Source organism: Pseudomonas sp. p1(2021b), from assembly GCF_020151015.1.
Taxonomy (GTDB): domain Bacteria; phylum Pseudomonadota; class Gammaproteobacteria; order Pseudomonadales; family Pseudomonadaceae; genus Aquipseudomonas; species Aquipseudomonas putida_K.
Map to the genome: position 1 here is coordinate 726,816 of NZ_CP083746.1, position 110,168 is coordinate 836,983.

General features: G+C 62.8%; 114 protein-coding genes, 4 tRNA genes and 3 pseudogenes (2 of these 121 cut by a window edge). 75 read left to right on the plus strand and 46 right to left on the minus strand.

Annotation, left to right across the window (positions count from 1 at the left end; genetic code table 11):
• The 4 genes in view from ileS to ispH are tightly spaced (at most 14 nt apart) and all read left to right on the plus strand, a layout consistent with a single transcriptional unit that may run on beyond the window.
• A protein-coding gene (gene ileS, locus K8374_RS03340) for an isoleucine--tRNA ligase (protein WP_224457916.1) crosses the window boundary here: on the plus strand, positions 1-1,392 show its final stretch. Its footprint begins 1,446 nt before the window's first position; only the last 1,392 of its 2,838 coding nucleotides appear in the window; its start codon lies beyond the left edge, outside the window; its stop codon occupies positions 1,390-1,392.
• The gene (gene lspA, locus K8374_RS03345; RefSeq protein ID WP_196144465.1) at positions 1,385-1,900 is read left to right on the plus strand and encodes a signal peptidase II; all 516 of its coding nucleotides are present in this window, start codon (positions 1,385-1,387) and stop codon (positions 1,898-1,900) included. Before ileS ends, lspA begins: the two co-directional genes overlap by 8 nt.
• Positions 1,893-2,330, plus strand: coding sequence for an FKBP-type peptidyl-prolyl cis-trans isomerase (gene fkpB, locus K8374_RS03350; protein WP_224457917.1), 438 nt, complete (start codon positions 1,893-1,895; stop codon positions 2,328-2,330). The genes lspA and fkpB overlap by 8 nt, the downstream gene beginning before the upstream one ends.
• Before the next feature lie 14 nt (positions 2,331-2,344).
• Complete coding sequence (gene ispH / locus K8374_RS03355; RefSeq protein WP_084857016.1) at positions 2,345-3,292, plus strand: 4-hydroxy-3-methylbut-2-enyl diphosphate reductase; 948 nt, start codon at positions 2,345-2,347, stop codon at positions 3,290-3,292.
• Here ispH and K8374_RS03360 read toward each other — a convergent pair whose 3' ends face one another.
• Positions 3,293-3,784, minus strand: a complete 492-nt coding sequence (locus tag K8374_RS03360) for a GspH/FimT family protein (RefSeq protein ID WP_224457918.1) — start codon at positions 3,782-3,784, stop codon at positions 3,293-3,295.
• A 128-nt stretch (positions 3,785-3,912) separates the two neighbouring features.
• Here K8374_RS03360 and K8374_RS26380 point away from each other — a divergent pair, with 128 nt between their 5' ends.
• Genes K8374_RS26380 through thiO form a run of 5 tightly spaced genes read left to right on the plus strand, consistent with a single transcriptional unit; the run spans position 3,913 to position 6,916 of the window.
• Positions 3,913-4,239 carry a hypothetical protein gene (locus K8374_RS26380; RefSeq protein WP_411969591.1) on the plus strand — a complete coding sequence of 109 codons (327 nt, stop codon included), beginning with the start codon at positions 3,913-3,915 and terminating at the stop codon, positions 4,237-4,239.
• Positions 4,236-4,901 carry a PilW family protein gene (locus K8374_RS03370; protein ID WP_224457919.1) on the plus strand — a complete coding sequence of 222 codons (666 nt, stop codon included), beginning with the start codon at positions 4,236-4,238 and terminating at the stop codon, positions 4,899-4,901. Before K8374_RS26380 ends, K8374_RS03370 begins: the two co-directional genes overlap by 4 nt.
• Positions 4,898-5,380 carry a hypothetical protein gene (locus K8374_RS03375; RefSeq protein WP_224457920.1) on the plus strand — a complete coding sequence of 161 codons (483 nt, stop codon included), beginning with the start codon at positions 4,898-4,900 and terminating at the stop codon, positions 5,378-5,380. Before K8374_RS03370 ends, K8374_RS03375 begins: the two co-directional genes overlap by 4 nt.
• 1 nt (position 5,381) lies before the next feature.
• Entirely contained in the window at positions 5,382-5,780 is a 399-nt protein-coding gene (locus K8374_RS03380; protein WP_224457921.1) for a type IV pilin protein, read from the plus strand.
• Positions 5,781-5,815: 35 nt separating this feature from the next.
• Positions 5,816-6,916: a glycine oxidase ThiO gene (gene thiO, locus K8374_RS03385; RefSeq protein ID WP_224457922.1), complete on the plus strand. Its 1,101-nt coding sequence runs from the start codon at positions 5,816-5,818 to the stop codon at positions 6,914-6,916.
• Between the two features lie 62 nt (positions 6,917-6,978).
• Here thiO and K8374_RS03390 read toward each other — a convergent pair whose 3' ends face one another.
• On the minus strand, positions 6,979-7,209 hold the full coding sequence (locus K8374_RS03390) for a PP0621 family protein (protein WP_224457923.1): 231 nt from the start codon (positions 7,207-7,209) through the stop codon (positions 6,979-6,981).
• 94 nt (positions 7,210-7,303) lie between these two features.
• A complete protein-coding gene (locus K8374_RS03395; protein WP_084857026.1) occupies positions 7,304-8,323 on the minus strand; it encodes an outer membrane protein assembly factor BamD in 1,020 nt (339 codons plus the stop codon).
• Between the two features lie 148 nt (positions 8,324-8,471).
• Between K8374_RS03395 and rluD the strand changes: the two genes are divergently transcribed.
• From rluD to K8374_RS03425, 6 genes are all read left to right on the plus strand, one after another.
• A complete protein-coding gene (rluD, locus tag K8374_RS03400) occupies positions 8,472-9,434 on the plus strand; it encodes a 23S rRNA pseudouridine(1911/1915/1917) synthase RluD (protein WP_196144454.1) in 963 nt (320 codons plus the stop codon).
• Complete coding sequence (gene pgeF, locus K8374_RS03405) at positions 9,431-10,168, plus strand: peptidoglycan editing factor PgeF (RefSeq protein ID WP_224457924.1); 738 nt, start codon at positions 9,431-9,433, stop codon at positions 10,166-10,168. Before rluD ends, pgeF begins: the two co-directional genes overlap by 4 nt.
• Before the next feature lie 321 nt (positions 10,169-10,489).
• A complete protein-coding gene (gene clpB, locus K8374_RS03410) occupies positions 10,490-13,054 on the plus strand; it encodes an ATP-dependent chaperone ClpB (RefSeq protein ID WP_224457925.1) in 2,565 nt (854 codons plus the stop codon).
• A 368-nt stretch (positions 13,055-13,422) separates the two neighbouring features.
• A tRNA-Asn gene (locus K8374_RS03415) sits at positions 13,423-13,498 on the plus strand.
• A gap of 4 nt (positions 13,499-13,502) precedes the next feature.
• A tRNA-Pro gene (locus tag K8374_RS03420) sits at positions 13,503-13,579 on the plus strand.
• A 6-nt stretch (positions 13,580-13,585) separates the two neighbouring features.
• A tRNA-Lys gene (locus K8374_RS03425) sits at positions 13,586-13,661 on the plus strand.
• 178 nt (positions 13,662-13,839) lie between these two features.
• On the opposite strand, the gene K8374_RS03430 is transcribed toward K8374_RS03425, so the two are convergent.
• From K8374_RS03430 to K8374_RS03440, 3 genes are all read right to left on the minus strand, one after another.
• On the minus strand, positions 13,840-15,135 hold the full coding sequence (locus K8374_RS03430; protein ID WP_224457926.1) for an NAD(P)/FAD-dependent oxidoreductase: 1,296 nt from the start codon (positions 15,133-15,135) through the stop codon (positions 13,840-13,842).
• An 84-nt stretch (positions 15,136-15,219) separates the two neighbouring features.
• On the minus strand, positions 15,220-15,393 hold the full coding sequence (locus K8374_RS03435) for a DUF3094 family protein (protein ID WP_084857035.1): 174 nt from the start codon (positions 15,391-15,393) through the stop codon (positions 15,220-15,222).
• A 132-nt stretch (positions 15,394-15,525) separates the two neighbouring features.
• On the minus strand, positions 15,526-16,155 hold the full coding sequence (locus tag K8374_RS03440; protein WP_084857037.1) for a DUF1780 domain-containing protein: 630 nt from the start codon (positions 16,153-16,155) through the stop codon (positions 15,526-15,528).
• 141 nt (positions 16,156-16,296) lie between these two features.
• Here K8374_RS03440 and K8374_RS03445 point away from each other — a divergent pair, with 141 nt between their 5' ends.
• The 6 genes from K8374_RS03445 to K8374_RS03470 all read left to right on the plus strand — a co-directional run bounded on the left by K8374_RS03445 (position 16,297) and on the right by K8374_RS03470 (position 21,426).
• Positions 16,297-16,977: an energy-coupling factor ABC transporter permease gene (locus tag K8374_RS03445; protein ID WP_224457927.1), complete on the plus strand. Its 681-nt coding sequence runs from the start codon at positions 16,297-16,299 to the stop codon at positions 16,975-16,977.
• A gap of 382 nt (positions 16,978-17,359) precedes the next feature.
• The gene (locus tag K8374_RS03450; RefSeq protein WP_224457928.1) at positions 17,360-17,848 is read left to right on the plus strand and encodes an Hcp family type VI secretion system effector; all 489 of its coding nucleotides are present in this window, start codon (positions 17,360-17,362) and stop codon (positions 17,846-17,848) included.
• A 9-nt stretch (positions 17,849-17,857) separates the two neighbouring features.
• A complete protein-coding gene (locus tag K8374_RS03455; protein ID WP_224457929.1) occupies positions 17,858-18,832 on the plus strand; it encodes a hypothetical protein in 975 nt (324 codons plus the stop codon).
• Between the two features lie 729 nt (positions 18,833-19,561).
• Positions 19,562-19,927, plus strand: a complete 366-nt coding sequence (locus tag K8374_RS03460; RefSeq protein WP_224457930.1) for a hypothetical protein — start codon at positions 19,562-19,564, stop codon at positions 19,925-19,927.
• A gap of 567 nt (positions 19,928-20,494) precedes the next feature.
• Positions 20,495-20,851 carry a hypothetical protein gene (locus K8374_RS03465; RefSeq protein WP_224457931.1) on the plus strand — a complete coding sequence of 119 codons (357 nt, stop codon included), beginning with the start codon at positions 20,495-20,497 and terminating at the stop codon, positions 20,849-20,851.
• Between the two features lie 218 nt (positions 20,852-21,069).
• Positions 21,070-21,426 carry a hypothetical protein gene (locus K8374_RS03470; protein WP_224457932.1) on the plus strand — a complete coding sequence of 119 codons (357 nt, stop codon included), beginning with the start codon at positions 21,070-21,072 and terminating at the stop codon, positions 21,424-21,426.
• A 223-nt stretch (positions 21,427-21,649) separates the two neighbouring features.
• On the opposite strand, the gene yacG is transcribed toward K8374_RS03470, so the two are convergent.
• The 4 genes from yacG to K8374_RS03490 are packed head-to-tail and all read right to left on the minus strand — an operon-like array spanning position 21,650 to position 24,546.
• The gene (gene yacG / locus K8374_RS03475; RefSeq protein ID WP_224457933.1) at positions 21,650-21,850 is read right to left on the minus strand and encodes a DNA gyrase inhibitor YacG; all 201 of its coding nucleotides are present in this window, start codon (positions 21,848-21,850) and stop codon (positions 21,650-21,652) included.
• Positions 21,847-22,470: a dephospho-CoA kinase gene (gene coaE / locus K8374_RS03480; protein ID WP_084857051.1), complete on the minus strand. Its 624-nt coding sequence runs from the start codon at positions 22,468-22,470 to the stop codon at positions 21,847-21,849. The genes yacG and coaE overlap by 4 nt, the downstream gene beginning before the upstream one ends.
• Complete coding sequence (locus K8374_RS03485; protein WP_224457934.1) at positions 22,470-23,336, minus strand: prepilin peptidase; 867 nt, start codon at positions 23,334-23,336, stop codon at positions 22,470-22,472. Before K8374_RS03485 ends, coaE begins: the two co-directional genes overlap by 1 nt.
• A gap of 1 nt (position 23,337) precedes the next feature.
• Positions 23,338-24,546 (minus strand): type II secretion system F family protein, encoded by a 1,209-nt coding sequence (locus K8374_RS03490; RefSeq protein WP_224457935.1) that lies wholly within the window; start codon positions 24,544-24,546, stop codon positions 23,338-23,340.
• Between the two features lie 220 nt (positions 24,547-24,766).
• On the opposite strand from K8374_RS03490, the gene K8374_RS03495 reads away from it, so the two are divergent.
• The 22 genes from K8374_RS03495 to K8374_RS03600 all read left to right on the plus strand — a co-directional run bounded on the left by K8374_RS03495 (position 24,767) and on the right by K8374_RS03600 (position 40,369).
• The gene (locus K8374_RS03495; protein WP_224457936.1) at positions 24,767-25,177 is read left to right on the plus strand and encodes a pilin; all 411 of its coding nucleotides are present in this window, start codon (positions 24,767-24,769) and stop codon (positions 25,175-25,177) included.
• 82 nt (positions 25,178-25,259) lie between these two features.
• Positions 25,260-25,335: transfer RNA gene (locus tag K8374_RS03500), tRNA-Thr, on the plus strand.
• Between the two features lie 161 nt (positions 25,336-25,496).
• Positions 25,497-26,810 carry a tyrosine-type recombinase/integrase gene (locus K8374_RS03505; protein ID WP_224457937.1) on the plus strand — a complete coding sequence of 438 codons (1,314 nt, stop codon included), beginning with the start codon at positions 25,497-25,499 and terminating at the stop codon, positions 26,808-26,810.
• A 177-nt stretch (positions 26,811-26,987) separates the two neighbouring features.
• On the plus strand, positions 26,988-28,094 hold the full coding sequence (locus K8374_RS03510) for a hypothetical protein (RefSeq protein ID WP_224457938.1): 1,107 nt from the start codon (positions 26,988-26,990) through the stop codon (positions 28,092-28,094).
• 102 nt (positions 28,095-28,196) lie between these two features.
• The gene (locus K8374_RS03515; protein ID WP_224457939.1) at positions 28,197-28,454 is read left to right on the plus strand and encodes a helix-turn-helix transcriptional regulator; all 258 of its coding nucleotides are present in this window, start codon (positions 28,197-28,199) and stop codon (positions 28,452-28,454) included.
• Entirely contained in the window at positions 28,455-28,835 is a 381-nt protein-coding gene (locus K8374_RS03520) for a hypothetical protein (RefSeq protein WP_121757528.1), read from the plus strand.
• Positions 28,832-29,494, plus strand: coding sequence for a KilA-N domain-containing protein (locus tag K8374_RS03525; RefSeq protein WP_224457940.1), 663 nt, complete (start codon positions 28,832-28,834; stop codon positions 29,492-29,494). The genes K8374_RS03520 and K8374_RS03525 overlap by 4 nt, the downstream gene beginning before the upstream one ends.
• 317 nt (positions 29,495-29,811) lie before the next feature.
• Complete coding sequence (locus tag K8374_RS03530) at positions 29,812-29,979, plus strand: hypothetical protein (RefSeq protein ID WP_224457941.1); 168 nt, start codon at positions 29,812-29,814, stop codon at positions 29,977-29,979.
• Complete coding sequence (locus K8374_RS03535; protein ID WP_224457942.1) at positions 29,976-30,269, plus strand: hypothetical protein; 294 nt, start codon at positions 29,976-29,978, stop codon at positions 30,267-30,269. Before K8374_RS03530 ends, K8374_RS03535 begins: the two co-directional genes overlap by 4 nt.
• Positions 30,266-30,481, plus strand: coding sequence for a hypothetical protein (locus K8374_RS03540; protein ID WP_224457943.1), 216 nt, complete (start codon positions 30,266-30,268; stop codon positions 30,479-30,481). The genes K8374_RS03535 and K8374_RS03540 overlap by 4 nt, the downstream gene beginning before the upstream one ends.
• Positions 30,482-30,765: 284 nt before the next feature.
• The gene (locus K8374_RS03545; RefSeq protein ID WP_224457944.1) at positions 30,766-31,053 is read left to right on the plus strand and encodes a hypothetical protein; all 288 of its coding nucleotides are present in this window, start codon (positions 30,766-30,768) and stop codon (positions 31,051-31,053) included.
• Complete coding sequence (locus tag K8374_RS03550; protein WP_224457945.1) at positions 31,046-31,273, plus strand: hypothetical protein; 228 nt, start codon at positions 31,046-31,048, stop codon at positions 31,271-31,273. Before K8374_RS03545 ends, K8374_RS03550 begins: the two co-directional genes overlap by 8 nt.
• The gene (locus tag K8374_RS03555; protein WP_224457946.1) at positions 31,270-32,160 is read left to right on the plus strand and encodes a toprim domain-containing protein; all 891 of its coding nucleotides are present in this window, start codon (positions 31,270-31,272) and stop codon (positions 32,158-32,160) included. The genes K8374_RS03550 and K8374_RS03555 overlap by 4 nt, the downstream gene beginning before the upstream one ends.
• On the plus strand, positions 32,147-33,943 hold the full coding sequence (locus K8374_RS03560; protein ID WP_224457947.1) for a DUF927 domain-containing protein: 1,797 nt from the start codon (positions 32,147-32,149) through the stop codon (positions 33,941-33,943). The genes K8374_RS03555 and K8374_RS03560 overlap by 14 nt, the downstream gene beginning before the upstream one ends.
• Before the next feature lie 352 nt (positions 33,944-34,295).
• Positions 34,296-34,598 (plus strand): hypothetical protein, encoded by a 303-nt coding sequence (locus K8374_RS03565; RefSeq protein WP_224457948.1) that lies wholly within the window; start codon positions 34,296-34,298, stop codon positions 34,596-34,598.
• Positions 34,595-35,194: a hypothetical protein gene (locus tag K8374_RS03570; protein WP_224457949.1), complete on the plus strand. Its 600-nt coding sequence runs from the start codon at positions 34,595-34,597 to the stop codon at positions 35,192-35,194. The genes K8374_RS03565 and K8374_RS03570 overlap by 4 nt, the downstream gene beginning before the upstream one ends.
• 39 nt (positions 35,195-35,233) lie before the next feature.
• Positions 35,234-36,136, plus strand: a complete 903-nt coding sequence (locus K8374_RS03575) for a hypothetical protein (protein ID WP_224457950.1) — start codon at positions 35,234-35,236, stop codon at positions 36,134-36,136.
• 71 nt (positions 36,137-36,207) lie between these two features.
• The gene (locus tag K8374_RS03580; RefSeq protein ID WP_224457951.1) at positions 36,208-36,807 is read left to right on the plus strand and encodes a tail assembly protein; all 600 of its coding nucleotides are present in this window, start codon (positions 36,208-36,210) and stop codon (positions 36,805-36,807) included.
• Complete coding sequence (locus tag K8374_RS03585; RefSeq protein WP_224457952.1) at positions 36,804-37,259, plus strand: hypothetical protein; 456 nt, start codon at positions 36,804-36,806, stop codon at positions 37,257-37,259. Before K8374_RS03580 ends, K8374_RS03585 begins: the two co-directional genes overlap by 4 nt.
• Positions 37,260-37,496: 237 nt before the next feature.
• Entirely contained in the window at positions 37,497-37,673 is a 177-nt protein-coding gene (locus tag K8374_RS03590; protein WP_224457953.1) for a hypothetical protein, read from the plus strand.
• A gap of 167 nt (positions 37,674-37,840) precedes the next feature.
• Positions 37,841-38,461, plus strand: coding sequence for a hypothetical protein (locus tag K8374_RS03595; RefSeq protein ID WP_224457954.1), 621 nt, complete (start codon positions 37,841-37,843; stop codon positions 38,459-38,461).
• 1,704 nt (positions 38,462-40,165) lie between these two features.
• Positions 40,166-40,369: a hypothetical protein gene (locus K8374_RS03600; protein WP_169898427.1), complete on the plus strand. Its 204-nt coding sequence runs from the start codon at positions 40,166-40,168 to the stop codon at positions 40,367-40,369.
• A 427-nt stretch (positions 40,370-40,796) separates the two neighbouring features.
• Here K8374_RS03600 and K8374_RS03605 read toward each other — a convergent pair whose 3' ends face one another.
• Together K8374_RS03605 and K8374_RS03610 are read right to left on the minus strand one after the other, a co-directional pair.
• A complete protein-coding gene (locus K8374_RS03605) occupies positions 40,797-41,087 on the minus strand; it encodes a type II toxin-antitoxin system RelE family toxin (RefSeq protein WP_224457955.1) in 291 nt (96 codons plus the stop codon).
• Positions 41,077-41,316: a type II toxin-antitoxin system RelB/DinJ family antitoxin gene (locus K8374_RS03610; protein WP_224457956.1), complete on the minus strand. Its 240-nt coding sequence runs from the start codon at positions 41,314-41,316 to the stop codon at positions 41,077-41,079. Before K8374_RS03610 ends, K8374_RS03605 begins: the two co-directional genes overlap by 11 nt.
• Positions 41,317-41,897: 581 nt before the next feature.
• Here K8374_RS03610 and K8374_RS03615 point away from each other — a divergent pair.
• Positions 41,898-42,125, plus strand: a complete 228-nt coding sequence (locus tag K8374_RS03615; RefSeq protein WP_224457957.1) for a hypothetical protein — start codon at positions 41,898-41,900, stop codon at positions 42,123-42,125.
• Between the two features lie 198 nt (positions 42,126-42,323).
• On the opposite strand, the pseudogene K8374_RS03620 reads toward K8374_RS03615, so the two are convergent.
• Positions 42,324-43,772 (minus strand): annotated as a pseudogene (locus tag K8374_RS03620) (methylenetetrahydrofolate reductase C-terminal domain-containing protein); the annotation flags it as partial.
• Positions 43,773-44,010: 238 nt separating this feature from the next.
• Here K8374_RS03620 and metE point away from each other — a divergent pair.
• Positions 44,011-46,317 carry a 5-methyltetrahydropteroyltriglutamate--homocysteine S-methyltransferase gene (gene metE / locus K8374_RS03625; protein ID WP_224457959.1) on the plus strand — a complete coding sequence of 769 codons (2,307 nt, stop codon included), beginning with the start codon at positions 44,011-44,013 and terminating at the stop codon, positions 46,315-46,317.
• Positions 46,318-46,378: 61 nt separating this feature from the next.
• On the opposite strand, the gene K8374_RS03630 is transcribed toward metE, so the two are convergent.
• A complete protein-coding gene (locus K8374_RS03630) occupies positions 46,379-47,557 on the minus strand; it encodes an acetyl-CoA C-acetyltransferase (RefSeq protein ID WP_224459262.1) in 1,179 nt (392 codons plus the stop codon).
• Positions 47,558-47,771: 214 nt separating this feature from the next.
• Between K8374_RS03630 and K8374_RS03635 the strand changes: the two genes are divergently transcribed.
• The 4 genes from K8374_RS03635 to K8374_RS03650 all read left to right on the plus strand — a co-directional run bounded on the left by K8374_RS03635 (position 47,772) and on the right by K8374_RS03650 (position 51,049).
• Positions 47,772-48,038, plus strand: a complete 267-nt coding sequence (locus K8374_RS03635) for a PepSY domain-containing protein (protein ID WP_084857069.1) — start codon at positions 47,772-47,774, stop codon at positions 48,036-48,038.
• Complete coding sequence (locus tag K8374_RS03640; protein WP_224457960.1) at positions 48,038-48,571, plus strand: cytochrome b/b6 domain-containing protein; 534 nt, start codon at positions 48,038-48,040, stop codon at positions 48,569-48,571. Before K8374_RS03635 ends, K8374_RS03640 begins: the two co-directional genes overlap by 1 nt.
• Positions 48,572-48,710: 139 nt before the next feature.
• Positions 48,711-49,922, plus strand: coding sequence for an enoyl-ACP reductase FabV (fabV, locus tag K8374_RS03645; protein WP_224457961.1), 1,212 nt, complete (start codon positions 48,711-48,713; stop codon positions 49,920-49,922).
• 218 nt (positions 49,923-50,140) lie between these two features.
• Complete coding sequence (locus K8374_RS03650; protein WP_224457962.1) at positions 50,141-51,049, plus strand: alpha/beta fold hydrolase; 909 nt, start codon at positions 50,141-50,143, stop codon at positions 51,047-51,049.
• 132 nt (positions 51,050-51,181) lie between these two features.
• Here the strand turns inward: K8374_RS03650 and chrA are convergent, their stop codons facing one another.
• From chrA to folM, 4 genes are all read right to left on the minus strand, one after another.
• A complete protein-coding gene (gene chrA, locus K8374_RS03655) occupies positions 51,182-52,501 on the minus strand; it encodes a chromate efflux transporter (RefSeq protein WP_224457963.1) in 1,320 nt (439 codons plus the stop codon).
• Positions 52,502-52,606: 105 nt separating this feature from the next.
• Complete coding sequence (locus tag K8374_RS03660; protein ID WP_224457964.1) at positions 52,607-52,948, minus strand: HopJ type III effector protein; 342 nt, start codon at positions 52,946-52,948, stop codon at positions 52,607-52,609.
• The gene (locus tag K8374_RS03665; protein WP_084857080.1) at positions 52,941-53,237 is read right to left on the minus strand and encodes a DUF1244 domain-containing protein; all 297 of its coding nucleotides are present in this window, start codon (positions 53,235-53,237) and stop codon (positions 52,941-52,943) included. Before K8374_RS03665 ends, K8374_RS03660 begins: the two co-directional genes overlap by 8 nt.
• 10 nt (positions 53,238-53,247) lie before the next feature.
• On the minus strand, positions 53,248-53,940 hold the full coding sequence (gene folM / locus K8374_RS03670) for a dihydromonapterin reductase (protein WP_224457965.1): 693 nt from the start codon (positions 53,938-53,940) through the stop codon (positions 53,248-53,250).
• A 250-nt stretch (positions 53,941-54,190) separates the two neighbouring features.
• Between folM and K8374_RS03675 the strand changes: the two genes are divergently transcribed.
• Positions 54,191-55,132 carry a MerR family transcriptional regulator gene (locus K8374_RS03675; protein ID WP_224457966.1) on the plus strand — a complete coding sequence of 314 codons (942 nt, stop codon included), beginning with the start codon at positions 54,191-54,193 and terminating at the stop codon, positions 55,130-55,132.
• On the opposite strand, the gene K8374_RS03680 is transcribed toward K8374_RS03675, so the two are convergent.
• Together K8374_RS03680 and K8374_RS03685 are read right to left on the minus strand one after the other, a co-directional pair.
• Positions 55,117-55,734 (minus strand): hypothetical protein, encoded by a 618-nt coding sequence (locus K8374_RS03680; protein ID WP_224457967.1) that lies wholly within the window; start codon positions 55,732-55,734, stop codon positions 55,117-55,119. The genes K8374_RS03675 and K8374_RS03680 overlap by 16 nt on opposite strands.
• A gap of 59 nt (positions 55,735-55,793) precedes the next feature.
• Positions 55,794-56,231: a PAS domain S-box protein gene (locus K8374_RS03685; RefSeq protein WP_224457968.1), complete on the minus strand. Its 438-nt coding sequence runs from the start codon at positions 56,229-56,231 to the stop codon at positions 55,794-55,796.
• 103 nt (positions 56,232-56,334) lie between these two features.
• Here K8374_RS03685 and K8374_RS03690 point away from each other — a divergent pair, with 103 nt between their 5' ends.
• On the plus strand, positions 56,335-56,790 hold the full coding sequence (locus K8374_RS03690) for a flavodoxin (RefSeq protein ID WP_224457969.1): 456 nt from the start codon (positions 56,335-56,337) through the stop codon (positions 56,788-56,790).
• 187 nt (positions 56,791-56,977) lie between these two features.
• Here K8374_RS03690 and K8374_RS03695 read toward each other — a convergent pair whose 3' ends face one another.
• A complete protein-coding gene (locus K8374_RS03695) occupies positions 56,978-57,868 on the minus strand; it encodes a LysR family transcriptional regulator (RefSeq protein WP_224457970.1) in 891 nt (296 codons plus the stop codon).
• Between the two features lie 96 nt (positions 57,869-57,964).
• Here K8374_RS03695 and K8374_RS03700 point away from each other — a divergent pair, with 96 nt between their 5' ends.
• From K8374_RS03700 to K8374_RS03710, 3 genes are all read left to right on the plus strand, one after another.
• Positions 57,965-58,351 carry a CidA/LrgA family protein gene (locus K8374_RS03700; RefSeq protein WP_224457971.1) on the plus strand — a complete coding sequence of 129 codons (387 nt, stop codon included), beginning with the start codon at positions 57,965-57,967 and terminating at the stop codon, positions 58,349-58,351.
• Positions 58,341-59,027 (plus strand): LrgB family protein, encoded by a 687-nt coding sequence (locus tag K8374_RS03705; RefSeq protein ID WP_224457972.1) that lies wholly within the window; start codon positions 58,341-58,343, stop codon positions 59,025-59,027. Before K8374_RS03700 ends, K8374_RS03705 begins: the two co-directional genes overlap by 11 nt.
• Before the next feature lie 172 nt (positions 59,028-59,199).
• On the plus strand, positions 59,200-60,105 hold the full coding sequence (locus K8374_RS03710; RefSeq protein ID WP_084857103.1) for an alpha/beta fold hydrolase: 906 nt from the start codon (positions 59,200-59,202) through the stop codon (positions 60,103-60,105).
• 379 nt (positions 60,106-60,484) lie between these two features.
• Here the strand turns inward: K8374_RS03710 and K8374_RS03715 are convergent, their stop codons facing one another.
• Complete coding sequence (locus K8374_RS03715; protein ID WP_224457973.1) at positions 60,485-61,261, minus strand: IclR family transcriptional regulator; 777 nt, start codon at positions 61,259-61,261, stop codon at positions 60,485-60,487.
• Between the two features lie 196 nt (positions 61,262-61,457).
• Between K8374_RS03715 and hmgA the strand changes: the two genes are divergently transcribed.
• Genes hmgA through maiA form a run of 3 tightly spaced genes read left to right on the plus strand, consistent with a single transcriptional unit; the run spans position 61,458 to position 64,700 of the window.
• The gene (gene hmgA, locus K8374_RS03720; protein ID WP_224457974.1) at positions 61,458-62,759 is read left to right on the plus strand and encodes a homogentisate 1,2-dioxygenase; all 1,302 of its coding nucleotides are present in this window, start codon (positions 61,458-61,460) and stop codon (positions 62,757-62,759) included.
• A gap of 3 nt (positions 62,760-62,762) precedes the next feature.
• Entirely contained in the window at positions 62,763-64,055 is a 1,293-nt protein-coding gene (gene fahA / locus K8374_RS03725) for a fumarylacetoacetase (protein WP_224457975.1), read from the plus strand.
• A 12-nt stretch (positions 64,056-64,067) separates the two neighbouring features.
• Positions 64,068-64,700 carry a maleylacetoacetate isomerase gene (gene maiA, locus K8374_RS03730; protein WP_224457976.1) on the plus strand — a complete coding sequence of 211 codons (633 nt, stop codon included), beginning with the start codon at positions 64,068-64,070 and terminating at the stop codon, positions 64,698-64,700.
• On the opposite strand, the gene K8374_RS03735 is transcribed toward maiA, so the two are convergent.
• Positions 64,694-65,500: a SirB1 family protein gene (locus K8374_RS03735; protein WP_224457977.1), complete on the minus strand. Its 807-nt coding sequence runs from the start codon at positions 65,498-65,500 to the stop codon at positions 64,694-64,696. The genes maiA and K8374_RS03735 overlap by 7 nt on opposite strands.
• Positions 65,501-65,623: 123 nt before the next feature.
• Here K8374_RS03735 and K8374_RS03740 point away from each other — a divergent pair, with 123 nt between their 5' ends.
• A complete protein-coding gene (locus K8374_RS03740) occupies positions 65,624-66,643 on the plus strand; it encodes a Leu/Phe/Val dehydrogenase (protein ID WP_084857114.1) in 1,020 nt (339 codons plus the stop codon).
• Positions 66,644-66,785: 142 nt separating this feature from the next.
• On the opposite strand, the gene K8374_RS03745 is transcribed toward K8374_RS03740, so the two are convergent.
• Positions 66,786-67,046, minus strand: a complete 261-nt coding sequence (locus K8374_RS03745) for a YebG family protein (RefSeq protein ID WP_224457978.1) — start codon at positions 67,044-67,046, stop codon at positions 66,786-66,788.
• Positions 67,047-67,274: 228 nt separating this feature from the next.
• On the opposite strand from K8374_RS03745, the pseudogene K8374_RS03750 reads away from it, so the two are divergent.
• A pseudogene (locus K8374_RS03750) lies at positions 67,275-67,517 on the plus strand (phosphate-starvation-inducible protein PsiE); the annotation flags it as partial.
• A 140-nt stretch (positions 67,518-67,657) separates the two neighbouring features.
• Entirely contained in the window at positions 67,658-68,101 is a 444-nt protein-coding gene (locus tag K8374_RS03755) for a phosphate-starvation-inducible protein PsiE (protein WP_224459263.1), read from the plus strand.
• Positions 68,102-68,606: 505 nt separating this feature from the next.
• On the opposite strand, the gene K8374_RS03760 is transcribed toward K8374_RS03755, so the two are convergent.
• Complete coding sequence (locus K8374_RS03760) at positions 68,607-70,205, minus strand: AAA family ATPase (protein ID WP_224457979.1); 1,599 nt, start codon at positions 70,203-70,205, stop codon at positions 68,607-68,609.
• A 132-nt stretch (positions 70,206-70,337) separates the two neighbouring features.
• Between K8374_RS03760 and K8374_RS03765 the strand changes: the two are divergent.
• A pseudogene (locus K8374_RS03765) lies at positions 70,338-70,571 on the plus strand (phosphate-starvation-inducible PsiE family protein); the annotation flags it as partial.
• Between the two features lie 117 nt (positions 70,572-70,688).
• A complete protein-coding gene (locus tag K8374_RS03770) occupies positions 70,689-71,003 on the plus strand; it encodes a hypothetical protein (RefSeq protein ID WP_224457980.1) in 315 nt (104 codons plus the stop codon).
• On the opposite strand, the gene K8374_RS03775 is transcribed toward K8374_RS03770, so the two are convergent.
• The 3 genes from K8374_RS03775 to K8374_RS03785 form a co-directional block, all read right to left on the minus strand.
• Positions 70,992-71,279 carry a DUF3509 domain-containing protein gene (locus K8374_RS03775; protein ID WP_224457981.1) on the minus strand — a complete coding sequence of 96 codons (288 nt, stop codon included), beginning with the start codon at positions 71,277-71,279 and terminating at the stop codon, positions 70,992-70,994. The two genes, K8374_RS03770 and K8374_RS03775, sit on opposite strands and share 12 nt — an antisense overlap.
• A gap of 127 nt (positions 71,280-71,406) precedes the next feature.
• Entirely contained in the window at positions 71,407-71,754 is a 348-nt protein-coding gene (locus tag K8374_RS03780) for an HPF/RaiA family ribosome-associated protein (RefSeq protein WP_084857125.1), read from the minus strand.
• Between the two features lie 173 nt (positions 71,755-71,927).
• On the minus strand, positions 71,928-72,803 hold the full coding sequence (locus K8374_RS03785; protein ID WP_224457982.1) for a helix-turn-helix domain-containing protein: 876 nt from the start codon (positions 72,801-72,803) through the stop codon (positions 71,928-71,930).
• 164 nt (positions 72,804-72,967) lie between these two features.
• On the opposite strand from K8374_RS03785, the gene K8374_RS03790 reads away from it, so the two are divergent.
• Complete coding sequence (locus tag K8374_RS03790; RefSeq protein WP_224457983.1) at positions 72,968-73,870, plus strand: DMT family transporter; 903 nt, start codon at positions 72,968-72,970, stop codon at positions 73,868-73,870.
• A 142-nt stretch (positions 73,871-74,012) separates the two neighbouring features.
• Here the strand turns inward: K8374_RS03790 and K8374_RS03795 are convergent, their stop codons facing one another.
• Positions 74,013-74,987: a 2-hydroxyacid dehydrogenase gene (locus tag K8374_RS03795; protein WP_224457984.1), complete on the minus strand. Its 975-nt coding sequence runs from the start codon at positions 74,985-74,987 to the stop codon at positions 74,013-74,015.
• Between the two features lie 216 nt (positions 74,988-75,203).
• Positions 75,204-76,151 carry a LysR family transcriptional regulator gene (locus K8374_RS03800; protein ID WP_084857133.1) on the minus strand — a complete coding sequence of 316 codons (948 nt, stop codon included), beginning with the start codon at positions 76,149-76,151 and terminating at the stop codon, positions 75,204-75,206.
• 181 nt (positions 76,152-76,332) lie between these two features.
• Here K8374_RS03800 and K8374_RS03805 point away from each other — a divergent pair, with 181 nt between their 5' ends.
• From K8374_RS03805 to K8374_RS03820, 4 genes are read left to right on the plus strand one after another with little or no spacing between them, the layout of a single operon-like run.
• Positions 76,333-77,859, plus strand: a complete 1,527-nt coding sequence (locus K8374_RS03805) for an efflux transporter outer membrane subunit (RefSeq protein WP_224457985.1) — start codon at positions 76,333-76,335, stop codon at positions 77,857-77,859.
• Positions 77,856-80,033: an FUSC family protein gene (locus K8374_RS03810; RefSeq protein ID WP_224457986.1), complete on the plus strand. Its 2,178-nt coding sequence runs from the start codon at positions 77,856-77,858 to the stop codon at positions 80,031-80,033. Before K8374_RS03805 ends, K8374_RS03810 begins: the two co-directional genes overlap by 4 nt.
• 4 nt (positions 80,034-80,037) lie before the next feature.
• Positions 80,038-80,238 (plus strand): DUF1656 domain-containing protein, encoded by a 201-nt coding sequence (locus tag K8374_RS03815; protein ID WP_224459264.1) that lies wholly within the window; start codon positions 80,038-80,040, stop codon positions 80,236-80,238.
• Positions 80,239-80,248: 10 nt separating this feature from the next.
• Positions 80,249-81,109, plus strand: coding sequence for an HlyD family secretion protein (locus tag K8374_RS03820; protein WP_224457987.1), 861 nt, complete (start codon positions 80,249-80,251; stop codon positions 81,107-81,109).
• A gap of 22 nt (positions 81,110-81,131) precedes the next feature.
• On the opposite strand, the gene K8374_RS03825 is transcribed toward K8374_RS03820, so the two are convergent.
• The gene (locus tag K8374_RS03825) at positions 81,132-81,578 is read right to left on the minus strand and encodes a universal stress protein (RefSeq protein WP_224457988.1); all 447 of its coding nucleotides are present in this window, start codon (positions 81,576-81,578) and stop codon (positions 81,132-81,134) included.
• Between the two features lie 233 nt (positions 81,579-81,811).
• On the opposite strand from K8374_RS03825, the gene K8374_RS03830 reads away from it, so the two are divergent.
• From K8374_RS03830 to K8374_RS03845, 4 genes are all read left to right on the plus strand, one after another.
• A complete protein-coding gene (locus K8374_RS03830) occupies positions 81,812-82,720 on the plus strand; it encodes a LysR family transcriptional regulator (RefSeq protein WP_224457989.1) in 909 nt (302 codons plus the stop codon).
• Between the two features lie 230 nt (positions 82,721-82,950).
• Positions 82,951-84,489, plus strand: a complete 1,539-nt coding sequence (locus tag K8374_RS03835; protein ID WP_224457990.1) for an MFS transporter — start codon at positions 82,951-82,953, stop codon at positions 84,487-84,489.
• A gap of 28 nt (positions 84,490-84,517) precedes the next feature.
• Positions 84,518-85,579 carry an HlyD family secretion protein gene (locus tag K8374_RS03840; protein ID WP_224459265.1) on the plus strand — a complete coding sequence of 354 codons (1,062 nt, stop codon included), beginning with the start codon at positions 84,518-84,520 and terminating at the stop codon, positions 85,577-85,579.
• The gene (locus tag K8374_RS03845) at positions 85,576-87,015 is read left to right on the plus strand and encodes an efflux transporter outer membrane subunit (RefSeq protein WP_224457991.1); all 1,440 of its coding nucleotides are present in this window, start codon (positions 85,576-85,578) and stop codon (positions 87,013-87,015) included. Before K8374_RS03840 ends, K8374_RS03845 begins: the two co-directional genes overlap by 4 nt.
• A 94-nt stretch (positions 87,016-87,109) precedes the next feature.
• Here K8374_RS03845 and K8374_RS03850 read toward each other — a convergent pair whose 3' ends face one another.
• The 15 genes from K8374_RS03850 to yaaA all read right to left on the minus strand — a co-directional run bounded on the left by K8374_RS03850 (position 87,110) and on the right by yaaA (position 106,417).
• A complete protein-coding gene (locus tag K8374_RS03850; RefSeq protein ID WP_224457992.1) occupies positions 87,110-87,934 on the minus strand; it encodes an SDR family oxidoreductase in 825 nt (274 codons plus the stop codon).
• 29 nt (positions 87,935-87,963) lie between these two features.
• On the minus strand, positions 87,964-88,428 hold the full coding sequence (locus K8374_RS03855) for a multidrug transporter (protein ID WP_224457993.1): 465 nt from the start codon (positions 88,426-88,428) through the stop codon (positions 87,964-87,966).
• Positions 88,429-88,605: 177 nt separating this feature from the next.
• Positions 88,606-90,060: a mannose-1-phosphate guanylyltransferase/mannose-6-phosphate isomerase gene (locus K8374_RS03860; protein ID WP_224457994.1), complete on the minus strand. Its 1,455-nt coding sequence runs from the start codon at positions 90,058-90,060 to the stop codon at positions 88,606-88,608.
• A gap of 34 nt (positions 90,061-90,094) precedes the next feature.
• Positions 90,095-90,748 carry an alginate O-acetyltransferase AlgF gene (locus K8374_RS03865; RefSeq protein WP_411969595.1) on the minus strand — a complete coding sequence of 218 codons (654 nt, stop codon included), beginning with the start codon at positions 90,746-90,748 and terminating at the stop codon, positions 90,095-90,097.
• A gap of 7 nt (positions 90,749-90,755) precedes the next feature.
• Positions 90,756-91,913, minus strand: a complete 1,158-nt coding sequence (locus tag K8374_RS03870) for an alginate O-acetyltransferase (RefSeq protein WP_224457996.1) — start codon at positions 91,911-91,913, stop codon at positions 90,756-90,758.
• 10 nt (positions 91,914-91,923) lie between these two features.
• Positions 91,924-93,381, minus strand: coding sequence for an MBOAT family O-acyltransferase (locus K8374_RS03875; protein WP_224457997.1), 1,458 nt, complete (start codon positions 93,379-93,381; stop codon positions 91,924-91,926).
• 180 nt (positions 93,382-93,561) lie between these two features.
• Positions 93,562-94,668 carry a mannuronate-specific alginate lyase gene (locus K8374_RS03880; protein ID WP_224457998.1) on the minus strand — a complete coding sequence of 369 codons (1,107 nt, stop codon included), beginning with the start codon at positions 94,666-94,668 and terminating at the stop codon, positions 93,562-93,564.
• Positions 94,669-94,675: 7 nt separating this feature from the next.
• Positions 94,676-96,121: an alginate O-acetyltransferase gene (locus K8374_RS03885; RefSeq protein ID WP_084857164.1), complete on the minus strand. Its 1,446-nt coding sequence runs from the start codon at positions 96,119-96,121 to the stop codon at positions 94,676-94,678.
• Positions 96,122-96,134: 13 nt separating this feature from the next.
• A complete protein-coding gene (gene algG / locus K8374_RS03890) occupies positions 96,135-97,697 on the minus strand; it encodes a mannuronan 5-epimerase AlgG (protein ID WP_224457999.1) in 1,563 nt (520 codons plus the stop codon).
• 19 nt (positions 97,698-97,716) lie between these two features.
• A complete protein-coding gene (locus tag K8374_RS03895) occupies positions 97,717-99,195 on the minus strand; it encodes an alginate export family protein (protein ID WP_084857168.1) in 1,479 nt (492 codons plus the stop codon).
• Positions 99,192-100,634: an alginate biosynthesis TPR repeat lipoprotein AlgK gene (gene algK, locus K8374_RS03900; protein WP_224458000.1), complete on the minus strand. Its 1,443-nt coding sequence runs from the start codon at positions 100,632-100,634 to the stop codon at positions 99,192-99,194. The genes K8374_RS03895 and algK overlap by 4 nt, the downstream gene beginning before the upstream one ends.
• A gap of 90 nt (positions 100,635-100,724) precedes the next feature.
• Entirely contained in the window at positions 100,725-101,888 is a 1,164-nt protein-coding gene (locus K8374_RS03905; RefSeq protein ID WP_224458001.1) for an alginate biosynthesis protein Alg44, read from the minus strand.
• 36 nt (positions 101,889-101,924) lie between these two features.
• On the minus strand, positions 101,925-103,406 hold the full coding sequence (gene alg8 / locus K8374_RS03910) for a mannuronan synthase (protein ID WP_224458002.1): 1,482 nt from the start codon (positions 103,404-103,406) through the stop codon (positions 101,925-101,927).
• Positions 103,407-103,465: 59 nt separating this feature from the next.
• On the minus strand, positions 103,466-104,782 hold the full coding sequence (locus tag K8374_RS03915; RefSeq protein ID WP_224458003.1) for a nucleotide sugar dehydrogenase: 1,317 nt from the start codon (positions 104,780-104,782) through the stop codon (positions 103,466-103,468).
• Positions 104,783-105,637: 855 nt separating this feature from the next.
• Complete coding sequence (gene yaaA, locus K8374_RS03920) at positions 105,638-106,417, minus strand: peroxide stress protein YaaA (RefSeq protein WP_224458004.1); 780 nt, start codon at positions 106,415-106,417, stop codon at positions 105,638-105,640.
• A gap of 136 nt (positions 106,418-106,553) precedes the next feature.
• On the opposite strand from yaaA, the gene K8374_RS03925 reads away from it, so the two are divergent.
• From K8374_RS03925 to K8374_RS03940, 4 genes are all read left to right on the plus strand, one after another.
• Positions 106,554-107,681 (plus strand): polysaccharide deacetylase family protein, encoded by a 1,128-nt coding sequence (locus tag K8374_RS03925; protein WP_224458005.1) that lies wholly within the window; start codon positions 106,554-106,556, stop codon positions 107,679-107,681.
• Positions 107,682-108,003: 322 nt separating this feature from the next.
• The gene (locus tag K8374_RS03930) at positions 108,004-109,398 is read left to right on the plus strand and encodes a PhoH family protein (RefSeq protein WP_224458006.1); all 1,395 of its coding nucleotides are present in this window, start codon (positions 108,004-108,006) and stop codon (positions 109,396-109,398) included.
• A gap of 183 nt (positions 109,399-109,581) precedes the next feature.
• Positions 109,582-110,052: a cyclic pyranopterin monophosphate synthase MoaC gene (gene moaC, locus K8374_RS03935; RefSeq protein WP_224458007.1), complete on the plus strand. Its 471-nt coding sequence runs from the start codon at positions 109,582-109,584 to the stop codon at positions 110,050-110,052.
• A protein-coding gene (locus K8374_RS03940; RefSeq protein WP_224458008.1) for a MoaD/ThiS family protein crosses the window boundary here: on the plus strand, positions 110,052-110,168 show its start. Its footprint extends 129 nt past the window's final position; only the first 117 of its 246 coding nucleotides appear in the window; it begins with the start codon at positions 110,052-110,054; its stop codon lies beyond the right edge, outside the window. The genes moaC and K8374_RS03940 overlap by 1 nt, the downstream gene beginning before the upstream one ends.

Sequence of the window (110,168 nt, forward strand, 5' to 3'; positions counted from 1 at the left end):
CTTGACAAGCAGACCGGCGAGCTGCACCCGCGCACCGTCGAGCTGATGGAAGAAGTGGCCAAGCGTGTCGAGAAGGAAGGCATCGAAGCCTGGTTCAAGCTCGACGCCGCCGAGCTGCTCGGTGACGAAGCTAGCCAGTACGACAAGATCAGCGACACTCTGGACGTGTGGTTCGACTCCGGCACCACCCACTGGCACGTGCTGCGTGGTTCCCACGACATCGGCCACGCCACCGGCCCGCGCGCCGACCTGTACCTGGAAGGTTCCGACCAGCATCGTGGCTGGTTCCATTCTTCCCTGCTGACCGGCTGCGCCATCGACAACCACGCGCCATACCGCGAGCTGCTGACCCACGGCTTCACCGTGGACGAGAGCGGCCGCAAGATGTCCAAGTCGCTGGGCAACACCATCGAGCCGCAGAAGGTCAACGACACCCTGGGTGCCGACATCCTGCGCCTGTGGGTCTCTGCCACCGACTATTCCGGCGAGATGGCCGTTTCCGAGCAGATTCTGCAGCGCAGCGCCGACGCCTACCGTCGTATCCGCAACACCGCGCGCTTCCTGCTGTCGAACCTGTCCGGCTTCGACCCGGCCCGCGACCTGCTGCCGGCCGACGACATGCTGGCCCTGGACCGCTGGGCCGTCGACCGCACCCTGCTGCTGCAGCGCGAGCTGGAGGAGCACTACAGCGAGTACCGTTTCTGGAACGTCTACTCCAAAGTGCACAACTTCTGCGTCCAGGAGCTGGGTGGTTTCTACCTCGACATCATCAAGGACCGCCAGTACACCACCGGCGCCAACAGCGTCGCCCGTCGTTCCTGCCAGACCGCGCTGTACCACATCAGTGAAGCGCTGGTGCGCTGGATCGCGCCGATCCTGGCGTTCACCGCCGACGAAATCTGGCAGTACCTGCCGGGCGAGCGTAACGAGTCGGTCATGCTCAACACCTGGTACCAGGGCCTGTCCGAGCTGCCTGAGGGCTTCGAGCTGGATCGCGCCTACTGGGACCGCGTCATGGCCGTCAAGGCCGCGGTCAACAAGGAACTGGAGAACCAGCGCGCCGCCAAGGCCATCGGTGGCAACCTGCAGGCCGAAGTTACCCTGTTCGCCGAAGAGGGCCTGAGCGCCGACCTGGCCAAGCTGGGTGACGAGCTGCGCTTCGTGCTGATCACCTCGGCGGCCAGTGTGGTGCCGTTCGTCCAGGCACCGGCCGATGCCGTGACAACCGAGGTCGAAGGCCTCAAGCTGAAGGTCGTCAAATCCGGCCATGCCAAGTGCGGCCGTTGCTGGCACTTCCGCGCCGACGTCGGCAGCCACCCGGAGCACCCGGAAATCTGCAGCCGCTGCGTAGACAACCTCAGCGGTACCGGCGAGGTGCGCCACTATGCCTAACCCTGCAGCGGGGCGCTTCGGGCGCCTTGCCTGGCTCTGGCTGAGCCTGGTGGTGCTGGTCCTTGACCAGGCCACCAAGGTCTACTTCGAGGGGGCCTTGAGCCTGTACCAGCAGATCGTGGTCATCCCCGACTACTTCAGCTGGACCCTGGCCTACAACACCGGCGCTGCGTTCAGCTTCCTCGCCGACAGCTCCGGCTGGCAGCGCTGGTTGTTCGCCCTGATCGCCCTGGTGGTCAGCGCCGTGCTGGTGGTCTGGCTCAAGCGCCTGGGGCGCGGTGAGACCTGGTTGGCCGTTGCCCTGGCCCTGGTGCTTGGCGGTGCGCTGGGCAACCTGTATGACCGTATCGTGCTGGGCCACGTGGTCGACTTCATCCTGGTGCACTGGCAGAACCGTTGGTATTTCCCGGCCTTCAACCTGGCCGACAGCGCAATCACCGTCGGTGCGGTGATGCTGGCGCTGGATATGTTCAAGAGCAAGAAGTCCGGAGAACCTGTCCATGACTGAGACCCGTATCGGCCAGAACACCGAAGTTACCCTGCACTTCGCGTTGCATCTGGAAAACGGCGACACCGTCGACAGCACCTTCGACAAGTCGCCGGCTACCTTCAAGGTCGGCGACGGCAACCTGTTGCCTGGTTTCGAGAATGCGCTGTTCGGCTTCAAGGCCGGCGACAAGCGCACCCTGACCATCGCCCCGGAGAACGCCTTCGGCCAGCCGAACCCGCAGAACGTGCAGGTCATGCCACGTTCGCAATTCACCGACATGGAATTGTCCGAAGGCCTGCTGGTGATCTTCAACGACGCCGCCAATGCCGAGTTGCCCGGCGTGGTCAAGGCATTCGACGATGACCAGGTGACCATCGACTTCAATCACCCACTGGCCGGCAAGACCCTGACCTTCGAGGTGGAAATCCTCGCGGTCAAGGCCCTGTGAGCCTGGAGCCGAGCATGCAAATCAAACTCGCCAACCCTCGCGGCTTTTGCGCCGGGGTGGACCGGGCGATCGAGATCGTCAACCGCGCCCTGGAAGTCTTCGGCCCGCCGATCTATGTGCGCCACGAAGTGGTGCACAACAAGTTCGTGGTCGAAGATCTGCGCAACCGTGGCGCCATCTTCGTCGAAGAGCTCGACCAGGTGCCGGACGACGTCATCGTCATCTTCAGCGCCCATGGCGTTTCCCAGGCCGTACGCCAGGAAGCTGCAGGCCGTGGCCTGAAGGTATTCGACGCCACCTGTCCGCTGGTGACCAAGGTGCACATCGAAGTGGCCAAGTACAGCCGCGACGGCAAGGAGTGCATCCTCATCGGCCATGCCGGGCACCCGGAAGTCGAAGGCACCATGGGCCAGTACGACGCCAGCAATGGCGGCGCCATCTACCTGGTGGAAGACGAGGAAGACGTTGCCAAGCTTGAGGTCCGCGACCCGCAGAACCTGGCCTTCGTCACCCAGACCACGCTGTCGATGGACGATACCAGCCGTGTCATCGATGCCCTGCGCGAGCGCTTCCCGAACATCGGCGGCCCGCGCAAGGACGACATCTGCTACGCCACCCAGAACCGCCAGGACGCGGTCAAGCAACTGGCCGGTGAGTGCGACGTGGTCCTGGTGGTCGGCAGCCCCAACAGCTCCAACTCCAACCGCCTGCGTGAGCTGGCCGAGCGCATGGGCACCCCGGCCTACCTGATCGACGGCGCCGAGGACATGCAGCAAGGCTGGTTCGACGGTGTCGCTCGCATCGGCATCACCGCTGGTGCTTCGGCCCCCGAGGTGCTGGTGCGTGGTGTCATCGAACAGCTGCGCGCCTGGGGCGCCACCGGTGCCGAAGAGCTCGATGGCCGCGAAGAGAACATCACGTTCTCCATGCCCAAGGAACTGCGGGTTCGCTCGCTGATCTGATCAGGCACCTGCGCACCGTGACGGCTCGTTCGACACGGTGCGCAGGTCGACCCTGCCGCTGGGGGCCAGCACTATCCAGTAACGGCTTGCCTGCGCCGTGCGGCGGCAAATCTCCAGTGTTCCGCCCAGGAACCCACCGTTGCCTCGCAGCGGTACGCCCAATCCACTGAACTTCACTTCCTTGCCCAGGTTGCTGGCGATACTCAACTTGCGCGCCAGGCGTTGCTCGCGCAGCGATTGGTTGTTGTGCGCCAAGCGCGTTCGCCATCCCTTGCCCCAATCACCCTCCAAGGGTTCAACCAACACCGTTTGTTGCTGCAGCAAAGCGTGGCTGCGTGCGCTGCGCAGGGCCTGTGCCAGGTCCCGGGCTGCAGAGGCGCGGTGTAGGTCATCACTGAGTTGGTTGTAGGCTGGTAGCCCCACGTTTGCCAGAAGGCCGGCCAATGCCAGCGCGCACATCATTTGTATCAGTGTTACGCCACGTTGCTTCACCGTGCATTCCTCCCTGGAAGTGCTTCGCTGTAGCTTCAAGGCCGGTGGGCGGAGCGTCCAGTCGGCCAGGTCGAAGTGAAGAGGCAGGAAATTTCCTGGAGGGATGAATGGACGCGAGGGAGCGCGGCATGACGCTGTTGGAAGTGGTGTTGACGATCATGGTGCTGGCGCTTGGCTTGTTTGCTGCGGCGGCCCAGCAAATGCGCGGTTTGCAGGCGCTCGATGACGCGCGGCGCGAGACCCAGGCAGTGTTCCTGGCGCAAGGGTTGTTGGAGCGGAGTAGGGCAGCGGGCACCTTGGCGCCGGGCGAGAGGGCCGCCTGGCAAGGTCGGCTCGTCCAGCGCCTGGGTGCTTCGGCGCAGGGGAGCGTAACGGAGGCCGGCCACGCCTTGGTGGTTGAGGTCCATCAAGCAGGCCAGTTATTAACCCGCCTGCAGGCCAGGGCATGGCCATGAGCCGCTGCCAGGCCGGCTTCGGGTTGCTCGAAGCCCTGCTGGCGCTGGCGATCGGGTTGATGTTGCTGGGGGCGGCGAGTCAGCTGTTCGTCTCGGCCTACCACGCCTGGCAAGTGCAGTCTGTCGCCGTACGATTGCAGGGCGATGCTCGTCTGGCACTGCAGCGGATGGCCCAGGACATCCGTATGGCCGGCATGTTCGGCTGCCTGCGCCAGGATGCCATCGTTTTTGAAAGCCAGGCCGCTGCCGAGGCGTTCGCCCAGCCATTGCAGATCACCCTGTCCGGGAATGGACGCCTCGAGAGCCTGGGGCTGGTTGGTGAGCAGTTGCCTGGTACCGGGCGGCAGCCCGACTGGGTGTTGCTCACGGACTGCCTGAGCTGGGCAGAGGTCAGGCATCGACCCCCACCGGGCAGCGGGGCGGAACTAGCGGTTCCTATCCAGCGCGTCACCTACCAATTGCATGGCGATACCTTGAGGCTTGGGCGCGCGGGCCAGGCGCAAGCCTTGATCGACCGGGTGCGTGACCTGCGCGTGGTCCTGGTGCCAACCCACCAAGGTGGCCGGGTCGATCTGCAGCTCACGCTGTTCGATCCGCAACACCAGGTCGAGCTGCGGCATGAGGTGAGCGTTGCCCTGCGTAACGGGGAGCCCGACGTATGAAGCGTCAACGTGGCATCGCTCTTTTGACGGGGCTGGTGCTCAGCCTGTTGGCCGGGTTGCTGGCCGCCTCGGCTCTGTGCGACGCCTTGGTGCAGGCCCACATGGCCGGGCAGTTACGGGCCGGTGCCCAGGCCCTGGAGCAGGCCGAAGCGGTGTTGCTGGAGGGCAGGGCGCGATTGTTGCTGGCACCACCAGGGCCGTGCCAGCCCTGTCGGCCACCTGCCGATGCCCATGACGTGCAGGGCGGGGAGCCTGGCTGGCAATCCGCTGAGCAAGGGTTCTTCCTGTTGCAGAACCTGGGCGAAAGCACCCTGGTCGCGTACCTGCCCGACGGCGCCCGGGCGCGCCTGTATCGAGTGACCGCCGTCAGCCGCCAGCAGCAGGCGCGGCACGTGCTGGAGGCGGTCTATGCCCTGCAGCCGGGGCCGAACGCCACACTTCGGCGCATCCTGTGGCGCCAACGTTTGAGGGAGCCATGACATGCAGCGCGGCCTGAGCCTGATCGAATTGTTGATTGTCGTGGCCGTCAGCGGCATTCTGGCAGCCATTGCCTACCCCAGTTACAGCGACCAGCTCAGGCGTGCCGCGCGAAGTGAAGTGGTCGGCCTGCTGCAGGACGCAGCCCTGCGCCTGGAGCGCCACCGTGCGCGCACGGGCCAATACGCAGGTGCCGACCCTCAGTTACCGCCATTGCCTGCCGGCACCCGCTACTACAGCGTGCAGGTGCAACACGATGACGACAGCTTCCGCCTGGTCGCCAGGCGCCAGCCCGATGGGCTGATGGCCGACGACCACTGCGGCGACTATCAGCTCGACCATGCCGGCGTGCGTGACAACCCAGGCGCAGGTGCGACGGCCGAAGGCTGCTGGGGTTATTGAAGGCCCGGTTTTTATTTCAGGTAGTGGAACGACAGATGAGCAAGCAAGTAGTGATTGTCGGCGGCGGCGTGATCGGCCTGTTGACTGCGTTCAACCTCGCGCTGAAGGTCGACCGGGTGGTGGTCTGCGACCAAGGCGAAGTAGGGCGCGAGTCGTCCTGGGCCGGCGGAGGTATCGTTTCGCCGCTCTACCCTTGGCGCTACAGCCCGGCGGTGACCGCGCTGGCGCACTGGTCCCAGGACTTCTACCCGCAGCTGGGTGAGCGGTTGTTCGCCACGACCGGGATCGATCCTGAAGTGCACACCACGGGCCTGTACTGGCTGGACCTGGACGACGAAGCCCAGGCCCTGGCCTGGGCCGAGCGCGAGCAGCGGCCGCTGAGCGCCGTGGACATCTCGGCGGCCTACGACGCCGTGCCGGCGCTCGGGCCCGGCTTCAAGCGCGCCATCTACATGGCGGGCGTGGCCAATGTGCGCAATCCGCGGCTGGTCAAATCGCTCAAGGCGGCCTTGCAGGCCCTGCCCAACGTGACCCTGCGCGAGCACTGCGCGGTCACCGGGTTCCGGCAGGAGCAGGGGCGTGTCACCGGTGTGCAGACCGCCCAAGGTGTGCTGGAAGCCGACGACGTGGTTCTCAGCGCTGGCGCCTGGAGCGGCGACTTGCTCAAGACCCTGGGGTTGGCGTTGCCAGTCGAGCCGGTCAAGGGTCAGATGATCCTGTTCAAATGCGCCGAAGACTTCCTGCCGAGCATGGTATTGGCCAAGGGACGCTACGCCATTCCGCGTCGCGACGGGTATATCCTCGTCGGCAGCACCCTGGAGCATGCCGGCTATGACAAGACGCCTACCGGTGAGGCGCTGGAAAGCCTCAAGGCATCCGCGGTGGAGCTTTTGCCCGAGCTGGCTGATGCCACGGTAGTGGCGCACTGGGCAGGCCTGCGCCCAGGTTCACCCGAGGGCATCCCCTATATCGGGCGCGTGCCGGGGCACGATGGGCTGTGGTTGAACTGCGGGCATTACCGCAACGGGCTGGTGCTGGCGCCGGCATCATGCCAGCTATTCACCGACCTGCTGAACGGCTGCGAGCCGATCATCGACCCGGCGCCTTATGCGCCAGGTCCGCGTCTGGGCGCGTGATGTGAGAGCGGTTAAACCCGCGCCCACACAACAACCTGTGGGTGCGGCCATCCCCCGAAACTTCACCGCTGCGAGCCGGGCCCTTGCTCCAGGTGCGCCTGGCTGCAATACCAGTCGTTGCCCAGCCGCAGGGCGCGGTCATTGGGCAGGTGCACGCCGCAGTGGGCGCAACGCACCATCTTCAGCGGGTCGTCGAGCTTGGGCTCGGCAGGAGAGTGTTGGCTGGCCTTGAACTTGCGCCACAGCCAGAACGCAGCGGCGATCAGGGCGATCCAGAAAAGTAGACGAACCATGGTGTCCAGCTTGTCGAGAATGAAGAGCGACAGTCTAGGGCGGCGCCAATAAAAAAGGGAGACCTCGAGTCTCCCTTTCTCCTGCTGCGGTCGATCAGTCGAACAGACCGAAGGTCATGTAGCTGAACCACGAACGGTCCTTCTCGGCTTCCTTCGGGCCTTCAGGGCGGATCGCATCACCGTCTTCGTCCTTGGGCAGCAGTTCTTCAGGCATTTCTGCACGAGCATCCTGGAACTGCTTGACCACGTCCTGGTTGGCGCGGGTCTCACCGGGCGGCAGCGGGGTGTCGGTTTCGATCAGGCCCAGGGTCGCCTTGGACAGCCACGAGCGGTTGTCGGCTTCGTCCTGCTTGGGCTCGAACTGGCCATCGACCAGGCTTGGGTGGTCTGGGTAGTTGAGCTTGAGGGTTTCCAGGCTGGTGGCGGCCAGCTCGTCCAGGTGCAGGCGCTGGTAGGCCTCGACCATCACGGCCAGGCCGTCGCCGACCGATGGAGTCTCCTGGAAGTTCTCGACCACGTAGCGGCCACGGTTGGCCGCGGCCACGTAGGCCTGGCGGCTCAGGTAATAGTCGGCCACGTGGATCTCGTAGGCCGCCAGCAGGTTGCGCAGGTAGATCATGCGCTGCTTGGCGTCCGGCGCGTAGCGGCTGTTGGGGAAGCGGCTGGTGAGCTGGGCGAACTCGTTGTAGGAGTCGCGGGCGGCGCCCGGGTCACGCTTGGTCATGTCCAGCGGCAGGAAGCGCGCCACCAGGCCACGGTCCTGGTCGAACGAGGTCAGGCCCTTGAGGTAGTAGGCGTAGTCGACGTTCGGGTGCTGCGGGTGCAGGCGGATGAAGCGCTCGGCGGCGGACTTGGCGGCTTCCGGCTCGGCGTTCTTGTAGTTGGCGTAGATCAGCTCCAACTGGGCCTGGTCGGCGTAGCGGCCGAACGGGTAGCGCGACTCCAGGGCCTTGAGCTTGCTCACGGCGCTGGTATAGCTGTGGTTGTCCAGGTCGGCCTGCGCCTGCTGGTACAGCTCGGCCTCGCTGAGGTTCTCGTCGACGACTTCCTTGTTGGAGGAACAGGCAGCGGTGAGCCCGAGGATGGCGATCAGCAGCAGGTGTTTCACTTGCATGGCGGCTTGCGTCCCTTTGACGGCCGCTGTCTTGGGCGGTGCCGTCCTGTTATGATGAGCGCCCCCGGCCGAACCCGGGGCAAAAGAAGTCGTATTTAACCACAAGCGTGCAGCCGAAACCAAAGGCTGTGCGCCCGCCGAATCGAGCATGTCCGAGATCATTCAACTTAGCGCAGAGGTCCCGTCCGAACTGGGCGGTCAACGCCTCGACCAGGTCGCCGCCCAACTCTTCTCCGAGTACTCGCGCTCGCGCCTGGCCTCGTGGATCAAGGACGGTCGCCTGACGGTCGACGGCGCGGTGCTGCGCCCGCGCGACACCGTCCACAGTGGCTCCATCCTGGCCCTGGAGGCCGAGCAGGAGGCCCAGGGCGAATGGGTAGCCCAGGACATCGAGCTGGACATCGTCTACGAAGACGACCAGATCCTGGTGATCAACAAGCCCGCCGGGCTGGTCGTGCACCCGGCGGCGGGCCATGCCGACGGCACCTTGCTCAATGCCCTGCTGCACCACGTGCCAGACATCGTCAACGTACCGCGCGCTGGTATCGTGCACCGCCTGGACAAGGACACCACCGGCCTGATGGTGGTGGCCAAGACCCTGCAGGCCCAGACCAACCTGGTCGACCAGCTGCAGAAGCGTTCGGTCAGCCGCATCTATGAATGCATCGTGGTTGGTGTGGTGACCGCCGGTGGCAAGATCGACGCGCCCATCGGTCGCCATGGTGGCATGCGCCAGCGCATGGCGGTGACCGACGGCGGCAAGCCTGCGGTCAGCCATTACCGTGTCCTCAAGCGTTTCCGCTCGCACACCCATGTACGGGTCAAGCTGGAAACCGGCCGTACCCACCAGATTCGCGTGCATATGGCGCATGTGGGTTTCCCGCTGGTCGGCGACCAGACGTACGGCGGCCGTTTCCGCATCCCGCCAGCGGCCAGCGTGGCCATGGTCGAGGCGGTCAAGAACTTCCCGCGCCAGGCCCTGCATGCGCGCTTCCTGGCACTGGACCACCCGACTACCGGCGAGCGCATGGAATGGGCCTCGCCGCTGCCGGATGATTTCGTCTGGCTGCTGTCGCTGCTCAACCAGGACCGCGAGAGCTTCATCGGATGAGCGGCCTGACGCAGTCGCTGCTGTTCCCCGACTGGCCGGCCCCGGCCTCGGTACGCGCCTGCGTCACCACCCGTCAGGGCGGCGTCAGCCTGCCGCCCTACGACACCTTCAACCTCGGTGATCACGTCGGCGACGACCCGGTCGCGGTCGCCGAGAACCGTCGCCGCCTGAGCGACGAATTCGGCATTCGCCCGGCCTGGCTCAAGCAGGTCCATGGCGTGGTCGTGGCCGACGCTGACCCGGCATGTGTGGCCGAGGCCGACGCCAGCTTCACCGACCAGCCCAACATCGCTTGCACCGTGATGACCGCCGACTGTCTGCCCGCGCTGTTCTGCGATCGCGCCGGCACCCGCGTGGCCGCGGCCCATGCCGGCTGGCGCGGGCTGGCGGGCGGTGTGCTCGAAGCCACCCTCGACCGCCTTGGCGTGCCCGCCGAGGAAGTACTGGTATGGCTTGGCCCGGCCATTGGCCCCCAGGCCTTCGAAGTCGGCGTGGAAGTGCGCGATGCCTTCACCGCCCAACATCCTGAAGCGGTCCAAGCCTTCGTCCCGGGCGAGCGCCCGGGCAAGCTGATGGCCGATATCTACCAGCTCGCCCGCATCCGCCTGGCGGCCCGTGGCGTCACCGCCGTGTATGGCGGCGGCCTGTGCACGGTCAACGACCCGCGCTTCTTCTCCTATCGCCGCACGCCGCAAGGCGGGCGCTTCGCCTCCCTGGTCTGGCTGCAAGCCTGAGCCACATTTCCTTGTAGGGGAGCTAGTGCTGCCTCTGTGGGCGGGCTTGTCCCGCGATCAAGCGCGCAGCCCTTGCCTGGCAGCAGGGATACCGGGGCGGACCTGATCGCGGGACAAGCCCGCTCCTACAGGGTCTGGGGAGCCGGGTTGCCGGCGATTGGGCTGCAAAGCAGTCCAGTCACAACTCAACCTGCTGACCCGTGTCAACCCCGCTACGCTTGAATCTTTCAGAATCACCCTTATCTATTGGTCATCTCAGGCAGGTTTCTTCATTACAGGTGCTATCCATCGCTCCGCCTGCCCTTATAGGAAGGTATCCCCATGCGAATAGACCGTTTGACCAGTAAGCTGCAACTGGCGTTATCCGATTCCCAATCCCTGGCCGTGGGTATGGACCACCCGGCCATCGAGCCCGTGCACCTGATGCAGGCGCTTATCGACCAGCAGGGCGGCTCCATCAAGCCACTGCTGATGCAGGTCGGCTTCGATGTCAATGGCCTGCGCCAGGCCTTGGCGAAGGAGATGGACCATCTGCCGAAGATCCAGAACCCTACCGGCGATGTGAACATGTCCCAGGACCTGGCGCGCCTGCTCAACCAGGCTGACCGCCTGGCCCAGCAGAAGGGCGACCAGTTCATCTCCAGCGAGCTGGTGCTGCTGGCTGCCATGGACGAGAACAGCAAGCTCGGCAAGCTGTTGCTCAGCCAGGGCGTGAGCAAGAAAGCCCTGGAGAACGCCATCAACAACCTGCGCGGCGGCGCGGCGGTCAACGACCCCAACGCCGAGGAGTCGCGCCAGGCCCTGGACAAGTACACCGTCGACCTGACCAAGCGTGCCGAGGAAGGCAAGCTCGACCCGGTCATCGGCCGTGATGACGAGATCCGTCGTACCGTGCAGGTGCTGCAGCGCCGTACCAAGAACAACCCCGTGCTGATCGGCGAGCCTGGCGTCGGCAAGACCGCCATCGCCGAAGGTCTGGCCCAGCGCATCATCAACGGTGAAGTACCCGACGGCCTCAAGGGCAAGCGCCTGCTGGCGCTGGACATGGGCGCGCTGATCGCCGGTGCCAAGTACCGCGGCGAGTTCGAGGAGCGCCTGAAGGCCCTGCTCAACGAGCTGTCCAAGCAGGAAGGCCAGATCATCCTGTTCATCGACGAACTGCACACCATGGTCGGCGCCGGTAAAGGCGAGGGCGCCATGGACGCCGGCAACATGCTCAAGCCGGCTCTGGCCCGCGGTGAGTTGCACTGCGTTGGCGCCACCACGCTGAACGAGTACCGCCAGTTCATCGAGAAGGACGCCGCCCTCGAGCGCCGTTTCCAGAAGGTGCTGGTCGACGAGCCGAGCGAGGAAGACACCATTGCCATCCTGCGCGGCCTGAAAGAGCGCTATGAGGTGCACCACAAGGTGGCCATCACCGACGGTGCGATCATCGCCGCGGCCAAGCTCAGCCACCGCTACATCACCGACCGCCAGCTGCCGGACAAGGCCATCGACCTGATCGACGAAGCGGCCAGCCGCATTCGTATGGAGATCGACTCCAAGCCGGAAGTGCTCGACCGTCTCGACCGTCGCCTGATCCAGCTGAAGGTGGAGTCCCAGGCCCTGAAGAAGGAAGAGGACGAAGCGGCCAAGAAGCGCCTGGAGAAACTCACCGAGGAAATCCAGCGCCTTGAGCGCGAATATTCCGACCTGGAGGAAATCTGGGCGTCGGAAAAAGCCGAGGTGCAGGGTTCGGCGCAGATCCAGCAAAAGATCGAGCAGGCGCGCCAGGAACTCGAGGCCGCCCGCCGCAAGGGCGACCTGAGCCGCATGGCCGAGCTGCAGTACGGGGTGATCCCGGACCTGGAGCGCAGCCTGCAGATGGTCGACCAGCATGGCAAGAGCGAGAACCAGCTGCTGCGCAACAAGGTGACCGAGGAAGAAATCGCCGAAGTGGTGTCCAAGTGGACCGGCATCCCAGTGGCCAAGATGCTCGAAGGCGAGCGTGAGAAGCTGCTGAAGATGGAAGAGCTGCTGCACCAGCGCGTCATCGGCCAGAACGAAGCCGTTACCGCCGTGGCCAACGCCGTGCGCCGCTCCCGGGCTGGCCTGGCCGACCCGAACCGGCCGAGTGGCTCGTTCCTGTTCCTTGGCCCTACCGGCGTGGGCAAGACCGAGCTGTGCAAGGCGTTGGCCGAATTCCTGTTCGACACCGAAGAGGCCATGGTGCGTATCGACATGTCCGAATTCATGGAGAAACACTCCGTGGCTCGGCTGATCGGTGCTCCGCCCGGGTACGTGGGCTACGAGGAGGGCGGCTACCTGACCGAGGCCGTGCGGCGCAAACCCTACTCGGTGGTGCTGCTCGACGAGGTGGAGAAGGCGCACCCGGATGTGTTCAACGTGCTGCTGCAGGTGCTCGAGGATGGCCGCCTGACCGACAGCCATGGCCGTACCGTGGATTTCCGCAACACAGTGATCGTGATGACCTCCAACCTGGGCTCGGCGCAGATCCAGGAACTGGTCGGTGATCGCGAGGCCCAGCGGGCGGCGGTGATGGATGCGGTGAGCTCGCACTTCCGTCCGGAGTTCATCAACCGGATCGACGAAGTGGTGGTGTTCGAGCCGCTGGGCCGCGACCAGATCGCCGGCATCACCGAGATCCAGCTCGGCCGCCTGCGCAGCCGTCTGGCCGAGCGCGAGCTGTCGCTGAGCCTGAGCCCGGAGGCCTTGGACAAGCTGATCGCCGTCGGCTACGACCCGGTGTATGGCGCGCGTCCGCTCAAGCGTGCGATCCAGCGCTGGATCGAAAACCCGCTGGCGCAGTTGATCCTCAGCGGGCAGTTCCTGCCTGGCGCGGCGATCACCGCCAAGGTCGAAGGCGACGAAATCGTCTTCGCCTGAGCCCGGCAATAAAGAAAGAGCCCCGCATTGGCGGGGCTCTTTCGTATCGGCTTCCTGGTATTGGGCCTGCCGACGCAGTTGCGGGACAACGCAACCCCCTGATTTTTCTGGACCCGATCTAACTTGCTGAAAATTTTGAAAAAAATACTTGCACGGAAAATCGAGTGCCCCTAATATACGCCCCGCTGTCAGGCACTACACAGATCACCGGCGGTACAAGGGATCTGAAAACAATTTGCAAATCAGTAACTTGAAAGCAAATTGGGGGTTGACAAGCAAAACGAAGAATGTAGAATAGCCGGCCTCAGCAGCGACAACGCTGAAGAGTTCGAAGCTAACACAGCCTTCGAAGTTGTACGAAGTTCAGTTCCGCGATAGCTCAGTCGGTAGAGCAAATGACTGTTAATCATTGGGTCCCTGGTTCGAGTCCAGGTCGCGGAGCCAATTTCGGGGTGTAGCGCAGTCCGGTAGCGCGCCTGCTTTGGGAGCAGGATGTCAGGAGTTCGAATCCCCTCACCCCGACCATTTTCCGGGTCGTTAGCTCAGTTGGTAGAGCAGTTGGCTTTTAACCAATTGGTCGTAGGTTCGAATCCTACACGACCCACCATGTAAAAAGGGCATCTCGAATGAGATGCCCTTTTTCTTTGCCTCGAATTTGATACGCCTGCGATTTTGGGCCTGCCTTGCAGGCCTTCGCGGCACAAGGCTGCACCTACAGGAAAACGCGATCCTGTGTAGGAGCGGCCTTGCGCCGCGAAAGGGGCGCCAAGCGCCCCCAGCGATCGTCAGTGCAACTTCAACCGCGGCTCGGTGCCGCGTCCAATCTTGCTCCCGAGCATCATCATCGCCGTGCGGAAGAACCCGTACAGCGCCATCTGGTGCATCCGGTACAGCGATACATAGAACATCCGCGCCAGCCAGCCCTCCAGCTTCACGCTGCCCATCAGGTTACCCATCAGGTTGCCCACCGCCGAGAAGCGCGACAGCGACACCAGCGAGCCATAGTCCTTGTATTCGTAGCTCGGCAGCGGCTTGTTCTCCAGGCGCGCCTTGAGGCTCTTGGCCAGCATCGAAGCCTGCTGATGCGCCGCCTGCGCCCGTGGTGGCACATTGCGGTCGCTGCCCGGTTGCGGGCAGGCGGCGCAGTCGCCGAAGGCGAAGATGTCATCGTCGCGGGTGGTCTGCAGGGTGGGGCGTACCACCAACTGGTTGATACGGTTGGTCTCCAGCCCATCGATGTCCTTGAGGAAGCCCGGCGCACGGATGCCCGCCGCCCACACCTTCAGGCTGGCCTGGATCACTTCGCCGGAAGCCGTCTTCAGCCCATCCTCGGTCACCTCACTGACCGCCGCATGGGTCATCACCGTCACCCCGAGCTTTTCCAGGGTCTTGTGCACCGGCACGCTGATGCGCTCGGGCAAGGCAGGCAGCACGCGCGGGCCGGCTTCGATCAGAGTGATGTGCATGTCCTTGGGCTGGATGCGGTCCAGGCCATAGGCCGCCAGTTCATGGGCCGCATGGTGCAGCTCGGCCGCCAGTTCTACGCCTGTTGCGCCGGCGCCGACGATGGCCACGCTGATCTTCTCGCTGGCCACATCACCCGCATGGGCGCGCAGGTAATGGTTGAGCAGCTGCTGATGGAAGCGCTCCGCCTGCTTGCGGGTGTCCAGGAACAAGCAGTGCTGCGCCGCACCCAGGGTGCCGAAGTCGTTGGTGTTGCTGCCGACGGCGATCACCAGCGTGTCGTAGCCCAGGGTGCGCGCAGGCAACAACTCGCGGCCCTCTTCATCGAGGGTCGCGGCCAGTTGGATCTGCTTGGTTTCCCGGTCCAGCCCGCTCATGCGTCCCAGCTGGAAATTGAAATGGTTCCACTTGGCCTGGGCCACGTAGTTCAGTTCGTCTTCCGAGGAGTTCAGCGAGCCTGCGGCCACTTCGTGCAGCAAAGGTTTCCAGATGTGCGTCAGGTTGGCGTCGACCAGGGTGATCTCGGCCTGCTTGCGCTTGCCCAGGCTTTTACCCAGGCGGGTCGCCAGTTCCAGGCCGCCGGCGCCGCCGCCGACAATCACGATGCGATGAGTCATTGGGATATCTCACAAGTTTTACGGAATTCGTGGCCATGTCGGCCGGCCGCGGCTTGCAGGAGGGGAGGGCGAGCGCGAGGCAGCTCATAGCACCAGTCCACTCAGCAGGCGGCTCAACAGGCCCAGACCGATGGTCACCGCGACCACCAGCACAAGGAGCAGCAACGGCCGGAAGGGCCTGCGCTCGACTCGATGCTGGGGGGCACGCAGATACTCATCGACGCGACGCTGATCTTCAGGATTCAGGCGGCTGGTCATGGTGGGCCTCGTCAGATAGACGTTTGTGACTGCGCGCACGCCACAGCGTTCACGCAAGCGCTTGAAACAAATGATAATGCGTTCTATCGCTGGCGCCGAGTGTACGCCATCGCAAAGACTCTCGGCACTGGATCAAAGACTGATGCCCACGTCGAAGACGATGCTGCGCCCCAGGTTGCCACGCAGGAAATCCGGCGCATCGGGGTGAGCGAACAACACCCGGGCGAACGTCGGCCCCACCAGCGACAACGACCGCCAACCCTGGCGCAGGTATTCGGTCGGGGGTGGGAAATGGCTGTTGAGGTCCAGCACTTCGCGCTTGAGGCTGGCGAAGGCGATGATGTCCAGTTCACCCAGGTCCAGCCCCCGCTCCTGATAGTTATGCGCCTTCTTGCGCAGCGTCGGCGCCAGGCGCCCGAGCAGCTCCTGGGCACTGATCCGCCGTGGCCTGGCCTCGCGGCGCACCAGCTGGCTCAGGGAAAACGCGCTGCGCCGGCGCTGCAGCTCCTCGCGCCACTCGTCATTGAGCCGGCGCCCTTCATCGAGCACAAAGAACACCTCGAACGCCGCATCGCGAAACAATACGTCTGGCGGCTCCTGGCCGGCCGGGGTGAAATCCTCGCTGCGGTAGGGAATATTCAGCCCTTGCAGCAGGCGTTGGCACACCCAACGCTCGCGTTCCCATTTGCGGGCATTGGACAGAAACGCATTCGCTTGTTCGGCCTGGATGGTGAGCAGGCGCAGGTAGTCTGAGTCATCCATGGGAACAAGCTTAGTCGCTATCGATGACGGTAAGATGCTGTTTGTGCGCAAGAATCGCCCTTCGCCCAACCCGTCCCGGCCGGCGCTGGCAACGATAGGGTGTAGACTCGGCCTATTCGGCACTGCAGAAGGAGCGAACTGGTGATCAGCGCGCAGGTCCTGTCCACCACCAGCCTCACCCTGGGTTGGCTCGGCTACGTGCCCCTGCTCATCTGGGCCCTGGGCCGCACCCGCTGGGTGGAACTGTTCAGCGACAGCCGCCGCCAGCACCTGCTGTTCGGCACCGTATTCGGCCTGTTCATCCTGTGGTTGGTGCGACGCGACTTCGACACGGGCGTGTCCTACCACTTCATCGGCATGACCGCCGTGACCCTTCTGCTCGACTGGCCATTGGCGATTGTCGGTGGCGCCCTGGCCCAGCTCGGCCTGCTCGCCTTGGGGCGCCTGGACCTGGCCGCGCTGGGCGTCAACGGCCTATTGATCATCGGCCTGCCGGTGCTGGTGACGGAGGTGTGCGCCATCCTGGTCGAACGCGCCCAGCCGCGTAACCTGTTCGTCTATATCTTCTCGGGGTTCTTCGCTGCGGCATTGTCGGCGCTGCTCTGCCTGCTCGCTGCGCTGGGCCTGCTATGGCTCGATGGGCGTTTTGCCATGCCAGAGTGGCTGTCGGACTTCATTGGTTACCTATGGCTGATCATTTTCCCCGAGGCCTTCATCAACGGCACGGTGATCAGCGCGCTGGTGGTGTTCTGCCCGGAATGGCTGGAAACGTTCAACCGCACCCGATACCTGCAGGCACCTTGGAACGACGAAGATCGCTGAGGCCGTGTCGCAGCCAATAAGGCGCGGCCGCTGCGCAGCCCTGTGGGAGCGGGTTGTCCCGCGATCAAGGGCGAAGCCCTTGCCATGCCGCCGCATCCACCGAGCCAGGCTAACTTCAAAACTCCGAGCCCCTCCCTGTAGGAGCGGGCTTGCCCCGCGATGGGCCGCGCAGCGGCCCCGTCCGCCCCCGCTCCTTTGGCATTTCCAGAAACAATTTCCTAACTATATAAATCAGCTCTTCCTTATTGTTCGTAGTCCCTTTCCGATTTGCCATTTTACCGCCTTCTCTCCATTGCAGCGCCCATCTCCAGCGCCTAGCCTCGCTCTGCACGACCCATTGCGAGGTCTGTCTCTCTTAATAATGACCAAGGAGAAGGTACGTATGTCGTTCGACGCATTCATTCAAATCGATGGAATTCCAGGCGAAGCGCTGGATGAGAAGTACAGCAAGTGGATTGAAATCACTGGTTATCAATTCGGCGTCGCTCAAAGTACTTCTGCAACTGCAAGCTCGGCAGGTGGTGCAACATCGGGGCGCACCAGCTTGACCAATTTTACGTTCACCAAGTACCTAGATAGTGCCAGCTGCAAATTGATGGAGGCTAGCTGTTCCGGCCTGCACCTGAAAGAAGTAAAGCTAGCACTTTGCCGAGCAGGCGGCGAAAAGCTCAAATATTACGAGGTCATTCTCGAAGAGGTAATCATTGCTGATTATGCGCAACAGGTGAATGCCGGTGTGCCGACCGAAATTGTACAGCTCAATTACGGGCGTATCAAAACAACCTATGTTCAGCAGAAGCGCGAAGATGGCACGGGTGGCGGCAATGTGACGGGCGGTTGGGACCGAATTGGTAACAAGAAATACGCGTGAGGTATTCATATGTCTCAAACCCGGTCGTTCATTAACCCTAAAACCCAGACTTATGAAACGCTAAAGAGTAGCTTGTCGCTTTCAGGTTATTCGGCGGCTAAGTTTGATATTCTGAATGCACATATCTTTAACAGTGTTGTCTCGGAAGGTGAATTGGTCATTCTGGGCGACTTTTCTACGCCGTCCTGCACCAGTCATGAGGCTTTTTTGATGGCTGAAGCCAGTAGCATTCATGCTACGTTGGTGCTGAATGGTGTCGGCCCAGATGGGTTCTTTCTGGAGAATTTTGATTTCTTAAAAAGTTTGCTTGGCTATGCATCATTGGGAGTGGGGGTGGTTAGTGATGCTTGGAGTAAACATATGAAAGAAATAAAAAACACACTTATGCATATAGAGAATGCCTATCAGGAGTATTTCCATGATAAAGCTCCCGAGGCTCGCAATAGATTCTATATGAAACGTGCCGATTTGTTCTCGACACTTCGAAAACAATTAAAGAATATAGCTGCATACGGTTCTGGATTGCGACGTGATGCTTCGGTGAAAAGGTTATTAAATATTTCCACCAAGCGATATCTCCATGCGGGAGAAATAAAGGGGTACGCTGATAAAGTCGATGGAGTTGCAAAGGCAACAAAGTTTCTCAAAAAAGGTTTTTATGTTGGCGTGTCGTTTGATGTGATGTCCACAGCTTTATCGATTAATAAAGCCTGCACGCTTGGTCGTGAGGGCGAATGCAATAAGGCTACTTATGTGGAGGGTGGTGCGTTAATAGGTGGTATAAGCGGGGCGTCGATCGGTGGGATGATGGGCAGCACAGCTGGCAAGGCGGCTTGCATAGCCATTGGAGTTTCGTCCCTTGGCACAGGGGCATTGGCTTGTAGCATTATTGGTGCAGCGGGAGGGGCAATTCTCGCGGGTGAGATTGGTAATGACTATGGTGGAAAAATTGGCCTGCGGTTATATGATGATTTTTTGAATTGATAGGGTGGTGTCAGCTTGATTGGGATAGTTGTATTTATAACTATGGTCTTGACTGCTTGCTCTTTGGCTTATCTGTCGGGTCGATACTTGGACTACGTGGAATCATTGTTGCAAAATAGTGCTTTGGTCATGAGTGGTCGAACTGGACCAGGTAGTGCGGGGGTGCTAGGCAGAATGTCACGTCTTTACTCAATCGCATTGATATTGGCGTTTCCAAGGTTTTTTATACGGCGAGGGCTGCTTGACTTAAATGATTATGAGCGTTTCCCTTTACCTGCGCGACTGTGGTTGGTGTTTGTTTTCTATTTTTGCTTTTTTATAATTGGGGCGCTAGCTTTCTGTGATTTGAAGGATGTTTGTTAAATGCATTTAGCATGAGGTCGATACTTTAAGAGTAAGCGGGGAGCGAAAAACACTTCAAGGAATTTTGCAGAACTGGGTACGCCTATTGGTATTTCGCTTGATGTTACGATGACGGGAGTGTCCGGGAAGCGAAATATGTCGAAGGGGGAGCGCTCGTAGGGAGAGTTGGGGAAGGATTTTTGTTGGGGACTGTAGGCTCTATCGCTGCGAGCTAATTGTGCGTGGCGCTGGGTTTTTCGACGTATGGATTAGGGGCCTTTTTTTTGGAATTGCAGGTGGGGCTGTAGGGGGAATGGTTGGAGGAGCATTAGGAAGCAATCATGGGGAATTTGTTGGGAAATACTTGTACGAACGTGTAGGTGATTGATGAGTACTCCCCCGGCACTGTTGGTGTTGTTATTATTTTTATTGGCGATTAGTGGGTTTTTAGTGTTTTGTTACGTAGCAGCCCGTTATGTGGACTATATGGAGTCATATCTGCCTACCAGCCATTATATGAGGGGTAATAAGTTATATTTTTCAGAGATGGGGCTGCTTGGTAAGGTTTTGCGTGCAGGTGCGATAGCAGTGGCTTTGACGGCACCAAAACTATTTGCTCGTAAGGGGGCGGTAAATCTCAAAGAGATAGAAGATTTTCCTTTGCGAATGAAGTGGTTTCTAATATTTCTATGGAATGGGTGGGTGGCTCTATTGCTTGTATTGTTGGGGGTTGGTTTTTTCATTGGAATATAACGGGGCTCGGATTTTGTTGTAGCTAGGTGTAGTGCTGCCGGAGGGATAATTGGCGGTGCGGTTGGCGGCGGTGTTGGATCTGCGCTAGGTACCTTAGGTTGTGCTGTGGTGCTAGGAGTTCCATCTGCTGGAACGGGAGCTTTTGCCTGTTCAATAATTGGTGGTTTTTAGGTGGCATAGTGGCAGGGAATGGCATCGGTGCGTTGGGCGAAAAGATAGGTGTATATCTATATGGCGAAATAGAACGGTGACGAAATGGAAGTTAATGGATTTTGGTTGGGGGTTTTTTTAGCGCTCGTTCTGGTTTTTTATGGTTTTTTTAATCGCGGCTGAGATGTTTTTTGCTTACTCGATAGATGCCTAATTTAAGTTTATACCGGCAATCGATAGGTGCTAGTCATGAACTGTTGAGCGGGCTTGCCCCGCGACGGGCCGCGTTATATTTTCCGAGCCTGCATGCTTTTGTCGTAGGGACGCTTGGTTATAGGAAGCTTTGGCTATACCTGTCGAAGCGGGCGGTTATTTCCGTATGTGGATGGCGATGAGTTAAGCGTTTTTGGGGGTAGCGTGGCAGATATTGATTTACGTTTGGCTCTCTTGTGTCTATTTGTAATAATGATTCTTAATTTTTCAGTCTTGGTGTATATCGCTCATCGCCATGCTGAATATATAGAGTCATTAATGGAGGATGTGTTTCTGGATCAGGGGGAAAATCTTTTCTTTGGGTTTGGGCTTGTAGGTAAAGTTATGTATACGGGGGTTGTTGCTGGGGTCTTGACTGTTCCTAAACTTTACGCGCTTAGGGGAGCTATTGATACGGCTGCGTTAAGGAAGTTCCCTGCTGGCATGAGGTGGGTTTTAGTCTCGACGTGGAACCTTAATTCAATATTTTGTGTGCTGTTATTTATATTGGCCCCTTTTTGAAATGCTGCTGAGTATAAGCGTCTGAGAAGATATAAAATAGTTGTGTTCTTGGGGGTGAAGTATGTTATTGGTCTTGATTCATAATTTTTCGTTTGGTTGCAGGGGGTAAAGAGGTAAATGCATCTGGTTGGGTTTTTAATTATGTGGTGATCTTGGCTTGGTAGAAATTTTTTTATTTGTAGCGATGATTTTGATCCCGTGCTCAAGACTGTAGAAGAATGAGTATTCATCTTGGGTTGCTAGCGTTTATTGTATATGTCCCCATGATTAGCGGTTTTTTAGTCTTTTGTTATGTCTCGGCACGTTGTGTCGACTACTTAGAGTCGCTATTGCCGACCAGTGACTTTATGTTGGCAAATAAGAAAAATTTTTCGGCGATGGGGCTGATTGGTAAGGTGCATAGGGTCGGGGTGATTGCTCTGGTTTTGGCTTTCCCAAAATTTTTCGCTCGTAGGGGATTAATCAATATCAAGGAGGTTGAGGAGTTTCCTGTACGTACGAGATGGTTATTAGTCGCGCTTTGGGGGTTTTGGAATGTCATGTTTCTTTTGTTTGGTGGGCTGAGTTTTTTGTAAATAAATTCTGTGGAGCTTTTTAATACATGGAAGCTCGCGGTTAATGCTTAGCTGCGCTTGTGGATAACGGCGATAATTTAAAATTTTTATAAAATGTTCAGCGGGCTACGACTACTGGCCGCTAAGATCGCGGAAACTTCAAAAACCGAGCTTTCGGGGGCGCTCGTACAGCCGGTGATGGGCCGCGTAGCGGCCCCAATTACACAAGTGACTGGAGGGCGCCTCAATGCCGAGGCTCAAGATCCCCAGAATAAAGCTCATCTTCCGACTCATCCGCCCCCGGAATCTTATGTTCCTCAGCCGCCCAGGCCCCCAGGTCGATCAGTTTGCAACGGTCAGAACAAAACGGCCGAAACGGGCTCTTTTCGCTCCATTCCACAGGTGCACCGCACGTCGGGCAGTCCACAGTCAACGGCTGGCTCATGGCTGGCCTCCTCGTAACGTCAGGTAAAAGTGGTGCAGACGGTCGATCTGCTCATGCAACCAGCCAAGGTCACGGTCATTGACCACCACGTCATCGGCATGGCGCAACCGTTCCTCGCGGGCCGCCTGGGCCTTGAGGATCGCCTGCACCTGCTCGGGGCTGGTGTTGTCCCGCGCCAGGGTGCGCTGGATCTGTAGCGCCTGCGGTGCATCGATCACCAATACCCGCTGGGTCTTCTCGATCTGGCCAGACTCCACCAACAGCGGCGAGACATAGATCGCATAGGGCGACTCGGCCTTGGCCAGGTAGCTGAAGATCTCCTGCCCGATCAACGGATGCAGCAGTTCCTCCAGCCAGCGGCGTTGGGTGGGGTCGGCAAAGATCAGCTGGCGCAGGGCCGCGCGGTCAAGCTGCCCGTCATCCTGCAGCACGCCAGGCCCGAAGCGCTCGACGATGCTCGCCAATGCCGGCCGGCCAGGCTCCACGACCCAACGCGCCGCCTGGTCGGCATCGACCAGGTGCACACCCAGCTCCACGAAACGCGCTGCCGCGGCGCTCTTGCCGCTGCCGATGCCGCCGGTGAGCCCGAGAATCCAGGGGGTAAATGCCGCAGTGGTCATCAGTTTCCAAGCAGTTGCATGTAAGAGACATATATTTCATCACCCCAGAGCATTGCGATCCAGCCCGCAATGGCCAAGTACGGCCCAAAAGGCATGGTCGAGCCCATCGACGCCTTGCGCAGGCGCAACAGGCACACGCCGATCACTGCCCCCACCACCGACGACAACAACAGCGTCAGCGGCAACACTTGCCAGCCGCCCCAGGCGCCGATCAGTGCCAGCAGCTTGAAATCGCCATAGCCTAGCCCCTCCTTGCCTGTGACCAGCTTGAACAGCCAGTACACCGCCCAAAGGCTCAGGTAACCGATGATCGCCCCCCACACGGCTTCAGGCAGCGGCACGAACACGCCGAAGGTGTTGCAGGCCAGCCCCAGCCACAGCACCGGCTTGACCAGCGCATCGGGTAATAGCTGGTGATCGCTGTCGATCAGGCTCAGGCTCAGCAGGCTCCAGGTCAGCACCAGACCAAGCAGCGCCTGTAGCGTCGGCCCGAATTGCCAAGCCACCACCACCGAAAGCACAGCGCACCCCAGCTCCACCAGTGGGTAGCGGATGCCGATGGAGGCCTTGCACGCCGAGCACCGCCCACGCAGGGCCAGGTAACTGAGCACCGGGATATTCTCCCAGGCACGAATACGATGCCCGCAATGGGAACAATGCGATGCCGGCAGGCACAGGTCGAAGCGTTCGTGCTCCTGCACAGGCAGGCCAAGCACCTCCTGCGCCTCGCGCTGCCATTGGCGCTCGAGCATGATCGGCAGCCGATACGCCACCACATTGATGAAGCTCCCGACCAGCAGACCCAGCAGGCCTGCAAAAGTCAAAAACAATGCCGGCTGGCCGGCGAGAAAAGTCCAGAGATTCATGTCAGACCAAGTTACCCAACTGGAAGATCGGCAAGTACATGGCGACCACCAGGCCACCCACCACCACGCCGAGGACCAGCACGATGGCGGGCTCCAGCAGGCTGGTCAACTGGTCGAGGGCCTGGCTGACTTGTTCTTCGTAGTGCGTGGCGGCTTTTTTCAGCATCTGGTCGAGCGTGCCGCTGGATTCACCGATCGCTGCCAACTGCACTAGCAGAGGCGGGAACAGCGGGTCCGCCCCCATCGCCTGGTGCAACCCCTGGCCGTTGCCCATGGCCTGGCGCAGGCGCAAGACCGCCTGCTCATGCACCTGCCCACCACACACCGTCGCCACTGTACCCAGTGCATCGAGCAATGGCACCCCAGCCCCATAGGCCGTGGCCAGGCCCCGTGCAAAGCGTGCCAACGCCGCCTGCCCCAGCAGCTTGCCCAGCACCGGCACCCGCAACGCCTGGCGTGTTATCCACAGGCGAGCCGGCGCATGACGTCGGTGAAGCTCGCGCACGCCCACCATCAACAACATAACCACCGCCACCAACCAAGGCGCATAACGGCCAAGCCCTGTGGACAAGTCGATCACCCACTGCGTGAACGCCGGCAGCGCCGAATCGAAGCTGGCGAACAACCCCTGGAATCGCGGCACCACCTCCAGCAGCAACAGCGCCGACACTCCCAGCCCGGTCAGCAACAGCAGCAACGGATAGAGCATCGCCTTGCGTACCCGGCGCTGTAGCGCCTGGCGCTGCTCCAGCATGCCCGCCAGTTGCTCGAGCTGCTCATCCAGCGTGCCGGACTGCTCACCCATCCGCACCAGATTGCAGTACAGCCGGTCGAACCACAGCGGGTGGCGTTGCAGCGCCTCGGCCAGGCCCAGCCCCGCGCCAACATCCTGTTGCAATTGCGCCAGCAACCGACCCAGGTGCTCATCGCCCCCGCTGCGCCCCATCACCTCGAATGCCTGCAGCAGCGGCACGCCCGCCTTGAGCAAAGTCGCCAGCTGCCGACTGAACCCCGCCGCATCCGCCTTGCCACGCCCTGCTGGCCAGCGCCATTGCACGCGGCTCGCAGGCCGCACCCGCCCCACGCGGATACCCTGGCGCTGCAGGTCGGCCCGCACGTATGCCAGGCTGCGCCCTTCGGTGCGGCCGTTGATTCTGTTGCCGTTGATAGTGGTGCCTTCCCAGGCGTACACGCGTGTCGAATGGCTCATGCAAAAGTCCTTTATTGCAATGCCGACAAGCCCCGTAACAGCTTGCCGTGCCCATGGCCGGGCGGGTTTCCCTGTTGGTCACTAGAGTAGTCCAGCGAGCCCGGCATCCAGGCGGGCAGGGGTGACAAAAGGTGTCGGTTCGGCTCTACTGCGCGCCTGTCTGTCCTAGGTGTCCGAGATTGGATCCAAGGCATAGCCGTATCAACAAGGAAAAGCGTTCATGAAAGGGCAACGGGGCATCACCCTGATCGAGCTGATGATTGTCGTGGCGATCATCGGCATCGTGGCGACCATCGCCATTCCCATGTACACCAACCAGCAAGCCCGCGCCAAAGCCAGCGCCGGCCTTGCGGAAATCTCCGCACTCAAGACCGCCATGGAACTGCGCCTGAACGAAGGCAAGGACGTCGCCGACGTCACCGCCCTCGGCGGCCAGCCCACCACCGCCCACTGCGCCATCACCGCGCGTGGTACCGCAGCCGACGGCACCGCGGCAATCACCTGTACCCTCGCCGATGCACCGGCCAACGTACTCGGCAAGACCCTGACCTTGACCCGCACCACCACCGGCTGGCGCTGCACCACCACGGTGGAAGAAGACCTCGCGCCGAACGGCTGCAAGGGCGCCTGAGGCTGGCGCCAGGGGAGGAGGAATAAGCGAGGGGAAACAGGGGTTTGCGTAACGCCCGCGGCAGTGGTAGCGTTGCGCTCACGCCGGTGTAGCTCAGTCGGTAGAGCAGCGCACTCGTAACGCGAAGGTCGCAGGTTCGATTCCTGTCTCCGGCACCATCCAGCTGTTCCGATACGTCTCTCCTTGTACACGGAACTCCCTGAAAAGCCCGCCAAGTGCGGGCTTTCTTGTTTCTGCCTGTCTCGTTCTATCTCTAGGCATATACCGATTTTAGGTATACGTTAGGGTATACGCCGGTTCGACGAGAAAACGTATACCTATGGCACGCACCGTTACGCCCCTGTCAGACCCCAAATGCGAGGCTGCTAAACCACGGGACAAGGACTACACCCTATTCGATGGCCAAGGCCTGTTCCTGCTGGTCAAGAAGAATGGCAGCAAGATTTGGCGCATGAAGTTCAAGCGACCGGATGGCAGGGAGGGGCTGGCCACCTTCGGTAGCTACCCCGCGTTGTCTCTCAAGGCTGCCCGAGAAAGGCGGGCCGAAGCGCTGGAGCTGCTGGCGCATGGCAAAGACCCGATTGAGAACGCCAAACAGGAGAAATTCGAGGCAGCGAATGCCAGGGCCAATACCTTCGGCGTGCTGGCCAAGGACTGGCACGACGCCTGCTCTAAAAAATGGTCGCCAGGCCATGCCGCGACGGTGTGGCGGCGCATTGAAACGTACCTGCTGCCAACCCTGGGCCAGCGTCCGGTGGCTGAGCTGAAAACGCGCGACCTACTGGCGCCGCTAAAAGCAGTGGAGAAACGTGAAGTTCTGGATACTGCCGGACGGCTACGGCAGTACATGACCGGCATCATGCGCATGGCTGTACAGCATGGTCACATAGACACCAACCCAGCGGTGGACCTACAGGGCGCAACCGCCACACGCAAGACCGTTCACCGGCCTGCGCTGGCGCTGGATCGGCTGCCCGAGCTGATGCAAAGAATCGACAGCGACACCGGCCGGCCGCTGACCCGGCTGGCCACCCAGCTCACCCTGCTGGTCTTCATCCGGTCCAGTGAGCTGCGGTTTGCTCGCTGGCCAGAGATCGACACCGGCCGTTCCATGTGGGAGATCCCCGGCGAGCGCCAGCAGATCGAGGGCGTGAAGAACTCGCATCGCGGCTCCAAGATGAGCACACCCCACTTGGTGCCTCTGAGTCGCCAGGCTCTGGCCACGCTCGAGCAGGTGCGCCAGCTCACCGGGCGCTTTGACCTGGTATTCGCGGGTGACAGCAACCACTGGAAGCCCATGAGCGAGAACACGGTGAACAAGGCGCTTCGGCGCATGGGCTACGACACCAAGACTGAGGTGTGCGGCCACGGGTTCAGGGCTATGGCTTGTTCCGCGCTGGTCGAGTCGGGTCTGTGGAGCAAGGACGCGGTAGAGCGCCAGATGAGCCACCAAGAACGCAACAGCGTGCGAGCGGCGTACATCCACAAAGCCGAGTACATCGAGGAGCGCCGGCTGATGGTTCAGTGGTGGGCGGATTACCTCGATGCGAACCGCGAGAAGCACGTTACCCCATACGACTATGCGCATCGTGCTGAGCAGAATGGCAATGTAGTGTCGATCAAGAGGGCCTGATGCGGGCCTTCCATTGTTCGCGTAGACAGATATAGACTGAATGCCATTACTGTTCGGATAGCCAGTATTCGAGCAGGCAACGGTTTTCGGCTGGCCTAGCTCGACGGAGCGAAAAGCGGACTTCCCATCCGCCTGACCAGCCGATCTATTCGAGATTGGGAGCGCCTGGGAGGGCGTATGTCAGACAAGATATATCCGCTGCTCAACTGGCTGGATATGAGCCAGGCTATTGATTGGTTGCAAGGGCTAACAGAGTCGCCCGTCACACAACATGATCTAATCAGCTTGTGCGCTGCCAAACAATGTTCCGTCTACATCAAGCTCAATCGCCACCTCAGTGGTACTGATGAAGAAACATGGTTTCAAACCGTTTCGGGCTATGGCATCCAAGAAGTAAGAACGCCGTCAGGCCTTCATGAATGCGGCAGGATGGCAGATAGCCATCTAGTGCTTTTTGGTGAAGCAACATGGACCGATGACAAAGGTGTTTTTTACAGAGAGAAGATCGAGTGGGCAGCTTCGGTTGTAATGATTGACGTGTTCCCGATCTTCAAACCGGCTGATATTCAGGCATTGGCGCACAAGATGAATGGAGCAGCCAATCAGCCCACCTCCGAAGACATGGACGAACTGCGCGAGCAGCTGAAAAAGGCCACCGAGGCCAAAGAGAACGCTTGGTATCTGACAGACAAGTACAAGGCGGAGCTGGAAACGTTGCGCGAAACAGCCGAGCAAGACCGATCATCTCGGGAAGCGGCATGGCTTCGAGCAGAGCAAGCTGAAAAGCTGGCCGAAGAACTCGCAGACCGGTTTGACCGAATGGAGGCGAAGGCCGACTTCTACCAAGATGCTTTGGAATCAAGCAAGGCCTCGGTGGCTGAATTGAATGGCGCTGTGGAGCATGAGCAACTAGCGCGAAAGTATGCAGAGAGCCTGGCTATGGAGCTACGCGACGAGCTGGAAGATGAGCACAATGCTCGACTGGCTGAGAGAATGGAGCGGGCGGAAAGCTGCCGTTGCGCGTGCGCGCAAGACAACGAAGATTCGCCGCTGTCAGCGGGGATCACTTTCCCCTATGCGACAAAGGAGCTGGAAGCAATGTGCGCTGCCGCCTTGAAGCATTGGGCGAACTACACGCCGGACAAGCGCCAGCCGACCCAGAAGAAAATCGGCATCGAGCTAGGGGAGCTATTGGGGCTGGAGCGGCAAGCCAATGGTGAACCGGCACGTAAGGCCATTGTGCTGGCCACTGCCATCAGGCCGAACCTGCAAGCGGACACCTGACAGGTCGAGGTGACAGTATGACCTGACACTATGTCACCCCTATCTGACACATAGCCTGGAGTCTCAATCTGATCCCGCCACCATCTACAACGGGATACAGACATGAGCAAGATCAGCCCAATCCAGGCCACCAGTGCTCCGCAGTTCGACCCTGCCAACACCATCATCCGATTTCCCGAGGTCGAGGCCATCACCGGCTTGGCCCGCGCCACCGTCTACAAGCGCCTCAAGGATGATCCGACCTTTCCCAAGCCGGTATCGCTGAGCAACAGCAAGTCGCGTGGCTCGCCCGTGGGATTCGTTTTGGCTGAGATTCAGACCTGGGTTCGCCAGCGCATCGCATTGCGCGAGGTGGCGTAAATGAAAAAGGCCACGATCCCCGAAGAGAAACGCAGCCAGTCGCAAGGCGATATTACCACCAGCGCCAGCCCCGCCCAACTGCTGGAAACTGCCCCAACCAAGATCGCCCGCGTCCTGGTGTACGTCCGCCACTTCGGCACCCTCAACCGGTTCGAGGCGCCGCGCTGGGTAGGTGATACCTGCCTGAACTCGACCATTCCCGTGCTTGAGAGCAGTTACGGCCTGGTGTTCGAGCACATCCCCGAGAAGTCGCCCAACAACTGGGGCGCCCCCTGCGACTGTACCCGTTACCGCCTGCTGGAAAGCTCGCATGAGCACGCGGACAAGGTGCTGGCGCTGATGTTCAACCGTGCGGCAAAACGCCAGAAGGTGGCCGCATGAGCGCTCGTATCGTTCCACTCGACTACGAAGGCCAGGCCGTGCGGTTCAACGGTGACGGCTGGCTTCATGCAACCGAGATTGCTGACCGTTTCGGCAAGCGGCCAAACGATTGGCTTAGCCTCCCCTCGACCTTCGAATACCTGGAAGCACTCAACCGTCGCACCGTTACCGGATCATCTGGTAACGCCTGGTCGATGACCAAGCGCGGCGGTAAAAACCAAGGCACCTGGCTTCACCCGAAATTGGCCGTGGCTTTTGCCCGGTGGCTTTCGGTGGACTTCGCTGTTTGGTGCGATGAGCAGGTAGACGCCCTGCTACGCGGTGACATGAAGTCCTGGGCCAGCGCCCGGCGTGAGGCCGCCATCGGTCACAAGGCCGTGTGTGACGCCATCGCGCTCAACTGCGAGGCCCAAGGCAAGACTCCTCAGAAACACCACTTCATCAACGAGTCGCGGCTCATCAATCAGGTTATCACCGGCTCGTTTGCAGGCCGGGACCGTGACCAGTTAAACGCTGCCGAGCTTGAGATTGTCACCCTTGCCGAGCTGCGCGATTCGGGGCTGATCTGCGCGGGTATGACCTATGCCGAGCGCAAGACCAACCTGCTGGCCTACGTCCGTAAATTGCAGGACAAGCACCAGCGGAGGATTGCCGCATGAATTCCGCGATCCGCGAAGCAGAGCCATTGTCCAATCTGAAACAGGGGGTTGCATCCACTTCCACCCGCATGTATTGTCGGCCCGTCGCTGCAAATTCAGCGACCGGGTTTGGCGACCCGAGCAACTTGGCGCACAAGCGCCCCATCACGACTGTAGGCGTTTTTTTGTGCCCGCAGTTCCGTGTTATGGCGGCTGTGCGTGGGAGACCTTCGGGTCTGCCGGGTTCCAAGTTCCCGGTTCGCCAACCTGCGCACAGCTGCCACCATTCGTTTGGCGACGATTCGTGGCAGCTCCATACCAAACTTGGAGTTGTACCCGTGCAAGACGCTATCGCTGTATCCGTAATCCGTATCCGCGCCGCTGCCCACCGTGCTATGGCCATCGCCGCACTCCATGCCGACAGCTCGCTGAGCGTTCGCCTCAAGCGCTACAACGCCGCTATGGCGAAAGCCCGCGCCCTGGAAGCGCAAGGTGGTGCCCAATGAACCACTTCCCAAGCGTTGCGCCCCTTGAAGGCGAGGTGCTGTCTGAGGCGGTGCTCGACGCCCGCGCCATGTGCTCGATGAACTTTGCCAGGGATGAATTCAACAAGCTTTACGAGCTGCTCTACCCCATGTGTTCGAGCCATACGGAAGGGCCGATGTGCGACATTGCACGGCACCTGGAGCAGGTCCGAATTTTCAGCCGTAATTTCTGCTGGGCTCATCGCCACCTGGGAGCCTCGTATGGCGTTGTAGGCGAGCGTGCCGGAATGGATGATGAGGTGATCGTATGACCTCCATCATCCACATGGCTGACGACACCCAAGACGACCTGCGCGACGTACAAGGCGTGCTAGTTCTGCTGAGCATGGCGCTCGCTGTGATCGCCTCACCGGCTACGCCAATCATCGTCGCCCGCGTCACCGCCGTAATGGCGCAGCACACCGCCATTGCCTGGGCTGAGATGCTGGACGGCGTGATTGCTGAGCAAGGGGGTGAGCTGTGAGCGCCGCTAACGATTGCCTAGTCCGGCTTGATCCTGCTCAACGTGAAGCCATTGCGGCTTTGCTCGACGCAGAACGGAAACACGTATCGAGCTGGTGGGCGTGCCTCAACGAATTGCGCCTTCACAAGGAATTGCCGGAATGGGCCAGTTCCGGGCCATTCGGTAAGCACGCTGATTACGACGCCTGGGCGGAGGATCGAAAGGCACTGAATCGAGCCTTGTTCGGTCGGGACCTCATCCAGGGCCAACAGCCCGCGCCTATCGACTTCGACGGGGAGTAACCCATGGAAAATCAAAACAGTGCGCAAGCGCTGACGGGATCGGCTTGCCCGAAGAAAGCCACCGAGCTGTTTTACGTGAGCCATCCGAAGGCCGAGCGGGCCTTGCTGGGGCCGTTCTTGAGCCAGGCCGATGCCGAGTGTGGGCGTGTAGTTTTGCGTAGTGCTGAGGCCGTAGTGACGGCCTGCCTCGTCGAATCGCTGGACGATCTGACCTACTGGCACGCGGTGAACAATGGCCATGTCTGCCGGGCCTTCGCTGGTGCTGATCGCCAAGGGGGTGGCCATGAGTAAGGTCACGCCCATTCGTCGCAAGGGTGCCGGTGGCCCACCGACCGCTGGTGCCTACATCGACAGCGCCAGCTATGCCCTGCTGGTGGAAACCCTGGTGGGCTTCCTCGAACTGCGCATTGCCGAGGGTGACGCTGGTCGTCACTGCCCTGAGCTGGAGCGCCTGACCAACCAACTGGACCGGCTGGCCAAGCGCTTCACGCCGCCGCTGGGGGCCGCATGACCGACGCGACGATCCTTTTCCATGACGTGCTCCAGTCGGCCTATGGGCCGCTCGACTGGCTGCCCTTGGACGATGGCGACATTCACCGCTTCCACGTCCCCGGCGACAAGCCCGGCACGCTCAATGGCTGGTACTGCCTATTTTCCGATGGCATCGCCTCGGGTGCGTTCGGGAGCTGGAAGACGGGCGGCACCAGCACCTGGTGTAGCCGTGAGCCGGTAGACGCCCGCGAATCTGAGCAGGTGCGCCAGCGCATCGAGCAGGCCCGGCGCCAGCGCGAAGCCGAACGGCAACGGCGCCAGCTCAAAGCGGCTGGCCAGGCTCAACGCTGGTGGCGTGACGCTCGCCGTGCTGACCCGGCCCACCCTTACCTGGCCGCCAAGGGCATTCGTGCCCACGGCCTGCGCCAGCGTGGTGACGATCTGCTGGTGCCGCTGTATGCCGGGAGCGTGCTGGTCAACCTGCAACGGATCGCCCCGGACGGTGACAAGCGCTTTCTGTATGGCGGGCGGATCAATGGCGTCTACTCGCCGCTGGGGCGCATCACGCCGGGCAAGCCACTGTGCATTTGTGAGGGGTGGGCCACGGGCGCCACGCTTCACGAGAGCGGCTATACCGTCGCCTGCGCGATGAATGCCGGAAACCTGAAACCGGTGGCGCTGGCGCTACGGGCCGACTACCCCGACACCGAAATCATCGTCGCGGGTGATGACGACCGCCAGACCGAAGCCGAAGGCAAGGGCAATCCGGGGCGTACCGCTGCCCATGACGCCGCTGTCGCGTGTGGTGGCCTTGTGACCTTCCCCGAGTGGCCCGCCGATGCGCCGCTGACCCTTTCCGACTTCAACGACCTAGCCGCCTGGAGGTGCCACCATGCGCCCGCCTGAAACCAACGTCATCAATCTGCGCCCCGAGGCGCCCAGGGTTGAGCCTGACCGCCCGTGCTGGGGTGTGTATGAGCACTGGGTAACGAATGAGAAGGGCCGCAGGCTCAAGCCCGGCGTGTACTGGCACGGCTTCAAGCGCAGCGCTGGCGACGATGACAGCGACGACGACAAGGCCGACCGCCCGATCACTGACGAATGGATCGCCACCCCCGTGACCGTGGCCGCTCGCACCACCAACAGCGACGATGGCAGCGAAGGCCGGTATCTGCGCCTGCTCACCGACAGCGGCCCCAAGGACTGGATTATCCCCATGGAGGTGTTCGGCGGGAGTGGTGAAGACGCCAGGCGGACGCTGTTCGGGATGGGCGTCATCATCGCCTTGAAGAAGCGCGGCCAGTTCATGGAGTACCTGCTGGACCAGCGCCCCGCCGAAGTGTTCGCCACCACCTGCCGCCCCGGCTGGCATGAGTCGGGCGCGTTTGTGCTGCCTGGCCGCACCATTGGCAGTGACAAGGTGCGGTATCAGGCCAGCGGCAAGGGGCAGAACCTGTTCAGCGTGCGCGGGAGCCTGGACGGCTGGAAGGCCGAAGTTGCGGCCAAGTGCGAGGGCAATCCGGTACTCACCCTTGCCATTGGCTGCGCCCTTGCTGGCCCGTTGCTGAGCCTGGTGGGCGTGCTGGGTGGCGGTGTTCACCTGGTGGGCGACAGCTCCAGCGGCAAGTCACTGGCGCAATTGATCGGCTCATCCGTATGGGGCGACCCCGGCATATTCGCCGCATCGTGGGATATGACCAAGGGCGGTCTGGAAATCGAGGCATCGAGCCGCAACGACACCATGCTGCCCCTGGACGAAATCAAACGGGCTGACCCCAAGCGCGTACAGGAAATGGCCTATTCGCTCGCCAACGGCCAGGGCAAGGGCACCATGACCCGTGACCGGGAGGCACGCGGCAAACTGAGCTGGCGCTTGCTGGCACTCTCCAGCGGTGAGCGTTCCCTGTCTGAACACGCGGCCATCAGCGGCAACGCCGCCCACGCTGGCGCTGAGCTGCGCATGGTGGACGTGAACGCCGGTACGCGTACACACCGCGCCTTCGACGAATTGCACGGCCTGGAGGGAGCCGACTTCCACCGCCAGCTCACCGTGGCTGTGGGAGCGAACCACGGGCACATCGGCCCGGCATTCGTGGAGAAGCTGCTGGCCAGCGACGACCGCCCCGGCCTGCTAGAAGACTTCGCCGGTATCCGCGCCCAGTTTGTTGAAGACAACGCCCAAGCCGGACGGGTGGCGGATCGCTTCGCAGTGATCGCGCTGGCGGGGGAAATGGCCATCGCCTATGACTTGCTGCCCTGGACGCCGGGTAGCGCTCTGGCCGATTGCCAGTTGCTGTATGGCGAATGGCTGAGCCGGGTGGGCGGTGGCAATGCCGAGGATCGCCAGATACTGGCGGGCATCCTCGATTTCATCGACAAGCACGGCAGTAGCCGGTTTTCGGACGTGAATGACCAGACGCCTGACGCCAAGGTGTTCAACCGGGCCGGGTACTGGAAAGTCTCAGGCGGCAAGCAACTGTACCTGTTCAACAAGTCGGCATTGATCGAGGCAGCGCATGGGTACGGGCTGAGCCGCATCGTGAAAGCGCTGGATGGCGCCAGCGCGATTGCTGAGCGTGGAGCGGATCGGAAGCGGCACGCCAAGAAGTACCGCGTACCGGGTGGCGGTTCACCTTGGCTGTATGTGATCGACCCCGAAGCCCTGGACAGTGAAGGTGGTGCTGTATGACCACCAACGCCACTAGCCGAGATTGCCCATATTCACAGGAACCTAGATTCGGTGGGAACAGTGGGAACAGTGGGAACAGCCTTGAAATCCGGGGCTTCCAGCCGTTCCCACCTAATAAAAAGAGTGGGAACAAGTGGGAACACACAATCGCTTTCCAATATAAGGGCGCGGCCAGTCTGCCTTGTTTGGTTATCACAGTTCCCACTAAAAACGGGGTGGGAACAAACTGGGAACAGAAAAACACCCCTGGAGGCCTCGAATTTACTGGGGCGTTCCCACTGTTCCCACTGTTCCCACACTTTTTGAATTCACAGGAACATTTGATTAGCAGCTATCAGGGCATGGTGACGCCATGAGCCTCCTTTCCGACCTGCTCAATCACATGCCGCCGAACGGTGCTGGCGCTGGCAAACCATCCATGGCGAAACGCATCCCGGATCGCCCTCGCCTGGTGCTGGTCGAGCCTGCGCCATTGCCGCCCAGCCCGTACACCAACGCTGCCAATGCCACCCCTGAATGGCGCCAGGCCCGCGACCAGTACATCAGCCATGTAATGACCTGCCGGGGCTGCTATGCGCCTGGTGGCCGCTATTGCCCGATTGGTGCCGAGCTGCGCACCACCTACGACAACACGCCCATGGAGGCCAACCCATGACGCCCACTCCGACCATGCGCCTGTGCGATATCGCCTCAAAGCCCGGTATCAGCGCCAGCACGCAACTCATCACCACCCGGCGCATCTGCCGCAACATCAGCCGCAACCTCGATACGGTCCACTCTGAGCGACGTGCCATGCGCCGCCAGGCGGGCAAGCTGAAAGCGTTCTTGCCGTTCACCCGCCAGGCCATTGCCGATCTGGAGCAACAGGCACAGGCGCACCGAGAGGATGAGCGCAGCAAGGCTGTGGCCGCGCTGGCCGGATTCGGCCAATCACTGCTGTTCGACCATAACGGGTTGGCTGCTGCTCTGGGGTTCGAGCGCATGTGCGATCTGCTGAGCGTGAACACCGTTGAGCGCGAGCAGGCCAGGCGGGAGGGCGTCACTAGCCTGGAAGACCTGGTGTTCGCTCATGCGCTGGAGGACAGCGCAGAACGCCGGGGGCAAGAGTGGAATGACGCGCCGCTGTTCAACGCCTGCCATGCGGCGATGGCGGACTTCATCAGGGATTGCCCCGATGGAGTGTTGCCTGACCCGTTCGCCCCTGGGGCGCCACTCGGGCCGAAGCTGCCACCGAAACTGAGGGTGGTGTAAGCCATGGTCATGCTGAAACAGGCTGATTCAGCCGAAAAAATGAGACACCGGGTTTCAGATGAGCAGCGCCAGCAGGTACTGGACCTGCGCCGCCGTCACTCGCTGCGTGAGGTGGCCGAGATTACCGGCCTGCCACTGGGGACGGTGAAGACCCTGGTTTCACGCTCAGGGGCGTTCCGCGACAACGAGCAGCATCGCGCCATGTTCACCCTGCCGCCGATCAGCGCCAGCACCGAGACCCTGCCGAGCGTGCCTGAGCTGCCGCCGCAGAAGGTGGTCACCGGGGATAAGGAGGTGGATGCGGTGCTGTGGCTGCGCTCGATCATCAGCACCGGTCAGGTCGCCCTGATTGAGCGGGCCATGGAGGGCGCCAAGAAGATCAGGACGCCGCTCGATGTGCTGGAGAAGCGGTACCGGGATTACCTGGTGGCCACCAACCCCGGCCACCCATTCGCCGCCATGTCGTCGTTCGGCTTCGCTGACCTGGAGGCGCTGGCCACTCGGGCCATTGAGCAGCACCGGCTGAGGCTGGAAGGTGCCGCTCGCTTCGGTGATGCCCTGCTGGCCGACACCGAGGCGGAATCGTTCTGTATCGAGGCGCTGAGGGGCCTGGAGCAAAGCGGCCCCCTGCTCGACTTCGACAAGGGCCAGGTAGCCGCCCGGTTCAACGCCCACCCTGAGCTGCTGCCGCACACCCTGGCGGATTGCCTGTACGAGCTGGGGTATTGGGATCAGCTTTACCGCCTTCGCAACGCCGCAGACCGTGACGCCAGCGACGGACCGCCCGAAGCCACGGCGCGGGATTGGTTTGTGTTCGGCCTGCTGGCGCAGATACGACCCCGTGACAAGGCCGAAGCGCTGGCGGTGTTCCGCTACCTGGTCGCCAGCCAACGCGACGACATGGCGGAGTCAGAGGCAATTCTTTGCAACTTGATCGGTTGACCAGCCCGATCAATCGCACCACTGGGCAGTTGCCCACAACAAGCGCCAGCGGCGCATCAAGGAGTTTACTCATGGCAGCTACAGCAGCTCACTACACCCCAAGGACCAAAATCCGCTTACTTGGCTTCCTTCGGAAAAAATACTTCAAGGAGCAGAGTTTTCTGCTGGACCGGGGCGACACAAGGGAGGCGGTAAAAGCAATCGATGTGAACTATCCGGGCTTCGCCCAAGACGTGGCCGATGCTGAAAGTCGAGGGCTGCGGTTCGCGATTTTCAAAAATGGCAAAAACATCGGACAGGATGAACTAGACCTGGGTGGCGCTCGGGAGCTTTGGTTCGTGCCAGTGATCCAGGGCAGCAAGCGGGCAGGAGTTCTGCAAACCATCATCGGGGTAGCGCTGATCGTCGCGTCGTTTTTTGTCGCGCCAGGGTCTCAGCCGGCCTTCCTTGCCGCAGGTATTGGATCAACAGCGGGTGGCGTAATCCAAATGCTTAGCCCGCAGGCTGGTGGCCTCTCTCAGAGCGGAGCACCGGAAAACCTTCCTAGTTACGCGTTCGGCAGCGCCAAGAATACTGTGGCGAGTGGAAACCCCGTGCCAATCTGCATCGGCCATCGACGTTGGGGCGGAGCGATCATTTCTGCCTCAATCGTTGCGGAGGACAAGGTATGAACGTACCTGAAAGGATCAGCCTCACAATCAAAGCTATCGCTCAAAAAGATTACGTCCAGGTCCGACAGTTGATAGACAGCTGCCCCACAGAGCATGTGGAAGTCACAAGCCTGGAGTTCCTCAATACGACGAGAATGCTATGTCGTGTGGCTCAGCTATTCGAGTGCGAGATGCGCGGCCTAGCATTGAACTTCACTAGTTCAGCTACGGATGGCGCCGCTAAGCTGGAGTGTCTCGATCAGATCGCCGCAGCGAACCAAGCTTTTGCAGATTTCTGCAACGACCATGGCGTGGATACGCAAGATCTGATTAGCACCGTGGGTGGTCATCATCCCGCGGTCGTCTATCTGACAGGGTTGTCTCCAACGGCCAAGGGCGGCCTTGTGGAGTACTGGCGGCATTCGTTCGCTGTTGCGGCTGGCGCAGAGATGCTCGGAGAGCGTAGCCACTGATTGGGCTTTAGTCGGTCGCATGTTAGCTTTTCCGTTTCCTGAGTAACGGATGACTGAACCATGCGCTCTACCGGCCTAGCCATAATCGCAACTCTTGCCCTCAGTGTCGCGGGCTGCTACTCACCCGGTGAACTGATCCAGAAGGGCCCGACCTATTCTGCTCAGACAGCCAAGCAGCCCAAGGCATACGCTCTGTGCGTCTTCCCTCAGTGGCAGGAGAGTCGCCCAGGGGCTACGTTGACTGAAACCGAAAGCGGTTACCGCCTGCTCAGTGGTGACGATATGGGCACCAACGAGATTTTGCAGATCACCAAATCGGCCAGTGGCAGCGATGTTAAGTTCTATCAGCGCTGGTACATGGATTTTGGGGCTGGCAGGGCGAAGGCGCTGGAATCGACAAAGAACTGCCTGTGACTGTTGCCGCGCCACGAAATGCGATCTCACGAAATCGTGGCGCGAGACAGACCAAACCGTCTCACTGGGACCATATCGTCTGTCTCGCCGACCTGGCGCGCGCCAGGCAGTTGCCTGTTATATTGCCCGCTGGCAATTGGCCGCACACCCTGCTCTGAACAAGGAACGTGAAATTGAAAGCACCTGCCATTTTGCTGCTCGCGCTTGCGTTGAGCGGTTGCGCAACTGGTCAACGGCCATCAGTCGAGTGGATTACAGTCCGTGACACCGACCAGTTCACCGACAAATCTACCTGTGGCGTTACCGTGGGCAGCTTCTACACCGGCGGAGGCGTGTATACCGTTTCCAACCACTACTACCCATACATCGAATCGGCGAATGGAGAGTTGCGAGTAGGAATTCGGAGCGGTGGACGCTTCAAGATTCCAGTAGGGGATGTGCAAATCAGGATCGACCAAAATCCAGCTTGGACCATCGCAACAGGTGAAACGCCAGTCGACTATGTTCCCGAGGGGCAGTTGAAAGCCATGCAGGCCTATGGTGGGGACGCGAAGCAGCAAGAAATGCTGGAGAAGACCTACAAGACTGCCTTGCAGGCTTCGGCTCAAGCTATGTCACCCTTCACTGCCGCCACCGGGGAGAAGGCCCAGCAGATCCTGTCGCAGATGAAGACCGGGAAAGTGCTGATCTATCGGACACTGGGCCTGAACCAGGCTGCCAGCACCACCGGTGAATACGCCCTCGACCAGTCGCTCAACAAGGCGCTAGCTGAATGCGGTATCAAATGAAGGATTGATCGTTAGCCAGTCGCATCGAGGACTGGCCAGCCCCGTCAGGCACTAACATTTGCTAACAGGGCAGGCGCTCGGATGGCGGCGCCGGGCCGTTCTGATGTCAACATTTGTCAACGTCTGGCCGGGGCGCTGGCGCGGAACCGATCACTCGGTATCCACCCTGGTATCCACGAAATAGCAGCTCCAGCAGGCAGTGCCCTGGCCTGGTTCGCGCAGCGCTTCACGCTCGATCGTCACGCAGTCGGAGTGCGCAACCCTGCGACGGTGCGCAGCCAGGTACGCACTGTTAGTACGCATTCTGGCGCTGGCGCTGCGCCAGTTCGCACCGGTGGTTCGCACACAGGTTCGCAACCCCCATAGCGCGAACCTTCCGTGCGAACCTGGGCGACCTGCCTGTTATCAAAAGTTATGGTTTCCAGGTGGAGGTTTCCACTGTGGTTTCCACGGTATTGCGGCTTCCGGTGACCACCATGCCGCAGTGAATGACCACATGAAAACCACAATGCTCGCTGCCCAGCGCCAGCCGATCCGATCTCAGGTTTTCTCAGGTTCCACCGTGTAGGAGACGACACACTGTGTTGGAATCAACACGGCAGGCTGGCCGCTTAGATTTACCGGGCCTTTACCGAATGTGAGACAGGCATGAGACGGAACCCGCACCGGGTGGGCGTTAGAGGCCCGGCCTATGCGGGAGGTCGTCAAAGTCGAGGCTCTGGCCGTCTCATACCCCTGACAGACCCCTGACGGATTTTGGACCGCTTTGGACGGATCGGCGCAGGCTTTGCGTGGTGGTGCTGGCGCTATGGCGCGTAATGGCCGGGCTGCCAGGCTGGTGGTGGTCTGCTCAGGCCATACGCTCCTCCAGAATCGCCGGAGGGAACTAGACCGGCACTAGACGGCAATAGACGGTGGCCTGTGGCCCCATTCGCTGGCTCACCTGCCGGGCCTGGCCTGGGCCAATGCGTGATGGGCTGGCGCGGACAGTCCCGTCTAATGCCGAAGCCCGAATTCTGGACAGGCTCTGGACGGATCAGCGCCAGCACCAGCAGGTGGAATGCCGTAGGAGCGGTGAATTTCCTGATGCGCGGGAGGCTGTCCACCATCGACCGGCGTCTACTCGTCCAGAATGGCCAGGGGCGGCGAAATTCTTGACAGGCCTTGACGGAATCCTTGACAGGGCCTTGACGGATTCAGCCGCTGGCGCTTGAGCAGGATTGGCTGTAAGCCTTGCTGTGCAAGGTCTGGCGCTGTATCCGATTGACCTGTGGGAGCGGAAACCGTCAAGAATTTCCAAGTGTGCCCGTCAAGAGAAATCGGGCGGTTCAGAACCTGACAAAACCTGACATGCCGGGCCTGTGAAGGGGGCGACCAAAGTGATGTACCCCTGATATCAGCCTGGGGCAAACCAGCGGCCAAGGATGCGGAAAACCAGCAGGCTTGCATGGGGAAACCCCGCAGGCAAATCAGGGAAACCCTGAGCGCCGAAATTACCAATTCCGGCAGTCTCGACTGATATTGGTAGGCTCGTGGCACCATGGCGGGTAACGCCAGCAGCGTTACCTACATATACGGATGACATGCGCGAAAATTTAAAACCCTGACAGCAGGCCGTGACAGGTGGCCGGTAGCCGTGGGCAAACTACCCGGATGCTGGGTAGTTATCAGATAATCAGGCGCCACCATATCGAGGGCCGCACCATGTCCGTTATCGACTGCGACTACCTACCCGACCCGGAGCCGATCACCTTCCCGCCTGAGCTGGCGCTACTGATCGTAAGAAAGGCCGCCGCCATGGCCGAGGCATTCGAGAGCAAGGCGCTCGACCAGATGACCATGGACGCCAGCCGGGCGCTTCGCAATGGAATGGAACCGCGCAGGATCATCAGGCAGATGGGGCTGTAATTACGGGGCTTCCCGTAAATGCATGGGCAAGGGGCTGCTGTCATAGCAACGCCCGGCATCCCGATCTTGGACAACGTGTGCGTCTGGCTGGGTGAACGATCCGTTCACCCGGCAGCCTTGCTATGACCTTGATGCGAACTTGACGTGATTGGTGCCGCCCACTACCCCGGAGCGGGGTGGTGGATGGAGTCGCATACCAAGGGCGGAAGTGGAGGTACTTTTCGTTTTAGGTATATGTTTAGGTATACAGTGGTGGCTTGAGGCTATCTATAAGCCCTATTTTATTGGGCCAAAGGTGCCTGATTCGATTCCTGTCTCCGCACCATACAGGTTGGCCAGTGACAACTTTTGCTATCTGGCGCCAAGAAAGAAACCCGCCTGGTGCATGCACGTTTGGGCAACCTCCCTATTTTCATGACAGCGAGGATTAATCGCATAATCGCTCAGCCGCCTTGCGGTAAACTTGCTCTCGCTCGCGTTTATTCACAGCGACGACAAATACTACGACCTCCCTCTCAATGACCTGATAAACCAGTCGGAAGCCACTGCTACGTAATTTAATCTTGTAGCAGTCCGGCAGACTGTGCAGCCGATTTGCCTCAACCCGAGGGTTGAGCAAAACCGAAGCTAGCTTTTTCTTGAATTGTTGGCGAACGGTGTCGCCTAGTTTTTGCCATTCTTTCAGTGCCCGAGCATCGAATTCGAGGTTATAGGTCATCCAGCGAAACCTTTACCCGTTGAGGGGCGGCGATGCGTTCGCGAACCGTGGCGAGCAGGGCTTCATCCTCTTCAGTCAGGAGTACCGGTTTGAAAGGTAGTTGCCCGCGCTCTGCCACATATTGCAACGCTTGCCGCATCAGCTCAGATGGCGTTACGCCCAATTTTTCGAGCTCGCGATAGGCGCGGATTTTGAGATCGTCGTCGATACGAACATTGATGGACGCCATGATATCGGCCTCTTTGTAATGACATTGGTCTTTACAATGACCTGAAATGGCTTACCGAGCAAGCCGGTACATGATTTTGCCGACGGATGCCGCTTTGATGTGTCTTAAGAGAGGCGATTCGTTCTGCACGCCCCTTTCCTACAAAAGGAAGCGCCATATTGAAGGCGTGCGAGTCTTGCGCTGGACAGTGCACAGGGATAAATTGCCCATGTCGTCGACACATCGGCGACGCGACCTTGGCCGGTCGGAATCGAAAGGCGCAACAGCGCCCAGTCTTCATCGCAGGCGCTTTTTTTGTGCTCGCGATGTTGCGTCATGGCGGTGGTGCGCGGGACACCTTCGGGTGTGCCGGGCCCCTTTCGTCCCGGTCGGCCAACCTGCGTACTGCTGCCACCTCAACTTGCTTGGCCGCGAGCGGTGGCAGTTCTACAACGAAAGGAACTCATGCATGACCACTGGAAGTCCATTAAGGATCCTCGCATCCGCTCTCCGCCGCCTAACCTCGCCAGCGCCTGAACCCCACCGTTTCTACCCCATCCATACCCAGGGCAACCCAACGCCTGCGCGAAGGCAGGTGCCCCATGACTGATCACGAACGCATTGCCACCCTCCAGAGCTATGTCTGGACCCTCGAACTGCTCGGCGAATCGCTGGTGCATCACGACGAGCGATTGGAGTGTGATCACCAGCCGCAACTGAGTTTCCGCGCCACGGCGGGGATTCATCAGGCGATCAAGATCATTAGCCGTTTGGCGGGTGAGCAGTGCGGGAAGCTGCTGGGTGAGGAGCAGGTAGGGGGCGGGGTGTAGGTGTTGGCGCTGAAATAGTGGGTTTGGCGGAGATGGGGCCGCTGTGCGGCCCATCGCGGGACAAGCCCGCTCCTACAGGGGGCAGCGGTGTTTTTGGGGAGGGGTTGGTGCTCCAGCTCGGTCGCTGGGGTGGCTGGCTGGGTTGGCGATTTGGGTTCGGCCTGAGGGCCTGATCGGGGGGGCAGCCCGCTCCTGCATGGGGGCGGCAGCGGCCGGAGCTTCGAACCAGGTTGGCCAGGAGCTGCGATGGCGGGTGCCTTCTTCGATGCAGGGGATGAGGCGTTCGGTGAGCACGGCGGTTTGTTGCACGGCTTTGGCGGTGCGGTATTTCACGCTGTGCACGCACTCGCGGTCGCCGAACTCGCAGCGGTTGAGCGTGGTTCCGCCGCAGGGGCCGTTGGCCAGGCCTTTGGGGCAGCTTTCGGGGCAGATGTAGAGGGTGTCTTCCAGGCGGCAGCGGCCGCAGGTGTCGCAACCCAGCAATGGCCTTTTCACGCTGCGTTCCAGGCGATGGAGCACGCGGGCGCCGGTGGGCGTGCCCCAGAAGGGGCGTTGCACGGCCCAGCCGAAGGCTTGACTCAGCCAGTTGGTGCGGCTGAACAGCAGTGAATGCGCGCCGTGCAACAGGTGGTAACGCGCTGTTTCCTTGGGCGAGGCGGTGACCTGGGACTCACCCAGGCGCCAGTTGGCGCCGGGTGGGTGGAAGGTGACGGCGGGCAGGCCGGGCATTTGCCAGCAGGCATGCCAGGCGGGGGCCCATTGTTCGAGTGAATGGAGGCGGGTCTGCCAGTCGTTGATGGCGTTTTCCAGGGCCTGTAGTTGCTCCAGGTCGTGGATGCCGGAAAGGTGGATGCCGGCATAGCCCATCAGGCGCAGGCCGATGATCTGCAGGGCCAGGCGCTCGAGGCTGCGGGCCTGGGCGTGGGCCTTGGAGACGGCGGCTTCGGCGGCGAGCAGGTCGTGCATGGAGGGGGTGACGACGATGCCGGCGACGTGCTCGAAGATCTTCGCGCGGCCCAGGGTCAGGCCCATCACGCAGGCCATCAGGGGCTTGGGGTTGGGCTGGCGCTGCATCCACTGGAGGGCTTCGAGGTGCTTGCTGGCGTCGAAGCCTAGCTGCAGGGCGAGGAAGTCCGCACCGGCAGCGAGTTTCTTTTCGGCCTTGAAGTACTGGGCGCCGCCTTCTTCCTCGCGGTACTTGAACGGGTGCATGCCGGCACCCAGCAGCCAGTCGGGGCGAGCCTGGCGGACGATCTGCAGGGCGGAGACGGACTCGAGATAGCGCACCGGGCGCTGGCCGGGGACGTGCCCGGGCAGGCGGTCGCCGGTGAGCAGCAGGAGCTGGTCGAGGCCGGCGGCATCCATTTGTTGCAACTGGTCGAGCAGGTGATGGCGTTCGCGGTCCTTGCCGGAGAAGTGCAGCAGGGTGGGGTGGGGCTGCTGGAAGCTGCTGTAGGCGTCCAGCGGCGACATTTCGAAGGGGCTGCCGACGCGGTCGGCGATGGCCACGGTCATGGGCCAGCCGCACAGGTGCTTGCGCGCCATGAGGGCCTCGATGCTGGCGAAACGCTCGCTGGAGGATTTGGGGACGAACTCCATGACGCAGACGAAGGTTTTGTCGTGCAGCGCCGTTTTCAGCTGGCTCATGGGCGGTCGGGTATCTGGTTTGGGCACCGTGGCATTGTGGGGCAGGGCGGAGGTTGAAGGATGTCCGGATGCGTAGGGAATTGCTTTGAATGAGACATGGGGGCCTTGAGGGCCCATCGAGGGTTTGGTCGACATCATGAGGAAATCTTGAGTTGCTCTCAAATGAAATGAGTTTGTCTCACGCTGATGTACCTAGGAAAATTCCCTCATTCATTTTCACGTTTCTGAGGGGCAAGACATGGCACTGGCGCACAACCTGGGCTTTCCGCGTATCGGTCGCGACCGCGAGCTGAAGAAGGCCCTGGAGGCCTTCTGGAAGGGCGAGCTGGACGAAGCCGGCCTGCGCGCGGTGGGCCGCGAGCTGCGCGCCGCGCACTGGCAGGTGCAGAAGGACGCGGGTATCGAGCTGCTGCCGGTCGGCGACTTTGCCTGGTACGACCAGGTGCTCACCCATTCGCTGACTTTCGGCGTGATCCCGGCACGTTTTCGCGCAGAACAGGATGCCAAGCCCACCCTGCACACCCTCTTCGCCATGGCCCGGGGTGTCAGCGATACTTGCTGCGGTGCTCATGCCCAGGAAATGACCAAGTGGTTTGATACCAACTACCACTACCTGGTCCCGGAATTCACCGCTGACCAGGCCTTCACCCTGGGCTGGGAACAGTTGTTCGAAGAGGTGGACGAGGCCAAGGCCCTGGGTCATGCGGTCAAGCCGGTGGTGATCGGCCCACTGACCTACCTGTGGCTGGGCAAGGCCAAGGGCGCCGAGTTCGACAAGCTGGAGCTGGTCGATCGCCTGCTGCCGCTGTACGACACCATCTTCAACCGCTTGGCCGTCCAAGGCGTGGAGTGGGTGCAGATCGATGAGCCGATCCTGGCGCTGGACCTGCCTCAGGACTGGAAGAATGCCTACGAGCGCGTCTACAACATTCTGCAGCGCGCGCCGCTGAAGAAGCTGGTCGCCACCTATTTCGGCGGCCTGGAAGACAACCTAGGTCTGGCCGCCAACCTGCCGGTCGATGGCTTGCACATCGACCTGGTGCGCGCGCCGGAGCAGTTCCCGACAATTCTCGATCGCCTGCCGGCCTACAAGGTCCTGTCCCTGGGTGTGGTCAATGGCCGCAACGTGTGGCGCTGCGACCTGGAAAAGGCCCTGGACGTGCTGCGTCATGCGGCTGAGCGTCTGGGCGACAGACTGTGGGTCGCGCCGTCCTGCTCGCTGCTGCACAGCCCGGTGGATGTGGCCCGTGAAGACCAGCTCGACGCCGAGCTGCAAAGCTGGCTGGCCTTCGCCGTGCAGAAGTGCCAGGAAGTGGCCGTGCTGGCCAAGGCCATCGATGCGCCGCAGGCCCCCGAGGTGCTCGTCGCCCTGGCGCAAAGCCGCGCCGTGCAGGCCAGCCGCGCTGCCTCGCCACGTATCCACAAGCCGGCCGTGCAGGCCCGGGTGGCGGCGATCCAGCCGGCGGACAGCCAGCGCCAGTCACCCTTCGCCCTGCGTATCGTCAAGCAGCGTGCTGGGCTGAATTTGCCCGCGTTTCCGACCACGACGATCGGCTCCTTCCCACAAACCTCGGCGATCCGCCTGGCGCGGCAGGCGTTCAAGCAAGGCACGCTGGCCGAGGCTGACTACATCGAGGCGATGCAGAACGAAATCCGCCAGGCGGTGCAGATCCAGGAGCAGCTGGGCCTGGATGTGCTGGTGCATGGCGAGGCCGAGCGCAACGACATGGTCGAATACTTCGCCGAGCAGCTCGACGGCTATGCCTTCACGCGTTTCGGTTGGGTGCAGAGCTACGGTTCGCGCTGCGTGAAGCCGGCGGTGATCGTCGGTGACCTGAGCCGCCCGAAGGCCATGACCGTGGGCTGGAGCACCTATGCCCAGGGCCTGACCGACAAGCCGATGAAGGGCATGCTGACAGGCCCGGTGACCATGCTGATGTGGTCCTTCCCGCGTGAGGACGTGAGCCGCGAGACCCAGGCCCGGCAACTGGCGTTGGCCATTCGTGACGAAGTGCTGGACCTCGAGGCGGCGGGCATCCGCATCGTGCAGATCGACGAAGCCGCCTTCCGCGAAGGCCTGCCCCTGCGGCGCAGCGGCTGGCCGCACTACCTGGACTGGGCCACCGAGGCCTTCCGCCTGTGCGCCTCGGGTGTGCGCGATGAAACCCAGGTGCACACCCATATGTGCTACAGCGAGTTCAACGATGTGATCGAGTCGATCGCGGCGATGGACGCCGATGTGATCACTATCGAGACTTCACGCTCGGACATGGAACTGTTGGCGGCCTTCGAGCGTTTCAACTACCCCAACGAGATCGGCCCTGGGGTGTACGACATCCACTCGCCACGGGTGCCGGGCAAGGCGGCGATGGTGGGGTTGTTGCGCAAGGCGGCCCTGCGTATTCCGGCCGAGCGGCTGTGGGTCAACCCGGATTGCGGGTTGAAGACCCGCGGCTGGCCGGAGACCGAAGCGGCGTTGGTGAACATGGTGGCTGCGGCTCGGGAGCTGCGTGGTGCTGGCTTGGTTGAGGGGGCGAAGGGGTAAGGCGGGCGGAGTTGCCTGTTCTGGCCCAATCGCGGGCTTGTCCCGCGATTGGGCCTTGAGATCAGCGCTCGATCGCCAGCGCTACACCCTGCCCACCACCAATGCACAGCGTCGCCAGCCCTTTCTTGGCATCACGCTTGATCATCTCGTGCAACAAGGTCACCAGCACGCGGCATCCGGAGGCGCCGATGGGATGGCCAAGGGCGATGGCGCCGCCGTTGACGTTGACGCGCGCGGCGTCCCATTCCAGCGCCTTGCCCACCGCCAGGGCCTGGGCGGCGAAGGCTTCGTTGGCTTCGATCAGGTCCACATCCGCCAGTTGCCAGCCGGCCTTGTCCAGGCAGCGCTGAGTGGCGGACACTGGGCCGATGCCCATGATCGCCGGGTCCACGCCCGCGCTGGCATAGGACGCGATCTTCGCCAGTACCGGCAAGCCCAGGGCCTTGGCCTTGCTGGCGCTCATCAGCAGCACGGCGGCGGCGCCGTCGTTCAGGCTCGAGGCGTTGCCGGCGGTGACGCTGCCATCTTTCTTGAAGGCTGCGCGCAGCTTGCCCAGGGCCTCGGCGGTGGTGCCGGGGCGTGGCTGTTCGTCGGTGTCGAACACCAGCGGCTCGCCTTTTTTCTGCGGCATCACGATCGGGGTGATTTCATCCTTGAAGCGGCCGGCCTCGATAGCGGCCACGGCCTTGCGCTGGGATTCGGCGGCGAAGGCATCCTGCTGTTCGCGGGTGAGGGCGTACTTTTCCACCAGGTTTTCGGCGGTGATGCCCATGTGGTAGTCGTTGAAGGCGTCCCACAGGCCGTCGCTGATCATGGTGTCGACCATCTGGCCATGGCCCATGCGCTGGCCGGTGCGGGCCGAGGGCAGCACGTAGGGGGCCAGGCTCATGTTCTCCTGGCCGCCGGCGATCACCACCTCGGCGTCGCCGCAGCGGATGGCCTGGGCCGCCAGGTGCAGGGCCTTCAGGCCCGAGCCGCAGACCTTGTTCAGGGTCAGGGCAGGCACGCTGTAGGGCAGGCCGGCCTTGATCGCGGCCTGGCGCGCCGGGTTCTGGCCGGCACCTGCGGTCAGCACCTGGCCGAGGATCACTTCGTCGACCTGGGCCGGGTCCAGCTGGGTCTGCTCCAGCAGGCGCTTGATGACCGCAGCGCCCAGGTCCACGGCCGGCACATTGGCCAGGGCCCCCTGGAAGCTGCCGATGGCGGTACGGGTTGCGGCGACGATGACCACGTCGTTCATCTTGTTGTTCTCCGTGCAAGGGGTGGGCGCCAGGTCGGCGGATTGCACCAGCATCGGCGGGTTGGGTTCATTTGTTAAGTTTGTTTTTCTTTGCGATTGATCCGAAAAGCAAATGAATGGCCGGTGGGCGTGGAGAATGCCAAGGCCCTCGGGCAAATGCACCGCGGCTGGCTAAGCTTGTTCTGTTCATTTCTTTCCACGGGAGCCAACCACCATGCGGACCCTGATCGCCGTCGGCCTGCTGCTCGCAAGCAGCGCCGCCTTCGCCACCACCGAATGCACCACGGCCGACAAAAGCACCTGGCAAGACCAGGAGAAATTCCAGGCCCAGCTCAAGGAGCAGGGCTATCGCATCAACAAGTTCAAGGTCACCAAGGGCAACTGCTACGAGATCTACGGCTTCGACAAGGACGGCCGCAAGGTCGAGATCTACCACGACCCGGTGACTGGCAAGGCGGTCAAGACCGAGATCCATGACTGATGGCCAGCGTGCGGCTCTGGGACCCGTTGCTCAGGTGCTGCCACTGGTCCCTGGCCTTGGTGTTCTTCGCCAATTCCTTCTTCAACGAAGAGGGTGACGACTGGCATCAGTGGCTGGGCTACTACGCCCTGGGCTGCGTGGCCGTGCGCCTGGTCTGGGGCTTCGTCGGGCCGCCCAGCGCGCGCTGGGCGGACTTCTGGCCGACGCCGTCGCGCCTGGCGGCCCATGCCAAGGCGCTGGTGACGGGCGAGCCTTATCATCGTCTCGGCCATTCGCCGATCGGCGCGCTGGTGATGCTGTTGATGCTTGCCTGCGTCGTCGGGTTGGGCGTGACCGGTTGGCTGTCCCAGGAGGTCGATGCCCTGTGGGGCGTCGACTGGCCCACGGACCTGCACAGTGTTCTGGCCAACACTTTGCTGGCGTTGGTCTGCGTGCACCTGTTGGCCGCGGTGGTGGAGAGCGTGCGCCTGCGGGAGAACCTGCCACTATCGATGCTCACGGGCCGTCGCCGCCTGCCGGACGACCAGCGCTGACCCCCAGCTTGTTTTGAATCGCGCCAATCACCTCCGTAATATGTGTCGGATAACCTGCGGGGGTAGTCTCACCCTCTGATCAAACGGAATCGTCCCCAGCGGCGCGCTTCCTCGGCACAAACCTGAAGAGGTACAGACATTGGCCATCATTCATCCCAAGGTTCGCGGTTTCATCTGCACCACGACTCACCCGAAGGGCTGCGAGCTCAACGTCCGTGACCAGATCGAAGCCACCCGCAAGCAGGGTGTGCGCGAAGATGGTCCGAAGAAAGTCCTGGTGATCGGTGCTTCCAGCGGCTACGGCCTGGCGGCGCGCATCACCGCAGCCTTCGGCTTCAAGGCCGACACCCTGGGCGTGTTCTTCGAAAAGCCGGGCACCGAGACCAAGGCCGGTACCGCCGGCTGGTACAACGCTGCTGCCTTCGACAAGTTCGCCAAGGAAGCCGGCCTGTACAGCAAGTCGATCAACGGTGACGCCTTCTCCGACGAAGCCCGCGCCAAGGTCATCGAGCTGATCAAGAACGAAATGGGCGGCAAGGTCGACCTGGTGGTCTACTCCCTGGCCTCGCCGGTGCGCAAGCTGCCGCAGACTGGCGAACTGGTGCGCTCGGCGCTCAAGCCGATCGGCCAGCCGTACAAGTCGACCGCTATCGACACCAACAAGGACACCATCATCGAGGCCAGCATCGAGCCGGCCACCGAGCAGGAAATCAAAGATACCGTCACCGTCATGGGCGGCCAGGACTGGCAGCTGTGGATCGACGCCCTGGCCGGCGCCGGTGTGCTGGCCGAAGGCGCGCGTACCGTGGCCTTCAGCTACATCGGCACGGAAATCACCTGGCCGATCTACTGGCACGGTGCCCTGGGCCAGGCCAAGCAAGACCTGGACGAAACCGCCCTGCGCCTGGACAAGAAACTGGCCGCCGAGGTCAAGGGTGGCGCCAACGTGGCGGTGCTCAAGTCTGTGGTCACCCAGGCCAGCTCGGCCATCCCGGTGATGCCGCTGTACCTGTCGATGGTCTTCAAGATCATGCAGGAGAAGGGCGTGCACGAAGGCACCCAGGACCAGCTGGACCGCATGTTCCGCGACCGCATGTACCGCGCCGATGGCGCTGCCATGCCGGTGGACGAGAAGGCCCGCCTGCGCCTGGACGACTGGGAACTGCGCGATGACGTACAGGACGCCTGCAAGGCCCTGTGGCCGCAGGTGACCACCGAGAACCTGTTCCAGCTGACCGACTATGCCGGTTACAAGAAGCAGTTCCTCAACCTGTTCGGCTTCGAGCGCGCTGACGTCAACTACGACGAAGACGTGGCCACCGACGTGAAGTTCGACTGCATCGAGCTGTGACGCCGGCCGCACTGTCCCTGTAGGAGCGGGCTTGTCCCGCGATTGGGCCGCCCCTGCCCACGCGATTGCATGGCAAGGGCTTCGCCCTTGATCGCGGGGCAAGCCCGCTCCCACAGGTGAAGTGCAGCCGTACCCTTGATCGTGTGGGGCGGCCCGAAAAGCCCCACACGAGCCGCTTGTTTTTGCTAGCGTTGGCGCACCAGCACAGGAAGCGCGCCATGAGCAGCCTCATCCAACCCGCCACCGCTTTTCACCACACCGCTGCCGACGGCTACACCCTCGGCGGTTTCTGCTGGCGCCATGCCGAACCCGACGCCCAGCGCCCGCTGGTGATCATCAACGCCGCCACCTCGGTGCGCTGCCGCTACTACGCGCGCTTTGCCGACTACCTCTTCGCCCAGGGCTTCGATGTGCTGACCTACGACTACCGGGGCATCGGCGAATCACGCCCGGCGTCGCTGCGCGGCTTCCAGGCGTCCTGGAGCGACTGGGGGCGGCTGGACTTCGAAGCCATGCTGCACCTGGCCGCTGAAACCTTCCCCGGCCAGCCGGTGGATGTGGTAGGCCACAGTTTCGGCGGCTGTGCGGTGGGCCTGGCGCCGTCCGGCAGCCGGCTGCGGCGGGTGGTGATGGTGGGCGCGCAGTTCGCCTATTGGCGCGACTACGCAGCCGACCAGCGTTGGCGCCTGCTCGGCAAATGGCACTTGGTGATGCCGCTGCTGACTCGCTTGTGCGGCTACTTCCCCGGCAAGCGCCTGGGCTGGATGGAAGACACCCCGGCTGGGGTGGTGCACGACTGGACCACCCGCACGCCGCGCTACGAGCATCGCCCCAGTGGCCGGGCGTTGGCCGAGCTGCCGTTCGCCAGAGTGCGCGCGGCGACCCTGGCGATCAGCCTGACCGACGACCCGTTCGGCACCGTGGCCGCCACCGAGCGTCTGTTGGGGTACCTGCAAGGTGCTGAGCGTCGGCACCTGCGCCTGGCGCCCGGGGATATCTCGGCGGGTGAGATCGGCCATTTCGCATTCTTCCACGACCGTTTCCGCGAAAGCCTGTGGCCGATTGCCTTGGCCTGGTTGCAGCAGGGTGGGCTGCCCGATCAGGTGCCGGGACGAGTCATCGGTTGAGGTTGCCTGATCCGGCCCAATCGCGGGATAAGCCCGCTCCCACGAGGCCCGTGGTTGCTTGCGGCATTTTCGGCGTTGCTGCGGCCCCTGTGGGAGCGGGCTTGTCCCGCGATTGGGCCGGCCCTGCTGACTTCAAACGTGATACCCATACAGCGTCGCCAGCAACCCCGCCAGCGCACAAGCGATCAACACCTCCAGCACCCCGCGGCGGAACAGCAGCAACCCCACCGCCGCCAGCACCGCAATCAGCAACGCCAGCCAATCGACCCCCGCGCCGAACCCATGGGGCCAGAACACGTGGTAGCCGAAGAACAGCGCCAGGTTGACGATCACCCCCACCACCGCCGCGCTGATCGCCGTCAGCGGCGCGGTGAAACGCAGCTGCCGCCGTGTGCTTTCCACCAGTGGCGCGCCGATCAGGATGAACAGGAACGAAGGCAGGAAGGTGAACCAGGTCACCAGGCACGCCGCCAGGGCGCCGGCGAGGAACGCCTGGTCGGCGCCGAACTGCGCCTGCACGTAGCCGCCCACGAAGCCGACGAAGGCCACCAGCATGATCAAAGGCCCCGGCGTGCTTTCGCCCAAGGCCAGCCCATCGATCATCTGCGTCGGCGTCAGCCAGCCGTAGTAGGTCACCGCCCCCTGATACACATACGGCAACACCGCATAGGCGCCACCAAAGGTCAGCAAGGCGGCCTTGGTGAAGAACCAGGCCATCTGCGTGAAGGTACCCTCCCAGCCGAACAGCAACGTCAGCGCGGCCATCGGTAGGCACCACAGCGCGGCGCCACAGGCCACCAGCCACAGCAGGCGTGGCCAGCGGAAGCGGGTGTGCTCCGGCTGCTGCGAAGGTTCTTCGGCCACCGATTGCTGCCCGGCGCTGGTGCGCACGGTCTGGAACAGCTGGGGTTGCCAGCGCCCACCCAGGTAGCCGAGCACCCCGGCACCGATGACGATCACCGGGAACGGCAGGCCCACGCCGAACAAGGCCACGAACGCCGCCAGGGCGATGGCCCACAGCGCGGCGTTGTGCAGCACACGCGAGCCGATGCGCCACGCGGCCTGCAGCACGATGGCGGTGATCGCGGGCTTGAGCCCGTAGAACAGGCCGGCCACCACCGGCTGCTGGCCGTGGACGACATAGATCCACGACAGGCCGATGAGGATGAACAGCGACGGCAGGACGAACAACCCGCCAGCGACGATGCCGCCCCAGGTGCGGTGCATCAGCCAGCCGAGGTACGTGGCCAACTGCTGGGCTTCGGGGCCGGGCAGCAACATGCAGTAGTTGAGGGCGTGGAGGAAGCGCGACTCGCTGAGCCAGCGGCGTCGCTCGACGATCTCGCGGTGCATCAGGGCGATCTGCCCGGCGGGGCCACCGAAGCCGATGAAGCCCAGCTTGAGCCAGAACAGCATGGCCTGGCGGAAGGGGATAGGGTGCTCGGTCTGCATGCAGGTCTATCCAGGGGCAGGGGAGGGCTGTGCCCTCCCGATCGCCGGCAAGCCGGCTCCCTCACGGCCAGTGGGAGCCGGCTTGCCGGCCATCGGGCGGTGATGTCAGGCGTTACGGGTCAGTGGCTGCGCCGCGAACTTCACCCCGGCCAGCCCATGCTTGATCAGCGCACGGATATTGGCATGGTCGCTCCCTTCAGGGGTGGCCAGCACACTGCGGTAGTGCTCGCCAAACGCCAGCAACGCTTCCTGGTCGCTCAACCCTTCGAGCAAGGCCAGGCCCAGGGTCTTGCACGACCCTTCGTTCTGCCCGGCGGCGTTGGCCACGCCGCCATTGTCGAAGGCCTGTGGCTGGTAGCTGTAGTGGGCGGCGACGAACGCCAGGGTATCGGCAAATACATGCTCGCCGCTGGCGAGGCTGGCGCGCAGGGTGGTCAGATCAGTCACGGGGCTTTCCTTTTTCGAACGTAGCTTGTTGCTCGGCGCTGGCTTCTTTCTGGTACTGGGCCTTCCAGTCGGCGTAGGGCATGCCGTACACGCGCTCGCGGGCGTCATCCAGGCTCACCTCGATCTGACGTTCGTCGGCGGCGGCCTTGTACCACTTGGACAAGCAGTTGCGGCAGAAACCTGAGAGGTTCATCAGGTCGATGTTTTGCACATCGGTGCGTTTTTGCAGGTGTTCGACCAGGCGCCGGAACGCGGCGGCTTCGAGTTCGAGCTGTTGTTGCGGGGTCATGGGGCTTCCCTCAGGTCATGCGGTTCTTCAGGTGGCGGCCACCGTTGATGACCACCTGGCTGCCGGTGCTGTACTGGCTTTCGAGCAGGAACATCACCGCCTCGATCAGCGGGCGGGCGCCGGGCTCGAATTCCAGCAGGGCTTTCTTCAGGGTCTGCTGGCGATAGGCGTCGTCGCCGCCTTCCTTGAGGATCAGCAGGCCAGGAAGGATACCGTTGACGCGCACCTTCGGCGCGTATTTTTCAGCGAACGACAGCACCATGTTCTGCAGTGCGGCCTTGGTCGCGGCGTAGCCGATATGGCTCTTGCTGCCTCGCGAGGAGGTTTCGTCGCAAATGTGGATGATATCGGCCTTTTCCACCTTGGCCAGCAGCTCGCCGAGGGCCAGGTTGAGGTGGTAAGGCGCCTCGACGTGCAGGCGGAACATGGTCTGCAGGTTGTCCAGGCCATCGTCGAGCCACAGCGATGCGTTGTGGATGATCGCCCGCAGGCCGTCGTGGTTGGCCTGCAGGTAGTCGATCAGGGCCTGGCGGTCGGCCTCCTGGCAAAGGTCGGCCCGGAACTGGACGATGTTCGGGTGTGGTGTGTGCGAGTGGATGCTGCGGCTGGCACTGACCACCGTGTGGCCGGCCTGTGCCAGTTCGAGGGCCAGGGCCAGCCCGACGCGCTGGCTGGCGCCGGTAACGAGGATTGGGCTGTTCATGTTCGAGGCAGTCAACTTGTCTGTCCGTGCATTGATGGCCCCAGCATACCCGAACTGTTTCCCTCTTGTGCGCTCGCGCCCGGAACCAGGGCGGCCGCATCACGTGCGCGCAACTTTTATGAACGAATCAGGCAGCGCTTGCCTCTGAGCGTGGTCCGCTGACCGTCCACCGGCGGGCGGGCTGTGCTGGACCTCGACCCAAGCCATCGTAGAATGCGTTCAATCATCAGGATACAGGGTGCCCGTGCACATGATCAGTCAGCTTCAAACGCCCCTGGGCGTCGCGGGCCTGGAGCACCAGGAGCTGTTTCCAATTCGCGAGGTGGCCCGCCTGACGGGCGTCAATCCCGTGACCTTGCGAGCATGGGAGCGTCGCTACGGCCTGATCCAGCCGACGCGCACCGACAGCGGCCATCGGCTGTATTCCCAGGCCGACATCGACAATATCCGCAGCATCCTTGGCTGGTTGGAGCGCGGCGTGGCGGTGAGCAAGGTCGGCAGCATCCTGGCGCGCGACCAGGCGCTGGCGCAGGAGGCCCAGGGCTCCGGTAGTGAACATGAGCGGGCGCGCTGGCGCATGCAGGTGCAGGAGGCCGCCCAGCGCTTCGATGGCGCAGCGCTGGAGCGATTGTTCGACCAGGTGTTCGCCAATTACGCCCTGGACCAGGTGTTCGGTGAGGTGTTCATGCCGGCCTGGCAGGCCTTGCGCGCGGGGCAGAACGGTTTCGGGCGCGCCAGCCAATGGCTGTTCCTCGACCAGTTCCTGCGGGCCCGGGTGCTGTTGCGCCTGCAACTGGCCCGGGAACCCTGGAGTCGACGCGTGGTGCTGGCGCCCTTGTCAGGCCAATGCCAGGAACTGGAGCTGTTGGTGGCGGGGCTGCTGCTGGGCAGCGAGGAAGTGGGCGTCACGGTGTTGCCGGCCGGGCAGCCCTTGGAGGAGCTGGCGTTGGTCTGCGAGCGCCTGGCGCCCCACGCCCTGGTGGTGTTTTCCAACCAGCAGCCCACGGCGCAAGTGGGCAAGTGCCTGGCAAAGCTGAACCAGGGCGTTGGGTGCCCGGTGATGTTGGCGGGGGAGGCGGCGGAACTGGCCCAGGACAGCCTGGTGGGCAGCCCGGTGGCCTGCCTGGGGGCGGAGGGTAGCCTGATGCGCAGGCGCCTGCGACAGTACCTGGCCGGTCAGTTGGATACGTGAACGTGCAGTTCCGGGTGCGCCTGGCGGTGTGCCTGGAGAATGTATTCGCGCAGGCGTTCGATCTCTTCCTGCGGGCTGTTGCCCAGGTCGTAGGCGGCCAGATCCGGGCCGATGCGCCGGCGCAACGTGCCGTGCAGATGGATGGCCGGGATGCCCTCGGGGGCGAAGCGCAGGTCGAAGTCAGCGGGAGTCGTGGGCAGGTCGCGGATCTGCACCAGCACGCCCTTGGAAGAAATTTCCCGCACCCACAGGCCGCTGGCTTGGTCGTGTGCATCCAGAAGGGCTGCCGGTTGTTCCAGGGTCATGCGCCATGGGCGTGGCTTGGGGCCGTTCTCGTAGATTTCCGGTGAGCCCAGCTGCAGGTGCAGGGCATGGAATTCATCTTCGACCAATTGCAGCGGGAAGCTGATCTGCTGGTTGTTGAATTGCGCCTGGAGCTGGACCTGCTCGTTGGCCACCAGGCGGGTCAGCAATGCCTGGATTCGACGGTCGCCATTGACCAGCAGGCTCGACATGGGGTCGGCCAGGTTCAACTGGGGCGAATACTGCATGTCCTGGATGAAGTCCAGTTCGTCCTGGGTCAGGAGGGCGTCGGCTTGCATGATCGGGCTCGAAGGTGATGATTTCTTCAAGGTGATGGACAGCGTCCAAGGCGCTTCGTTCAGCTACGTTCGTCGGGTTCCTGCCGGCCCAGTCGCGCCCGGGCCTCGGCCAGTTCCCGTTCCAGCTCGACCTGGCGGCTGACGTCCTTCTGGATCCCGATGAAATAGGTGCGTTGGTCGGCGGCGTTGTAGACCGGGGTGATCGACAGCTCGTTCCAGAACGCGCTGCCATCCTTGCGGTAGTTGCGCAGCACTTCCCGGCACGGCAGGCCTTCGGCAAGTGCCCGGCGGATCCGGGCGCGGCCGAGCTGGTCGCGGTCGTCGCCCTGGAGGAAGCGGCAGTCCTGGTAGAGGATGTCGTCGCGGGTGTAGCCGGTGAGCCGTTCGAAGGCTGCGTTCACGTAGATCAGGATGGTGTCGTCGCCTTCCCGTTCGGTGACCACGATACCGTCGTTCGAGGCATCGACCATCGATTGCAGCAGTTGCGCGTTGATCATGTCCGGGCCATTGGCGTGAGGGGACTTTGGTGGAAGGCGGCCTTTTGCCACTGGTGAATGCTAGTATCCTACGTTTTCACTCAGTTTCGGAATCCTCTGCCCGATGAAAGTCGCCATTATTTCCGGCTCCGTGTACGGCACCGCTGAAGAAGTCGCCCGTCACGCCGAGTCGCTGCTCAAGGCTGCCGGTTTCCAAGCCTGGCACGCTGCCCGCGCCACCTTGCAGGATCTGCAGGGCTTCGCCCCGGAGGCATTGTTGGCCGTGACCTCGACCACCGGCATGGGCGAGCTGCCCGACAACCTGATGCCGCTGTACAGCAGCCTTCGCGATACCCTGCCGGCCGCCTGGCGTGGCTTGCCGGGGGCGGTGATCGGGCTGGGCGATTCCAGCTATGGCGACACCTTCTGCGGCGGCGGCGAGCAGATGCGCGAGCTGTTCGCTGAGCTGGGCGTGCGGGAAGTGCAGCCGATGCTGCGCCTGGATGCCAGCGAGACCGTGACGCCCGAGGCCGATGCCGAGCCTTGGCTGGCAGACTTCATGGCTGCACTCAAAGCCTGACCCCAGCCATCGCACGCCTGGCCTACACCGCCTTCCCTGTAGGAGCGGCCTCGTGCCGCGATCGGCTGCGCAGCAGCCGTAGAACCTGCCATCTTGATGAGTCAGGTAAATCTCCGGTTTGCGGCTGCTGAGCAGCCGATCGCGGCACGAGGCCGCTCAAGGGGGCGGCGATGTTCCAGCGCCTAGGCTAGTCACTGATCGCCGGATGCTCGCGCACCAACTGCAACCACGCCTGCGCCGCACGCGACAGGTACGCGCCACGCCGCCAGATGAACGCAATATCCCAGCGCAAATGGCTCGGCTCGCCCAGCGCTACCCGTACCACCCCGGGCCGCTCCAGGCCCCGGGCCACCACCCTGGGCAACAGCACCACCCCTTGCCCGGCGGCCACCAGCGCCGCCAGGAAATCCGCCTGCCCACTACGCCCCCCTTCCTTCGGGGTGAACCCCAACTGCTGGCACGCGCTCAGCAGCCGATCATTGAGCACGAAGCTGCGCTGGTACAGCAGAAACGGCGTATCGGCCAGTTGCTGCAGCTCGACCTGCGCAGCCCCTGCCAAGGCATGCCCCTGGGGCAGCAGCGCATCCAGCGGCTCGTTGCAGAACGGCTGGTAGTCGAACGCCGTGTCGCTGGGCGTCAGGCTGCCGCCCAGCTCCAGTTCGCCGCTTTTCACCGCCTGCTCCACGGTACGGCTGCCGCCTTCGAGTAGCTGGATCGCAATATTCGGGTGCCGGCGGCGGTACTCGGCGAACAGCCCTGCGAACAACGCATCGCTGCCCAGCAAGGGCAGGCCCAGGCGCAGCTCGCCGCGGGCCATGTGGCTGAGGTCGTCGAGTTCGCTCTGCAGTTCCTGACGCTGGCGCAACAAGGCTTCCCCTCGCTCCAGGACGATGCGCCCGGCCGCGGTCAGGTGCAATTGCGAGCCCTGGCGCTCCAACAAGGGCTGGCCGATGTCCTGTTCGAGCTGGGCGACCTGCTTGCTCACGGCAGACTGGCTGATGTGCAGGGTCGTTGCCGCCTGGGTGAAGCCGCCGCGGTGGACCACTTCGATGAAACTGCGCAGCTGTTTGAATTCCATGATCGAATTCCATTTTGGAATGGATGCAAGTCTAACAATTCGCTTCTGGCCTGGACAGCGCAAATCTAGAATAGGAGCCTCTCGAGGACCTGCCTGATGAACCCTGCGTTACTGAAAAAAAGCCTGCGCCTGTTCGCCGAACTGGCGGTGTTGCTGGCCTTGTTCCTGCTCGGCGGCCAGCTGTCCACCTGGCTCGGCTGGCCCATTCCCGGTGGGGTGATGGGGCTGGCGCTGCTGTTGCTGTTGTTCGCCTTCGGCGTGCTCAAGCCGTCCATGCTCCAGCTGGGTGCCGGCTGGCTGATGGCGGAGATGCTGTTGTTCTTCATTCCCGCCCTGATGAGCCTGCTCGACTACGGCAGCCTGCTGCGCAGCGAGGGCTGGCGCATCCTGCTGGTGATCGCCATGAGCACCGTGCTGGTGATGGTGGTCACGGCCGTCACGGTGGAGCTGGTATGCCGCTGGAGGTTGCGTCATGAGCCTTGAACCCATGCCGCTGTTCTGGCTCGCCCTGACACTGCTTGCCTACCTCGGCAGCCGTTGGTTGTATCGCCGCAGCGGGCGCTACGTATTGTCACCGCTGATCTTGGTGCCGGCTGTGCTGTTGGCCGTCGCTGTGCCGTTGCACACCGCCTACGCCGAGTACGCCCGTAACACCCACTGGCTGATGGGGGTGCTAGGCCCGGCGACCGTGGCCTTCGCCGTGCCGATCTGGCAGCAACGGGCAATGCTGGCGCGCCATTGGCCGGCGTTGCTGGTCGGTATGCTCGCCGGCAGCCTGGCCTCTATCGGCAGCTCCTGGAGCCTGGCGCACCTATTGGCGCTGGACGATGCGGTCAGCCTGTCGTTGGTGCCGCGCTCGATCACCACGCCTTTCGCCATGCCGTTGGCCCAGGACTTAGGCGGTGTACCTGAGCTGACGGCCGTGTTCGTCATGTTCACCGGTGTGCTGGGTGCGATGTTCGGCGGCATCCTGCTGCGTGTGCTGCCGCTGCGCACGCCCCTGGCCCGGGGGGCGCTGTTTGGCGTGGGGGCCCATGGCGCAGGCGTCAGCCGGGCCCAGGAGGTAGGGCGCGAGGAAGGCTCGGTCGCCGGCCTGGTCATGGTCCTGACCGGCCTGCTCAACCTGTTCGCCGCCCCATTGCTGGCCATGCTGCTCTGACCGTTCGTACCCCTGACCCGCAAAGCCAGCAAGCTGGCTGCCAACGCAAGTTCCGCCACCCGGTGGTCTGACTAGACTGAGCCTCTACATAGAGCGCACATCCAAGTGCCCAAGGGCGGGCCGCGAACGCCGCCCGCCTTTTCGCCAACACGTAACCACCGGGACAATTCTGATGCCACTGGCAGAGATACCTTTGTGCGTCTGGCGTACCCGAGCCCAGAATTTTGCCTTTCGGGGCCAGACCATCCGCTATTGGACTGCAGGGCAAGGAGAGCCACTGCTGCTACTACACGGTTTCCCCACGGCCAGCTGGGATTGGCACTACCTGTGGACGCCCTTGACCCAACGTTTTCGCGTGATCGCCTGCGACATGCTCGGCTTCGGCGATTCCGCCAAGCCCCTGGACCATGACTACAGCCTCATGGAGCAGGCCGACCTGCAACAGGCACTGCTCGCCTACTTGGACGTCGACCAGCCCGTGCACCTGCTGGCCCACGATTATGGCGGCAGCGTCGCCCAGGAGCTGCTGGCGCGGCACTGCGAGCTGCGCATCGAAATCGCCAGTTGCGCGTTCCTCAACAGCGGCCTGTTCCCGGAGTGCTACCAGGTGCTGCTGGTGCAGAAACTGCTGCTCAGCCCGTTGGGCTGGCTGGTGGGCCGCAGCTTCGGGCGCGACGACCTGGTGCGCAATGTCAGCCATATCTATGGCCCCTGCACCCACCCCAGCGAAAGCGCCTTGGACGATTACTGGAGCCTGATCGTCGCCAACCAGGGCACGCGCATCCTGCACAAGCTGATCGGCTATCTGCCCGAGCGCAGGCAGCACCGCGAGCGTTGGGTCGGCGCGTTGCTGCGCCGCTGTGTGCCGCTGCGCTTCATCAACGGTGTGGCCGACCCGATCTCCGGCGCGCGCATGCTCGAGCGCTACCGGCAACTGGTGCCGGCGGCAGACACCGTAGCATTGCCGGGTATCGGGCATTACCCGCATACCGAGGCACCACACCAGGTGTTGCGGCACTACCTGGCGTTTCGCGAGCAGCCTGTGAGCTATGCCCCGCAGAAGGTCGCCTGGTCGTAGCGGGGTGATTCTTGCAGGCATAAAAAAAGGCCGCTGCAGATGCAGCGGCCAATCGAGACGTTAGATCAAGGAGCTTCAAAATCAACGTCGGTGAACCTTGCAGGCGCGAAAGGCAGGGGGTAGAGCCCTTCGTGCCAGCCAGTGAGATCAGAATAAGCGCTTGATGGCGTAGGAAAAATAGCCGCTTCCGACATTCACCTTTACGTTTTGAGTAAAAGTGCCCCTGTAGGAGCGGGCTTGCCCCGCGATCGGCTGCGTAGCAGCCGCAAACGCCGCCGCCTCGGTCTGCCTGTTGTATCGGGGGGGCTGATTTTACGGCTGCTACGCAGCCGATCGCGGGGCAAGCCCGCTCCTACAAGGGGCAGTGTCGGCCGACTTTCTAGGGCGCATAGCCCATCCGCCAGCTGGTGGCCTGGGTCGCCGCCAGCAGCCGCTTGGCCGCTGGGCCGTGTTCATCGGCATGGAAGATCGAGGTCGGGCCGACCACGGTCATCACCGCTGCAATTTGCCCCATGGCGTTGAACACCGGCGCCGACAAGGCATCCACGCCCGGCATCAGCAGGCCATGCACGTGGTGCAGGCCGCGCTCGCGAATCTGCGCCAGCAACGGCGCGTAGTCGCCATACACCTGGTTCATCGCCGCCAATTCCTGCTCGCGCAGCTCCACCGTCTCCCGCTCCGGCAAGTGGGCCGCGAATACCAGGCCGGTGGACGAGCTCAGCAACGGCAGCACCGAGCCGATCTGGGTCACCACCGTCACCGCCCGCACCGCCGGCTCGATGGTCACGACCGTTGCTCCCTGGTTGCCCCACACAGCGATGAAGCAGCTTTCGTTGAGCTCGTCGCGCAGTTGCGACAGCGGCAGTGCCGCTACCTTCAGTACGTCGATGCTGCCCAGTGCGGCCATGCCCACCCGCAGCGCCTCACGGCCCAGGCCGTAGTGATTGGTGGCCGGGTCCTGCTCGGCGAAGCCGCTGGCGATCAAGGCCTGTAAATAGCGGTGCACCTTGCTCGCCGGCATCCCCACATGTTCGGCCAGGCGTGACAGCGAGGTGGACGGGGAGAGCTCGGCAAGCGCCTTGAGTATGTCGGTGCCGACTTCCGCCGAGCGAACCTTCTGCTTGCCGTTGTCGGCAGGGGAGCTGGCTTTGGCCATGGTGCGGGTATCCAGGGAGACAGGTGGGCGTCTTTATAGCTTGACGCCTTTCGGCAATCAAATTACGTTATTCGTAATCTGATTACGATAAAAACAATGCAGACGCGCTGCCATGCCTGGATCGCTCGCTCGAATGCGCAGCAGCAGGCCCACAGCCAGCTGCCCACAACGGCTCCCATCGAGCCCGGAGGCACCGATGACCCGCGACTCTTCCCCAGACCTTCAGTACCTGAGCGGCTTCGGCAACGAATTCGCCAGTGAGGCGCTGCCCGGCGCGCTGCCGGTCGGGCAGAATTCCCCGCAAAAAGCGCCCTACGGCCTGTACGCCGAACTGCTTTCGGGCACCGCGTTCACCATGGCCCGCAGCGAACAGCGTCGTACCTGGCTGTACCGCATCCGCCCCTCTGCGCTGCACCCGCGCTTCGAGCGCCTCGAGCGCCAGCCACTGGCCGGCCCGCTGGGCGCCTCCACGCCCAACCGCCTGCGCTGGAGCCCGCAGCCGATTCCGACCGAGCCCACCGATTTCATCGACGGCTGGCTGCCCATGGTGGCCAACTCGGCCGCCGATAAGCCGGCCGGCGTGAGCATTTACATCTATCGCGCCAACCGCTCCATGGAGCGGGTGTTCTTCAACGCTGACGGCGAGCTGCTGCTGGTGCCGGAACACGGCCGCCTGCGCATCGCCACCGAGCTTGGCGTGATGCAGGTCGAGCCGCTGGAGATCGCAGTGATCCCGCGTGGCATGAAGTTCCGGGTCGAGCTGCTCGACAGCCAGGCCCGCGGCTACATCGCCGAGAACCATGGCGCACCGCTGCGCCTCCCGGACCTGGGCCCGATCGGCAGCAACGGCCTGGCCAACCCGCGCGACTTCCTCACCCCGGCAGCGCATTACGAAGAGGCCACAGGGCCCGTGCAGCTGGTGCAGAAGTTCCTTGGCGAGCACTGGGCTTGTGAGCTGCAGCATTCGCCGCTGGACGTGGTCGCCTGGCATGGCAACAACGTGCCCTACAAGTACGACCTGCGCCGCTTCAACACCATCGGCACGGTCAGCTTCGACCACCCGGACCCGTCCATCTTCACCGTGCTGACCTCGCCGACCAGCGTCCACGGCCTGGCCAACATGGACTTCGTGATCTTCCCGCCACGCTGGATGGTGGCCGAGAACACTTTCCGTCCACCGTGGTTCCACCGCAACCTGATGAACGAGTTCATGGGCCTGATCCAGGGTGCCTACGATGCCAAGGCAGAAGGTTTCCTGCCCGGTGGTGCCTCGCTGCACGGCGTGATGAGCGCCCACGGGCCGGATGCGGAAACCTGTGAGAAGGCCATCGCCGCCGACCTGGCGCCGCACAAGATCGACAACACCATGGCCTTCATGTTCGAGACCAGCCAGGTGCTGCGTCCGAGCCTGCACGCCCTCGAGTGCCCGCAGTTGCAGGCCGACTACGATAGTTGCTGGGCCACCTTGCCGAGCACCTTCAACCCGAATCGGAGATAACCCATGAACCAGACCGCCATCGCCCGTAGCTGGGTCGAGCACGCCAATGGGCACAGCGACTTCCCGCTGCAGAACCTGCCCCTGGGCATCTTCAGCCGCCCGGGCCAGGCACCGCGTTGCGGTGTGGCCATCGGCGACGCCATCCTCGACCTGGAAGCGGTGCTGGCTGCCGGCCTGTTCGACGGCCAGGCCAAGGCTGCCGTGGAGGCCACCCGTGGCGGCGCGCTGAACGCCTTCTTCGCCCTCGGCCGCCCAGCCCGTGTGGCCTTGCGCGAACGCCTGCTGGCCCTGCTCGGCGAGCACAGCGAACACCAGGACGCGCTGAAGGCTGCGCTGCATCCGGCCAGCGAATGCCAGTTGCACCTGCCGGCGAAGATCGGCGACTACACCGACTTCTACGTGGGCATCGAGCACGCCAAGAACGTCGGCAAGCTGTTCCGCCCCGACAACCCGTTGCTGCCGAACTACAAGTACGTGCCTATCGGCTACCACGGCCGCGCCTCGACCATCCGCCCCAGCGGCGCCGACGTGCGTCGCCCCAAGGGCCAGACCCTGCCGGCCGGGCAGGCCGAGCCGAACTTCGGCCCGTGCGCGCGTCTGGACTACGAACTGGAGCTGGGTATCTGGATCGGCCAGGGCAACGACATGGGCCAGTCCATCCCGGTAGGCGACGCCGCCGAGCACGTGGCTGGCTACTGCCTGCTCAACGACTGGTCGGCGCGCGACATCCAGGCCTGGGAATACCAGCCGCTGGGCCCGTTCCTGTCCAAGAGCTTCATCACCACTATCTCGCCCTGGGTGGTTACCGCCGAGGCCTTGGAGCCGTTCCGCTGTGCCCAGGCCCAGCGCCCGGAAGGCGACCCCCAACCGCTGCCTTACCTGCTGGATGAGCGTGACCAGGCCGCTGGCGCCTTCGACATCGAACTGGAAGTGCTGCTGCTCACCGAGCGCATGCGCGAGCAGGGCCTGCCGGCCCATCGCCTGACCCTGAGCAACACCCGCAGCATGTACTGGACCGTGGCGCAGATGGTCGCCCACCACAGCGTCAACGGCTGCCAGCTGCAGCCAGGCGACCTGTTCGGCTCGGGCACCTTGTCCGGCGCGGCGCCGGGTTCGTTCGGCAGCCTGCTGGAGATCACCGAGGGCGGCAAGCACCCGGTGGAGCTGGCCAGCGGCGAGGTGCGCAAGTTCCTCGAAGACGGCGACGAAGTCATCCTGCGCGCTCGCTGCACCCGTGACGGTGTGGCGAGCATCGGCTTCGGCGAGTGCCGCGGCAAAGTCATCTCGGCCAATTGAGGGGCAGGGCGTATGGAGCTGTTCACCTATTTCCGTTCCACGTCGTCGTACCGGGTACGCATCGCCCTGGCGCTCAAAGGCCTGGACTACCAGGCCCTGCCAGTCAACCTGCTCAAGGGCGAACAGCGCGGCGCAGGCTACCTGGCACTCAACCCGCAAGGGCGCGTGCCGGCCCTGCGCACCGACGAGGGCGCGCTGCTGGTGCAGTCGCCGGCGATCATCGAGTACCTGGAGGAGGCCTATCCACAGGTGCCATTGTTGCCCACGACGGCCGAGGCGCGGGCCAAGGTACGTGGCGTGGCAGCGATCATCGGTTGCGATGTCCACCCGCTGCACAACGTCAGCGTGCTCAACCAGCTACGCCAGCTGGGGCATGACGAAACCCAGGTCAACCAATGGATCGCCCATTGGGTCGGCCAGGGCCTTGCCGCAGTGGAGCAACTGATCGGTGACGAGGGCTTCTGCTTCGGCGACCAGCCGGGCCTGGCGGATGTGTACCTGATCCCGCAGCTATACGCCGCCGAGCGCTTCAACGTCGACCTCGCGGGCTACCCGCGGATTCGTCGCGTGAAGGCCTTGGCCGAGGCGCACCCGGCCTTTGCCAAGGCGCACCCTTCCCGCCAGCCGGACACGCCGGCTCAGTGAATCGAACGCTTGGCCGATGGCAGTTGGCCAAGGCGTTCGCTCAGTTTCAGGCGCTGTACCGGGTCGTCGGTCAGTAGCAGGGCATGCTCCAGGTCGTAGCGTTCGGCCTGGGGGCAGTCCAGTTGCTGATAGAGCGTGGCCCGGGCCAAATAGTCGCTGACCAGCACAGGGCCCAGCTGCATCACCCGTTCGGCGTCGACCAGCGCGGCCAGGGCATTGTCGTTGCTACCGTGCAGGTGGCGCAGGTTGCGCGACAGGCGTTGGAGCATCTGCGCCGGGGTGGCGCTGCGCATGTGTTCGGCGGTCAGCGGCATGTGCGGGCCGAACTGGCGGGCCAGCAGCTGGCGGCAGTCCGCCGGATACAGGCGCCGGCCGCCGCAGGGGTCGAGCAGGTGGTCGGCACCGGGCACCCGGAGCAGGAAATGGCCCGGGAAGTTCACCCCTTCCAAGGGTATCGAAAGGCGTCGCGCCAGCTCCAGGGCGAGGATGGCCAGGGTCAGCGGCTGGCCGCGACGACGTTGCAGGACCTTGTCCATCAACGCCACCTGAGGTCGCAAGGGGTGGTACTCGTCCTGTTGGAAGCCCAGGGCGCTGAGTTGACGCAGCAGCGGCTGGGCCAGCTCGTGCAGGGGCAGGAGCGGCAATTGCGTGCTGATCTCCCGTTGCAGGTCCTGCAGCTGGGCGAGGCTCGCCGCCGGGTCCAGCGTCCGGTCGTGTTCGGCGGCTATCCACAGCGTGGCTTCCAGCAGGGCGACAGGTTCGCGATCCAGGCAGGCCAGGCAGGCTTGGCGTGGGTTCATGGGCATCTCCACATACGCTTATCTTTTAGCCCTGGCGGGTGCTTTCGTCCAGTGGTCCGCCGGGGGATCGGGCCTTGGCGGGCTGCCTATACTGGTAGGAGCACCTCTCTGGGGAGCCCGTTGATGTTCGCGCTCATGCAAAGCACCCGTACCCAGTCGCTGCACCTGTGCATCGACCCGCCCACGGGCCTGAAGGCCGTGGTGGTGATTCACAGTGAGCAACTGGGGCCTGCCATGGGCGGCTGCCGCTACTTGCCTTACGCTGATGACGAAAGTGCCATGACCGATGCCATCCGCCTGGCCCAGGGCATGAGCTACAAGGCGGCATTGGCCGGCCTGCCGTTGGGCGGCGGCAAGGCGGTGATCGTGCGCAACCCCCATGTGGAAAACCGTGCGGCGCTGTTCGAGGCGTTCGGTCGTTTCGTCGACAGCCTGCAAGGGCGTTTCATCACGGCCGTGGACAGCGGCACCTCGACCCTGGACATGGACTGCATCGCCCAGAGCACCCCGCACGTCACCAGCACCACCGCCTCGGGCGACCCTTCACCGCACGCGGCCATGGGCGTATTCGCTGGCATCCGCGCCACATCCATGGCGCGTCTGGGCAGCGACAACCTCGAAGGTTTACGGATAGCGGTGCAGGGACTGGGCAATGTCGGCTATGCCCTGGCCGAACAACTGCATGCGGCGGGTGCGGAGTTGCTGGTCAGCGACCTGGACCCAGGGCGCGTGCGCCTGGCCGTGGAACAATTGGGGGCCCACCCGGTCGCCAGCGAAGCGCTGGTCAATACCCCTTGCGATATCTTCGCGCCGTGCGGCGTGGGGCCGGTGCTCAATGGCCAGAGCGTGATGCAGTTGCGCTGTGCGGCGGTGGCCGGGGCAGCGAACAACCAGCTGACCACGCTGCAGGTGGCCGACCAACTGGAAAAACGTGGCATCCTCTATGCACCGGACTATGTGATCAATGCCGGAGGCCTGATCTACGTGGCGCTGACTCACCGAGGCGAGAACCTGGGCACGATCACCTCGCACCTGGCGCGCATTCCCACGCGGCTGACCGAAGTGTTCGCCCATGCCCAGGCGGAAAAACGCTCGCCGGCCAGGGTGGCGCAGATGCTGGCGGAGCGGTTGCTGTATGGGTGAGCCGGTGTTGCCTGCAAGGGCTCAATCGCGGGGCAAGCCCGCTCCCACAGGAGCTGAGCTGGATACAAACCAGGCGTTGCAGGGCCATCATGTGGGAGTGGGCTTGCCCGCGATTGCGGTGGCCGACCGCACACTCCAGTAACTACTCCGTACCGCCCTCAAGCAGTTCCGCCAGCGCATCCGGCTGGTTCTTGAACGCCCGGGCGAATACATCGCGGTTCTTGGCCATGTAGATACCGGCCTCCTCGACCTGCTGCTCGGTCAGCGACGGCACCGCCTTGTGCAACACGTCGGCCAGGCGCTCGGCCAGTTCGAGCATTTTATCGTGACGGTCTGCCTCGGCCTTATCCATGAACAAGCGCTCCGGGTCGCGGCTGCTGCGGTACACCACTTCGACGGCCATTCATCACCTCTGTGCCTTTTTGCTGGGTTGCTGTATGCATATACAGTATCCGGTCAGGCCATGCAGATGCAACCACGGTGATGGCCTTTTTTCCACTGAGCCTAGCCCACAGGTGCCTTGCGGCAATCGGTCGCCTTCCAAGCCAAGGGCCTGGCCCTTTAACTGCATGCACAAAGCGTCACAGGCGTGGCGCATCATCCTTCAGCTCGTATCGGGGAATCGAACATCGTGAACATCAAATGGGCAGAAAAACTGCGCAAGGGCCTGCATGGCTCCGCCGACTCGCTGGGCAACCTGTGTGTCGAGGGTTTCCATTACCTGGCGTTGTTCGGCATCGGCGCCATCACGGCCTACGCGGCGGTGATGACCTTCCTGGACATGGGCAAGGGCGGGGTCAGCGTCGATGACATCCTGCTGCTGTTCATCTACCTGGAGCTGGGGGCGATGGTCGGGATCTACTTCAAGACCAACCGCACGATACTAACACTTCCTCAAACCCCGGCTTTCTTGAAGTTTCAGAAAAATTATTTTGTTATAGCGTAGCTTGTGGTGTTCGCGGCTTGGATTTGCTGCTCAAATATTTTTGTCGATTTGACGTGTAAAGGAGGGGGATAGATATGAAATGGGCAGATCGAATGCGGGTGAGGCTACATTCGGGAGCGAACAGTCTAGGTAATCTCAGTGTTGAACTGTTCCACTATCTTGCTCTATTTGGGATCGGTGCGATTACTGTTTATGCAGGTATTACGACATTCATCGACATGCTTCATCAAGACAAAATCAGCGTCGATGACATTCTACTGCTATTCATCTATCTCGAATTACTGGCGATGAGCGGAATTTACTTTCGCACAAATCATATGCCGCTCAGGTTTTTGCTTTACATAGGGGTTACAGCCTTGATTCGGCTACTGATTAGCGATGTGTCGCATCATAAGTCACCGGATGAAGGGATTCTCTATCTGACTGGGGGAGTGGTTCTGCTTTCCGTTTCGATTCTCGTCGTGCGGTATGCTTCTGCTAGGTTTCCATCAGTAAAAGAGAAGACGGATTGACGATGTGAGCCGCTTGCGGGCGGCTTTTCCTTTTTTAAGCTTATGCTGCGGAGGTAAGGGATCTTAAATTTAGTCCAAGGAAGCGATCGAGAAGAGTATTCGTGCTGACGATGGGGGAGAAAGCTAGGGCTTCAATGGTTTTCGTAAAAATGAAATGATCAGTCAAATTTATCCGCAGATAAATAGTTGCAGTCACCCCTATCTGGATCATGGAGTAATCGTGGATATATATTTCTTAAATATAGTTGGTTTTTGATTTGTATTTTAAGTGTGTAGCAATTACTGCCTTGGGGCGAGACTGATTGGTGATGTTTACACGATGAAGTCCATGATTCGGATTGTGTTTGTGTAGGGGATGCCTCTATTTTTATCTATTCTGGCTATGATATTATTCATTAAATAAATCTACATCAAGTATGTCGTTGATACGATAAAGAGGTCGTCGATGATGCTTGGGATTGCAGGGAAGCTTTTCGGGGAGGGGCATTAAAAATGCCCCTGGGTTTTAGCTGAAAATACAAGCTTCTAATTCTTTGTAAGATGCGGATTCAGAAGGAAAGACCTTGGCAATGTTCAATTTTAGTTTGTCAGCGTTTATGCTTGTAGATAATCCGCAAATATTTCTTATTCTTGATACTTCGTCCTTTATGCTCTGGTTTTCTATGTCCGTCGCTAAGTTGTCGTAAGCTACCTCGTCAAAGGTGGTGCTTTGGCTGCTGCAATATGCTTTTAACGCTTCTTTACTGAAAAGATAATTTTCGATTTCCCAGCGTTTGAGCATGCGATGGTTGTCAGGGTTGTTCTCTAAGTAACGATCTCGATCCTGTTGGGTGATAGGTTTTCCAGAACCAGAATCTCTGTCTTTTAGTACAAGTACCTCTACCGATGGTAATGCCTTCGAAAGAATAGCTATTGCTATTTCGCTTCTCTGGTCTAACTCTGTATTTCCACCGCTGGATATGAAAAGAGTATCAGGGTGCTTTTCGTTAAAGATACTGTTGAATGCTTGAGCGTCCATGCCTCGCTCTCTTCCTCCAGAACCAGGACTGTCACGGCCTTCGCAATAGACTATCCTTTTGGGACTGAGTAGATGTGTTAGATCATCTAAGGCTATAGAAAATATCTTACGCCATATCGTTAAGGTTTTTTCTGATGGCTTGAGAGTAACCGACTCTGTTGAGTACTTGTTGTTTGGGTCGAAGTATATGATTTGGCAGTTTTCTTTGAAATTCTCCTGAAGTGCTCGCATGAACCCTATGCTGTGTGTTGTTATCCAAATTTGACAATTTTTTCCTATTAGTTTGTCTATTTCTATTAGTAGGTTTTTTTGTATTGATGTGTTTATGTGTAGTTCTGGTTCGTCGAGTAGAAAAACTGTATCATTGAAGTCGTCTTGCCTGAGATAAAGGTCGAGTAGTAAGTCTACAACTTCTTTCTCTCCAGATGAAAGGACGTTGAAAGAGAAGGTGGTGCGTTGACCTGTTTTTCGAAAGTATAAGGTTCCTTGAGAGCTTTCTATATTTCCTATGTTGTCGATTTCGATGTCTAAGCAGTTTCTTAAGGATTTATTTAGGTCTTCAATGATTTTTTCTTTTGCTTCGCTTGGTCGGCAGTCGTTTTCGTTCATGTATTTGTTAAATTTTATGTTGAGTCGTCTATAGCTTTCCTCCATCTTATCGTCTAAATCTGAAGCAGTCGTAGCTCCGTAGTTATTTAGTATTATGTCGCTTACGGCTTTGGAATCTTTTACGTCAAGGTGGCTGTTGTAGCGATAGGGGCTTCGGAATGAAAACATTGTGTTTTCTTTTCCTGCCCTTTCAGTTCTGTTCTGATAATAGTCCCCATTGTCAAAGTCTAGCTTTATGCTTTGGTAGTCTAATGACCTATCTCCTGTCATAGAGTGATATGTATAGTCCTTCCCTTGTTTATTTCCTATTTGTCCGTATGCATTGCTGTGGAAAAGAATTCCGTCTAATACGCTGCTTTTCCCGCAGCCATTAGGGCCAACCAACGCAATTAGTCTTGCTGGTTCTTCACCTAAGTCGATAGTGAGGTCGTGGAATCTTTTGTATCCATTAAATAAGCGAACTTTTTTAAGTCTCATAAAAACCTTCTATTAGGCATGGGTATGTAAGAAGGTATCATACCCACTCTAATAGTAGCTAGTTGCCCTTAAAAGCCGAATGTATAAGGATTTCGTGTGACAGGGCCCGGGCAGTGTTAGGACCCGTTGCTCAAGACCAACCACATGCCGATCCGCTTCCTGCTGTACGTGGCGATCACCGCCTTGACCCGCCTGCTGATCGGCGACGTCTCGCATCACAAGGCGCCCGACGTTGGGCTGCTGTACCTGTGCGGCGGCGTCCTGTTGCTGGCGTTTTCCATCCTGGTGGTGCGCTACGCCTCGTATCGCTACCCCTCCACCAAGGTGCTCGATGCCAACGGCAAGGAAGTGGAAGACGGCAAGTAAGGGTGGTATGCCGCTAATGCCGGTCGGGGCGGGCAGGGCTGTGAAATCCGGGGCGTGGCCGCGGCCTGGGATCACGCCAAGGGGGCGTGAGGTTTGCGCGCCGCCCTGGATATCAACATGAGCTTTGACGACTACGTGCTGACCGAAGAGATCCGCCAATACCTGAGCGCGTTCTTTCTCCCCCTGGGCATTGATCCGGACGCCACCTACGTCAACGAAATCGCCGATGTCATCGACGAAGAAGTGGTGAGTGTCCGCACCTTGGTGGAGGAGGCCGAATACTGGGTCGAGCGCGAGGAGATCCCGACCTACGACCAAGGGCTGGTCGGCGTGTTCCACGCACCGGCCACCTTCGACCCGGCATCGCGTGTAGGTGGCTTGCGCTTGTCCGACTTCGAGCGAGCCATAGACAACCTGTTGCTATCGCGCTGAATGCGAGATAGCCGGCGGCTTCGCGCGCGGCAGGCTGGCCAGGACCTCCACGGCGGTGCCGTGTTGGTCCGCGGCCAGGCCCAGGCGGATGCTGTCGATGACACGCTGCAGGCGTTGTGGATCGTTGCGCTGGGCGGCGGTGATCAACCGCTTGGCCGCTATCCCATCGTCGTCCGAGAGCGTGAGCATGATGCTGCCATCCAGGCTTTCGATACTCAGGTTGACCCGATAGTCGGGGGCGAAGGCATCGCTGATCTGGTCGAATGGATTGTGCATGGTCGTTTGTCTGCGAAGAATGACTGCAGGGGTTGACCGGGTGAACGCCAGGTTGGTTCAGGAAGGCTGACCAGCGGAAACGAAAACGCCCGGCATGTAGCCGGGCGTTGCCGTGCCCTACAGTGGGTCAGGCTTCGGGGTCACTCAGCTGCAGCACGCCACGTTTGCTGCGCAACTTGCCGTAGAAGTGTTCCAGCGCATTGTTCAGCTTGCTGGCGGCGCCATCGACCGCCTGGTCCAGAGAAGTGGCGGTGTGGGTCACGGAAATCGGTTGATGGCCTTTCGGGCGAGCCTCCATCTGGCAGCGTTTGTCATGCGGGCCGGGCTTGGTGCCGTTCTCGTCGCGCAGGTGGACCTCGATGCGGGTGAGGTCGTCCTCGTAACGTTCGAGGCTGCTTTCCAGCGTGCTGCGGACCCACTCATTGAGCCGGATGTTGCTTTCGATGTGATTGCTGCTGTTGACCTGGATTTGCATGATTCAATCCTTATTCAGCTTGCTCGCAAGAGGCGCGCCTAGGCCACTGAGGCCCTTGGAATTTCTTCGCCTCTTGACTCTAAAGTCAGGCAACGGCGAAGCGAAATCAACCCCCTTCGTAAAATAAATTTCCTGTTGCAAATCCAGCCAGCGAGCCGGTGGTACGCATCCCTTCAGCGATTGAACGCCGCCCTGTATTCGCCTGGCGTCGCCCCCAACGCCTGGCGAAACCGGTTGCTGAAATGACTGGCACTGGCGAACCCACACAGCAGCGCCACTTCGCCCAGCGGCAACGGGCCCAGGCGCAGCAGCCCGCAGGCCCGGTGCAGGCGCCGCGCCAGCAGGTACTGGTGCGGCGGCAGGCCGAAGCTTGCGCGGAACATGCGGGCGAAATGGTATTCGGACAGGTTGCAGCGCAGGGCCAGCTCCCCCAGGGTGATGGGCTGCTCCAGGTGCGCTTCGATGTAGTCGACCAGTTGCCGGCGTTGATGCGGGGCCAGCCCACCTTTCAAGCGCAGCCCGTGGCGCAGCGCGGCCTGGCAGAGCACGGCATGGTCGATGATTTCATGGGCCAGGCTGCTGGCCAGCAGGCGCTCGCCAGGTTCGTCCCAGTCCATGGCTACCAGTTGGCGGAAGCGTCGAGCCTGTAGCGGGTCGTCGAGGAATGTCGCCTCCTGCAACTGCATCTCCCGGGGTTCGCGGTCGAGCAGGCGAATGCAGCCGAGGGCGAACTGTTCCTCGCTGACGTACAGGTGAGCCAGGCGGACCGCACCGTTGACTACCCAGTTGGATTCGTGGCCGGCGGGCATGATGCACAGCTTGTCCGGTGCGCCTTTGTCCGCCGGGCGCTGGCGACGGAAGATTCCAGTGCCGTCGGCGATGTAGCAGGACAGGGTATGGTGGCTGGGCGACTGGTAGTCGCGGGCGTCGTTGCGGTTGCTCCACAAGGCTGCGGCCAGGCCGTCACCCAGCTGCGCGCTCAGTTCCAGGCGGGCATGGGGCGAGGCGTGCATGGCATTGAAGACGTGCAGCTGGGTCAGTGGCGTCATGGGCGATTCCTCTCGATGCCATCCTACTGCGGCGCTGGGTGGCTGGCAGCCCCCGTGGCGGGAAAAGCGCAAGTTTGTGCAAGCGGGGCACTCGAAGGCGAGCGGAGACTGGTACCCGGCGAGGGCTGCACCGCGGCCCCGTTCAGGTAGCCTGGAGAAACCTCATGAACCTGTCGCTGTATTTGCTCACCGTCCTGATCTGGGGCACCACCTGGATCGCCCTGAAACTGCAACTGGGCGTGGTCGCCATCCCGGTGTCGATCGTCTACCGCTTCGCCCTGGCCGGCCTGATCCTGTTCGCCATCCTCCTGCTCACCCGCCGCCTGCAGCCGATGGACAGACGTGGTCACCTGGTCTGCCTGGCCCAGGGGCTGTGCCTGTTCTGTGTCAACTTCATGTGCTTTCTCAGCGCCAGCCAGTGGATCGCCAGCGGGCTGATCGCCGTGGTGTTCTCCACCGCCACCTTATGGAATGCCCTGAATGCGCGAATTTTCTTCGGCCAGCGCATCGCCGCCAATGTGCTGGGCGGTGGCGCCCTGGGGCTGCTGGGCCTGGGCCTGCTCTTCTGGCCGGAGCTGTCCAGCCATGGCGCCAGCGGCCAGACGCTCTATGGCCTGGGCTTGGCGTTGCTTGGCACCTTGTGCTTCTCGGCCGGCAATATGTTGTCCAGCCTGCAGCAGAAGGCCGGCCTCAGGCCGATGACCACCAATGCCTGGGGCATGGTATACGGCGCATCGATGCTGGCGGTCTATTGCCTGTCGAGCGGCATTCCCTTCGACATGGAATGGAACATGCGCTATATCGGCTCGCTGCTGTACCTGGTGATCCCAGGCTCGGTGATCGGCTTTACCGCCTACCTGACATTGGTGGGACGTATGGGGCCGGAACGGGCGGCGTATTGCACGGTGCTGTTCCCGCTGGTGGCGTTGAACGTGTCGGCGGTGGCCGAAGGGTACCAGTGGACGGCGCCGGCGCTGTTGGGGCTGGTGGCGGTGATGGCGGGGAATGTGCTGGTGTTTCGCAAGCCCAGGGCAAGCAAAGTGGGCGATGCGGTTGCTGTCAGGTGAGGGCAGGGTACATAACGGGTCGATTCAGCGGGAGCCTGTGGGAGCGGGCTTGTCCCGCGATTGGGGCGGTCCTGCCATCGCGGTGGCATGGCAAGGGCTTCGCCCTTGATCGCGGGACAAGCCCCACAGGATCTGCGAGGCCTCAGCCCTTCCAGACCTGCGGGTTCACCAGGTCTCGCGGCCGATCCCCCAGCAGCGCCGCCCGCAGGTTATCGATCGCCCGGTTGGCCATGGCCTCGCGGGTTTCGGCGGTGGCCGAGCCTACGTGAGGCAGGGTCAGGGCGTTTGGCAGTTCGAACAGCGGCGAGTCTGCCAGTGGCTCCTTCTCGTACACGTCCAGCCCGGCGCCGCGAATCGTACCGGCTTGCAGGGCCTCGACCAACGCCGCTTCGTCCACCACCGGCCCACGGGACACGTTGACCAGGAACGCGCTGGGCTTCATCAGCTTCAGCTCACGGGCCCCGATCAACTTGCGCGTGGCCTGCGACAGCGGCACCACCAGGCAGACGAAGTCGGCTTCGGCCAGTAACTGGTCCAGGCTGCGGTACTGTGCGCCCAATTCCTGCTCCAGCGCCGGCTTGCGGTTGTTGCCGCTGTACAGCACCTGCATGTTGAAGCCGAAGCGGCCGCGACGGGCGATGGCCGCACCAATGTTGCCCAGGCCGACGATGCCCAGGGTCTTGCCGTGCACATCGCTGCCGAACTGGGCGGGGCCGACGGTGGCCTGCCACTGGCCGGCCTTGGTCCAGGCGTCCAGCTCGGCGACCCGGCGAGCACAGCCCATGACCAGGGCGAAGGCAAGGTCCGCGGTGCTCTCGGTGAGCACGTCCGGGGTGTTGGTCAGGGCGATGCCGCGTTCGTTGAAGTAGTCCAGGTCGTAGTTGTCGTAGCCCACCGAGACACTGGACACCACCTCCAGTTTGGCCGCGCCCTCAAGTTGCGCGCGGCCGAGCTTGCGACCGACGCCGATCAGGCCGTGGGCTTCGGGCAGGGCTTCGTTGAACTGGGCGGCAACGTCACCGAGCTTGGGGTTGGGCACGATCACGTTGAAGTCTTGCTGCAGGCGTTCGGCCATGGCCGGGGTGATGCGGCTGAAGGCCAGGACGGTCTTTTTCATCGGCAACTTCTCTGCAAGGCAGGGGAACGGAGTCAGGCAGGAAGACGGGGCCGCATTGCGGCCCTTTCGCGGCACAAGGCCGCTCCTACAGGGGGGCGCTGTACCTGTGGGAGCGGCCTTGTGCCGCGATGGAGGGCAAAGCCCTCCCAGACTCAACTGCCTGGAACGAGTGACCAGCAACCTACCATTGTCTCGGGTCCACGTGCAGCCGCTTTCTCAGTTGGCGATCAACAGCTCGTGGGTCTTGAGGTCCGCCTCGTGCGCCGCGAGGATCTCCGGCAACGAGTTGCGCAGGTACTCGACCCAGGTCTTGATCTTTGCATCCAGGTACTGGCGCGACGGGTAGATCGCATACAGGTTCAGTTCCTGCAGGCGGTAGTCGGGCATGATCCGTACGATGCTGCCGTCACGCAGGCCGTCGATGGCCGAATAGATCGGCAGCACACCCACGCCCATGCCACTGCGGATGGCGGTCTTCATGGCATCGGCCGAGTTCACCTGGAACGGCGAGCTGGTGATGTTGACCACTTCCTGGCCTTCCGGGCCGTCGAACAGCCATTTTTCCAGCGGGATCACCGGGCTGACCATGCGCAGGCACGAATGCTTGAGCAGGTCGGCGGGCTTGTGCGCGGTGCCATGCTTGGCCACGTAGTCGGGCGATGCGCAGACGATGCTGTAGGTAATGCCCAGGCGCTGGGAGACGAAGCCGGAGTCCGGCAGTTCGCTGGCCAGTACGATGGACACGTCATAGCCTTCGTCGAGCAGGTCCGGCACGCGGTTGGCCATGGTCAGGTCGAAGGTCACGTCCGGGTGCGAGTCGCGGTAGCGGGCGATGGCATCGACCACGAAGTGCTGGCCCACGCCGGTCATCGAGTGCACTTTCAACTGGCCGGCGGGGCGGGCATGGGCGTCGCTGGCCTCGGCCTCGGCTTCCTCGACGTAGGTCAGGATCTGTTCGCAGCGCATCAGGTAGCGCTTGCCGGCCTCGGTCAGGGCGATACGCCGGGTGGTGCGGTTGAGCAGCCGGGTTTGCAGATGGGCTTCCAGGTTGGAGACCGCCCGCGAGACGTTCGCAGTGGTCGTATCCAGTTGCGCCGCGGCGGCCGTGAAGCTGCCGAGCTGGGCCACGCAACTGAAAGCACGCATGTTTTGCAGGGTGTCCATGGGTCACTCTCAAGGTAGAGGACAAAATTGTGACATGAAGTAACCGAAGCGGTCTTCAGACTAAAGCCGGATTATCGCTGTTTTGGTAACAAAGATTCGCAGGAATATACGCTTATCGCCAGTGCGACCGCCCCCTAGAATTGCCCGGCCTCATCCACCTCTTCCTCGGGAAATCGCAGCTGTGCCGCGTCGCATCATCAGAGCGCTGAATGCGCTCAGTGCCTGTGCCCTTAGCCTCACCTTGAGCGGCTGTATCGGAACCTGGGGCATCGCCCCGCAAAGCAAGACGCTGCAAGCCAACACCCTGACCACCGACGATGCGATCCGCGAAGCGGCCACCGACGCCCATTGGCCGGCCCAGCAGTGGTGGCGCGCCTATGGCGACCCGCAGCTGGACCGCTGGGTCACGCTGGCTCTGGCCGGCAGCCCGAGCCTGGCCATGGCCGCGGCGCGGGTGCGCGAGGCCAAGGCCATGGCGGGTGTGGTGGAATCGGCGGAAAAGCTCCAAGCCAACGGCCAGGCCATCCTCAAGCGCCACAACTGGCCGGAAGATCAGTTCTACGGCCCTGGCGCGCTGTCCGGTGCCAACACCTGGGACAACAACGCCGCCATCGGCTTCAGCTACGCCCTGGATCTCTGGGGCCGCGAGCGCAATGCCAGCGAACAGGCCGTGGACCAGGCGCACATGAGCGTCGCCGAGGCCCGCCAGGCCCAGCTCGAACTGGTGAACAACGTGGTGCGCGCCTACATCCAGCTGAGCCTGCACTTCGCCCAGCGCGATATCGTCCAGGCCGAGCTGGAGCAGCAGGAGCAGATCCTCGCCCTGGCCAAGCGTCGCCTGGACAGCGGCCTGGGCACCCATTTCGAGGTCAGCCAGGCCGAGGCGCCGCTGCCCGAGACCCATCGCCAGCTCGACAGCCTCAACGAAGAAATCGCCCTGACCCGCAACCAGTTGGCCGCCTTGGCCGGCAAGGGGCCAGGGGAGGGCGCCCAGCTCCAGCGCCCGACCTTGACCCTGGGCGCACCGCTGAAGCTGCCCTCGAACCTGCCCGCCGAACTGGTCGGCCAGCGCCCCGACGTGGTCGCCAGCCGCTGGCAGGTGGCCGCGCAGGCCCGTGGCATCGATGTCGCCCATGCCGGTTTCTTCCCCAACGTCGACCTGGTCGGCAGCCTGGGCTTCATGGCCACCGGTGGCGGCCCGCTGGAGTTTCTCACCGGGCGCAAGTTCAACTACAACGTAGGCCCGGCGATCAGCTTGCCGATCTTCGATGGCGGCCGCCTGCGCTCGCAATTGGGCGTGGCTTCGGCGGGCTATGACGTCGCCGTGGCTCGTTACAACCAGACGGTGATCGGTGCGCTGAAGACCATCTCCGACCAGCTGATCCGCCGCGAGTCGATGAAGGAGCAGGCACATTTCGCCGCCGAGTCCGTGGCCGCCGCGCAGAAGACCTACGACATCGCCATGGTCGCCTTCCAGCGTGGCCTGACCGACTACCTCAACGTGCTCAATGCCCAGACCTTGCTGTTCCGCCAGCAGCAGATCGAGCAGCAGGTCCAGGCCGCACAGTTGGCCGCCCACGCCGAGCTGGTCACTGCCTTGGGCGGGGGGCTGGAGGCCGGCCGGGACGTGCCCGACGAACAGCGCCAGGCGGCCCCGAAAACGCCTGCCACGCTGGCCATCTTCGACACGCCAGGCCACGCCGAATGAGTACCACGAGCCTACCCCTGCGCTGGCTGCAAAGCCTGGAGTGGCGCCGGGGCTTCTTCGCCTGGGCGCGCACTGACGGCGTGACCTGGGTCTATATCTTCAAGATCCTGGTCGCCGCCTTCGTCACCTTGTGGCTGGCCATGCGCCTGGAGCTGCCGCAGCCGCGTACGGCGATGATCACCGTGTTCATCGTCATGCAGCCGCAGAGCGGGCATGTGTTCGCCAAGAGTTTCTACCGGGTGCTCGGCACCCTGGCCGGCTCGGCGATGATGGTCGCGCTGATCGCGATCTTCCCGCAGAACACCGAGCTGTTCCTGCCCAGCCTGGCCCTGTGGGTCGGCCTGTGTTCGGCCGGTGCCATGCGCTATCGCACCTTCCGCGCCTATGGCTTCGTGCTGGCCGGCTACACCGCGGCGATGATCGGCCTGCCGGTGCTCGAGCACCCGGACCAGGCGTTCATGGCGGCGGTATGGCGGGTGCTGGAGATCTCCCTGGGGATTCTGGTGTCGACCGCTGTCAGTGCCGCGATCCTGCCGCAGTCGGCCAGCGCCGCCATGCGCAACGCCCTGTACCAGCGCTTTGGCGTGTTCGCCGGGGTGGTGGTCGAAGCGCTGCGCGGCGACAGCCAGCGCGATCGCTTCGAGACCAGCAACGTACGCTTCATCGCCGAGGCCGTGGGCCTTGAAAGCCTGCGTAACGTCACCGCGTTCGAAGACCCGCACATGCGCAGGCGTTCGGGCCGGCTGGTGCGCATGAACAGCGAGTTCATGGCCATCACCACGCGTTTCAACGCCTTGCACCGCCTGCTCGAGCGCCTGCGCGCCCGCGGCCCGCTGCAGATCGTTGGCGCCATCGAGCCGGGCCTGGCGACGCTCGCCGAACTGCTCGAACCCTACGTTGGCCGGGCGCTGACCGATGCCGATGCGCTGCGCCTGACCCTGGAACTGGCCGCCTACAAGGAGGGCCTGCAAGCCCAGGTGCGTACGCTGCGCGCCGAGTATGTCCAGACCGACCCCAGCGAGGCCGACCTGCTCGACTTCCACACCGCCTTCGAGCTGCTGTACCGCTTCGTCGACGAGATGTACAGCTACGCCCAGACCCACGCCTCGCTGTCTGCGCACAACCATGAGCGCGAACACTGGGACGAACCCTATGTGGCCCAGACCAACTGGCTGGTGTCCCTGGCTGCCGGTGTGCGGGCCTCGGCGGTGCTGTTGCTGCTGGGCAGCTACTGGTTGCTCAGCGACTGGCCCAGCGGCGCCATGATGACCCTGATCGCCACGGTGACCGTGGGCCTGTCGGCCGCCTCGCCGAATCCCAAGCGCATGTCGTTCCAGATGGCCTGCGGGACGATGATCGGTGCCTTCATCGGCTTTTTCGAAACCTTCTTCGTGTTTCCCTGGATCGACGGCTTCCCGCTGCTGTGCGCCGTGCTGGCGCCGGTGTTCGTGTTCGGCGCGTTCCTGTCCTCACGCCCGGCCTACGCAGGCTATGGCATCGGCCTGCTGGTGTTCTTCGCCATCGGCTCGGTGCCCAACAACTTGACGATCTACAACCCGTACACCTTCATCAACGACTACATCGGCATGGTCATCGGCATGCTGGTCTGCGCCGCCGCCGGGGCGATCATCCTGCCGCCCAACAGCCGCTGGCTCTGGAGCCGCCTGGAGCAGGACCTGCGCGAGCAGGTGCTGTTCGCCATCACCGGGCGCCTGCGCGGGCTCGGCTCGGCCTTCGAAAGCCGCACCCGGGACCTGCTGCACCAAGCCTATGGCCTGGCCGCCGGCAAGCCTCAGGTACAGAGCGAGCTGATGCGCTGGATGTTCACCGTGCTGGAGATCGGCCACGCGATCATCGAGTTGCGCAAGGAACAGGTACGCGCGCCGGTGCACCCGGCCTATGCCGAGTCGCAGCCCTGGCGCCAGGCCATCCGTGTCATGGGCCGGGCCCTGGCGCGGTTGTTCCTGCAGCCCAACGCCAGCAACCACGAACGCGCCCTGGTGGCCGTGGACCACGCCATCAGCCGCGTGCAAGCCACCGATGAACCCTTCGCCCGGCACTTCGACACCTCGGTGTTGCGCCGGGTGCAGAGCTACCTGCATTTCATCCGTACCTCCCTGCTCGACCCACAGTCGCCGTTGGCCCCGGCGAAAGGACTGCACCGTGCTCCGTGAAATCATGCCCCGTGAAATCGCCTTCCATGGCGTGTACATGCCCTCCATGACCTTGATGTTCCTGTTCGCCGCGGGCCTGGCCTGGGGCCTGGACCGATTCATCGCCAGCATGGACGGCTACCGCTTCTTCTGGCACCCGGCGTTGCTGCGCCTGTGCCTGTTCATCTGCCTCTTTGGCGCCATGGCGCTGTCCTTGTATTGGTGAGAAACCTTCGATGAAAAAGTTCTTCAGCCTGATCGCCACCTTGCTGGTGCTGGCGGGCGCCGTGGTGATCGGCCGGCAGTTGTGGCTGCATTACATGACCACGCCCTGGACCCGCGACGGTCGGGTGCGCGCTGACATCATCAACGTCGCCGCCGATGTGCCGGGCTATGTGGTGGACGTGCCGGTACGGGACAACCAGCGGGTGAAGAAAGGTGACCTGCTGATCCAGATCGACCCCGAGCATTACCAGCTGGCGGTGAACCAGGCCAAGGCCCTGGTCGCCTCGCGCAAGGCCACCTGGGAAATGCGCAAGGTCAACGCCAAGCGCCGCGCCGACCTGGACAACCTGGTGATCTCCAAGGAAAACCGCGACGACGCCAGCAACATCGCCAGCGCCGCCCTGGCCGACTACCAGCAGGCCCAGGCCCAGCTGGCTGCCGCCGAGCTGAACCTCGAGCGCACGCGGATCATCGCCACGGTCGATGGCTACGTCACCAACCTGAACGTTCACAAAGGGGACTACGCCCGCACCGGCGAGGCGGTGATGGCGGTGGTCGACGAGCACTCGTTCTGGGTGTACGGCTTCTTCGAGGAGACCAAGCTGCCCCATGTGAAGGTGGGCGACCAGGCCGAACTGCAGATGATGAGCGGCGAGCGCATCAAGGGCCATGTGGAGAGTATCGCCCGGGGCATCTACGACCGCGACAACCCGCAGAGCCGCGAGCTGATCGCCGATGTGAACCCGACCTTCAACTGGGTGCGCTTGGCCCAGCGGGTGCCGGTGCGGATTCACATCGACGAAGTGCCCGACGGCTTCCTGCTGGCTGCGGGCACGACCTGCACGGTAGTGGTCAAGCCGAGCGAGGGCTAAGCGCAGCGCTCTAAAGGGGAGCCTAGGCCACCCCCACCAACACCGGCACTTGCACCCGATCGATCACCTTCGTGCTGACCGAAGGGTCCAGCAACCGTCCCAGCCGGGACAGGTGCCGGTGCCCCATGACGATCAACTCGCACGCCAGCGCCTGGGCTTTTTCGACGATGGCATCGACCGGCTCCGCGGCGACCACGCTGCCATGGCAATCGAAGCCTGCCTCGCGCAAGGTGCGCACGGCACCGGCCACGGCCTGCTCGGCCAGGCGCTGCTCCTCGCAGGCGGCGGGGTATTCCTCTTGTTCCTGCTCGGTGTAGGTCGCCGGGCGCTCGTGCACGGCGAAGGTCGTGTCGATGGCCAGCAGCACATGCAGTTCATGCTCGCCGGGGCGGCAGTAGCGATGGGCGAGGTCGAGCAGGGTGTGGCTGGCGGGGGAGGCGTCGATGGCGATCAGGACCGGGCGGGGCATGGGGGTTCCTTGGCTGTCAGTCGAGACCCCATCGCGGGACAACGCGGCCCTCGAGCTCGGTGCACAACCTGTGGGAGCGGGCTTGTCCGGCGATGGGGCAATGCAGGTATATCGGTATTCTTGGCCGAATCGTGCAGGGAATAAATGGCCTGTTACGCACGGCGTCGTTGCGCCAGACGCAATCCACCAACCTGCTAACATCGCATTTCCTACAGCTGTCACGGAAAACGGCCATGCAACTGCCAGACATGAACCTGCTCGTCGCCCTCGATGCGCTGCTCGACGAGGGCAGCGTGGTCGGTGCGGCCCGGCGCATGAACCTGAGCCCGGCGGCGATGAGCCGTACCCTGGGCCGGATCCGCGATGCCCTGGGCGACCCGATCCTGGTCCGTGCCGGCCGCGGCCTGGTACCGACGCCCCGGGCACTGGCCCTGCGCGAGCAGGTCTCGGCCCTGGTGGAGCAGGCCGGGCAGGTGTTTCGCAGTGGCGACGATGTGGACCTGCCGAACCTGGAACGGGCCTTCAATATCCGCACCAACGACCTGTTCATCGCCCTCTACGGCGCGCAGTTGCTGCGCATGATGCACGAGCAGGCGCCGCGTACCGTGCTCAGGTTCGTCCCGGAGAGCCCAGGCGGGGATGACGACAGCGTACTGCGGGATGGGCGCACCGACCTGATCATCAGCTCGACCATCGACCTGGGGCCGGAGATCAAGGTGCAGAGCTTGTTCCAGACCGTCTATATCGGCCTGGCCCGGCGCGACCACCCGATCTTCGACGCCGAAATCACCCCGGAACGCTTCGCCGCCTACCCGCAGATCAGCGTCTCGCGACGTGGCCGGGCCAACGGGCCGATCGATATGGAGCTTGCCAACCACAAGGTGCAGCGGCGCGTGGCGTTGATCACCCCGAGCTTTCACTCGGCGATGTTCTCGCTGCCCGATTCGGACCTGCTCCTGCCGATGCCGGCCAACATTCTCAACAGCGTGAACAAGCTGGGGTTGCCGCTGCGCTCGTTCCAGATCCCGTTGCCGTTGGAGCAGGTGACCGTCATGCAGGCATGGCACCCGCGCTTTCAGAACGACCCGGCGCATCGTTGGTTGCGCCAGACGTTGAAGGCCTGTTGCAGCGTCGATCCGTGAAGAGGGGCGCTGTGCGCCCATCGCGGGACAAGCCCGCTCCTACAGGTTCTCTACGGCTTTCTAAAACGGCGCGGTACCTGTGGGCGGGCTTGTCCCGCGATGGGGGCGGTAAGCGCTTGGCATGGATTGCGCCTGACGCAACTTAAAACTGCCAATAAGTCAGTTTTCGTCAGCATTCGACCTTTTTAGACTTCTCCTCTGCCTTAAATTGTTGCTGGAGATGTCTGTCCATGAGTTCCCTGTCCGCGCCTTCCGCCGTGCTCGCCGCCCCAGCGCCGGCCGCCCCGGCGCAAACGGCGTTCGGCCTGCGGGTGGTGGTCGGGCTGTTCGGCGTGCTGCTGGCGGTGCTCTGTGCCGGCCTCAACGAGGCGGTGACGAAGATTTCCCTGGCCGATATCCGTGGCGCCATGGGCATCGGTGCCGACGAGGGCGCCTGGCTGCTGGCGGTGTACTCAGCGGCCTCGGTGTCGGCCATGGCCTTCGCCCCATGGATGGCGGGCACCTTTTCCCTGCGTCGCTTCACGATGTGCACCATCGGCGTGTTCGCCGTGCTTGGCCTGGTACAACCGTTCGCTCCCAACCTGCACAGCCTGATGCTGCTGCGTGTCGTCCAAGGCCTGGCCTCTGGTGCCCTGCCGCCGATGCTGATGACCGTGGCGCTGCGTTTTCTGCCGCCGGGCATCAAAGTCTACGGCCTGGCCTGCTACGCCCTGACCGCCACCTTCGGCCCCAACCTGGGCACGCCCTTGGCGGGCCTGTGGACCGAGTACGTCGGTTGGCAGTGGGCCTTCTGGCAGATCATCCTGCCGTCGGGCCTGGCCATGTTCTGCGTCGGCTGGGGCCTTCCCCAGGACCCTCTGCGCCTGGAGCGCTTCAAGCAGTTCGACTGGCGTGGCGTGGTGCTGGGCCTGCCGGCCATCAGTTGCATCGTCCTGGGCCTGTCGCTGGGTGACCGCTGGGGCTGGTTCGACTCGCCACTGATCTGCTGGCTGCTGGGCGGTGGCCTGCTGTTGCTGGTGCTGTTCATGTACAACGAATGGTCCGAACCGCTGCCGTTCTTCCAGCTGCGCCTGTTGTCGCGCCGCAACCTGAGCTTTGCCTTGGTCACGTTGGCCGGCGTGTTGATCGTGCTGTCGGGCGTAGGCAGCCTCCCTTCGGCGTACCTGGCGCAGATCCAGGGTTACCGCCCGGCGCAGACCAGCCCATTGATGCTGCTGGTGGCCATGCCGCAGTTGATCGCCCTGCCGCTGGCGGCCGCGCTGTGCAACATCCGCGCGGTGGACTGCCGCTGGGTACTGGCCGTGGGCCTGGGCATGCTGGCGCTGAGCTGCGTGGGCAGCAGCCTTTTGACCTCGCAGTGGATCCGGAGCGACTTCTATCCGTTCTACCTCTTGCAGGTGTTCGGCCAGCCGATGGCCGTGCTGCCGCTGCTGATGCTGTCCACCAACGGCATGACTCCGCAGGAAGGTCCGTTCGCCTCGAGCTGGTTCAACACCGTCAAGGGCCTGGCCTCGGTGGTCGCAGCCGGCCTGCTGGACGCCCTGGGCACCCTGCGCCGGCATTTCCATTCCAACCACCTGGTGGACAGCCTGGGCAACGCCCCGCTGGTCGACGACAACGCTGCCGGCCTGGCCAAACGCATCCATGAACAAGCCCTGGTGCTGACCTCGGCCGACCTGTACCTGGTCCTGGCCGGCATCGCCGTGGCCCTGATCTGCCTGATTCCTTTCGTGCCTACCCGGGTCTATCCACCGCGTGCGGTGGCCTGAGCCCTGGATGAAATTCGAGACTGTTGAAATGACGAACAACCGCAAGACCCTCGTGATCGGCTCGGCACTGGCCGTGGCCGTGCTCGCTGCTCTGGTGATGCCCTGGATGCTGGGCAGCGACCACGAGCAGCGCACCAACGACGCCTACGTGACCGCCGACTACACCGTGGTCGCGCCCAAGGTCGCCGGTTTCATCAAGCAAGTGCTGGTCGAGGACAACCAGCAGGTCAAGGCCGGGCAGTTGCTGGCGACCATCGATGCCCGTGACTACCAGGCCGCCCTGGATGCCGCCCAGGCCCAACTGCTGGTGGCCAAGGCGCAGAGTGCCGATGCTCGCGCCACCCTGGAGCGTCAGGGCTCGCTGATCGCCCAGGCCGAGGCTGCGGTGAAGGCGGCGCAGGCCGAGATGGCCTTCGCCGAACATGAGGTCAAGCGCTACAGCCGCCTGGCCGAGCAGGGCGCCGGCACCGTGCAGAACGCCCAGCAGGCACGTAGCCGGGTCGACCAGGCCCGTGCACGCCTGGCCGACGCCCAGGCGGCGCTGGTGGCCACGCGCAAGCAGGTGGATATCCTCAGCGCCCAGGTGGCCAGCGCCGACGGCCAGCTCAAGCGTGCCGAGGCAGGGCTGGAGAAAGCCCAGCTGGACCTTTCCTACACCCAGATCACCGCCCCGGTGGACGGCATGGTCGGCGAGCGCGCCCTACGCGTGGGTGCCTACGTCAACCCGGGTGCGCGCCTGCTGTCGGTGGTGCCGCTGCAACAGGCCTATGTGGTCGGCAACTTCCAGGAAACCCAGCTGACCCACGTGCAACCCGGCCAGCCGGTGAGCATCAGTGTCGATACCTTCTCCGGCGAAACACTGCATGGTCATGTCCAGAGCATTGCCCCAGCCACCGGCGTGACCTTCGCCGCGGTGAAGCCGGACAACGCCACCGGCAACTTCACCAAGGTGGTCCAGCGCATCCCGGTGAAGATCGTCTTCGATGACGGCCAGCCGCTGCTCGAACGCCTGCGGGTGGGCATGTCGGTGGTCGCGACCATCGACACCCACGGCGACACGCTCGAAGGCAAAGAGGTGAGCGCGCGATGAAGCCTGCATTCCGCTTGAGCCCCTTGTTGCTGGCGGTGCTGTTGGCCGGCTGCACCCTGGGCCCGGACTTCCAGCGCCCCGCCAGCCAGGCGCCACAGGTATGGTCTCCGGTACAGGGCGAGGCCGCCGCCAGCCAGCCCACTGCCGACCCTCTGGAGCTGCGCTGGTGGGACAGCTTCCACGATGCCGCGCTGAGCGCGCTGATCCAGCGCGTAGCCGAGCGCAATCTCGACCTGCAGATGGCCAGCGCGCGCCTGCTGCAGAGCCGCGCCTTGCGCAGTTCCGTGGCCGCCGACGAGGTGCCCTCGGTGGACATGAATGCTGGCTACAGCCGTGCGCGCAATAGTGCCGAAGGCCTGAACGACCCGTCCGGCAAGGCGGGCAAGTCGGCCTTCAATCTGTGGCAGGGCGACCTGGTGGCAGGCTGGGAGCTGGACCTCTGGGGACGGGTGCGCCGGCAGGTGGAGGCCGCCGATGCCACGGTGGAAGTGGCGGAGAACGATCGTCGTGGCGTGCTGCTGGCGTTGCTGGCCGAAACGGCTGGTGACTATATCCAGCTGCGTGCGGTGCAACACACCTTGCAGATCACCCACGACAACCTCAAGGTCGCCCGGCATAGCCTCGAGCTTTCCCAGGACCGACAGGCCGAAGGCGTCGCCACGCGTCTGGACGTGGCACAGGCCAGCGCCCAAGTGGCGTCGATCGAGGCCCGCCTGCCCACGCTCGAAGCCCGGCGCGACGACCTGATCAACGCCCTGAGCCTGCTCGCTGCCGAGCCGCCGCGCAGCCTGCAAGGCCAGTTGCTGGCCGCTGGCGAGCTGCCCGCGCCGCGCCAGTCGTTCGCCATAGGCTTGCCTTCGGAGCTGGCCGAGCGTCGCCCGGACATCCGCCAGGCCGAGGCGCGCCTGCATGCGGCCACCGCCAGCATCGGCGTGGCCAAGGCCGATTTCTACCCCAGCATCCGGTTGTCGGGCAGTGTCGGCTTCCAGGCCATGCAGCTGTCCGATTTCGGCGCCTGGGATGCGCGGCGTTTCGCCTTCGGGCCGCAGCTGTCGTTACCGATCTTCGAAGGTGGGCGCTTGAAGGGCACGCTCGAACTGCGCGAGGCCCAGCAACAGGAGGCGGCGTTGAACTACCGCAAGGTGGTGCTGGGGGCGTGGCACGAGATCGACGATGTGCTGCGCTTGTACAACGCCAGCCAGTTGCGTCGCGACCATTTGGCCGAGGCGGTGAAGCAGAACCGCATCGCCCTGGAGACCGCGCAGCGCCAGTACGTGGAAGGGGCAGTGGATTTCCTCAACGTATTGAGCGTGCAGGGGGCGTTGCTGGCCAGCGAAGAACAGTGGATCGACAGTTCGGCGGCCGTGTCCCAGGCATTGGTGGGGCTGTACAAGGCGTTGGGCGGTGGGTGGCAGGCGTTCGACGAGCCGGTGTAGGGGGCCGCTGCGCGGCCCTATCGCGGGACAAGCCCGCTCCTACAGGTTCGCGTGGGAGCTGCCGCGAAAGGGGCGCAAAGCGCCCCTGAAAATATCACAGAGGGCGCAGCAATCCGAACCGCTTGCGCAACACCTTGTCCAGCAACCGCCGCGGCACCAGCCGGGCCAGCAGCGGCAGCGCCGTGCTGCCATTGCCCAGGCGCACCAGCGCGGGCGTCGGCGTCTTGCCGGTCGCCGCCAGCACCCCTTGGGCGAACACCGCAGCGGGTGTCGGCCTGTCCTGCGAAGCCCGCGCCCGAGCCTGGACATGTTCGCGCAACGGCCACCACGGGGAATCCGCGGCCAGCACTTCATCCGCCTGGCGCTGGGCATTGCTGGCGAATTGCGACGCGATGGCGCCTGGCTGCACCTCCATCACTCGGATGCCGAACGGCGCCAGCTCCAGGCGCAGGGCATCGCTGAGCGCGTTCACGGCTGCCTTGGAGGCGCAATAGGCACCGGCGAACGGAGTGACCAGCACGCCCGAAACGCTCCCGATGTTCACCACCAGGCCCCGGGCGCGGCGTAACAGCGGGAACAGCGCGCCGGTCACGCCGACCACGGCGAAGACGTTGGTTTCGAACTGCTGGCGCATGGCTTCGACACCACCGTCGAGCAAAGGGCCCATGGCGCCATAGCCGGCATTGTTGACCAGGATATCCAGGCTGCCGTGGCGATCTTCCAGCTCCTCAGCCAGGCGTGCCAGGGCCTCGGCGTCGTTCACGTCCAGCTGCCGGGCCGCGAAGCCGGCGGCGGCCAGTTGTTCGACATCTTCGGGTTTGCGGGCGGTGGCCCAGACTTCGTGGCCGGCGTCGCGGAAGGCTTCGGCCAGTGCGCGGCCGATGCCGCTGGAACAACCGGTGATCAGAACGGTGGGCATGGGGAAGGCCTGTCATCAATGGCGGCGGATCAATTGGCGAACGTACCTTGCAGATGCTCGGCCCGGAACTCCAGCGTCTGCGGGCGATACCCGGAGCGCAGCGGTGGCAGGGGCAGGCAGTCGGTCCAGGTGGCACCGGGCTGCAGCTCGCCAGGGCCACGATAACGTGGGGCGTTGTAGGTATTCTCGGCCAGGTTGACGGTATCGCCTGGGGTATAGGCGGCGACGCGCCAGCGTAGTTCGGTCAGGGGAACATCGTTGCCGTTCTTCATGCGCACCTGCAAGGCTCGGTCGGCGGGGCACTGGTCGGGGGCGTAGGTCAGGCGCAGGTCCAGGCGAGCCAGTTGCGAGGCTTCGCGGGTGTCTTGCCAGACCACCCACAGCGCCACCAGCCCCAGACCGAGCACGGCAGCCAGGGAAATTGGCAGGGCCTTGGCCGGGTAGCGCAGCAGCAATACCAGCCAGGTGAGGATGAGCAGGGCGCCGATGAGCATCGCGAGGTAGACCTTGTTGCAGCGGGTCAGGTCATCCTAGCTGGAAAACGGGGAGGGCTCAAAAGCGGGAGGGCTTTGCCCTCCTTTCGCGGCACAAGGCCGCTCCTACATCTTCCGCATTCCGTAGGAGCGGCCTTGTGCCGCGAAAGGGCCGCAGTGCGGCCCCAGGGTCTTGCTTCACTGCGCGATGGTCTTCACCGAAACCCCGCGTTCCATGGGCGTGGAAGTACGCCCGTAGACATCTTCGAAGCGCTCGATGTCGTCCTCGCCCAGGTAGCTGCCGGACTGCACTTCGATGATCTCCAGCGGGATCTTGCCTGGGTTGCGCAGGCGGTGGATCGACGCGATGGGGATGTAGGTCGACTGGTTCTCGGTGAGCAGGAACACGTTCTCGTCGCAGGTCACCTCGGCCGTACCCGATACCACGATCCAGTGCTCGGCGCGGTGGTGGTGCATCTGCAGCGACAGGCTCGCGCCCGGCTTGACGGTGATGTGCTTGACCTGGAAGCGGCCGCCCATGTCCACCGAGTCGTACGAGCCCCACGGGCGGTACACTTCCAGGTGATTCTGGGTTTCGCTGCGGCCCTGCTGGTCGAGGGTGTTGACCAGCTGCTTGACGCCTTGGACCTTGTCCTTGTGGGCGATCATCATGGCGTCCTTGGTCTCGACCACGACGATGTTCTCCAGGCCGATCACCGACACCAGCTTGCCATTGCCATGGATCATGCAGTTGCGGCTGTCCTGCACCACCACGTCGCCCTTGGTGACGTTGCCGTCGGCGTCCTTGTCGTGCACTTCCCACAGCGACGACCAGCAACCCACGTCGCTCCAGCCGGCCGACAGCGGCACCACGCAGGCACGCTGGGTCTTCTCCATCACCGCGTAGTCGATGGAATTGTCCGGGCAGCAGGCGAAAGTGGCGGCATCGATGCTCAGGGCGTCGCCGTCTTCCTCGCTGCGCTCCAGGGCCAGCAGGCAGGTGTCATAGATGTCCGGGTCATGCTTCTTCAGCTCTTCGAGGAAGCGGCTGGCGCGGAACAGGAACATGCCGCTGTTCCAGAAGTAGCCACCGGCACGGACGAACTCGTTGGCACGCTTCTCGTCGGGCTTCTCGACGAACTGCGCCACGCGCGCCACGCCTTCGGGCAGCAGCGCGTCCTGGCTGGAGCGGATGTAGCCATAGCCGGTCTCGGGCTTGGTCGCCGGCACGCCGAACAGCACCATCTCGCCGCGCTCGGCGGCCACGGTGGCCAGGGCCAGGGCCCGCTGCAGGGCCTTCTGGTCCTCGATCACATGGTCGGCCGGCAGTACCAGCATCAGCTCGTCACGGCCTTCGTTGACCAGCTTCATCGCGGTCATGGCCACCGCCGGGGCGGTGTTGCGGCCGAAGGGTTCCATCAGCAGGCCCTGGGTCTGGAGGTTCAGGCCGGCCAACTGCTCCTGGACGATGAACTTGTGGTCCTTGTTGCAGACCACGATGGGTGCATCCATGCCTTCGAACACCAGGCGCTGGAGGGTCTGCTGGAACAGGGTGTGTTCACCGGTCAGGGCCAGGAACTGCTTGGGGAACTGCTTGCGCGACAGAGGCCACAGACGCGAACCGCTACCACCAGAAAGAATTACCGGAATCATGATGTTTTCTCCAAAAGGTCGATAGGGGCTTGGATCAGTTGCTGGCAACTGGGCGGGTGACCCAGACCGGCGACAGGCTGCTGCCGGAACCGGTGACATAGAGCACCGCCGCTTCGCCGCGCTCGAGGGCGACAGGCTTGAGGTCGCTCACCTTCTTGTCGCCTTCGTACAGGGCCAGGTTGACTTTGACCGGGTTGATCTCGCGCTCGCCGCGGCCGTTGGCGGCGACCGTCTTGACCACTTCGGTCTTGCCGTCGGCAGTCTTGAGGGTCAGCGACTGGTCGGTGAGGTTCTGTACCCGCACCAGGGCCTTCTGCTTGTTCTTGAACGGTGGCTCCTCGATCAGCTGCGGGGTGCCGCTGGCGTTGTTGACCAGGGTGTAGTACTTGTCCGCGGCCAGCTTGACCGGGACGCTCTTGCCGCCGACCTGGGCGGTGTAGTCACCGCCTGGCAGGAAGCTGAAGTCGCTGCTGGCCTGGGCGCCGACCTGCTTGATCTGGGTGTTGCCAACCGATGCGGCGGTCGGGGCGCTGGAAGCGTTGTACAGGCGAACGAAGGTCGAGCCCTTCGGCGCGCTCGGGCCATACAGCGCGGCATCGGCGCCGGCGAGGGCCTGCAGGGAGAGCAGGGACAGGCCTGCCGCGAGGGTGAACGCTTTGGCGAAGGAAGGTTTGTTGGTCATGTGCATGTCCTCTTCAGTGAACCGTCCGATTGGACGACAGGGCCAGGTTTTCTTCGGTCTTGCGGGTGTTCTTCAGCTGCGCGATCCACTGCGGATCGAATGCGCTGAGGTCGTTCTTCATTGGCAGATAACGTTCCGGGAATTCCCACACCACCACTTGCGGGGCGTTGTCCTTGAAGGCGTCGCTCTGCAGGTACTTGAGCATCGGCAGCAGCGGGCCATGGCCGTCTTCGGCGTAGTTGGCCACGTCGCTGCGCAATGCCTGCTGCAGGGCGCCAAGGAAGTTCCAGTGCGGGTTGGCGCTGTAGCTGGTGCCCACCAGCGCCACCGGGATCTGGGTGTCGGCGAACAGGGCATCGCCTGATTCACCCGCAGCTTCGGCCGGCCGGGTGGTGCGTTGCTGCAGGTTGTCCGGGCTCGGCAACAGGTTGCTGAACAGCGGGTCGAGCGGCAGGAAGTTGGTCAGGTCGCCTTTGTACGGGCTGGTGCCACCGGCCTCGGTGATGAACGGCTGCGGGTCGCCATTGAGCAGGTTCTGGCGCGATACCGCCTCGGCCAGGGCCTGGGCCGCGACTTCGGCGCCCAGGGGCGTCCAGTGGGTGTCGGTGCGCAGGAATACCTGGCCACGGGCCTTGGCCTGCTCCAGCGGGGCCATCAGGTCCGGGGCGAACACACCGGCCTGGCGGGCCTGGGCGTGGAACTGGTTGTACAGGTCGCTGTGCAGGCTGGCCGGCAGGGCCTTGCCCAGGTACTCCGAATACACCCGTGCCTTGGCCGGGACGATCGCCAGTACCAACTGGGTGCCGTGGCGCTGCAGGGTGTCGCGCACGCCGCGGATCAGTGCCAGGTTCTCCTGCATCAGTTGCTCGGCGCCGGCGGTGGGCTTGAACTCCTCGTCGGTGAACAGCCACTGGTCGCGCCCCAGCACCACGCCCGGGCGGCCTTCGTTGAACAACTTGAAGTCCAGGGCTGCCCACAGGTTGGTGCCGATGCGCTTGATCGGGAACTGCTCGTCGTAGTGGGTCTCGGCGGCCTTGGCCAGCTTGCCGTTGAGCAGGGTCATCTGCTCGGTACGGTTGAAGCTCTCCAGGCCACCCACCGACCAGGCACCGAGCCCGGTCAGCAAGCCCAGGAACGACAGCGAATAGGTGATGCGTAGTGTCCGGTTCATGATTTAGGCCTCAGAACTGGAAGTAGAGGAACGGTGAGTAGCTCTGTGCCGAGAGCTTGAGCACCGAGGCGACGAACAGCAGCAGGACCAGGGCGCGGGTCATGACGCGAGTCCAGTCCAGGCCGATGGAGCCGTCGGCGTTGATCTGCACCGGGGTCGCCTTGGGCGTGGGCTTGGCGTTGCGGTAGAAGTCGCGCAGGCCGAACACCGCCAGGGTGATGTAGGCCACCACCAGGGTCGCGACTTGAAGGCCGGTGAGCTGGGCGCGGTTGAGCTCCGACAGCTGCCAGTCGCCGAAGCTGAACATGGCGCCGTACATACGGCCGGCCACGTGCAGGTTCTCGGCGCGGAAGATCACCCAGCCGATCACCACCAGCAGGAAGGTGACGGCCCACTTGACCGGGTTGAAGCGCTGCGGGTTGGTGTCCAGGCCCAGGGCGCGCTCGATGGCGAGCCAGGTGCCGTGCCAGGCGCCCCAGATGATGTAGGTGAAGTTGGCGCCGTGCCAAAGGCCACCGAGCAGCATGGTCAGGAACAGGTTGCGGTAGGTGTTGAAGGTGCCTTTGCGGTTACCGCCCAGGGTGATGTACAGGTAGTCGCGCAGCCAGGTGGACAGGCTGATGTGCCAACGCCGCCAGAACTCGGTGATCGACTGGCTGATGTACGGCTGCTTGAAGTTCTCCATGAAGCGGAAGCCCATCATCAGGCCCAGGCCGATGGCCATGTCGCTGTAGCCGGAGAAGTCGAAGTACAGCTGCGCGGTGTAGGCCAGCGCGCCGAGCCAGGCATCGCCGGTGGTGGGGTTCTGCAAGGCGAAGCAATGGTCGGCCACCACTGCCAGGGTGTCGGCGATGAACACTTTCTTGATGAAGCCCTGCATGAAGCGGGTGCAGCCTTCGGAGAACTTGTCCAGGGTGTGGGTGCGGTTGTTGAACTGGTCGACCAGGTCCTTGAAGCGCAGCACAGGGCCGGCGATCAGGTGCGGGAAGATCGCCACGAAGGCCGCGAAGTCGATCAGGTTGCGCGTGGCCGGGGTGTCGCCGCGGTACACGTCGATGATGTAGCTGATCGACTCGAAGATGTAGAACGAGATACCGATCGGCAGCAGCACATGGGTGAGGATGAACGGCTGCATGCCGAACGAGGTGATGATCGCGTTGAGGCTGTCGACGCCGAAGTTGGCGTACTTGAAATAGCCGAGGATCGCCAGGTCGACGCCCACGCCCAACAGCAGCCAGCGCTGTGCCGGCTTGGTGCGCACACCGGCGGCGCCGACTCTCAGGCCGATCCAGTAGTTCCACAGCGTGACGCCGGCGAACAGGGCAAGGAAATCCACCCGCCACCAGGCATAGAAGATATAGCTGGCGATCAGCAGCAGCAGGTTGCGATAGCGTTGCCCGCTCAAGTAGTACAGGCCGAGGAATATCGGCAGGAACAGGAACAGGAACACGTTGGACGAAAAGACCATCCGGGTTCTCCTTGTCGTTCACATCAACCGGGGCAAAGGCCCCCCAAACCCCCCACCCTGAAGAGGGGGATACCTAGGTCCCTGTGGGAGCGGGCTTGACCCGCGATAGCGTCAGCAGGTTTATCCAGTGCTGCCTGGTCTGGCGCTATCGCGGGACAAGCCCGCTCCCACAGGGTTTCGTCATTTCTTCGATTCCGCGCTCGGGTCGTAGACCCGCGTCAGGTCGCCACCCAGGCGGAAGTTGTTGAACGGCTGCATGCCGCGCTTGCGCTTGAGGGTGTCGCCGCTGCACGGGTACAAGCTGCACCAGGGTTCGAGCCAGGCGTACTTGCTGTCGACCTTCAGGTCCTTCATGTCCTGCTTCTCGCCGTTGCGCTGCTTGAACGCGCTCGGGTCGCGGGCGCCGTAGAGCACTTTCTGGCCCAGGCGTTGCAAGGCGTTGTTGTTCTCGCCGCGCAGGTCCACGCCGTTGGCCTGGGCGAAGCTTGCGATCATCGCCAGCGGCGGCAGGGCATAGTTGTGGTAGGCCAGGGCGCGCTGCTTGCGCTTGAGCTCGTTGGGCAAGAAGCCCTGCTCATCGACCTGGTTGGCGCCGACCTTGTATTCCTTCACCGCCCAGTCGAACAGGTCGCGCCGGTCGGTGGCCACGGCGGTGGCCATGACCGCCCAGGCTGCCCAGTAGCTGTGGTTGTTGATCTTCTCCAGCGGCAGGTCGCTCCAGTCGCGCACGGTCTGTTCGGCCAGGCGCGCCAGCCATTTCTCGATCAGCTCGGCCTCGGCCTGATGCGCGGCCAGCGGCTGGGAGTTGGAGAACTTCAGGCGCAGCCATGAACCGCTCATGCTGCCCAGCGCCCATTTGCGCATGGACTTGCCGGTGTGGTTGTAGTCGGTGGACTCCAGCGCCCCGGCCCGGGCCCAGGTACCGAGCCAGGTCAGGGTGCAGTCCAGCTGCGCCGGGCGGCCGTCGCGCATGTACTGGCCGACCATCTTGCTCACGCCACGTTCGAGTGTGGTGATGTCCTCGGTGGACTCGCGGAAGGCCTTGTCGGAGGCGGCATTGAACGTCGCCCGGGCCTTGTCGGAGCCTTCGTATTTGCTGCGAAACTGCAAGGCGCCTGTGTAGGGCCTGGGCGCGGGTTCGCAGCGGAAGTTGCCGTCCTTGGTCTTGAACTTTTCGATCCCGGCGTAGTACCCCTGTGGGGGCACCAGGCCGCCGGCCTGCGCCGCCGGGCCGAACAGGGCCAGGGCGAGCAGGGCGGGAGCGGTGATCTTGCGCAATGGAGTCATGGTCGCCTCACTGGCCAGCCTGCGCGGTGTTCTGCGCATGACCGGCGAAGTTGTTGCGTTTGCACAGCTTGGCCTCGACCTTCTGGGTACCGTTTTCCGGCCCCTGGACTTCGAGGGCGAGCAGGTTCTGGTCAGCCCAGTCCTCGTCCTCGCGCATTTGGAAGACGAAGCGGCCATCGGTGTCGGAGGTCTCCGGTTTTTCAATCTTGATGTCCTCGTGGCGACCGTTGAGGTACCAGAGGGTGGCCTGCAGCACCTTGACCGAGGGGTCTTCGAACTTGATGTCCATCTGCAGGTTGCGGTTGATCAGGTCCTTGATCACGCCGTTCTTGCCATTGACCATCAGCTCGTTCTTGCCGGGCTTGAGGGTGGCGCTGGCGCTCATCTGCGCAGGGCGGCCGTCACAGCCGTCGTCGAGCAGGGCGAGGATCTGGCGCCAGATGGTTTCCTGGTCCAGGCGGTAGAGCGGGGAGAACTCCCAGATCAGGATCTTGGGTGGGTTCTTGCGGAACTCCTCGCTGCCCAGGTACTGGATCATCGAGCCTTCCAGGCCGCCGCCGGGGAAGGCGACGTTGAGCACGTCGGCACCGATGTACTGCTGCAGGAAACCGGAGAAGTTGTAGTTCTTGCCACTGTGGCTGGTGCCGACCAGGGTGATCTGGGCGTTGCCCGAGTCGCCGAACAGGTCGTCACCACCGCTCGCACCACCCTTGGGCTCGGTGGCGAACTGGTCCATGTACTGCACCGCGTAGCTGGTGCCGCACAGCTGGCCGGCGACGTTGTGCAGGGTGCCGGTCTTGCCCATGCGCCCGGACTTGTGGGTCTCGAATTCCTTGCGCGGGATGCCTTCGAAGGCCGGCATGTCATGCACGGTGTCGGCCACGATCTTGGCCGCGCGCTCGGCGCCGTACGGCGTCCAGTGCTGGTCGCCGCGGAAGTAGAAGTCCTTGCCCTGGTCGGCCGCGGCCAGTTGCTCGTTGGTCAGCGGCGACAGGTCGGGCACGTTGTAGCCCATCTTGGCGAAGCGTTGGAGCATGGCGCGGTAGTTGCCTAGGGCCTTCTGGTAGTCGAAGGCGGCTTTCTCGGCCGGGTTGAGCATGTTGCGGTTCACCAGGCCACGGGTCGGCTGGTACACCAGCACCAGTTCGATGCCGCGTTTCTTGAAGGCATCGTGGACCTGCTGCAGGCGTTTGTAGCCGGCCGGGGTGGTGCTGAACTCGGTGCGCAGGTCTTCGCGGGTACGGAACAGCCAGTCGCCCTGGGCCTGGACCAGGGTGGTGAAGTTCTGCTGGTAGCGGGTCACGTAGCGGCTGGCGTCGTGGGCTTCGGGGCACAGCTGGCAGCAAGGCTCGGCGGTGAAGCTCGGGGCCTGCACATCGGCGGCGCGCACGCCCTGGCTGATGGCCAGGAGGGCGGCGGACAGGCCGAGCAGTTTCATCAGGTGTGGGGTCATGGTCTGGGCTTCCTTAGTCGATCATTTCGGCCTGGCGTTCGACCGGGTCGATCAGCACAGCCTTCTGCTGGCGCACCAGCAGGTCGAGGATTTCGTCCTGGCGCTCGCCCAGCACGCCGTTGAGGCTGATGCCGCTGGCCTTGCGTGGCGCCAGCATGGAGACCTTGTACAGCTCCACCGACAGCGGCGAGTCGATAGACAGCGGGCCGGAGCCGTTGGCCGCCAGTTCGCCACCGACGACGATCAGCGAGACCTTGGTATCGAACGGATCGAGGGCGATGTCGCGGTCGGTGTCGGAAAGGTCCTTGATGTGCCCGTACACACCGACCAGGCCGTTGGCCATGGCGACGTTCTCGTACAGGCGGATGTTCACGCTGTTACGCACGCGGATACCGTGGCGGCGGTTGTTGATCAGCTTGTTGCCCCAGATCAGGTTGTCGCCGCTCTCGTACAGGGTGATGCCGTCGGTGTGGTTGCGGTAGATCTCGTTGTAGGCGACCAGGTTGTTGACGCTGTTACGGTCCAGGACCACACCGGAGAGTTTGTTGTCGTAGCTCTTGTTGTTGATGATCCAGCTGTCGTTGACCTCACGGGAAATGATGATCCCGTGCTTCTTCTTGGTGCCGTACACGGTGTTGCCGGCGATGATCAGGCGGTGCGAGCGGTCGTGGGGGTCGATGCCATAGACAATGTTGTCGCGGTAGGTGTTGTCCTTGACCACGAAGTCCTGGGTCTCGTAGCAGTAGAAGCCGTACCACATGTCGCTGAACTCCGAGCCGATGATCCAGCCGGTGGGTTCCGGGCGGCCCATGCGCTTGGCCATGTTCGGCGTGTACTGGGAGATACTCACCCCGTACGACTTACTCTTGGCGTAGCCGAAGCTGGCCATCTTGGTGTTGACGATGTAGGTCTCGGTACCGCCCCAGGACAGCAGGAACGGGCGGAACTCGTCCGGCTTGCGGAAGGTGGCCGGGCCGTTGGCCTGCTCGCGCCAGCCGGTGACCTTGGTGTCGGTGACGAACAGCTTGCCGTCGTTGACGATGAACGAACCGCCGTCCTGGGACAGGCGCAGTTCCTTGACCTTGCCGTTGATTTCCAGCACGCCGTTGCGGCCGACCACGATCGGCAGACGCGCCAGGTACACCCCCGGTTCGGTCTCGCGCAGGTACTGCTTGGGCACCTGCTTGCTCAGTTGTACCAGATCGACATGCCCGTCATCGACGAAGATCGCCTGGGGGATGCCGTGCTGGCGTCGAACCCATTCGGCGCCCTTGTTGTCGCCGCCGATGAATTCCTTGAGCGACTCCTCCTGGAGCATGCGGCGCACGCTGACCTTGCCCTTGCGGCTGCGATCGAGCTTCTTCTGTACCGCTTCAGCGGTATAGCCGGTGAGGTCGGGCAGCTTGGGCGGGTCCATGTGCAACGGCTCGACCGGTGCAGTGGAGACCGTGTAGGTCTTGGCCTGCTGCAACTCCTTGACCACCGGCTTGGCCGGCTCGGCCAGGGCCAGGCCACTGCTGGCCAGCAGCAGGGCACTGGCCAGCAGGCCGTGGCGGAAATTCGGGTGAAGGTTCATGAGTGTCCTCTCCCGGGCCTCAGTAGCGCCAGATCACGTCGACGAAGGCGCGGTGCATGTAGGAGTCGGTCTCGCTGCCGTAGGCGTCGCCCGGCTTGAACACGCCAGCACGCAGGCGCACCAGGGCCGACGGCTCGTCGATCGACTGGCTCAGCGAAGCCGGCAGCAGGCCCTGCTTGAAGTACTTGGTGACCACCACGTCCATCTCCTGGCCCAGGTCCTTCTCGCCGTTGATCAGCGGACGGTTCACGCCGTTGTCCTCGACCACGGCGTTGATGCCGCTGGAGCCGATGTTCTGCTGGTCATCGACGCGCCAGAACTTGTGGTAGATGAAGCTGGCGTCGTAGTCGTCGCGCAACTGCCAGGAGGCGAACAGGGTGGCTGCCTGCAGGTTGCCCAGCTCGCCACGGAAGGCTTCGCCGAAGCGGTGTACGCGCGAGCGGGTGCCGGTGTAGTTGGAGCGGTTGCTCTCGAGGCCGGTCTGCTCGTAGTTGCTCGAGCCGTCGCTGCCGCCACCGCCGCTGCCGCGGGCATAGGCCGCACCGACCTGCCAGTTGGGATTCAGGCGCAGGCGCACGCCCAGGTCGGTGGCCCAGGCATTGACGTCACCGCTCTGCTTGCCGGTGGCGACCTGCTCGTTGCCCACGGTCTGGCTGCTGAGGGTGTCGCGATCGCCGGTCAGCCAGGTGACGCTGCCCCAGTAGTTGACGGTATGGTCGTTGCGCCAGTTGTAGGCGTCGCTGTTGGCTTCCAGGCCCAGCCAGGTAAGATCGCCGGTGCGAGTCTTGTCCAGCGCATCGACGGTTTCGCCCGGGTCTTTCAGGCTGCCGCTGTCGTGGGTGTGGTGGGCACGCACGCCAACCCAGTGCCCCGGCGTCCATTGGGTGGCGACGTTACCGTAGACGTGGGTGCGGTCCTTGTCCTCGGGGGCGAGCTCGGTGAGGTCGGTGCGGTATTCGCTGAAGCGCTGGGCTACGCCCAGGTCGGCCTTGAGCAGGGTGGTGTCGAAGGTCCAGTTCAGCGCCTCGATGTTGGTGTCGCGCCACATGCCGTCGTCGCTGCGCAGGCGCTGGCGACCGAAGCGCAGTTGCTCGCCCGGGTACGGGGTGAAGCCGCTGTAGCCGACCCAGAATTCACGCATCGCCAGGTAGCTCTTGTCGGGCTTGCGGCCATCGTCGGCGTTGTCCACCGTGCTGCCGTCGTCGGACTGGCGCAGGGTGTCGGTCTCGATGATGTCGGTGGCGGCCACCGCCTGGCCCATGGCGAAGGCGCTCCAGTTGCCACGCTCGCCGTACACCCAGGGGCGCAGGTCAAGGCCCAGGCCGTTGACGTCGCCGCCGGAGCGGGTGCCCAGGTCGCGGTCGTCCTCGGACTGGCCGGTGATCTTGATGTCCAGGCCGAAGTTCTTGTCGGCTGTCATTTCCGCCAGGGTCGGGCAGGACCACAGCAGGGCGAAGCTCAGGCCAATGCCGGCTTTCACGAATGGATTGAGCGTCATAGCGAGTCCTCACCGTCTACTTCTTTTTCTTCGTCTTGCAGGGCTTCCTGGGCCAGGGTGCTGTTGCCGACCTGGGCCATGCTGCCGCGTGCCTGCTTTTCCTGGTCCAGCAGTTGCTGGGCCTGGCTGCGTTGTTCGGGGGTCAGTTGCTGCTCGAGCTGTTGCAGCAGCTCGGCCGACTGGGGCGTCGGGTTGGCCTGGGCCAGTTGGGCGAATACCCACGCGTTGGTCGGCGCCGGGCGGATGCCACGGCCTTCGCTGAACAGCTGGGCCAGGGCATAGTCAGCGCTCAGCTGGCCACCACGGGCGGCGCTGAGCAGGTGATCGACGGCCTTCTGCGGCTCGACGTGGCCCAGGTAGCCGCGACGGTATAGCTGGCCGAGGTAGTAGTGGGCGCTGATCTCGCCGGCATCGGCGGCCGCCTGCAGGTGTTGCTCGGCCTTCTTGGCATCGGCCGGCAGGGTCTTGCCTTCGTAGTAGAGGCGGCCCAGCAGCAGTTCGGCGCGCGGCTGTTCGGCCTCGCGGCCTTTGTCGATGTAGGCCAGCAGCTGGTCGCTGTCGCCGAGCTCGGGGAAGTCGTACACCAGCTGCGCCAGGCTCACCCAGGAGGCCGGGTTGGCCGGGGCCACGTGTTCGAGCAGTTCCTTGGCGGTCTTCTCGTCGGTCTGGCCCAGGCTGCGGTCGGCCAGGACGCGGGCGACGCTGTCGACCCGGGTGGCCGGTACCGCACCGCTGCCGTAGGCGGCCTTGAGCTGCTGGATCAGTGCGGCCTGTTGGTCGGGCTGGGCACGCTTCTGGTAGACGGTGGCCAGTTCCACGTAGCAGATGTCGGTGGTGTTCAGCGCGGCCTTGCAGATCTTCTCCACATCGCCCAGGTGCTGGTCGTAGGTGCCCTGGGTGCGATAGAGCAGTACCTGGGCCAGACCCGCCTCGGGGTTACCGGCGGCGCGCCACCGGTCGATCTGCTGCTGGGCGTTGACGTTGGGGAAGCTCTGCGGGTACTGCAGGTAGAGCATCGCCAGGGGGATCAGGGTGTTGCGCTCGCCTTGTTGCGCCGCGAGCTTGAGCAGGGTCTCGGCCTCCTGGCGCTCAGCCTGGGTGGCGTCGGGCTTGGCCACCAGCAGGCGGCCGAGGCGGGCCTGGGCACGCGGCGAAGTGGCCGCAGCGGCGCGGTAGGTGGCCTCCGCCTGCTTGAGCTGGGCCGGGTCGCGGGTGGCGACCTGGATATCGGCCAGGCCCACCTGGGCATCGCTGTAGCCCAGGTCGGCCAAGGCCTTGTAGTTGCGCTCGGCCAGGGCGGTATCGCCGCGCTTCATGGCTTCGTTGGCCAGGCGCTGGTCGGGCAGGCCGGAGCAGCCGGCCAGGGCTATGGCCAGGGCGCACAGTCCCAGGGCTGCACGGTCCCTGTGGGAGCGGGCTTGCCCGCGAATCGATTGCATGAGCGACACCGTAGCGCCGGCGTACCTCTTCGCGGGCAAGCCTGCTCTCACAGGGATGGTGTTGGATTCAGAGATCATTGTTCGATCCTCTTACAGCCCGCGGGCCACAGCCTTGTCGATCAGCCAGTCCAGCGACGGGCCACGGTCGGCGTTGACGGAGGCAGGGCGGCCAGCCAGTTCGGCAGGCAGGGCGCCGTCGGGCTTGATCTGCACGCGGATATCCGAGGCCAGGTCTTCACTGTTGAGGTTGGCGCTGCTGACGATCTGGCCGGTGCGCACGTCGTCTTCGCCGGCGATCTGGAACTGCACGCGGGTGCCGGGCTTGACCTGGTCGAACTGGCGGTAGCTGAAGCGCGCCTCGATCATCGGATTGCTGGTACGCGGGATCAGCTGGAAGATCGGCTGGCCTTTGGCGGCGTACTGGCCGTCGTTCACCAGTTGACGCGAGACTAAGCAATCGCAGGGGCTGGTGAGGGTGCCGGAAAGCTGCTTGCCGAACAGCTCCTCGACCTTGGCCGGCTCGAGCTGCGAGTCGTCCAGGTGGCCCTTTAGCATGTCCAGCATGCTGGTGCTGAAGCTCGCCAGCGGCGCGCCCTTGACCACCTGGCCGCCACTTTCCACCAGGCTCTGCACAGTGCCGTCGCGGGGCATGGTGACGTTGGTGGTGGGCACGGCGACCACACCGGCCTCGGCGTGGCTGACGAAGTACATGCCATACAGCGACTTGGCGATGAAGCTGAAGGCGGCCACGCCGACCACGAACACGCCGAGGCTGACGGTGACCGCGCGCAGGCGGCCGAAGGCCGACAGGCCCGAGCCGTTGTCCTTCTGCTTGCGCGCCTTGGTGAAGTTGTCGCGCTGCAGGGTGCTGAGCACGCCGCCCACGTCGATCATCTCGCCGGACAGGAAGGTGGTGATGATGTGACGCAGGGTCGCCACGTCGCGCGGCTCCAGGTTCTGGAACTGCACGCCGGTGCGGCCGGTGCTCTGGTAGGAGCGGACCTGGAACTCGACGTCCATGGACAGGCCCAGGTTGTCGACCGTGAACTGCAGGCGGCCCCGCAGGACGTCACCAACATTCAACGGTTTACTGGTGTGGAAGGACAGGCCCCCGGCGGAGAGATCGTCCACCTTCACATCGTGCGTCTCGCGGTTGCGGTCCAGGTAGCGCAGTTTGGCGGGGATGCGTACCCGTACATGCTGGCGCTGGGCTTCGGACTCATGCACGACATTGGCGTTCACGGCGGTATTCATGGCGATTTCTTTCCTGTTAGTTCCGTTCCGGGGGGCTCACACGATCATGAACAGCACAGCGACGAAGATGCTGGCCGCCGAGAAGGTCATGGTCCGCGAGGACCAGGTGTTGAACCATTGTTGAAAACTTGCGAGGTCACGCTTGAGCGCAGTCGGCTGGCGGGTCCACGACTGTTTGTCGAGGCGGAAGAACACGTAGATCTTCATGATCGCGCCGACGATCTGGTTGTAATAAAGGATCAGCGGGTAGGCCGGCCCTACGTTGTGGCCCGAGCACAGCAGCATGATGGTGAGGATCAGGCGGGTGATGCCGATCCACAGCAGGTACACCAGCAGGAAGCCCAGGCCGAACTTGAGGCTGGCGATCACCGCCACGGTCAGGCCCAGCAGGCTGGTCCACATGGACACGCGCTGGTCGAACAGGACGATGCTGGTGAACAGCCCCAGGCGCTTGAGGCCCAGGCCCAGTGCGCGGGAGTTCTGTCGCAGGTTGTTGCCGTACCAGCGGTACATCAGCTTGCGGCTGGCCTTGAGGAAGCTCTTCTCCGGCGGGTGCTCGACCGTGTTGATCGCCGCGTCCGGCACGTAGAAGGTGTCGTAGCCCAGGCGCATGAGGCTGAACCAGCTGGACTTGTCGTCACCGGTAAGGAACTTGAAGCGGCCCAGGCGCCAGTGGTACAGCGAGTCGCTTTCCACGTCGGCGATGAACTCGGGGTTGGTCACCACGCTGGCGCGGAACATCGACATACGCCCGGTCATGGTCAGCACGCGCTTGGACAAGGCCATCGAGCACATGTTGATGTGGCGCTGGGCGAAGCGCAGCTTGTGCCACTCGCTCATGATGTAGCCGCCGCGCACTTCGCAGAATTCGTTGGTGGTCAGGCCACCGACATTGGGGAACAGCTTGAACCAGGGTACGGTCTTGCGGACCACGCCTTCGCCGAGCACGGTGTCGCCGTCGATCACCGCGACCACCGCATGCTCGTCGGGCATCATCCGCGAGATGGCGCGGAAGCCGAAGGCCAGGCCGTCGCGCTTGCCGGTACCGGCGATGCGCACGAAGTCCAGCTTGACGTGGGCGGGCGGGTTGTAGCGGGCCCACAGGCTCTTGACCAGCAGCTCATCGGACATCTCCACCAGCGAGCAGACCACGGTGGTGGGGTAGCCACAATCGATCGCCTCGCGGATCACCGAGCTGTAGACCTGCGCGGTGGTGTGGGCGTCGATGCGGAAGCTGGTGACCATCAGGTACACGTGGGACGGGTCGGCTGCCTTGCCCAGCTTGCGCACCTTGCGGCGCAGGTACGGGTAGACGCCGTAGAGGAAGACCATGCCACGGATGAAATGGGTGGCGCCCATGGAATAGCGCCAGATGCCGACAGCGCCGACCAGGAAGATGAAGTGCTTCGACTGCGAGTCGAAGATGTCGCTGGGCAGGGCCAGGGCGATCAGCATGAGCAGGCTCACGTAGAGCAGCCACCCGGCGCACTGCAACAGCACTGTCTGGAGCCTTTGCATGTTCAGCATCCGTCGCGAGAATCAGGGGGAAGGGCAGCGGTTGCCCGCTGCCCGGCCGGTTACCAGCAGATGCCTTCGGTACGGCTGGTGCCGCAGGTGGGCTTGGTCATGAAGCCGACCAGGTCGATCACCTGCTTGCCTTCCGGTGCCTGCTGGGCGAGGGCACGGAACTTCTCGTCGCGGTTGCCCAGGACGATCACGTCGGCGTTGTCGATGACGTGCTGCAGGTCATCGTTGAGCAGCGACGACACGTGGGGGATCTTCGACTCGATGTAGTCCTTGTTGGCGCCGTGGACGCGGGCGTACTGGACGTTCTGGTCGTAGATGTTCAGCTCGTAGCCCTTGCCGATCAGACGCTCGGCCAGTTCCACCAGCGGGCTTTCACGCAGGTCATCGGTGCCAGCCTTGAACGACAGGCCCAGCAGGGCGACCTTGCGCTTGTCGTGGCTTTCGATGATGTCGAAGGCGTTCTGCACCTGGGACTCGTTGCTGCGCATCAGTGAGTCGAGCAGCGGTGCCTTCACGTCCAGGCTCGAGGCGCGGTAGGTGAGGGCGCGCACGTCCTTGGGCAGGCACGAGCCGCCGAAGGCGAAGCCTGGGCGCATGTAGTACTGGGACAGGTTCAGGACCTTGTCCTGGCAGACCACGTCCATCACGTCGCGGCCATCGACACCCACGGCCTTGGCGATGTTGCCGATCTCGTTGGCGAAGGTGACCTTGGTGGCGTGCCAGACGTTGCAGGTGTACTTGATCATTTCGGCCACTTCGACCGGCTTGCGGATGATCGGCGCGTCCAGCTCCTCGTAGATGGCCTGGAGCACGTCGCCGCTGGCTTTGTCCAGCTCACCGATGACGGTCATCGGTGGGCGGTCGTAGTCGGCGATGGCGGTGCTTTCGCGCAGGAACTCAGGGTTGACCGCGACGCCGAAGTCGACGCCGGCCTTCTTGCCGGAGCAGTCTTCGAGGATCGGGATCACCACGTTCTTGACGGTGCCCGGCAGTACGGTACTGCGGACCACGATGGTGTGGCGGCGCTCGGTATCGCGCAGCACGTAACCGATCTCGCGGCACACCGACTCGATGTACTCAAGGCCCAGGTCGCCGTTCTTCTTGCTCGGGGTGCCGACGCAGATCATCGACACGTCACTGGCACGAATGGCTTCGGCGAAGTCGGTGGTGCCACGCAGGCGGCCATTGGCGATGCCTTGCTGCAGGAGCGGTTCCAGACCCGGCTCGACGATGGGCGACTTGCCCTGGTTGATCAGGTCGATCTTGGTCTTGGACACGTCCACACCAATCACTTCATGGCCCCGTGCCGACAGGCAACCTGCACAGACGGCACCCACATAACCCAAACCAAAGATGCTGATACGCATCGTATTCACCTCGTGTGTTTATCACGTCGGTTCCTCCGGGAAGAACCGAACCGGGTTGATTGACCAGCAGTTTTCGGGCGCACGGCTCCCGGGCGAATGCACAGTTCGCCGAACGCAGGCATGAATAAATCCGGAGCGCGCAAAGTTGTGCACTCACTATTGGCAGTCAAAGGCCAGTAATTAAAAGGCGTGCCCTGAAATGCAGCCGTCTTTATTGCAGTGTGCTAACTCACATACTGCTGTGCTTGTTCTTTCAATTGGAAAAATCCTATGAAATCAACCACTAGGACGATTAGTAGGGGCGCGTCTCTCCTTCGTGGACAGGGCCTTCGGTCGGTACCGTTGCGCCTGTCGAAGTTATCGGAGCCGGTAGTGGATACCGGCCGGTTGTCATCTGTAAGTCATTTCTCACGTCTGCCGCAGGAAATGCGTTACGGGTCCTATGAGCCATTGCCGGTAGCAGAAGTTCCGAGGTCGGTTCCGCACCGGTGAAAGATTTCTAAATATTTTTCAATGGGAAATACTTTCAATCTGATAGCACGGGTCGGTGCGGCCCTTATATATAAAGGCCTAAATCGGGGTGGGATGTTTTTATGCCAGCATCTGAAAAAATTTTTCAAAAAACGTCAAAAAACTACGAACGGTCTTATGGCATTTTGCGATAAGTGGCGGAGTGCTGGTTTTTTGGCGTCAGGATCGTGGCGGGGTGGCAATATGAAGCATGGTCTTTTGCAGGAGGGGATGCGAGCTTGGTCGCCGTGGGAGGTTCGGCGCCTGTGAGGCCGAGCGCAGCTCACGATGCGCCGCGTGGGCGGCGCTCGATGTGCGCCTCCCACGAATCCCTAACCAAGCATTTCAATCGGCAGCGTGATCCCGCAGGAATACCAGATGATCCGGCTTCGACTGCTCGGCACTGTAGTAATACCCCTGCACGTCGAACCGCTTGAGCTGCTCGGGGTCGTCGATCCGTTCCTGGATCACGAAGCGGCTCATCATCCCGCGGGCTTTTTTGGCATAGAAGCTGATGATCTTGTACTGGCCGTTCTTCAGGTCCTTGAAATCCACGTCGATCACCCGCGCCTTCAATGCGCTGCGCTTGACTGCGCTGAAGTACTCGTTGCTGGCCAGGTTCAGCAGCAGGTCATCGTCCTGGTCGGCCAGCGCCTGGTTCAGCCATTCGCTGATGCGTGTGCCCCAGAAGGCGTAGAGGTCCTTGCCGCGGGCGTTGGCCAGCTTGGTGCCCATTTCCAGCCGATAGGGCTGCATCAGGTCCAGCGGGCGCAGCAGGCCGTAGAGGCCCGAGAGCATACGCAGGTGGTCCTGGGCGTAGGTGAAGTCGTCTTCGCTGAGGCTTTCGGCATCGAGCCCGGTGTACACGTCACCCTTGAAGGCCAGCAGGGCCTGCTTGGCATTGGCGGGGGTGAAGTCCGGCGTCCAGCTGCCGAAGCGGGCGGCGTTGAGGCCGGCGAGCTTGTCGGACAGGTGCATCAGCTCACTGATCTGGGCAGGCGTGAATTCGCGCAACTGGGTGATCAGCTCCTGGGAATCGTCCAGGTACTGGGGCAGGGTGAAGCGCTGGGTCACCGGCGGGGTGTCGTAGTCGAGGGTCTTGGCGGGGGAAATCACCGTCAGCATCGGGTCGGCTCCTGGAATCGTCGGCGCCGATTCTACGGGTTGGCGCGAGCGAGGCCAAACTATGGCGACGATAGTCGCGGACCATCGACGGGCGCCACGTTATAGTGCGCGTGATGATGCTGCGGAGAGTCCGATCGTGCGTATTGCCTTCGTCTTGTTGACGGCCCTGCTGTGCCTGGCTGCCCAGGCCGCCCCGTTACCTGTGGCCAGCCTGGACCGCAGCTCGTGGCCGGAGCAACTGGACAGCCCGGCGCTGTTCGATGTCGCCTCCCGCGCCGAGATCCTGTCATTCGCCCAGGTGCTGCAGGAAAGCGAAATGCTCGATGAGCCGGCGCTGGCGGCGCGTTTGCAGCTGCGCCAGGTCAACCTGGCGTCCGTCCGCGCGGTGCGTGCGCGCATGTGGCAGAGGCTGTGGGAAAACTACCAACAGGCCCAGCGAAGCTGTGAGCAGGATGCCTCGTTCTGCTACCCCCTGGACTCGATGGCCGAGTTACGCACCCTGGCTGGCAATTTCGCCGCTGACGTGGGGGAATTCTATGTGCCATGGATCGAGCCCAGCCGGCAGTTCCATAGTCGCTACCTGGACGAACAGCTGCGCAAGGCGGCCGTGTCGCCCCAGACCAGCAGCGAGATCGACCGCGTCTCCAGCCGCGAGCGCAATGGCGACGAGCTCAACGACCGGATGTTCCTGCTGACCTTCGTCGGTGGCCCTGGCCCGGCAGGCGGCAGTACCGACGTGCTGGCCGACTACCTGCGCCGGCAGAAGCTTGGCGGCCTGTTCTTTGTCATCGGCAACCGCCTGCAACAGCGACGTGACGCCGGTGCGGCTGGCTCGCTCGGCGCACTCTATGACGGCCAATGCGTGGGTATCCAGGGCTGGGAATACCGCTCCCATGCCCAGTGGCAGGATTGGCAGGACTCGCTGCGCCGAGCCCAGGCGCGGGTCCAGGCAGACCTGCCGGAACAGTACGTGCCGCTGTTCCGACCTCCCTATGGGCAGCGCAGGGCCGATGGCGAGGCGTTCATGAGGCGTCAGAAACTGCAGGTATCGTTGTGGGACATCGACGCCCAGGATGACAGCGCCTTGAGCGCCCAGGCCTCGGCCCAGCGGGTGCTGACCTTGATGTTGTTGTGGCGCAAGGGCGTGATCCAGTTGCACGACAGCCAACCCAAGGCGCAGCCGGCAGTGGAGTGGTTGTTGCGCAGTACGGCGCAGAGCGGGATCGGTTGGGAGGATTGCCTGGAATACGGGCGGCGCGAGTAAGAGATCCACTGTAGGAACGGGTGTATATCGCGCAATTATGCCGTGCTTGATCTTTGACTCTAGACCCGTCCCGGCCTCAAGCCAAGCCCCGAACATCAATCGGAAAAATAAACTTCAACTGAACGTAAAAAGACTTTTTCTGGTCATCATTTATGCGGTATGTAGGAACCAGACAGCCGAATCCTGCAGCACAGGTGGCGTCATCCAGGCCCTCCTTGCCAGGTGCGCTCCCCGCCCGTAACGACGCGGATACGGGGAGAACGGCGGTCACTCTGCGGCGCAGCCTTACGCGTCGTGTGGCTTTCACATAAGGTGACCGAGTATGGATGACCATGGACGCAACCCTTCCTCCACCCAGCCAATCCTGTATGTGCTCGATACCAATGTCCTGATTCACGACCCCAACGCATTGCTCAACTTCGAGGAGCACCATGTCGCCATCCCGATGACGGTGCTGGAGGAACTCGACAAACTCAAGACCGGCAAGCACACCATCGCCGCCGAATGCCGCCAGGCCATCCGCCTGATCGACCAGACCCTCGGTGATGCCTCGCCCAGCGATGTCGAACAGGGCGTGCCGATCCAGCGTGGCAAGGGCGGGCCCAAGGGCTTCCTGTCGATCCTGATGAGCCCGCGCAACGAACCGAACCGGCTGCTGCCGGAGAACCTCAACGACAACATCATCATCAACCAGCTCTTGGAACTGCGCAGTCGGCGTGCCGACCTTGACGTCGTGCTGGTGACCAAGGACATCAACATGCGCCTGAAGGCGCGTGCCTGCGGCATCGCAGCCGAGGACTACAGCACCGACCAACTGGTCGATGACGTGTCCTTGCTGTCCAAGGGCTACCACTCGGTGACCGGTTCGTTCTGGGACCGGGTCAGCAAGGTCGAGACCCGCCAGGAGCGCGGCCGTACCTGGCACCGGGTGCAACTGACCGACAACCTGCCGGCGGTGCACGTCAACGAGTTCATCATCGACGAACAGGGCTTCGTCGGCTGGGTCAAGGGCATCCGTGAAGACGAACTGCTGTTGCTCGACCTGCACCAGGAGCCTTTGCTGCACCAGGAAGCCTGGGGCCTGAAACCGCGCGACATCCACCAGAGCCTGGCATTGTTCGCCCTGCTCGACCCGGATATCCACCTGGTCAACCTCACTGGCGCCGCGGGTTCCGGCAAAACCATCCTGGCGCTGGCCGCCGCCATCGAACAGACCATGGTCAGCAAGCGCTACCGGCGCATCATCGCCACCCGCAGCGTGCAGGGGCTGGACCAGGAGATCGGCTTCCTGCCGGGCACCGAGGCCGAGAAGATGGAACCCTGGCTGGGCGCCATCACCGACAACCTCGAAGCCTTGCACATGGATGACGAGAGCACCCACGGCAGCGTGGAATACATCCTCGAGCGGGTACCGCTGCAGTTCAAGTCGCTGAACTACATTCGCGGCCGCAGCTTCCAGCAGAGCCTGATCCTGATCGACGAGTGCCAGAACCTTACCCCGCACCAGATGAAAACCATCATCACCCGTGCCGGGGCCGGGTCGAAGGTGGTCTGCCTGGGCAACCTGGCGCAGATCGACACCCCTTACCTGTCGGCCACCAGTTCTGGCCTTACGTACCTCACCGAGCGCTTCAAGGACTTCCCCCACGGCGTTCACATCACCCTGCAGGGCGTGCCGCGCTCGGTGCTGGCCGAGTACGCCGAGTCGCATCTGTAACCCCACCGCCGGGCGGTTCGCCGCCCGGCCTTTGCCTGTTCATTGCGTGCCCCTTGTAGGAGCGACCTCGTGCCGCGAAAGGGCCGCTCCTACAGGGGACTCAGCGTATTGGCTCGGCACATTCCCCTGCTCAAAGCTGACCTACAGGTTTACACTCTTTGTTCCCTTCACAGGAGCAGAGCAGTGCTGACTCATCTCGATTCCCAGGGGCGCGCCAACATGGTCGACGTCACTGAAAAAGCCGTGACGGCGCGCGAGGCCGTTGCCGAGGCGCGGGTGCGCATGTTGCCGCAGACCTTGCAGATGATCGTCGATGGCGAACACCCCAAGGGCGACGTATTCGCCGTGGCGCGCATCGCCGGTATCCAGGCGGCGAAGAAGACCAGCGACCTGATCCCGCTGTGCCACCCGCTGATGCTCACCAGCGTCAAGGTCGAGCTCAATGCCGAAGGCGCTGACGCGGTGCGCATCGTCGCCCGCTGCAAGCTGGCCGGGCAGACCGGCGTGGAGATGGAGGCGCTGACCGCCGCCAGTGTCGCCGCGCTGACCATCTATGACATGTGCAAGGCGGTGGACAAGGGCATGGTCATCGAGCAGGTACGCCTGCTGGAGAAAATCGGCGGCAAGAGTGGCCATTACCAGGTGGAGGCGTGATGAAGGTCCAGGTGGTGTATTTCGCCCGTTATCGTGAACTGCTGGGCCTTGACGGCGAGCCGCTCGAAGGCACGTTCAAAAGCCTCGACGATGTGCGCCAGGCCTTGGTGGCCAAG

Bases quoted from the DNA above. Each gene is read 5' to 3' on its own strand.
- K8374_RS03640 (WP_224457960.1), top strand. From the start codon at position 48,038: ATGGCCAGCGTGCGGCTCTGGGACCCGTTGCTCAGGTGCTGCCACTGG.
- K8374_RS03800 (WP_084857133.1), bottom strand. From the start codon at position 76,151: ATGGACACCCTGCAAAACATGCGTGCTTTCAGTTGCGTGGCCCAGCTC.
- K8374_RS03470 (WP_224457932.1), top strand. From the start codon at position 21,070: ATGAGTATTCATCTTGGGTTGCTAGCGTTTATTGTATATGTCCCCATG.
- K8374_RS26380 (WP_411969591.1), top strand. From the start codon at position 3,913: ATGACGCTGTTGGAAGTGGTGTTGACGATCATGGTGCTGGCGCTTGGC.
- chrA (WP_224457963.1), bottom strand. From the start codon at position 52,501: ATGCAGACCGAGCACCCTATCCCCTTCCGCCAGGCCATGCTGTTCTGG.
- ispH (WP_084857016.1), top strand. From the start codon at position 2,345: ATGCAAATCAAACTCGCCAACCCTCGCGGCTTTTGCGCCGGGGTGGAC.
- K8374_RS03550 (WP_224457945.1), top strand. From the start codon at position 31,046: ATGAGTAAGGTCACGCCCATTCGTCGCAAGGGTGCCGGTGGCCCACCG.
- K8374_RS03775 (WP_224457981.1), bottom strand. From the start codon at position 71,279: ATGCACAATCCATTCGACCAGATCAGCGATGCCTTCGCCCCCGACTAT.
- K8374_RS03520 (WP_121757528.1), top strand. From the start codon at position 28,455: ATGAAAAAGGCCACGATCCCCGAAGAGAAACGCAGCCAGTCGCAAGGC.
- K8374_RS03565 (WP_224457948.1), top strand. From the start codon at position 34,296: ATGAGCCTCCTTTCCGACCTGCTCAATCACATGCCGCCGAACGGTGCT.
- K8374_RS03815 (WP_224459264.1), top strand. From the start codon at position 80,038: ATGCCCCGTGAAATCGCCTTCCATGGCGTGTACATGCCCTCCATGACC.
- K8374_RS03505 (WP_224457937.1), top strand. From the start codon at position 25,497: ATGGCACGCACCGTTACGCCCCTGTCAGACCCCAAATGCGAGGCTGCT.
- K8374_RS03390 (WP_224457923.1), bottom strand. From the start codon at position 7,209: ATGGTTCGTCTACTTTTCTGGATCGCCCTGATCGCCGCTGCGTTCTGG.
- K8374_RS03540 (WP_224457943.1), top strand. From the start codon at position 30,266: ATGACCTCCATCATCCACATGGCTGACGACACCCAAGACGACCTGCGC.
- K8374_RS03810 (WP_224457986.1), top strand. From the start codon at position 77,856: ATGAGTACCACGAGCCTACCCCTGCGCTGGCTGCAAAGCCTGGAGTGG.
- K8374_RS03795 (WP_224457984.1), bottom strand. From the start codon at position 74,987: ATGAAAAAGACCGTCCTGGCCTTCAGCCGCATCACCCCGGCCATGGCC.
- fkpB (WP_224457917.1), top strand. From the start codon at position 1,893: ATGACTGAGACCCGTATCGGCCAGAACACCGAAGTTACCCTGCACTTC.
- K8374_RS03905 (WP_224458001.1), bottom strand. From the start codon at position 101,888: ATGAATACCGCCGTGAACGCCAATGTCGTGCATGAGTCCGAAGCCCAG.
- K8374_RS03395 (WP_084857026.1), bottom strand. From the start codon at position 8,323: ATGCAAGTGAAACACCTGCTGCTGATCGCCATCCTCGGGCTCACCGCT.
- K8374_RS03580 (WP_224457951.1), top strand. From the start codon at position 36,208: ATGGCAGCTACAGCAGCTCACTACACCCCAAGGACCAAAATCCGCTTA.
- K8374_RS03855 (WP_224457993.1), bottom strand. From the start codon at position 88,428: ATGCTCATCGGCGCCCTGCTCATCCTCACCTGGCTGGTATTGCTGCTG.
- K8374_RS03830 (WP_224457989.1), top strand. From the start codon at position 81,812: ATGCAACTGCCAGACATGAACCTGCTCGTCGCCCTCGATGCGCTGCTC.
- K8374_RS03785 (WP_224457982.1), bottom strand. From the start codon at position 72,803: ATGACGCCACTGACCCAGCTGCACGTCTTCAATGCCATGCACGCCTCG.
- K8374_RS03820 (WP_224457987.1), top strand. From the start codon at position 80,249: ATGAAAAAGTTCTTCAGCCTGATCGCCACCTTGCTGGTGCTGGCGGGC.
- K8374_RS03435 (WP_084857035.1), bottom strand. From the start codon at position 15,393: ATGACCAGCCGCCTGAATCCTGAAGATCAGCGTCGCGTCGATGAGTAT.
- K8374_RS03430 (WP_224457926.1), bottom strand. From the start codon at position 15,135: ATGACTCATCGCATCGTGATTGTCGGCGGCGGCGCCGGCGGCCTGGAA.
- K8374_RS03570 (WP_224457949.1), top strand. From the start codon at position 34,595: ATGACGCCCACTCCGACCATGCGCCTGTGCGATATCGCCTCAAAGCCC.
- thiO (WP_224457922.1), top strand. From the start codon at position 5,816: ATGAGCAAGCAAGTAGTGATTGTCGGCGGCGGCGTGATCGGCCTGTTG.
- K8374_RS03490 (WP_224457935.1), bottom strand. From the start codon at position 24,546: ATGAGCCATTCGACACGCGTGTACGCCTGGGAAGGCACCACTATCAAC.
- clpB (WP_224457925.1), top strand. From the start codon at position 10,490: ATGCGAATAGACCGTTTGACCAGTAAGCTGCAACTGGCGTTATCCGAT.
- coaE (WP_084857051.1), bottom strand. From the start codon at position 22,470: ATGACCACTGCGGCATTTACCCCCTGGATTCTCGGGCTCACCGGCGGC.
- K8374_RS03850 (WP_224457992.1), bottom strand. From the start codon at position 87,934: ATGCCCACCGTTCTGATCACCGGTTGTTCCAGCGGCATCGGCCGCGCA.
- K8374_RS03700 (WP_224457971.1), top strand. From the start codon at position 57,965: ATGAACCCTGCGTTACTGAAAAAAAGCCTGCGCCTGTTCGCCGAACTG.
- K8374_RS03525 (WP_224457940.1), top strand. From the start codon at position 28,832: ATGAGCGCTCGTATCGTTCCACTCGACTACGAAGGCCAGGCCGTGCGG.
- K8374_RS03370 (WP_224457919.1), top strand. From the start codon at position 4,236: ATGAGCCGCTGCCAGGCCGGCTTCGGGTTGCTCGAAGCCCTGCTGGCG.
- pgeF (WP_224457924.1), top strand. From the start codon at position 9,431: ATGAGCGGCCTGACGCAGTCGCTGCTGTTCCCCGACTGGCCGGCCCCG.
- K8374_RS03860 (WP_224457994.1), bottom strand. From the start codon at position 90,060: ATGATTCCGGTAATTCTTTCTGGTGGTAGCGGTTCGCGTCTGTGGCCT.
- algG (WP_224457999.1), bottom strand. From the start codon at position 97,697: ATGAACCTTCACCCGAATTTCCGCCACGGCCTGCTGGCCAGTGCCCTG.
- K8374_RS03585 (WP_224457952.1), top strand. From the start codon at position 36,804: ATGAACGTACCTGAAAGGATCAGCCTCACAATCAAAGCTATCGCTCAA.
- K8374_RS03875 (WP_224457997.1), bottom strand. From the start codon at position 93,381: ATGGTCTTTTCGTCCAACGTGTTCCTGTTCCTGTTCCTGCCGATATTC.
- K8374_RS03630 (WP_224459262.1), bottom strand. From the start codon at position 47,557: ATGAACGACGTGGTCATCGTCGCCGCAACCCGTACCGCCATCGGCAGC.
- K8374_RS03780 (WP_084857125.1), bottom strand. From the start codon at position 71,754: ATGCAAATCCAGGTCAACAGCAGCAATCACATCGAAAGCAACATCCGG.
- K8374_RS03745 (WP_224457978.1), bottom strand. From the start codon at position 67,046: ATGGCCGTCGAAGTGGTGTACCGCAGCAGCCGCGACCCGGAGCGCTTG.
- K8374_RS03450 (WP_224457928.1), top strand. From the start codon at position 17,360: ATGTCGTTCGACGCATTCATTCAAATCGATGGAATTCCAGGCGAAGCG.
- algK (WP_224458000.1), bottom strand. From the start codon at position 100,634: ATGCAATCGATTCGCGGGCAAGCCCGCTCCCACAGGGACCGTGCAGCC.
- K8374_RS03685 (WP_224457968.1), bottom strand. From the start codon at position 56,231: ATGATCAACGCGCAACTGCTGCAATCGATGGTCGATGCCTCGAACGAC.
- K8374_RS03610 (WP_224457956.1), bottom strand. From the start codon at position 41,316: ATGGCGTCCATCAATGTTCGTATCGACGACGATCTCAAAATCCGCGCC.
- K8374_RS03825 (WP_224457988.1), bottom strand. From the start codon at position 81,578: ATGCCCCGCCCGGTCCTGATCGCCATCGACGCCTCCCCCGCCAGCCAC.
- K8374_RS03845 (WP_224457991.1), top strand. From the start codon at position 85,576: ATGAAGCCTGCATTCCGCTTGAGCCCCTTGTTGCTGGCGGTGCTGTTG.
- K8374_RS03680 (WP_224457967.1), bottom strand. From the start codon at position 55,734: ATGCAAGCCGACGCCCTCCTGACCCAGGACGAACTGGACTTCATCCAG.
- K8374_RS03665 (WP_084857080.1), bottom strand. From the start codon at position 53,237: ATGACCCCGCAACAACAGCTCGAACTCGAAGCCGCCGCGTTCCGGCGC.
- K8374_RS03695 (WP_224457970.1), bottom strand. From the start codon at position 57,868: ATGGAATTCAAACAGCTGCGCAGTTTCATCGAAGTGGTCCACCGCGGC.
- K8374_RS03790 (WP_224457983.1), top strand. From the start codon at position 72,968: ATGAACCTGTCGCTGTATTTGCTCACCGTCCTGATCTGGGGCACCACC.
- K8374_RS03600 (WP_169898427.1), top strand. From the start codon at position 40,166: ATGTCCGTTATCGACTGCGACTACCTACCCGACCCGGAGCCGATCACC.
- K8374_RS03690 (WP_224457969.1), top strand. From the start codon at position 56,335: ATGAAAGTCGCCATTATTTCCGGCTCCGTGTACGGCACCGCTGAAGAA.
- K8374_RS03930 (WP_224458006.1), top strand. From the start codon at position 108,004: ATGGATGACCATGGACGCAACCCTTCCTCCACCCAGCCAATCCTGTAT.
- K8374_RS03380 (WP_224457921.1), top strand. From the start codon at position 5,382: ATGCAGCGCGGCCTGAGCCTGATCGAATTGTTGATTGTCGTGGCCGTC.
- K8374_RS03605 (WP_224457955.1), bottom strand. From the start codon at position 41,087: ATGACCTATAACCTCGAATTCGATGCTCGGGCACTGAAAGAATGGCAA.
- metE (WP_224457959.1), top strand. From the start codon at position 44,011: ATGGCACTGGCGCACAACCTGGGCTTTCCGCGTATCGGTCGCGACCGC.
- K8374_RS03460 (WP_224457930.1), top strand. From the start codon at position 19,562: ATGAGTACTCCCCCGGCACTGTTGGTGTTGTTATTATTTTTATTGGCG.
- K8374_RS03485 (WP_224457934.1), bottom strand. From the start codon at position 23,336: ATGAATCTCTGGACTTTTCTCGCCGGCCAGCCGGCATTGTTTTTGACT.
- K8374_RS03885 (WP_084857164.1), bottom strand. From the start codon at position 96,121: ATGACCCCACACCTGATGAAACTGCTCGGCCTGTCCGCCGCCCTCCTG.
- fahA (WP_224457975.1), top strand. From the start codon at position 62,763: ATGAACCAGACCGCCATCGCCCGTAGCTGGGTCGAGCACGCCAATGGG.
- K8374_RS03870 (WP_224457996.1), bottom strand. From the start codon at position 91,913: ATGAACCGGACACTACGCATCACCTATTCGCTGTCGTTCCTGGGCTTG.
- K8374_RS03440 (WP_084857037.1), bottom strand. From the start codon at position 16,155: ATGGATGACTCAGACTACCTGCGCCTGCTCACCATCCAGGCCGAACAA.
- K8374_RS03560 (WP_224457947.1), top strand. From the start codon at position 32,147: ATGCGCCCGCCTGAAACCAACGTCATCAATCTGCGCCCCGAGGCGCCC.
- K8374_RS03515 (WP_224457939.1), top strand. From the start codon at position 28,197: ATGAGCAAGATCAGCCCAATCCAGGCCACCAGTGCTCCGCAGTTCGAC.
- K8374_RS03895 (WP_084857168.1), bottom strand. From the start codon at position 99,195: ATGACGCTCAATCCATTCGTGAAAGCCGGCATTGGCCTGAGCTTCGCC.
- K8374_RS03535 (WP_224457942.1), top strand. From the start codon at position 29,976: ATGAACCACTTCCCAAGCGTTGCGCCCCTTGAAGGCGAGGTGCTGTCT.
- folM (WP_224457965.1), bottom strand. From the start codon at position 53,940: ATGAACAGCCCAATCCTCGTTACCGGCGCCAGCCAGCGCGTCGGGCTG.
- K8374_RS03740 (WP_084857114.1), top strand. From the start codon at position 65,624: ATGTTCGCGCTCATGCAAAGCACCCGTACCCAGTCGCTGCACCTGTGC.
- K8374_RS03650 (WP_224457962.1), top strand. From the start codon at position 50,141: ATGAGCAGCCTCATCCAACCCGCCACCGCTTTTCACCACACCGCTGCC.
- K8374_RS03840 (WP_224459265.1), top strand. From the start codon at position 84,518: ATGACGAACAACCGCAAGACCCTCGTGATCGGCTCGGCACTGGCCGTG.
- K8374_RS03865 (WP_411969595.1), bottom strand. From the start codon at position 90,748: ATGCACATGACCAACAAACCTTCCTTCGCCAAAGCGTTCACCCTCGCG.
- K8374_RS03705 (WP_224457972.1), top strand. From the start codon at position 58,341: ATGAGCCTTGAACCCATGCCGCTGTTCTGGCTCGCCCTGACACTGCTT.
- rluD (WP_196144454.1), top strand. From the start codon at position 8,472: ATGTCCGAGATCATTCAACTTAGCGCAGAGGTCCCGTCCGAACTGGGC.
- K8374_RS03615 (WP_224457957.1), top strand. From the start codon at position 41,898: ATGACTGATCACGAACGCATTGCCACCCTCCAGAGCTATGTCTGGACC.
- K8374_RS03835 (WP_224457990.1), top strand. From the start codon at position 82,951: ATGAGTTCCCTGTCCGCGCCTTCCGCCGTGCTCGCCGCCCCAGCGCCG.
- K8374_RS03710 (WP_084857103.1), top strand. From the start codon at position 59,200: ATGCCACTGGCAGAGATACCTTTGTGCGTCTGGCGTACCCGAGCCCAG.
- alg8 (WP_224458002.1), bottom strand. From the start codon at position 103,406: ATGCAAAGGCTCCAGACAGTGCTGTTGCAGTGCGCCGGGTGGCTGCTC.
- K8374_RS03715 (WP_224457973.1), bottom strand. From the start codon at position 61,261: ATGGCCAAAGCCAGCTCCCCTGCCGACAACGGCAAGCAGAAGGTTCGC.
- K8374_RS03545 (WP_224457944.1), top strand. From the start codon at position 30,766: ATGGAAAATCAAAACAGTGCGCAAGCGCTGACGGGATCGGCTTGCCCG.
- yaaA (WP_224458004.1), bottom strand. From the start codon at position 106,417: ATGCTGACGGTGATTTCCCCCGCCAAGACCCTCGACTACGACACCCCG.
- K8374_RS03555 (WP_224457946.1), top strand. From the start codon at position 31,270: ATGACCGACGCGACGATCCTTTTCCATGACGTGCTCCAGTCGGCCTAT.
- K8374_RS03915 (WP_224458003.1), bottom strand. From the start codon at position 104,782: ATGCGTATCAGCATCTTTGGTTTGGGTTATGTGGGTGCCGTCTGTGCA.
- K8374_RS03495 (WP_224457936.1), top strand. From the start codon at position 24,767: ATGAAAGGGCAACGGGGCATCACCCTGATCGAGCTGATGATTGTCGTG.
- yacG (WP_224457933.1), bottom strand. From the start codon at position 21,850: ATGAGCCAGCCGTTGACTGTGGACTGCCCGACGTGCGGTGCACCTGTG.
- K8374_RS03455 (WP_224457929.1), top strand. From the start codon at position 17,858: ATGTCTCAAACCCGGTCGTTCATTAACCCTAAAACCCAGACTTATGAA.
- K8374_RS03770 (WP_224457980.1), top strand. From the start codon at position 70,689: ATGAGCTTTGACGACTACGTGCTGACCGAAGAGATCCGCCAATACCTG.
- K8374_RS03760 (WP_224457979.1), bottom strand. From the start codon at position 70,205: ATGAGACTTAAAAAAGTTCGCTTATTTAATGGATACAAAAGATTCCAC.
- K8374_RS03635 (WP_084857069.1), top strand. From the start codon at position 47,772: ATGCGGACCCTGATCGCCGTCGGCCTGCTGCTCGCAAGCAGCGCCGCC.
- lspA (WP_196144465.1), top strand. From the start codon at position 1,385: ATGCCTAACCCTGCAGCGGGGCGCTTCGGGCGCCTTGCCTGGCTCTGG.
- K8374_RS03375 (WP_224457920.1), top strand. From the start codon at position 4,898: ATGAAGCGTCAACGTGGCATCGCTCTTTTGACGGGGCTGGTGCTCAGC.
- K8374_RS03735 (WP_224457977.1), bottom strand. From the start codon at position 65,500: ATGAACCCACGCCAAGCCTGCCTGGCCTGCCTGGATCGCGAACCTGTC.
- K8374_RS03675 (WP_224457966.1), top strand. From the start codon at position 54,191: ATGATCAGTCAGCTTCAAACGCCCCTGGGCGTCGCGGGCCTGGAGCAC.
- K8374_RS03510 (WP_224457938.1), top strand. From the start codon at position 26,988: ATGTCAGACAAGATATATCCGCTGCTCAACTGGCTGGATATGAGCCAG.
- K8374_RS03880 (WP_224457998.1), bottom strand. From the start codon at position 94,668: ATGACTCCATTGCGCAAGATCACCGCTCCCGCCCTGCTCGCCCTGGCC.
- hmgA (WP_224457974.1), top strand. From the start codon at position 61,458: ATGACCCGCGACTCTTCCCCAGACCTTCAGTACCTGAGCGGCTTCGGC.
- K8374_RS03575 (WP_224457950.1), top strand. From the start codon at position 35,234: ATGAGACACCGGGTTTCAGATGAGCAGCGCCAGCAGGTACTGGACCTG.
- maiA (WP_224457976.1), top strand. From the start codon at position 64,068: ATGGAGCTGTTCACCTATTTCCGTTCCACGTCGTCGTACCGGGTACGC.